At 63.9% G+C, this 112,548-nt stretch carries 109 protein-coding genes and 14 pseudogenes (1 of these 123 only partly in view); 66 read left to right on the forward strand and 57 right to left on the reverse strand.

Going from position 1 to position 112,548, the window contains the following annotated elements:
- From LKE06_RS24435 to LKE06_RS24455, 5 genes are all read right to left on the reverse strand, one after another.
- Positions 1-736 (reverse strand): aminotransferase class V-fold PLP-dependent enzyme (locus LKE06_RS24435; protein WP_228001718.1); only part of this gene is annotated, 736 nt, incomplete at its 3' end.
- Positions 737-953: 217 nt separating this feature from the next.
- On the reverse strand, positions 954-1,388 hold the full coding sequence (locus LKE06_RS24440; protein WP_228001719.1) for a CBS domain-containing protein: 435 nt from the start codon (positions 1,386-1,388) through the stop codon (positions 954-956).
- A 96-nt stretch (positions 1,389-1,484) separates the two neighbouring features.
- Positions 1,485-2,744 (reverse strand): PucR family transcriptional regulator, encoded by a 1,260-nt coding sequence (locus LKE06_RS24445; RefSeq protein ID WP_228001720.1) that lies wholly within the window; start codon positions 2,742-2,744, stop codon positions 1,485-1,487.
- Between the two features lie 105 nt (positions 2,745-2,849).
- Complete coding sequence (locus LKE06_RS24450) at positions 2,850-3,086, reverse strand: hypothetical protein (RefSeq protein WP_228001721.1); 237 nt, start codon at positions 3,084-3,086, stop codon at positions 2,850-2,852.
- A gap of 210 nt (positions 3,087-3,296) precedes the next feature.
- The gene (locus LKE06_RS24455) at positions 3,297-4,094 is read right to left on the reverse strand and encodes an SAM-dependent methyltransferase (protein WP_228001722.1); all 798 of its coding nucleotides are present in this window, start codon (positions 4,092-4,094) and stop codon (positions 3,297-3,299) included.
- A 325-nt stretch (positions 4,095-4,419) separates the two neighbouring features.
- On the opposite strand from LKE06_RS24455, the gene LKE06_RS24460 reads away from it, so the two are divergent.
- Entirely contained in the window at positions 4,420-4,641 is a 222-nt protein-coding gene (locus LKE06_RS24460; RefSeq protein WP_228001723.1) for a DUF397 domain-containing protein, read from the forward strand.
- 86 nt (positions 4,642-4,727) lie between these two features.
- Positions 4,728-5,615 carry a Sco1979 family transcriptional regulator gene (locus LKE06_RS24465; RefSeq protein ID WP_228001724.1) on the forward strand — a complete coding sequence of 296 codons (888 nt, stop codon included), beginning with the start codon at positions 4,728-4,730 and terminating at the stop codon, positions 5,613-5,615.
- 33 nt (positions 5,616-5,648) lie between these two features.
- On the opposite strand, the gene LKE06_RS32700 is transcribed toward LKE06_RS24465, so the two are convergent.
- The 3 genes and pseudogenes from LKE06_RS32700 to LKE06_RS24475 all read right to left on the reverse strand — a co-directional run.
- Positions 5,649-5,774, reverse strand: a complete 126-nt coding sequence (locus LKE06_RS32700) for a hypothetical protein (RefSeq protein WP_255649761.1) — start codon at positions 5,772-5,774, stop codon at positions 5,649-5,651.
- A pseudogene (locus LKE06_RS24470) lies at positions 5,774-6,320 on the reverse strand (ATP-binding protein); the annotation flags it as partial. The gene LKE06_RS32700 and the pseudogene LKE06_RS24470, both read right to left, overlap by 1 nt.
- Positions 6,321-6,419: 99 nt before the next feature.
- Positions 6,420-7,027, reverse strand: a pseudogene (locus LKE06_RS24475) (Mu transposase domain-containing protein); the annotation flags it as partial.
- A gap of 31 nt (positions 7,028-7,058) precedes the next feature.
- On the opposite strand from LKE06_RS24475, the gene LKE06_RS24480 reads away from it, so the two are divergent.
- Positions 7,059-7,448, forward strand: coding sequence for an effector-associated constant component EACC1 (locus LKE06_RS24480; RefSeq protein ID WP_228001725.1), 390 nt, complete (start codon positions 7,059-7,061; stop codon positions 7,446-7,448).
- A 336-nt stretch (positions 7,449-7,784) separates the two neighbouring features.
- On the opposite strand, the gene LKE06_RS24485 is transcribed toward LKE06_RS24480, so the two are convergent.
- The 3 genes from LKE06_RS24485 to LKE06_RS24495 form a co-directional block, all read right to left on the reverse strand.
- Positions 7,785-8,297, reverse strand: a complete 513-nt coding sequence (locus LKE06_RS24485; RefSeq protein ID WP_228001726.1) for a tyrosine-type recombinase/integrase — start codon at positions 8,295-8,297, stop codon at positions 7,785-7,787.
- 251 nt (positions 8,298-8,548) lie between these two features.
- The gene (locus LKE06_RS24490) at positions 8,549-8,980 is read right to left on the reverse strand and encodes a hypothetical protein (protein WP_228001727.1); all 432 of its coding nucleotides are present in this window, start codon (positions 8,978-8,980) and stop codon (positions 8,549-8,551) included.
- A gap of 667 nt (positions 8,981-9,647) precedes the next feature.
- Positions 9,648-9,905, reverse strand: coding sequence for a helix-turn-helix domain-containing protein (locus tag LKE06_RS24495; RefSeq protein ID WP_228001857.1), 258 nt, complete (start codon positions 9,903-9,905; stop codon positions 9,648-9,650).
- 568 nt (positions 9,906-10,473) lie between these two features.
- Between LKE06_RS24495 and LKE06_RS24500 the strand changes: the two genes are divergently transcribed.
- Positions 10,474-11,130, forward strand: a complete 657-nt coding sequence (locus LKE06_RS24500; RefSeq protein ID WP_228001728.1) for a type IV toxin-antitoxin system AbiEi family antitoxin domain-containing protein — start codon at positions 10,474-10,476, stop codon at positions 11,128-11,130.
- Positions 11,111-11,860, forward strand: a complete 750-nt coding sequence (locus LKE06_RS24505) for a nucleotidyl transferase AbiEii/AbiGii toxin family protein (RefSeq protein WP_228001729.1) — start codon at positions 11,111-11,113, stop codon at positions 11,858-11,860. Before LKE06_RS24500 ends, LKE06_RS24505 begins: the two co-directional genes overlap by 20 nt.
- Positions 11,861-12,613: 753 nt before the next feature.
- Here LKE06_RS24505 and LKE06_RS24510 read toward each other — a convergent pair.
- Together LKE06_RS24510 and LKE06_RS24515 are read right to left on the reverse strand one after the other, a co-directional pair.
- On the reverse strand, positions 12,614-13,564 hold the full coding sequence (locus LKE06_RS24510) for an HAAS signaling domain-containing protein (protein WP_228001730.1): 951 nt from the start codon (positions 13,562-13,564) through the stop codon (positions 12,614-12,616).
- Complete coding sequence (locus LKE06_RS24515) at positions 13,561-13,899, reverse strand: PadR family transcriptional regulator (RefSeq protein WP_228001731.1); 339 nt, start codon at positions 13,897-13,899, stop codon at positions 13,561-13,563. Before LKE06_RS24515 ends, LKE06_RS24510 begins: the two co-directional genes overlap by 4 nt.
- Before the next feature lie 147 nt (positions 13,900-14,046).
- Between LKE06_RS24515 and ltrA the strand changes: the two genes are divergently transcribed.
- The gene (gene ltrA, locus LKE06_RS24520; RefSeq protein ID WP_228001732.1) at positions 14,047-15,411 is read left to right on the forward strand and encodes a group II intron reverse transcriptase/maturase; all 1,365 of its coding nucleotides are present in this window, start codon (positions 14,047-14,049) and stop codon (positions 15,409-15,411) included.
- A pseudogene (locus LKE06_RS33325) lies at positions 15,372-15,833 on the forward strand (Tn3 family transposase); the annotation flags it as partial. The gene ltrA and the pseudogene LKE06_RS33325, both read left to right, overlap by 40 nt.
- A 165-nt stretch (positions 15,834-15,998) precedes the next feature.
- Here LKE06_RS33325 and LKE06_RS33330 read toward each other — a convergent pair.
- On the reverse strand, positions 15,999-16,460 hold the full coding sequence (locus LKE06_RS33330; RefSeq protein WP_372477425.1) for a MarR family winged helix-turn-helix transcriptional regulator: 462 nt from the start codon (positions 16,458-16,460) through the stop codon (positions 15,999-16,001).
- A 120-nt stretch (positions 16,461-16,580) separates the two neighbouring features.
- Between LKE06_RS33330 and LKE06_RS24535 the strand changes: the two genes are divergently transcribed.
- On the forward strand, positions 16,581-17,051 hold the full coding sequence (locus LKE06_RS24535) for a PPOX class F420-dependent oxidoreductase (RefSeq protein ID WP_228001734.1): 471 nt from the start codon (positions 16,581-16,583) through the stop codon (positions 17,049-17,051).
- A 120-nt stretch (positions 17,052-17,171) separates the two neighbouring features.
- Here the strand turns inward: LKE06_RS24535 and LKE06_RS24540 are convergent, their stop codons facing one another.
- The 5 genes from LKE06_RS24540 to LKE06_RS24560 all read right to left on the reverse strand — a co-directional run bounded on the left by LKE06_RS24540 (position 17,172) and on the right by LKE06_RS24560 (position 22,728).
- Positions 17,172-18,362 carry an MFS transporter gene (locus LKE06_RS24540; RefSeq protein ID WP_228001735.1) on the reverse strand — a complete coding sequence of 397 codons (1,191 nt, stop codon included), beginning with the start codon at positions 18,360-18,362 and terminating at the stop codon, positions 17,172-17,174.
- 460 nt (positions 18,363-18,822) lie between these two features.
- Entirely contained in the window at positions 18,823-19,632 is an 810-nt protein-coding gene (locus LKE06_RS24545) for a tyrosine-type recombinase/integrase (protein ID WP_228001736.1), read from the reverse strand.
- A gap of 662 nt (positions 19,633-20,294) precedes the next feature.
- Positions 20,295-21,569 (reverse strand): transposase, encoded by a 1,275-nt coding sequence (locus tag LKE06_RS24550; protein ID WP_228001737.1) that lies wholly within the window; start codon positions 21,567-21,569, stop codon positions 20,295-20,297.
- Between the two features lie 151 nt (positions 21,570-21,720).
- Positions 21,721-22,188, reverse strand: coding sequence for a transposase (locus LKE06_RS24555; RefSeq protein ID WP_228001738.1), 468 nt, complete (start codon positions 22,186-22,188; stop codon positions 21,721-21,723).
- Positions 22,189-22,374: 186 nt separating this feature from the next.
- The gene (locus tag LKE06_RS24560) at positions 22,375-22,728 is read right to left on the reverse strand and encodes a DUF1330 domain-containing protein (protein ID WP_228001739.1); all 354 of its coding nucleotides are present in this window, start codon (positions 22,726-22,728) and stop codon (positions 22,375-22,377) included.
- 363 nt (positions 22,729-23,091) lie between these two features.
- Between LKE06_RS24560 and LKE06_RS24565 the strand changes: the two genes are divergently transcribed.
- From LKE06_RS24565 to LKE06_RS24575, 3 genes are all read left to right on the forward strand, one after another.
- Complete coding sequence (locus LKE06_RS24565; RefSeq protein WP_228001740.1) at positions 23,092-23,295, forward strand: hypothetical protein; 204 nt, start codon at positions 23,092-23,094, stop codon at positions 23,293-23,295.
- 268 nt (positions 23,296-23,563) lie between these two features.
- The gene (locus tag LKE06_RS24570; RefSeq protein WP_228001741.1) at positions 23,564-23,947 is read left to right on the forward strand and encodes an RNA-dependent RNA polymerase family protein; all 384 of its coding nucleotides are present in this window, start codon (positions 23,564-23,566) and stop codon (positions 23,945-23,947) included.
- Positions 23,883-24,824: a reverse transcriptase domain-containing protein gene (locus LKE06_RS24575; protein ID WP_228001742.1), complete on the forward strand. Its 942-nt coding sequence runs from the start codon at positions 23,883-23,885 to the stop codon at positions 24,822-24,824. The genes LKE06_RS24570 and LKE06_RS24575 overlap by 65 nt, the downstream gene beginning before the upstream one ends.
- Positions 24,825-24,906: 82 nt before the next feature.
- On the opposite strand, the gene LKE06_RS24580 is transcribed toward LKE06_RS24575, so the two are convergent.
- Positions 24,907-26,067 (reverse strand): NF041680 family putative transposase, encoded by a 1,161-nt coding sequence (locus LKE06_RS24580; protein ID WP_228001743.1) that lies wholly within the window; start codon positions 26,065-26,067, stop codon positions 24,907-24,909.
- A 267-nt stretch (positions 26,068-26,334) separates the two neighbouring features.
- Between LKE06_RS24580 and LKE06_RS24585 the strand changes: the two are divergent.
- From LKE06_RS24585 to LKE06_RS24605, 5 genes and pseudogenes are all read left to right on the forward strand, one after another.
- Positions 26,335-26,766: pseudogene (locus LKE06_RS24585) on the forward strand (IS110 family transposase); the annotation flags it as partial.
- A 425-nt stretch (positions 26,767-27,191) separates the two neighbouring features.
- Entirely contained in the window at positions 27,192-28,022 is an 831-nt protein-coding gene (locus LKE06_RS24590; protein ID WP_308188431.1) for a Mu transposase domain-containing protein, read from the forward strand.
- 74 nt (positions 28,023-28,096) lie between these two features.
- A pseudogene (gene istB / locus LKE06_RS24595) lies at positions 28,097-28,860 on the forward strand (IS21-like element helper ATPase IstB).
- A gap of 78 nt (positions 28,861-28,938) precedes the next feature.
- Entirely contained in the window at positions 28,939-29,172 is a 234-nt protein-coding gene (locus LKE06_RS24600; protein ID WP_228001744.1) for a hypothetical protein, read from the forward strand.
- A 155-nt stretch (positions 29,173-29,327) separates the two neighbouring features.
- The gene (locus LKE06_RS24605) at positions 29,328-30,233 is read left to right on the forward strand and encodes an aminoglycoside phosphotransferase family protein (protein ID WP_228001745.1); all 906 of its coding nucleotides are present in this window, start codon (positions 29,328-29,330) and stop codon (positions 30,231-30,233) included.
- A 960-nt stretch (positions 30,234-31,193) separates the two neighbouring features.
- Here the strand turns inward: LKE06_RS24605 and LKE06_RS24610 are convergent.
- Entirely contained in the window at positions 31,194-31,346 is a 153-nt protein-coding gene (locus tag LKE06_RS24610) for a hypothetical protein (RefSeq protein WP_228001746.1), read from the reverse strand.
- 348 nt (positions 31,347-31,694) lie between these two features.
- On the opposite strand from LKE06_RS24610, the gene LKE06_RS24615 reads away from it, so the two are divergent.
- The 5 genes from LKE06_RS24615 to LKE06_RS24630 all read left to right on the forward strand — a co-directional run bounded on the left by LKE06_RS24615 (position 31,695) and on the right by LKE06_RS24630 (position 33,951).
- Positions 31,695-32,000, forward strand: coding sequence for a type VII secretion target (locus tag LKE06_RS24615; protein WP_228001747.1), 306 nt, complete (start codon positions 31,695-31,697; stop codon positions 31,998-32,000).
- Entirely contained in the window at positions 31,997-32,299 is a 303-nt protein-coding gene (locus LKE06_RS24620) for a WXG100 family type VII secretion target (RefSeq protein ID WP_228001748.1), read from the forward strand. The genes LKE06_RS24615 and LKE06_RS24620 overlap by 4 nt, the downstream gene beginning before the upstream one ends.
- Before the next feature lie 3 nt (positions 32,300-32,302).
- Complete coding sequence (locus tag LKE06_RS24625) at positions 32,303-33,298, forward strand: hypothetical protein (RefSeq protein WP_228001749.1); 996 nt, start codon at positions 32,303-32,305, stop codon at positions 33,296-33,298.
- Between the two features lie 183 nt (positions 33,299-33,481).
- On the forward strand, positions 33,482-33,613 hold the full coding sequence (locus LKE06_RS32705; protein ID WP_255649766.1) for a hypothetical protein: 132 nt from the start codon (positions 33,482-33,484) through the stop codon (positions 33,611-33,613).
- Positions 33,610-33,951 carry a HEAT repeat domain-containing protein gene (locus LKE06_RS24630; RefSeq protein WP_228001750.1) on the forward strand — a complete coding sequence of 114 codons (342 nt, stop codon included), beginning with the start codon at positions 33,610-33,612 and terminating at the stop codon, positions 33,949-33,951. Before LKE06_RS32705 ends, LKE06_RS24630 begins: the two co-directional genes overlap by 4 nt.
- A 193-nt stretch (positions 33,952-34,144) precedes the next feature.
- Here the strand turns inward: LKE06_RS24630 and LKE06_RS24635 are convergent, their stop codons facing one another.
- Positions 34,145-35,356, reverse strand: a complete 1,212-nt coding sequence (locus LKE06_RS24635) for an IS4 family transposase (RefSeq protein WP_228001751.1) — start codon at positions 35,354-35,356, stop codon at positions 34,145-34,147.
- A gap of 314 nt (positions 35,357-35,670) precedes the next feature.
- Entirely contained in the window at positions 35,671-36,003 is a 333-nt protein-coding gene (locus LKE06_RS24640; RefSeq protein WP_228001752.1) for a hypothetical protein, read from the reverse strand.
- Between the two features lie 302 nt (positions 36,004-36,305).
- Here LKE06_RS24640 and LKE06_RS24645 point away from each other — a divergent pair, with 302 nt between their 5' ends.
- Both LKE06_RS24645 and LKE06_RS24650 read left to right on the forward strand, forming a co-directional pair.
- Positions 36,306-38,792 (forward strand): helix-turn-helix domain-containing protein, encoded by a 2,487-nt coding sequence (locus LKE06_RS24645; protein WP_228001753.1) that lies wholly within the window; start codon positions 36,306-36,308, stop codon positions 38,790-38,792.
- A gap of 260 nt (positions 38,793-39,052) precedes the next feature.
- Complete coding sequence (locus LKE06_RS24650; protein WP_228001754.1) at positions 39,053-39,346, forward strand: hypothetical protein; 294 nt, start codon at positions 39,053-39,055, stop codon at positions 39,344-39,346.
- A gap of 447 nt (positions 39,347-39,793) precedes the next feature.
- On the opposite strand, the gene LKE06_RS24655 is transcribed toward LKE06_RS24650, so the two are convergent.
- The gene (locus tag LKE06_RS24655) at positions 39,794-40,192 is read right to left on the reverse strand and encodes a hypothetical protein (protein WP_228001865.1); all 399 of its coding nucleotides are present in this window, start codon (positions 40,190-40,192) and stop codon (positions 39,794-39,796) included.
- Here LKE06_RS24655 and LKE06_RS33335 point away from each other — a divergent pair.
- On the forward strand, positions 40,091-40,417 hold the full coding sequence (locus tag LKE06_RS33335; protein WP_372477427.1) for a hypothetical protein: 327 nt from the start codon (positions 40,091-40,093) through the stop codon (positions 40,415-40,417). The two genes, LKE06_RS24655 and LKE06_RS33335, sit on opposite strands and share 102 nt — an antisense overlap.
- On the opposite strand, the pseudogene LKE06_RS32710 reads toward LKE06_RS33335, so the two are convergent.
- Positions 40,328-40,978: pseudogene (locus LKE06_RS32710) on the reverse strand (response regulator); the annotation flags it as partial. The gene LKE06_RS33335 and the pseudogene LKE06_RS32710 sit on opposite strands and share 90 nt — an antisense overlap.
- A gap of 552 nt (positions 40,979-41,530) precedes the next feature.
- Between LKE06_RS32710 and LKE06_RS24670 the strand changes: the two are divergent.
- The 10 genes and pseudogenes from LKE06_RS24670 to LKE06_RS24715 all read left to right on the forward strand — a co-directional run bounded on the left by LKE06_RS24670 (position 41,531) and on the right by LKE06_RS24715 (position 50,494).
- The gene (locus LKE06_RS24670; RefSeq protein WP_228001755.1) at positions 41,531-42,706 is read left to right on the forward strand and encodes a GAF domain-containing protein; all 1,176 of its coding nucleotides are present in this window, start codon (positions 41,531-41,533) and stop codon (positions 42,704-42,706) included.
- 497 nt (positions 42,707-43,203) lie between these two features.
- A complete protein-coding gene (locus LKE06_RS24675; protein ID WP_228001756.1) occupies positions 43,204-44,046 on the forward strand; it encodes an enoyl-CoA hydratase/isomerase family protein in 843 nt (280 codons plus the stop codon).
- A 60-nt stretch (positions 44,047-44,106) separates the two neighbouring features.
- Positions 44,107-44,832 (forward strand): hypothetical protein, encoded by a 726-nt coding sequence (locus tag LKE06_RS24680; protein ID WP_228001757.1) that lies wholly within the window; start codon positions 44,107-44,109, stop codon positions 44,830-44,832.
- A gap of 316 nt (positions 44,833-45,148) precedes the next feature.
- Positions 45,149-45,283 (forward strand): annotated as a pseudogene (locus tag LKE06_RS33340) (hypothetical protein); the annotation flags it as partial.
- Between the two features lie 55 nt (positions 45,284-45,338).
- Positions 45,339-45,706: pseudogene (locus LKE06_RS24690) on the forward strand (CoA-transferase); the annotation flags it as partial.
- A 31-nt stretch (positions 45,707-45,737) separates the two neighbouring features.
- A complete protein-coding gene (locus LKE06_RS24695; RefSeq protein ID WP_228001758.1) occupies positions 45,738-46,826 on the forward strand; it encodes a fumarylacetoacetate hydrolase family protein in 1,089 nt (362 codons plus the stop codon).
- 14 nt (positions 46,827-46,840) lie between these two features.
- Entirely contained in the window at positions 46,841-47,134 is a 294-nt protein-coding gene (locus LKE06_RS24700) for a YciI family protein (protein ID WP_228001759.1), read from the forward strand.
- A 462-nt stretch (positions 47,135-47,596) separates the two neighbouring features.
- A complete protein-coding gene (locus tag LKE06_RS24705; protein ID WP_228001760.1) occupies positions 47,597-48,028 on the forward strand; it encodes an amidohydrolase family protein in 432 nt (143 codons plus the stop codon).
- Between the two features lie 246 nt (positions 48,029-48,274).
- Positions 48,275-49,828 (forward strand): AMP-binding protein, encoded by a 1,554-nt coding sequence (locus LKE06_RS24710; RefSeq protein WP_228001761.1) that lies wholly within the window; start codon positions 48,275-48,277, stop codon positions 49,826-49,828.
- Between the two features lie 330 nt (positions 49,829-50,158).
- Complete coding sequence (locus LKE06_RS24715) at positions 50,159-50,494, forward strand: hypothetical protein (RefSeq protein ID WP_228001762.1); 336 nt, start codon at positions 50,159-50,161, stop codon at positions 50,492-50,494.
- Between the two features lie 346 nt (positions 50,495-50,840).
- Here the strand turns inward: LKE06_RS24715 and LKE06_RS24720 are convergent.
- Positions 50,841-51,178 (reverse strand): annotated as a pseudogene (locus LKE06_RS24720) (formate hydrogenase); the annotation flags it as partial.
- Positions 51,179-51,244: 66 nt separating this feature from the next.
- Positions 51,245-52,381 (reverse strand): annotated as a pseudogene (locus LKE06_RS24725) (ISAs1 family transposase).
- A gap of 341 nt (positions 52,382-52,722) precedes the next feature.
- Here LKE06_RS24725 and LKE06_RS24730 point away from each other — a divergent pair.
- Positions 52,723-53,766, forward strand: coding sequence for an alpha/beta hydrolase (locus LKE06_RS24730; RefSeq protein WP_228001859.1), 1,044 nt, complete (start codon positions 52,723-52,725; stop codon positions 53,764-53,766).
- A gap of 401 nt (positions 53,767-54,167) precedes the next feature.
- Entirely contained in the window at positions 54,168-55,670 is a 1,503-nt protein-coding gene (locus tag LKE06_RS24735; protein ID WP_228001763.1) for an alpha/beta hydrolase, read from the forward strand.
- A 1,178-nt stretch (positions 55,671-56,848) separates the two neighbouring features.
- Here the strand turns inward: LKE06_RS24735 and LKE06_RS24740 are convergent.
- The 10 genes from LKE06_RS24740 to LKE06_RS24785 all read right to left on the reverse strand — a co-directional run bounded on the left by LKE06_RS24740 (position 56,849) and on the right by LKE06_RS24785 (position 63,842).
- On the reverse strand, positions 56,849-57,226 hold the full coding sequence (locus tag LKE06_RS24740; protein ID WP_228001764.1) for a hypothetical protein: 378 nt from the start codon (positions 57,224-57,226) through the stop codon (positions 56,849-56,851).
- Positions 57,227-57,251: 25 nt separating this feature from the next.
- The gene (locus LKE06_RS24745) at positions 57,252-57,422 is read right to left on the reverse strand and encodes a hypothetical protein (RefSeq protein WP_228001765.1); all 171 of its coding nucleotides are present in this window, start codon (positions 57,420-57,422) and stop codon (positions 57,252-57,254) included.
- Positions 57,423-57,738: 316 nt separating this feature from the next.
- Positions 57,739-58,050, reverse strand: a complete 312-nt coding sequence (locus LKE06_RS24750; protein ID WP_228001766.1) for a hypothetical protein — start codon at positions 58,048-58,050, stop codon at positions 57,739-57,741.
- 85 nt (positions 58,051-58,135) lie between these two features.
- Positions 58,136-58,429, reverse strand: a complete 294-nt coding sequence (locus LKE06_RS24755) for a hypothetical protein (RefSeq protein WP_067470349.1) — start codon at positions 58,427-58,429, stop codon at positions 58,136-58,138.
- A gap of 48 nt (positions 58,430-58,477) precedes the next feature.
- A complete protein-coding gene (locus LKE06_RS24760) occupies positions 58,478-59,122 on the reverse strand; it encodes a class I SAM-dependent DNA methyltransferase (RefSeq protein ID WP_228001767.1) in 645 nt (214 codons plus the stop codon).
- A gap of 150 nt (positions 59,123-59,272) precedes the next feature.
- Positions 59,273-60,796 carry a site-specific integrase gene (locus tag LKE06_RS24765; protein ID WP_228001768.1) on the reverse strand — a complete coding sequence of 508 codons (1,524 nt, stop codon included), beginning with the start codon at positions 60,794-60,796 and terminating at the stop codon, positions 59,273-59,275.
- Positions 60,793-61,131, reverse strand: a complete 339-nt coding sequence (locus tag LKE06_RS24770; RefSeq protein WP_228001769.1) for a helix-turn-helix domain-containing protein — start codon at positions 61,129-61,131, stop codon at positions 60,793-60,795. Before LKE06_RS24770 ends, LKE06_RS24765 begins: the two co-directional genes overlap by 4 nt.
- Positions 61,128-62,279 (reverse strand): tyrosine-type recombinase/integrase, encoded by a 1,152-nt coding sequence (locus LKE06_RS24775; protein WP_228001770.1) that lies wholly within the window; start codon positions 62,277-62,279, stop codon positions 61,128-61,130. Before LKE06_RS24775 ends, LKE06_RS24770 begins: the two co-directional genes overlap by 4 nt.
- Positions 62,280-62,619: 340 nt before the next feature.
- Positions 62,620-63,276 carry an NAD(P)H-binding protein gene (locus LKE06_RS24780; RefSeq protein ID WP_228001771.1) on the reverse strand — a complete coding sequence of 219 codons (657 nt, stop codon included), beginning with the start codon at positions 63,274-63,276 and terminating at the stop codon, positions 62,620-62,622.
- A gap of 59 nt (positions 63,277-63,335) precedes the next feature.
- Entirely contained in the window at positions 63,336-63,842 is a 507-nt protein-coding gene (locus tag LKE06_RS24785) for a DUF2599 domain-containing protein (RefSeq protein ID WP_228001772.1), read from the reverse strand.
- A 486-nt stretch (positions 63,843-64,328) separates the two neighbouring features.
- Between LKE06_RS24785 and LKE06_RS24790 the strand changes: the two genes are divergently transcribed.
- From LKE06_RS24790 to LKE06_RS24800, 3 genes are all read left to right on the forward strand, one after another.
- Complete coding sequence (locus LKE06_RS24790) at positions 64,329-65,573, forward strand: lipase family protein (protein ID WP_228001773.1); 1,245 nt, start codon at positions 64,329-64,331, stop codon at positions 65,571-65,573.
- Between the two features lie 173 nt (positions 65,574-65,746).
- On the forward strand, positions 65,747-67,177 hold the full coding sequence (locus LKE06_RS24795; protein ID WP_228001774.1) for a lipase family protein: 1,431 nt from the start codon (positions 65,747-65,749) through the stop codon (positions 67,175-67,177).
- Between the two features lie 214 nt (positions 67,178-67,391).
- Complete coding sequence (locus LKE06_RS24800; RefSeq protein ID WP_228001775.1) at positions 67,392-68,369, forward strand: Sco1979 family transcriptional regulator; 978 nt, start codon at positions 67,392-67,394, stop codon at positions 68,367-68,369.
- A 6-nt stretch (positions 68,370-68,375) separates the two neighbouring features.
- On the opposite strand, the gene LKE06_RS24805 is transcribed toward LKE06_RS24800, so the two are convergent.
- Positions 68,376-70,445 (reverse strand): AMP-binding protein, encoded by a 2,070-nt coding sequence (locus tag LKE06_RS24805; RefSeq protein WP_228001776.1) that lies wholly within the window; start codon positions 70,443-70,445, stop codon positions 68,376-68,378.
- A gap of 33 nt (positions 70,446-70,478) precedes the next feature.
- Here LKE06_RS24805 and LKE06_RS24810 point away from each other — a divergent pair, with 33 nt between their 5' ends.
- From LKE06_RS24810 to LKE06_RS24820, 3 genes are all read left to right on the forward strand, one after another.
- On the forward strand, positions 70,479-70,631 hold the full coding sequence (locus LKE06_RS24810; protein ID WP_228001777.1) for a hypothetical protein: 153 nt from the start codon (positions 70,479-70,481) through the stop codon (positions 70,629-70,631).
- A 284-nt stretch (positions 70,632-70,915) separates the two neighbouring features.
- On the forward strand, positions 70,916-71,563 hold the full coding sequence (locus tag LKE06_RS24815) for a TetR/AcrR family transcriptional regulator (protein ID WP_228001778.1): 648 nt from the start codon (positions 70,916-70,918) through the stop codon (positions 71,561-71,563).
- Complete coding sequence (locus LKE06_RS24820; RefSeq protein WP_228001779.1) at positions 71,560-72,168, forward strand: Rv1733c family protein; 609 nt, start codon at positions 71,560-71,562, stop codon at positions 72,166-72,168. Before LKE06_RS24815 ends, LKE06_RS24820 begins: the two co-directional genes overlap by 4 nt.
- A gap of 217 nt (positions 72,169-72,385) precedes the next feature.
- Here the strand turns inward: LKE06_RS24820 and LKE06_RS24825 are convergent, their stop codons facing one another.
- Entirely contained in the window at positions 72,386-73,936 is a 1,551-nt protein-coding gene (locus LKE06_RS24825) for an acyl-CoA carboxylase subunit beta (RefSeq protein WP_228001780.1), read from the reverse strand.
- A gap of 871 nt (positions 73,937-74,807) precedes the next feature.
- Between LKE06_RS24825 and LKE06_RS24830 the strand changes: the two genes are divergently transcribed.
- From LKE06_RS24830 to LKE06_RS33345, 3 genes and pseudogenes are all read left to right on the forward strand, one after another.
- Entirely contained in the window at positions 74,808-75,200 is a 393-nt protein-coding gene (locus LKE06_RS24830; protein ID WP_308188436.1) for an acyl-ACP desaturase, read from the forward strand.
- A gap of 8 nt (positions 75,201-75,208) precedes the next feature.
- Positions 75,209-76,228 (forward strand): alpha/beta hydrolase, encoded by a 1,020-nt coding sequence (locus LKE06_RS24835; RefSeq protein ID WP_228001781.1) that lies wholly within the window; start codon positions 75,209-75,211, stop codon positions 76,226-76,228.
- Between the two features lie 91 nt (positions 76,229-76,319).
- A pseudogene (locus tag LKE06_RS33345) lies at positions 76,320-76,601 on the forward strand (LLM class flavin-dependent oxidoreductase); the annotation flags it as partial.
- On the opposite strand, the gene LKE06_RS24845 reads toward LKE06_RS33345, so the two are convergent.
- Positions 76,598-77,083 carry a nucleoside deaminase gene (locus LKE06_RS24845; protein ID WP_228001782.1) on the reverse strand — a complete coding sequence of 162 codons (486 nt, stop codon included), beginning with the start codon at positions 77,081-77,083 and terminating at the stop codon, positions 76,598-76,600. The pseudogene LKE06_RS33345 and the gene LKE06_RS24845 overlap by 4 nt on opposite strands.
- A gap of 73 nt (positions 77,084-77,156) precedes the next feature.
- Entirely contained in the window at positions 77,157-78,059 is a 903-nt protein-coding gene (locus LKE06_RS24850; protein WP_228001783.1) for a LysR family transcriptional regulator, read from the reverse strand.
- A gap of 197 nt (positions 78,060-78,256) precedes the next feature.
- On the opposite strand from LKE06_RS24850, the gene LKE06_RS24855 reads away from it, so the two are divergent.
- The 3 genes from LKE06_RS24855 (at position 78,257) to LKE06_RS24870 (ending at position 80,380) form a co-directional block, all read left to right on the forward strand.
- Entirely contained in the window at positions 78,257-78,502 is a 246-nt protein-coding gene (locus LKE06_RS24855; protein ID WP_228001784.1) for a hypothetical protein, read from the forward strand.
- 335 nt (positions 78,503-78,837) lie between these two features.
- Positions 78,838-79,314, forward strand: coding sequence for an HAD-IIIC family phosphatase (locus tag LKE06_RS24865; RefSeq protein ID WP_228001785.1), 477 nt, complete (start codon positions 78,838-78,840; stop codon positions 79,312-79,314).
- 658 nt (positions 79,315-79,972) lie between these two features.
- On the forward strand, positions 79,973-80,380 hold the full coding sequence (locus tag LKE06_RS24870) for a TIGR03668 family PPOX class F420-dependent oxidoreductase (RefSeq protein WP_255649786.1): 408 nt from the start codon (positions 79,973-79,975) through the stop codon (positions 80,378-80,380).
- Between the two features lie 29 nt (positions 80,381-80,409).
- Here LKE06_RS24870 and LKE06_RS24875 read toward each other — a convergent pair whose 3' ends face one another.
- Positions 80,410-80,685 carry a YggT family protein gene (locus LKE06_RS24875; RefSeq protein WP_228001787.1) on the reverse strand — a complete coding sequence of 92 codons (276 nt, stop codon included), beginning with the start codon at positions 80,683-80,685 and terminating at the stop codon, positions 80,410-80,412.
- A gap of 195 nt (positions 80,686-80,880) precedes the next feature.
- On the opposite strand from LKE06_RS24875, the gene LKE06_RS24880 reads away from it, so the two are divergent.
- Positions 80,881-81,213, forward strand: a complete 333-nt coding sequence (locus LKE06_RS24880; RefSeq protein ID WP_228001788.1) for a methyltransferase family protein — start codon at positions 80,881-80,883, stop codon at positions 81,211-81,213.
- Positions 81,214-81,275: 62 nt separating this feature from the next.
- Here LKE06_RS24880 and LKE06_RS24885 read toward each other — a convergent pair.
- Positions 81,276-81,626 (reverse strand): annotated as a pseudogene (locus tag LKE06_RS24885) (GMC oxidoreductase); the annotation flags it as partial.
- A gap of 402 nt (positions 81,627-82,028) precedes the next feature.
- Between LKE06_RS24885 and LKE06_RS24890 the strand changes: the two are divergent.
- Positions 82,029-82,349: an MmyB family transcriptional regulator gene (locus LKE06_RS24890; protein WP_228001789.1), complete on the forward strand. Its 321-nt coding sequence runs from the start codon at positions 82,029-82,031 to the stop codon at positions 82,347-82,349.
- Positions 82,349-83,599, forward strand: coding sequence for an alpha-hydroxy acid oxidase (locus tag LKE06_RS24895; RefSeq protein ID WP_228001790.1), 1,251 nt, complete (start codon positions 82,349-82,351; stop codon positions 83,597-83,599). Before LKE06_RS24890 ends, LKE06_RS24895 begins: the two co-directional genes overlap by 1 nt.
- A 119-nt stretch (positions 83,600-83,718) precedes the next feature.
- On the opposite strand, the gene LKE06_RS24900 is transcribed toward LKE06_RS24895, so the two are convergent.
- The gene (locus LKE06_RS24900; RefSeq protein ID WP_228001791.1) at positions 83,719-85,218 is read right to left on the reverse strand and encodes a WS/DGAT/MGAT family O-acyltransferase; all 1,500 of its coding nucleotides are present in this window, start codon (positions 85,216-85,218) and stop codon (positions 83,719-83,721) included.
- A 785-nt stretch (positions 85,219-86,003) separates the two neighbouring features.
- On the opposite strand from LKE06_RS24900, the gene LKE06_RS24905 reads away from it, so the two are divergent.
- Positions 86,004-86,696 (forward strand): hypothetical protein, encoded by a 693-nt coding sequence (locus tag LKE06_RS24905; RefSeq protein ID WP_228001792.1) that lies wholly within the window; start codon positions 86,004-86,006, stop codon positions 86,694-86,696.
- A 115-nt stretch (positions 86,697-86,811) separates the two neighbouring features.
- On the opposite strand, the gene LKE06_RS24910 is transcribed toward LKE06_RS24905, so the two are convergent.
- The 4 genes from LKE06_RS24910 to LKE06_RS24925 all read right to left on the reverse strand — a co-directional run bounded on the left by LKE06_RS24910 (position 86,812) and on the right by LKE06_RS24925 (position 90,609).
- Positions 86,812-87,192, reverse strand: coding sequence for a DUF202 domain-containing protein (locus tag LKE06_RS24910; RefSeq protein ID WP_228001793.1), 381 nt, complete (start codon positions 87,190-87,192; stop codon positions 86,812-86,814).
- A gap of 205 nt (positions 87,193-87,397) precedes the next feature.
- Positions 87,398-87,817: a YidH family protein gene (locus tag LKE06_RS24915; protein WP_228001794.1), complete on the reverse strand. Its 420-nt coding sequence runs from the start codon at positions 87,815-87,817 to the stop codon at positions 87,398-87,400.
- A 119-nt stretch (positions 87,818-87,936) separates the two neighbouring features.
- Positions 87,937-89,193 (reverse strand): MFS transporter, encoded by a 1,257-nt coding sequence (locus LKE06_RS24920; protein ID WP_228001795.1) that lies wholly within the window; start codon positions 89,191-89,193, stop codon positions 87,937-87,939.
- Between the two features lie 66 nt (positions 89,194-89,259).
- Positions 89,260-90,609 carry an alkyl sulfatase dimerization domain-containing protein gene (locus LKE06_RS24925; protein WP_228001796.1) on the reverse strand — a complete coding sequence of 450 codons (1,350 nt, stop codon included), beginning with the start codon at positions 90,607-90,609 and terminating at the stop codon, positions 89,260-89,262.
- Between the two features lie 57 nt (positions 90,610-90,666).
- On the opposite strand from LKE06_RS24925, the gene LKE06_RS24930 reads away from it, so the two are divergent.
- The 6 genes from LKE06_RS24930 to LKE06_RS24955 all read left to right on the forward strand — a co-directional run bounded on the left by LKE06_RS24930 (position 90,667) and on the right by LKE06_RS24955 (position 97,092).
- The gene (locus LKE06_RS24930; RefSeq protein WP_228001797.1) at positions 90,667-91,350 is read left to right on the forward strand and encodes a TetR/AcrR family transcriptional regulator; all 684 of its coding nucleotides are present in this window, start codon (positions 90,667-90,669) and stop codon (positions 91,348-91,350) included.
- A 228-nt stretch (positions 91,351-91,578) separates the two neighbouring features.
- The gene (locus tag LKE06_RS24935) at positions 91,579-92,619 is read left to right on the forward strand and encodes an NAD(P)-dependent alcohol dehydrogenase (protein WP_228001798.1); all 1,041 of its coding nucleotides are present in this window, start codon (positions 91,579-91,581) and stop codon (positions 92,617-92,619) included.
- A 354-nt stretch (positions 92,620-92,973) separates the two neighbouring features.
- Entirely contained in the window at positions 92,974-93,114 is a 141-nt protein-coding gene (locus tag LKE06_RS24940) for a hypothetical protein (RefSeq protein ID WP_228001799.1), read from the forward strand.
- Between the two features lie 85 nt (positions 93,115-93,199).
- On the forward strand, positions 93,200-93,664 hold the full coding sequence (locus LKE06_RS24945) for a MarR family winged helix-turn-helix transcriptional regulator (RefSeq protein WP_228001800.1): 465 nt from the start codon (positions 93,200-93,202) through the stop codon (positions 93,662-93,664).
- Positions 93,665-93,673: 9 nt separating this feature from the next.
- Positions 93,674-96,274 (forward strand): MFS transporter, encoded by a 2,601-nt coding sequence (locus LKE06_RS24950; protein WP_228001801.1) that lies wholly within the window; start codon positions 93,674-93,676, stop codon positions 96,272-96,274.
- Positions 96,271-97,092: a YceI family protein gene (locus tag LKE06_RS24955; RefSeq protein ID WP_228001802.1), complete on the forward strand. Its 822-nt coding sequence runs from the start codon at positions 96,271-96,273 to the stop codon at positions 97,090-97,092. Before LKE06_RS24950 ends, LKE06_RS24955 begins: the two co-directional genes overlap by 4 nt.
- Before the next feature lie 159 nt (positions 97,093-97,251).
- On the opposite strand, the gene LKE06_RS24960 is transcribed toward LKE06_RS24955, so the two are convergent.
- Positions 97,252-97,980 (reverse strand): TetR/AcrR family transcriptional regulator, encoded by a 729-nt coding sequence (locus LKE06_RS24960; RefSeq protein WP_228001803.1) that lies wholly within the window; start codon positions 97,978-97,980, stop codon positions 97,252-97,254.
- 299 nt (positions 97,981-98,279) lie between these two features.
- Here LKE06_RS24960 and LKE06_RS24965 point away from each other — a divergent pair, with 299 nt between their 5' ends.
- On the forward strand, positions 98,280-98,486 hold the full coding sequence (locus tag LKE06_RS24965; protein WP_228001804.1) for a hypothetical protein: 207 nt from the start codon (positions 98,280-98,282) through the stop codon (positions 98,484-98,486).
- A gap of 403 nt (positions 98,487-98,889) precedes the next feature.
- Here LKE06_RS24965 and LKE06_RS24970 read toward each other — a convergent pair whose 3' ends face one another.
- The 4 genes from LKE06_RS24970 to LKE06_RS24985 all read right to left on the reverse strand — a co-directional run bounded on the left by LKE06_RS24970 (position 98,890) and on the right by LKE06_RS24985 (position 103,670).
- Positions 98,890-100,635 carry a GAF domain-containing sensor histidine kinase gene (locus LKE06_RS24970; RefSeq protein ID WP_228001805.1) on the reverse strand — a complete coding sequence of 582 codons (1,746 nt, stop codon included), beginning with the start codon at positions 100,633-100,635 and terminating at the stop codon, positions 98,890-98,892.
- A gap of 70 nt (positions 100,636-100,705) precedes the next feature.
- Positions 100,706-101,350, reverse strand: a complete 645-nt coding sequence (locus tag LKE06_RS24975; protein WP_228001806.1) for a response regulator — start codon at positions 101,348-101,350, stop codon at positions 100,706-100,708.
- A 29-nt stretch (positions 101,351-101,379) separates the two neighbouring features.
- The gene (locus LKE06_RS24980; protein WP_228001807.1) at positions 101,380-102,909 is read right to left on the reverse strand and encodes a bifunctional aminoglycoside phosphotransferase/ATP-binding protein; all 1,530 of its coding nucleotides are present in this window, start codon (positions 102,907-102,909) and stop codon (positions 101,380-101,382) included.
- Positions 102,906-103,670, reverse strand: a complete 765-nt coding sequence (locus LKE06_RS24985; RefSeq protein ID WP_228001808.1) for an SDR family oxidoreductase — start codon at positions 103,668-103,670, stop codon at positions 102,906-102,908. Before LKE06_RS24985 ends, LKE06_RS24980 begins: the two co-directional genes overlap by 4 nt.
- 239 nt (positions 103,671-103,909) lie before the next feature.
- On the opposite strand from LKE06_RS24985, the gene LKE06_RS24990 reads away from it, so the two are divergent.
- Entirely contained in the window at positions 103,910-104,905 is a 996-nt protein-coding gene (locus LKE06_RS24990; RefSeq protein ID WP_228001861.1) for an Acg family FMN-binding oxidoreductase, read from the forward strand.
- A 56-nt stretch (positions 104,906-104,961) separates the two neighbouring features.
- Here LKE06_RS24990 and LKE06_RS32965 read toward each other — a convergent pair whose 3' ends face one another.
- Together LKE06_RS32965 and LKE06_RS25005 are read right to left on the reverse strand one after the other, a co-directional pair.
- On the reverse strand, positions 104,962-105,855 hold the full coding sequence (locus tag LKE06_RS32965; RefSeq protein ID WP_308188434.1) for a DUF302 domain-containing protein: 894 nt from the start codon (positions 105,853-105,855) through the stop codon (positions 104,962-104,964).
- Positions 105,856-105,886: 31 nt separating this feature from the next.
- The gene (locus LKE06_RS25005) at positions 105,887-106,294 is read right to left on the reverse strand and encodes a hypothetical protein (RefSeq protein ID WP_228001809.1); all 408 of its coding nucleotides are present in this window, start codon (positions 106,292-106,294) and stop codon (positions 105,887-105,889) included.
- Between the two features lie 207 nt (positions 106,295-106,501).
- On the opposite strand from LKE06_RS25005, the gene LKE06_RS25010 reads away from it, so the two are divergent.
- The 5 genes from LKE06_RS25010 (at position 106,502) to LKE06_RS25025 (ending at position 111,086) form a co-directional block, all read left to right on the forward strand.
- Positions 106,502-107,164, forward strand: a complete 663-nt coding sequence (locus tag LKE06_RS25010) for a hypothetical protein (protein WP_228001810.1) — start codon at positions 106,502-106,504, stop codon at positions 107,162-107,164.
- Between the two features lie 295 nt (positions 107,165-107,459).
- Entirely contained in the window at positions 107,460-108,539 is a 1,080-nt protein-coding gene (locus LKE06_RS25015; RefSeq protein ID WP_228001811.1) for an NAD(P)H-dependent amine dehydrogenase family protein, read from the forward strand.
- Positions 108,536-109,015, forward strand: a complete 480-nt coding sequence (locus tag LKE06_RS25020) for a carboxymuconolactone decarboxylase family protein (protein ID WP_228001812.1) — start codon at positions 108,536-108,538, stop codon at positions 109,013-109,015. The genes LKE06_RS25015 and LKE06_RS25020 overlap by 4 nt, the downstream gene beginning before the upstream one ends.
- Before the next feature lie 102 nt (positions 109,016-109,117).
- Entirely contained in the window at positions 109,118-109,390 is a 273-nt protein-coding gene (locus LKE06_RS33350) for an aromatic-ring hydroxylase C-terminal domain-containing protein (protein ID WP_372477426.1), read from the forward strand.
- Between the two features lie 145 nt (positions 109,391-109,535).
- Positions 109,536-111,086: an amino acid permease gene (locus LKE06_RS25025; protein ID WP_228001813.1), complete on the forward strand. Its 1,551-nt coding sequence runs from the start codon at positions 109,536-109,538 to the stop codon at positions 111,084-111,086.
- Positions 111,087-111,263: 177 nt separating this feature from the next.
- Here LKE06_RS25025 and LKE06_RS25030 read toward each other — a convergent pair.
- Positions 111,264-111,494: pseudogene (locus LKE06_RS25030) on the reverse strand (IS5/IS1182 family transposase); the annotation flags it as partial.
- A 104-nt stretch (positions 111,495-111,598) separates the two neighbouring features.
- Here LKE06_RS25030 and LKE06_RS25035 point away from each other — a divergent pair.
- Complete coding sequence (locus LKE06_RS25035; RefSeq protein WP_228001814.1) at positions 111,599-111,928, forward strand: hypothetical protein; 330 nt, start codon at positions 111,599-111,601, stop codon at positions 111,926-111,928.
- A gap of 366 nt (positions 111,929-112,294) precedes the next feature.
- On the opposite strand, the pseudogene LKE06_RS25040 reads toward LKE06_RS25035, so the two are convergent.
- Positions 112,295-112,548, reverse strand: a pseudogene (locus LKE06_RS25040) (Tn3 family transposase); it runs 214 nt beyond the window's last position.

Raw genomic sequence — 112,548 nt, forward strand, 5'->3', positions numbered from 1 at the left:
GTAGCTGGTCGTGAATTCGACGGTGGCAGTACAGGATTCCGGTGCCCGGTGACCCGAACATCTTATGTGCCGCGAAGACCGCGAAATCGGCGCCGAGCTCGGTCACATCCACCGGCAGGTGCCCGCCGCTCTGGCTACAGTCGAAACACAGCAGCACCGCGGGATCGATTCTGCCGCGCAATTCCTCGAGGGTGGTGCGGGCGCCGAAGACATGATGCAGATGACTGGTGGTGATCAGCCGGGTGCGGGGAGTGACCTTGGCCAGAATGTCATCGGTGTCGGCCTCGCCCGATCCGGTCACCCGATAGGGCACCAGCTCGACGCGGCGACCGAACCGGGCGAGCACTCGGCGCAGGTATTGCCAGGGGTGGATATTCGAGGCGTGATCGCTTGGGCTGTAGAGAATTTCGTCACCATCGGCGAGTGTAGCCAGACCCCAGGACAGCGCGATGGCGTTGAGCCCGGCCGTGGCGCCGCCGGTGAAGACAACTTCGTCCGGATAGGCGGCGCCGATGAAGGCGGCTGTCCGGGCGCGGATGTCGGCGATCTGTCCCGTCAGCGTCGTCGCCCACGGGTATGTGCCACGACCCGCGTTCGCGGTGCGCGAGCTGTGATAGCGATGAATCGTGTCGATGACCGGCAACGGCTTCTGAGTGGTCGCGGCACTGTCGAGATACACCTCGCTCGACTCGATCAGCGCCGGAAAAAGTCTCCGCACGGCCGCAGGCGTCGACATCGCCGGGATCGGTGCCGTCGATCGGGCGGTCGGCGGCTCGCGGAGGTGCGACCCGGACGCTGGTGAACGCAACGTGCCGCCCCCTTCCGAGACGCGCTGGACCTGACCAACGATACGCACTTTGCGTACGATGGTCGAAGGTTATCGTAGACAACGCCTTTCGTGCGGTCTCGCGCCGAACGCGGTGCCGGAAGAACCCGGAGCGATCGACTCTTTTTCAGTACTTGCCCTGTAAGTACTCCACGAGATGCTGGCGCTCGGTGGCGAGTTCGGAGATCGCGCTCTTGACCACGTCCCCGATGCTGACGATGCCGATCAACCGGCCCTCGTGTACCACCGGCAGGTGCCGGACGCGGTGTTCGGTCATGGTGGTCCGCAATCCGTCGACCCGGTCGCCGGGTGCGCAGGTGCGCACATCCGCGGTCATGATCTCCGATACCGGGGTGTCCAGCAGGTCGGCACCGCGCGCGTGCAGGCTGCGCACGACATCGCGCTCGGAGACGATGCCTGCGATCGTGGCGCCGTCGGCGGACACGACAACGGCGCCGATATTGTGTTCGGCGAGCGTTCCCAGCAGGCTTCGCACCGTGGTCTCGGGCGGCACCGTTGTTACGTCGCTGCCTTTCCTGTGCAAGATCTCAGCTATTCGCATAACCTCACCATCCAGACGTCGAGCCCGTGTCAAGGATCCCTCGTTTGTGGCCGCGTGACCAGCACGAATCCGCATCGGGTTGCGGCGGGAGCACGATCAGAGCCGGTGCGCGACGCTGCGGTCGAGGTCGCGGGCCAGCAATGCGATGGCGGCCTGCGAGATACCGGCCGAGGTGGCCAGATCGATCGTGGTCAACTGGGCGATGCGGCGCAGTCGATAGTCGACGGTATTCGGATGGACATGCAGCTGTCGCGCCGTGAGCTGGCGATTCATATCGTTGCTCAGGTAGGCGCGCATGGTGTCGAACAGTTCGGCGTGCGCGTCGAGGGGATCCAGAATGGTGGCGAGGCGACGCGTCGCGGGGCCGTCTCGGGTGATCTGGTACTCCACGGCGAGGTCGGCCATCTCGTACAGGCCGGGTGCTCGCCCGCCGACCCGCACCAGATTGAGCAATTCGTGCGCCTGGTCGGCGGACTCGGGAATCCGATCGGTGGGGCCTGCGACCAGTGTGGCGGTGAGCGGTACGTCGGCCGCCGCGGCAAGTAGCTCGAGCACCTCGCTGCTCAGCGCCGTCGCATCGTCATCGACCGGGATGAGCAGGGTGCCGCCCTTCGTACTGAGCAATGCCAGTGCGCCCGTGTCGAACACGGTGGCCAGCTCCGATTGCAGCCTGCGAAGCTTGCGCCGAGCGGCGACGTTCGTGTCGACCCGCGCGTTGCGCTCATCCGCATGCTCCGGAATCGACAGCGCCACAACCTGATACGACTCGGCGATCGGAATTCCGGTCTGCCGGGCCAGTGTCGAGCTGCCTCGTCCGCTCAATAGGGTCGATGCCAATGTCTGTGCGGCGGTTTGATGTTCGCGAGCCACCAGATGTTGTTCATCGACATAGGCATCCGACACTGCCGCGGTAATCACCTCCAGCAACTCGAGCATCAAATCGGTCGCGACCAGCAGTTGATCGACGTCCTCGGCCCGCGCCCGCGCCGTGACCAATCCGAACGCTATACGTAGCCCCTCGTGGTAGGCACGCAGAATGGTGCTGAGCGGGACCGCCTCACGTGCCCATTGGGCCGCGGCTTCGCGGACCTCGTCGAGTTGCTCGTCGGCGGGAACCGCACGGCGGTCGAACATTTGGGCCGCGAGCGCGAGGCAACCGCGGGTCAACGTGGTGACATCACCACACAACTGTTCCCCGGGGAGCGTCCGGCACGGCGCCAAGCAGGTGCCGAAATAACCGACCATCCGCGCGGCCACGCGATCGGTGTTCCGCAACGGAACCGACGCCGGTTGCCCGCCGATCTCCAACGCCGCGTCGGGCGTGCCGAGGGACAGGTCCAGCGCGGAGAAGTTCATACGTCACTCCAGTACCACGTCGGGCATACATGGAACTGAGCCCGAATTGTGGGCATCACTGTACGAAAGCGTGACGATCGCGGGGGTGCAATCAGTGAGATCGGGCTATTCGTCGTCGAGCCCGGCCGAGAGAAATGCGGCGGCGGCGAGCCATTGCCGACATCGCGGCCCGTGTACCTCGTGCACATGCAGGATTTCGCGAGCCTGGCGGTAGGTGAGGCCGAGCGGGTCAGCGCCGCAGTCCGATCCGGGTAATCGTGCGGCGGACCTCGCGCGCAGAGAATCGATCCCCGTGCCACCGGCGATCGAGACCCGGTGGGGAGTTCGGAATGGCTGGCTCATCGACCGCCCCTCGCGTGTGCGTTTAGGAGGTTGAGTGTGGCGACGCCGGCACGAACTCCCCGCGTACCTCCTGGATTCTCGGTCGAGTTTAAGCCCGTGTTGCTTACAGATGCAAGTACATCTGCACGAACGACCAACAGCAAAAGCACCGGCGGCTATCGGCCGCTTCGCCGACGACCGCCGGTGCGTCACTTACGCTTTCGGGATTTCTCAGGGTTTGCGCGCGACGGCCCCGTACGCGGAGATGGGCTGGATATCGCCCACCTCGACATCGTTGTGGCGCCACTGCGTGATAGAGGTGAAGCCGGGTTCCACCAGTTCGAGGCCGTCGAAGACGGCACGAATCTCGGCCTGGGGGCGTGGCACGTAGGGAGCGCCACCGGTGCCGGTGTAGTTCTCACACAGCGTGACGTAGGCCTGGCTGTCGTCGGTTCCGTCCCACATCACCAGGTAACTGCCCGAGGGCACCGCGTCGAGTACCGTGCGCACGATGCGTAGCAAATCCTCGTAGGTCTTGGCGTGCCCGAGCACGCCCATGAACATCACGCCGATCGGCTTGTTGAAGTTCAGCACGTTCCTGGCGTCGGAGATGATCTGCTCGGGGTCATGGTAATCGGATTCGATATAGGTGGTGACGCCCTCGTCCGAGGTGCTGGTCAGTAGCGCCCTCGCGTGGGTGAGGACCAGCGGATCGTTGTCGACGTAGACGACCCTCGATTCGGGAACAACTCCCTGGGCGACCTCGTGGGTGTTCTGCATCGTCGGCAGGCCGGTGCCGATATCGAGGAATTGGTCGATGCCTGCCTCGCCCGCCAGGTAGCGCACGGCACGGATCAGGAACTGACGTGACTGCACCGCCATGGTTCCGATGTCGGGGTCGACCTCTTTACCGGCTTCGCCGGCGATTCGATCGATTTCGTAGTAGTCCTTGCCGCCCATCCAGTAATTCCAGATTCTCGCCGAATGTGGAATGTCGGTCCGAATGAGTGGGCTGTGGTCGTTGGGCATTGAGTTGAGCTCCTCAGCAAGCATGGCGGCACGCCGATGCGAGCTGGCGCGGCGGGTGTCGCAAGTGACTGGTGCATCCGATCTGCACTGTGACAGTACAAGATTCGCCGCTCCAGGGCGCCCGTGATCGGCGAGCCGAACATGCTTTCTCGGTGGCTGGATGCGGGTTGTCCAGCAGCGTACCGACGGGTCCGAATTTGTGGGCGCGGACGGTTGAAGTTCGTGCTATCGTCCAAATGTCGGTGCAGATGCAAGCACATTTGCGCGTGCATCTGCAAGAACTGGATCGAGTTGATCGGCTGTCGTAACCGAGGAGTGTGCGGAAATGTCGAATACGTCGACGAACATGATCGATGGAAGCTGGCGCAAGAGCTCGTTCAGCAATCCGAGCGGCAACTGCGTCGAGGTAGCCGAAGCGACCGATGGCTTAGTGGCCGTGCGGAACTCGCGTGACCCCGAGGGTGGGGTGCTCTTCTATACACGCCCGGAGATCGACGCGTTCGTTCGCGGCGCGAAGGCCGGAGAGTTCGACGATCTGACTAGCTGAGCGGTAGCATGGGCGATCGGCGCGGTGTGTTTCGTGCGGATGTTTGTGACACACTGTAGTCAAACCCGAGTATCGGAGATGACTTCATGATCGCAGAACCCGATGACGACGGTCGTGTGCAATCGGTTGTCGCAGAACGTGGTCCAACTGTGCTGCGGATCGCCCTGGGTGGACAACTACGCAAGCTCCGGGATCAGGCGAAAATTACCCGGGAGGCTGCCGGCGACCACATCCGTGGTTCGCACGCCAAGATCAGTCGGCTGGAGCTGGGTCGCACCGGCTTCAAAGAGCGTGACATTCGGGACCTGCTGACCCTATACGGCGTCGGCGATCCCGAAGAGCGGGAACGCTTCCTGGACCTCGCCAGGCAGGCGAACGAGCCAGGCTGGTGGCATCGGTACAACGATTTGCTGCCATCCTGGTTCAGCACCTATCTCGGTTTGGAGCAGGCGGCCCACAAGATTCGTACCTATGAGGCGAATCTGATTCCCGGCCTGTTGCAGACACCCGAATACACAAGGGCCGTGGTATCTCTCGGCTATGAGGACGCGGATATGGATCGCCGCGTTCAGGTTCGGCAGCGCAGGCAGGATATTCTGCACCGTTCGGATCCGCCGGTGGTGTGGGCCGTGATCGACGAGGCCGCCCTCCATCGTCCGGTCGGCGGTGCGGAAGTGCAGCGCGCTCAGATGCAGCACATCATCGACCTCGCCGCATTGCCGAACGTCACTATTCAGGTATTGCCGTATTCGGCGGGGGAGCACGCGGCGGCGGGTAGCTCGTTCAGCATTCTGCGTTTCGCCGAGCCGGAACTCCCCGACATCGTCTACCTCGAACACCTCACCAGCGCACTGTATCTGGAGCGCCGCCAGGATCTGGCAATGTACCTGTCGGTCATGGACCGCCTCAGCGTCCAGGCCGAGCGCCCTAAGCGCTCCCTGGAAATCCTTGCGGAATACGCCGCGGCCCCATAGCCTCCGACCGCACAGATTCAAAGCGAGCCCCGACTAATCTTGGGGCTTGCTTTTCGTCAATGACTCTTTCTTCAACGCCGGCGCATGAACGCCCTTGCGCACCAACAGCTTGCCGAAGAACAGCAGCAACGGATTTCGTAAGAACATGGTTAACTCCATCGGTCGAGGATGCTGGCGGCGGCGGTGGTGTGTTCTGGTAGTAACCGGCCCCATTGTTCGAAGGACGAGTGCGATGTGATGGCCAGTGAGCGGCGTTCGTAGGCTGCTGCGACGAACCGGAATGTAGTTGGGTGCCGGTGTCATCGAGCGGGGCAAAACCGATTCGTCGACAATCACGAGGTCTGCCCGCAGTGTCGTGTCGATGATTTTGCCGACGGTGTTGTCGGCCATCCCGCGGTAGAGGGTGTCGATCAGGTGGGCGGCGGTGAAGTAGCGGACTCGGTGCCCGTCGGTGATGGCGGCGTGGCCGAGCCCGATCAGGGTGCGACTTTTGCCTGTTCTGGGTGGCTCGATCAGTGCGAGATTGTGTTGCGCGCGAACACATTCCAGGCCCGAGAGGTAGTCGAAGGTGGCTTGTGGGATGGGCGAGGCCGACATCTTGCGGCGCACTGTTGCGAGCTCGAGCCGCCGCAACCCTGCGTCGAGATCGGACGGGAGTTCCGGAACAGATGTAGGTGCAACGGTTTTCGATCGTGTGGTGGTCATGAGGCGCTCCCGTCGTGGCTGATTTTGTAGGCGTTCAGGCAGCGGGTCGGTGCGGTGGGCAGATCCAGCACCAGTGCGTCGCCGGCTGGACGTGGTTGTGACACCGGTGGCCGGTTCGAGCACCAGCAGGGCGCCGCAGTCGATGACGATGGTGACCGTGGCCCTGATCAGGGCGGTTGGGCACCGAGTAGCGGGCCGACCCGTAACGGATACAGGAGCCGGTCGACCTTGCGCGTCACCGTTGGTGCACCGATCTCGAGCCGCAGAGAAGGCAACGGCGCCAACAGTTCCCGCTCGGTAGCCAGGCGTTGATCGGGGACCGCGCAGATCTCCGAATGCACCAACGCGTTGACTTCCACACCATGTTTCCGACGCCGTGTTCGCTGCGCACAGGTCCACCGCCCGGCCGGTCATCGCCGTCGCGGTCAGCAACGGCACCGCCATATCACGCTGGGCATAACCGCACAGGTTCTCCACGATGCCCTTGGACTGCGGGTCGTTGGCGTGACACCAATCCGGTGAGAACCCGTAATGCGTTGCGAATCGGACATATTCAGGCGTCGGGACGACCACGTTCGCGACGACTCCACCCTTCAAACAACCCATCCGATCCGCCAGCACCCGTTTCGGGACGCCCCGATCGCGGTGAACGCCTCGGCGATCATGGCCAGAGTGGTCGACTGCTTCTGATCGGAGGCGAATGCGATACCCGATCGGAGCGCAACATAGAGTTGGGTGTTGCGGCAAAATGTCACCATTTCAAATGCGAACAGCGAGTGGACGATCCGTGCCGACGGGAGCCCGGATGAGTTGCTCGAATTGCTGGATTGGTTCGGTCACGATGATGCCCTGCGCGGTCATGTACGCCCTGTGCCCGCGCGCATCGGGGCCGGGCAGATGGGCGGCGGCCCGTACGAGGTACTGGCCGTAGCCCTCGGCGCGGGAGGCCTGGTGTCGGCGCTGACGCAGTCGCTGACGACGTGGCTGACCCACCGTCGCTCCGACATCAAACTCACTCTCACCCGCGGAGACGGCACCGCGGTCATGATCGATGCCAGCCGGGTCAAATCCCCGGAGGTTCTTCGTGAACTGCGAGACCTGCTGGATCCGCCGGAAAACGGACTGTGAGTGAGCCTTCCGGTCTGCAGGTTTCCAGGGCTGTATTGATCGGCACGGGCCGCTACGGTCATCACGACTTGGGACCGATTCCGGCCGCCGCAGCGAATATCGCAGACCTTGCGACTGTCCTGACCGCGCCCGGCGGTGCGTTCACTGCCGAGAACTGTGTGACCATCTATGAACCGAACCAACCCAACACGGTCGGCGGCGATCAGGCAACCGGGCGACAGTCGACTTCTGATCAGAGGTTAGGGGTTCGAATCCCTTCAGCCGCACTTGTGACCAGCGGAAATGTTGGTTTGGGACGATCGGAATTCGATCCATCGACACGAAATCGACACGGTTTCAGTGCTTGAACCGGTCCAGCGCTGGCGTGAAATCGTCTACCTGACTGGGCTTGTCGATGTAATGCTTCCGAGCAACATCACCACCATCTGCATGGCCCAGCTGGCTTGCTGCCTGCGCGGGTCCGTACTCCTCGGCGATGAGAGTGGCAACGGTCTTTCGGAACGTCTTGCCCGTGATCCACGCGAACGTGGTTCCACGCGCCTGCCGCCAGGTTCGCCGGAAGTTGTGTGGCTCACGAACCCCACCTTTGCGATCGGGGAACACCAGATCGAGTTCATTGGTAGTCGCCTCGAGCTTGACCCGTCGGAGGGTATCGACCACGAACTGCGGCAACAGCACTGTGCGATACCCGGCGTCGGTTTTGGTCCAGTCCTGGCGATGCAATCCCTTGGTGCTGTTGCGAATCACGGTGCCGCAGATGGTGAGCAGGGGAACTGGCGCGGCAAGGTCGAGGTCACACCAACGGATCGCCAGAACCTCGCCGGGGCGCGCTCCCGTACCGAGCGCCACATCGGCGATATCCAGAACAGTGCGACTACGCCGAGGGCCACTTGTGTATGCTCGATTTCCTTGCCGGACAACCAGACTTCGAGCTGTTCGCGCAGCGCGGTCAGAGTCTCGAGGTCGGCGACTCGCGGCTTGCTTCGCTTCCTGCGGATATTGGCGACTTCCCGGACAGGGTTCTGGTCGAGCGCGTCGTGCCGTACTGCCAGCCCATCATGCCCTTGAGAATTACCGGTGGCGCCGCGCCTTCTCCTTGCCTACTTCGGACACGCGCTTGATGTGCTGATCAAGCCGTGAGGTGGCCATACCCGGATGCCGCCGAGGGCGGACTTGATTTTGATGGTGTCCTCGCGGGCGCGCCGGTCGGTCGACACGTTGATCTCGTCGCGGTAATGGTCGATGGTTTGCTGTGTCACCCCATCCTCGAAGGTGAGTTCTGCGAGCCACAGATCGGCCAGCGTCGACAGCTTCGTTTCCCGCGTGATCGCGCTGTCTCGGTGGCGACTTCGACTTGCCAGCTTGTCTTTCAGGTCGGCCACGGCGCGAGCCTTCGTCGGCCCGAATGCCTGCACGGTCCGGGTCTCGCCGTCGTCGTCGCGGTAGCGGGTGGTCGTGCGCCAGCTCCCCTTCTTCTGTTGCTTGGTGCTGATGTTGCCGTATGTGCCTATGGCAAGCGGACCTCTGGGCATTGGTTAGCCTCTCGTTCTCGCGGACCGCGTACGTGACGCGATCAGGGTGGTAGTCCACAACGTCGTCGTCCGCGTGCTCACGAGTGTTGTGGTAGATCTCAACGCATATTTGATCCTGATGGTCGCCTTGTTGGCTCGGAACTAAGTTGAGGATTCAACTTCTGGTCGGTTCCTATACATCGGCTGCTCGATCCATCCCCTCTGCTTGTAGCGACTTCTTGGCCAGCCAGAGATCGGCCGGTCGGACAGTTTGGTACCCGGATTGATCGGCTCGCCACGGGCGTCAGGGCATCGCGACAGTTGCCCACGCCTTAGCCCTTGGTAGGTCCGTAGTGTTCGCTGTTCGGGTGATTCCGTCGTGGTCGCGGAAGTGTGTGACAGCGCGCCAGTTGCCGTTCGGCTGCTTCTTGGTGGTGCTCCGGCCGCGGGTGCCGATCGAAAGCGATTGTCTGGACAGGCTTGTCCCTCCTCGGGTGAGTGGTCGTCAGGCAGGCCGCTGCGTCGATCGGCACCGTCACCGGGCGGGGCTTGCGAGGAACGTTGCGGCATCGAGTGTGAGATCGCCGTGTCCGGATGTGGTTCAACCACTGGACAACTGGCATTTCTCAACGTGGTCAGCAAGCCCTCGAGATCGCTGAATATTCGCTGAAGGCCCTGATTTCAGCGCTCAGTGGTCCCGGCGGCGGTCTTTCCTTGTTGGTAGTCGACGTTGCGAGCGTCGGGTGCGATCCGTCGGCTCAGACGTATTGGGCCGTCTGCTCTTGTCGAATTGGTCTTGCTCCCATGCGAGTAGATCACTCAACCGATAGCGGCGTTGCCGCCCTATTCGTGCGTATCGGGGGCCTCGCCCAGCAGAGGCCCACACCGCGAGCGTCTTCGCGGGAATCTTGAGGCGTGCGGCCAATTCGTCTGTGCTGAGCCACACGTCGTCGCTGTTCAAGCCAACCCCCGTAGGGAGGATGTGCGTCCGCGGCGAAGCCAAGGGGGTGGGTCGTTGAACCGGCTGAGTTCGGTGTTAGTCGACGTGCGCATGAGCAGGAGGCGGCAGCGTACGTGAGTGGCCGGTGCTGAGGTCGCTTGCGACCGGCGGATGCGGTATGGATGGTGAATGGGAGTCCGGCTCAACGGAACCCCTCCTTCTCAAGTGTCATCGTCCGCGCAAGAACGCGGTGGGTGACCAGATGCCTGAGAAGCTATTCCTTTGATACCGCAACCGATCGTTTTGCGCAATGGCCGATCTGGCTTCTGGGTCTACCTGGGTGTGTCGCAGGTTCGTGCCCTCGGCAGGACACGCAAAATATGGGCAACCGGAAAACGCCTGGTCATTGTCGAGATGTATATGGTCTGGGCATTGCAGATCACGCTGTGTCCATCGGCAACCCTCTGGCGAGGGCAAATCCAGTTGGTAGATGAGGGGTCGGCCATCAATTCGTTACTATGCATTTAGTTGGGTAATGGCCAACTATTTGCATACTCTTCGGGAGGTGGTGTTGATGGCTGAACATCGCAGCACCGTGCTGCCCAGCGAACTCTGGCGGGCACCGCTTCGAACCCTGCGGCCGCAGGACTTGGCCGGTATCTACGCCCAACCACGGCCCGAGATCGCGCGGCTGGTCGATAGGGGCGTGCTACACCGCGTTGCTCATGGCTACTACATCATCGTCCCGCCGGACTATGTAGGTCGCACCTGGTTGCCCGGCCTCGAGGCAGCCGCCGCAGGTATTGCATCATCCATTTACGGCCCGGATCACACCATTGTCATGGGAATCAGCGCGGCCCGCATGCTGGGAGCCGTGCCTCGTGCGCTGGCTACCGCAGTTGTCGCGGTTCCGGGCCAGCACCGGCCGATCGCACTGACCGACCGCTCGGCGCAAGTCCTGTTCGTCCGCCGCGATACCGAAGCACTCGACGCGGAGCGTGTCGAAACGCCGCTGGGCCCGGTGCTGGTCACGACGCCGGAGCAGACCGTGCTCGATCTTGCCCGGCGCCCGGAGCTGGGCAACGCCGAGGCAGAGGTTCGTCCAGCGATCGAGACGCTCTACCGTCGAAGTGATGCGGCGCGACTTACACAGCTCGCTACGGTCCAGCGACGGGTTGCGGCGCTTCGACGTGCGGAAACTTGGGTGGGATATGAGCATCGACGAACGTGACAGTGTCGCAGATCACTTCGGAGCTTCCCCGGAGCAGATCGAGCGTGACCATCTGATCTCCCATCTGCTAGCCGCAATCAGCCGCGGGTTCGGCGACCGACTGCATTTCATCGGTGGAACTGCTCTTGCCCGTACACATCTGGCGAGCGGAAGGCTCAGCGAAGACATCGATCTGGTGGCATTGGGCAACCGGACGGTACTGGCAGCCGAGCTCGACGCCGCTTTGCCGCGATCGGTCGCCCGGAGCTACGGTCGGCTCGAATGGGTACCGTCGTTGAGCAATGTCTCGGATACCGGCGCCGCGCATCTTCGCTCCGCATCCGGTGTGTCTGTCAAGATCCAATTGCTGTCGGCACGTGGCAGACCGATGTGGCCGACTGAACTCCGCGAGCTCGAGCAGCGGTACAGCGATGTGCCACCGGCCGAACTTCTCGTGCCCACATTGCCGGCCTTCGTTGCAGGGAAGACCGCAACATGGCACGACCGGCGCGCATCACGCGACCTGTGGGATCTCTGGGCGCTGAACGACATCGGCGCGATCGACGGTACTGCGGGAGCGTTGTACCGGAGGTACGGCCCGACCAACCGGCTCCCCAACCCGCAATTGTTCGATCGTGCACCGGACGAGGACGACTGGAACGCACAATTGGCCGGGCAGACCCGACTGGTGATCAGCGCCGATACCGCGCTGTCCGTGGTTAGAGATGCCTGGGCACGCGTGACGGAGTGACTGTGAAGCGTCGGCCATGCGTCGAAAATCTCTCGCGTGGCTGGGGACAAGCAGGCCAATCCCGCCGACTCGGTGATATCGGACTCGGACGTGCCGGTAAGTCAGGGCGCGGGTACGTCGGTGGTGCGGAAGGCGAACGCATTGCTGCCGCGCAGACGAAGGCGGTTGCCCGCACTGCTGAGATGGCTACAGGATCGCGGTGATGTCGACCCGTGCACAGTGCCGACCCGGTTTCCGGGGTCTTGTGTTTGCTAGAGGTTCGTACGGGACAGTCGTTTGGACCTGAGCGTATCGGCGAAATCGCAGCTGAACGGTGACGTAGCGCCCTTGAAGAATCGAACCTGCGACGACAAAAACCGGCCTGGCCTGCGGAAATGCGGTGGCAAGTCTGTGCCCTCGGCAGGACACGCAAAACATGGGCAACCGGAAAACGCCTGGTCGTTATGGGTACGTACCCAATCTGAGTATCGCGATACCCTACGCCAATTACGCAGCCGGGCGATCTAGAGCAGCGATTGTTCGGGCCGGGTGGGCATCACGTGGGCGCGGGGTTGCACCCTGGCACTGGCCCACGCGCAGCAAACCCGGCAGCTGATAGTAATCGTCGGGTAGCAGTCGATAACCCAAAAGCGAATCTCCCGCTGCCAGGTCCGCGCGAAGCGCGGCCGGGCTCGACTCCGCTCGAGGTGCATCGAATACGATGGCTGACACCCAAGAGCGCGAGAACGCTCTGGGGTGTCGGGGTGGGTTGGGTCAGGCCGAGATGCGTGCCGCGTTCGCGTCGCGGAACCGTTTGATGATCTCGTTCGCGGTCACCAGTACCACTCCGATCGCGACCGCGTTGTACAGCAGGTCGACATTGGAGCCACTCTTGATCGCGGTGAGGAACTCGTCGCTGAAGAACCGGTGCTGCGACAGGATCCACAGCGTCGGTACCGCGAACAGCAGCTGCGCGGCGGCGTGCCAGCAGGCCAGCGGCATCGTCCAGCGCCCCTTGGCGATGCGGGCGATCTCGGTCAGGATGATCGCGGCCAGACCCGCCACGATAGGCCACAGCCAGAAGGTCCACAGCGATTGGTCCAGGACGTGGACGCGGTCGCCGCCGTCGGGCACCCAGCTGAAGTTCAACAGCAGCGCCACGATCAGGAAGGCGTTGTAGACGATCGTGGGAATGGCGTCGCCGAAGCCGTTGCGCTTCTCGAGGTTGCGGTCGGGCAGGTTGTTGACGGTCCAGGTCTTGGCGTCGGCTAACGTCCGGTCCCGATCGCGGGAGCGGTCGATCAGTGCGAAGATCACCGTCGGCCAGGCGATCATCTGGCCGCCGACGGTCAGTATCGAGCCGATTCCTGCCCCGATGGCCTTGCCGATGTCTTCGGTCTCGATCGCCGTGGTGACCACCAAGGCCGCGACCACGATCGGCAGCACGATGGTCAGCAGCATCGTGATCAGCCGGATGTAGACGGGGTAGAGGTCGGGGCCGATCAGGGACAGTGGCCGGTCGGCGTATCGGGCCGCGAGCCGGATCGGATCGCCCATCTCGTTGATCACCTCGCGTTCGACGGCGTCGGGGTCGGCGCCCTCGCGGGCCTCGACGGTGTCGGCGATGGTGGCGCGCAGTTCGTCGGCGACGTCGGTGCGCTGGTCGGCCGGGATGCGGCGGACCACCTCGTGGACGTAGCGCTCGGTTAAAGACGGGGTACTCATGGTGTTTCCTTGGTCAGTTCGGACATCGACGTGACGAGGGCCTGCCATTCGCGCACCAGTCCGGCGCACACCGTTAGTCCTTCGGGGCTGGTCTTGTAGAACTTGCGTGGGCGGGATTCGTCGGTGTTCCACTCACTTGCCAACAGGCCCTGCTTCTCCAGGCGCCGCAGCAGTGGGTACAGCGTGTTGCCGTCCACCGGGACCCCGGCATCGTTGAGGGTTTCCAGCAGCGCGTAGCCGTACTGCGGTTGCTTGAGCAGGGTCAGGCAGGCGACTACCACCGTGCCGCGGCGCAGTTCTTGCGCCTGGCTCCGTACCAGCTCGTCCGGCTCCATGCACAACACGATACTGTGTACTACACACTATCGTCAATCGAACATTATCGCGTCCCGTACAGTCGAAGTTCCGGACGGGGAGGTCAGGGTGATGCTGGACACGGCCGAGCTGACCCCACCGCCCGGGCCTCACTGGCCGACGGCGAGGTGCGCCGTTTCGGCGATCTGTTCAACCTCGTCCACGACCCGGCGTTTCTGATGCATGCGTGGGAACGCGTGTCCGGCAACACCGGAGCAAGGACGGCGGGTATCGACAGGGTCACTGTGGCCCAGATCGAGACCCGGATCGGGGTACATGCGTTCCTGGAAGGCATCCGGAACTCGTTGAAGTCCGGCGGGTTCTCACCGGTCGCAGTGCGGCAGGTGATGATTCCCAAGGCAAGCGGCAAGCTGCGCAAGCTCGGGATTCCGACTGTTGCCGACCGGGTCGTGCAGGCCAGTCTGAAAGCGGTGCTCGAGCCGATATTCGAGACGGACTTTCTGCCGTGCTCGTATGGGTTCCGTCCGAACCGGCGGGCACATGACGCGATTTCCGAGATCCATTTTCTCGCATCCCGCCCAAGGGAGTACCACTGGGTGTTGGAGGCGGACATCAAGGCGTGCTTCGATGAGATCGATCAATCTGCCCTGATGAGTCGCGTGCGGGGCCGGGTCAAGGACAAGCGGGTGTGCGCGTTGGTGACGGCGTTCCTGAAATCCGGGGTCATGACGACCTTCGGAGAAACGGAAGACACCTGGACTGGGGTGCCCCAAGGCGGGATCCTCTCCCCGCTGCTGGCGAACATCGTCCTCTCCGCGCTGGATGAGCACTTCGACCAGCAATGGCAGACGGTAATGGGCACCGACAAGCGGCGGGCCACACGCAAGCGAAAGGGTCTGGGCAACTGGAGGATTGTCCGCTTCGCGGACGATTTCGTCCTGATGGTGGCGGGCGACCGACGCCATGCCGAGGCGCTGCGTGAGGAGGTGGCAGGCGTGCTGGCCCCGTTGGGGCTTCACATGGCACCGGAGAAGACCCGCGTCGTTCATGTCGACGAGGGCTTCGACTTCCTCGGCCACAATATCCGCAGGCAGCGGAAACGAGGGACGCAGAAGCATTACATCTATACCCGGCCGTCCAAGAAGGCGATCGAGTCGATCAAGGACAAGGTTCGGGAGAAAGTGAACAGGTCGACCCTGCATCTCACCCTGGACGAACTGGTCAATGGTTTGAACAGGATGCTGCGGGGCTGGGCGAACTACTTCAGGTATGGAGTGTCCAAGCAGGTATTCCACGCGATCGACCACCTAACGTGGCACCGCATCGCAAAGTGGCTGCACCACAAGCACTCCCGGCTCAAATGGAGCGAACTTCGCCGCCGGTTCTGCCGACCGGGTACCTGGATCATCGCCCACAACGGGGCCGTATTCACTGGCGCATCCAGCGTCAAGGTGATCCGTTACCGCTACCGCGGCAACACCATTCCGACCCCATGGACCCCGAAACCGGCAGTCACCACTATCGGTGCCTGACCAGCGGGAAAGGCGCGTGGAGCGCCCGTTGCGCGGAGACACGCACGGCGGGTGCGGCGGGCGGGCCGGGGAAACGGGCTGGTTGCAAAGCCAGTACCGCGCCCCGGTCCGACCCAACCATCCTGCGCCTGGCCGACGACGAACCATACCGGCGGGAAGCCAAGGCTCAGGCCAACCTGCAGGAAGGACGCCACGACCTCGCCCGGCGAATCTTCCACGGCCGCAAGGGCGAACTCACCCGCGCCTACCTCGACGGCATGGAAGACCAACTCTCCGCACTCGGCCTGGTCCTCAACTGTGTTGTGCTGTGGAACACCGTCTACATGAACCGGGCCTTGCAGCAGCTGCGCGCCCAGCAGTACACGGTGCTCGACGAGGACGCGGGCCGGCTCTCACCGTTCGTACGCGAACATATCGGCCTGGACGGGCACTACGCGTTCCACCTGCCCGACCTCGGCGGCACTCACCGGCCGCTGCGCAACCCCGACGCTGCCGACGACGAAAAGGCGGCGAAACTGGTGATCGCGCGAACAACAACGAAGTTGCCTCGACCAGCGGTGATGGCGGGTGTCATAAGCGGCGCGATGCTACTGGGGGTGGTGAGGGCCGAGGGAAACGGTGGCAACACAGTCCGCAAGGTCGTTGCGCAGCCGACATTGTTCTTCTGCGGACAGCGGGGAGAACATTTGCCGTTCTACGGCCCGCACGGCCACGCTGGCGGCGTGCAGCTTTTCCTGCCCGGAGCTTGTCAGCTGGGTGGGCAGCACCCGGCCGTGAGGGGCCTGCTCGGGTCGAGCGACCAGGCCGCGGTCCTGTAACCCGCGCAGGACGAGGTTCATCGATTGGCGAGTGACGAACGCGCCACGGGCGAGTTCGGAGTTGGATACCCCGGGGTACTGTCCGAGCAGTTCGAGGCAGGAATATTGCGACACGGTCAGTTCCAGTGGACGTAGCACCGCGTCCATCGCGGAGTGCAGCGCGGCCTGGGCCTGTTTGAGGACGTAGCCCACCGACTGCTCCAGTTCGCCCACCGTCTCCTCTTGACTCATGTCAGTATATTGACACAGACTCGGAATGTCAGAATGCTGACATGCTGGAGGTGTGTGACTCTCACGAAAAGGTGCGGTCGCCCGCCTTCGGCTCCCCATTCACGGCAGCAAGGAGCAGCGATGGCTGAGACCCGCGACACGGCGGACGATATCGACGACATCAACCGGCGAACACGCAGCAGGAAGACGCGGCCTGCCACGATCTCCAGCAGCCACACCGATATCCTCGACAAGAAGGGCTTTGCGCACCTGGCGTCTCTAGGGCCGGACGGTGAGCCGCAATCACACCCGGTATGGTTCGACCTCGACGCCGACCACGGGCAGCTACTCGTCTCCACCGGCACCGACCGGCAAAAATACCGCAACATACTGCGGGATCCGCGGGTGTCGGTCTCGATCCTGGATCCCGACGACCCCTATCGCTACCTGGAAGTCCGCGGCCGTGTCGTCAAGATCGAGCCAGATCCCGAGAAGGCATTCCTGGACCAGCTGGCGCGCAAGTACCTAGGTCTGGACACCTACCCCTACGAGCAGAGACGGAATGTCGAGCGGGTGATTCTCCATATCCAGCCCGATCACGTCGTAGTCTGACCTTGCGCCCAGACCTCGCAGATACGCTTCCGGAGCGCCGCCCGCAGGCACGATAATGATCGATTCGGCCTGGGGCGGCGCATTGGCTGCACCCCGTTCAGGGACAGGTTTGTGCTGGCGCTATACCGCAGCGGTGTCTTTGCGGAGGTTCGGTATTCGTGTCGTGCGGTTCACGCGGACAGCGGTCAAAATGCCGAGTGCGGCGATGGCGGTGAATCCCAACAGCAGGTAGCGCGCCGAGTTCACCAGCGAGGATCCCCCGAGATTGACCAGCAGGCCGGCGACGGCGGCTCCGAAGGCTGTTGACATGGTCAGGATCGTTGCTATGGCTGCCGCGGCTTTCTGGCCTTCTGCTGGATCCGGCGCGCTGGTCATCGCGGCCACCGACAGGTGTGACCAGGCGATGCCGATACCGGCCCCGGCGAGGAACAGTAGTGGCAACCAGGCCAAAACCATTGGAAGGGAGACATGGCTGCGTTGTAGCAACGCAAGGCCCAGGAATCCGATCGCCAGCAGCAGCGGACCGGCAACTCGAAGTCGCCGGATCGTGGCTTCCAGCTGCACCGAGGCGACGAGCATCTGACTCACCGGCCAGCCCAGAGACAAGGCGGCACCGAAGAACCCGGCCACGACCGGAGGCAACCCGGCCAGGCGCTGCCCGAACAGGGGGAGGAACATCTCCACGCCCACACCGGCCGACAGCACGACGATCGTCAGATACACCCACCGCAACGGACTGCCGGACCGATACGTCGCGAGCGGGAGAATCCGTTGCTCCGCTCGCCTTTCCCAGGCCAGGAACACGAGCACGGAAGTAACGGCCACCGCGAGCGCGAGCGTCATCGTCGCGACACCCGCGACAACCCCCGCCACACTCACCGCCGTGGCGGCACCAACCACCAGCGCCAACGATACGACCGGAACCGGTGCGGGGGTCTGGCGGTCCTCACTCTTCGGCAGGACCCGCGGCGCGGAACCTGCTGCCGCCACACCCACAACGGCGAGGACAACGAACGCGGCCCGCCACACACCGAACTGGGCGAACAACCCCCCCATAGCCGGGCCAACGAGAGTGCCGACGCCGAACATGGCCGAGATCAATGCGGTCCCGCGTACCCACAGCGACTGCGGCAGTGCCACATACACTGCCGCGAAACCCAATCCGGTGAGCAGTCCCGCACCCAGCCCCTGTACCCCGCGGCCGAGCAGGAACACCGCCATGACCGGACTCACTGCACACACCACCGAGCCGGCTGCGAACATCCCGAATCCGATCAGATACGAGCCGACCGTGCCGCGGACAGACAGCATCCGGCTCACCGCCAAGCGTGCCGGCCACCTGCGCGACCGAGAAGATCGTTGTACTCCACGCATACAGCCTTTCGCCGCCGATGTCGGCGACCGCGCTGGGCAACAGACTCCCTACCAGATAGATGTTGATCGCACCGACAAGCACTCCGCCCGCCAGCACGATCGCAACGCCGAGGTGAGCGTGGAATTCCCTCCAAGACGTCGCGTTTCGCTCCGTCGTCATATGTCCTCCGTTTCGTGGATCGAATACGTGAGGCATCATCACTGACCGGGGGAGCACCGGTAATCGGACAAATCAGACGTGAAATGTGTCACATTCATGAGGCGGATGGCCCGTCTGCGGGCGGTGCGAGGCCAAGCGCATCCGGGGACACCTCAACGCGCGTAGTCGAGTAGCAAACCCATAGAGGCCGGCCGGGGCGGGCCAGGTGGCCGGACCAGGGGATGTCGAGTTCACCCGTCACTGAACAGAGGATTCACGGGTACGGCACCGTTCACGAATCAGCCGCGGCGGCGCCGCGCAGCAGGGTCGGTGCTGGCCTGCCACGCCAGCAGCGCGTCTTTGCCCGGCCGGGCGTATTTCGCCAGCGACCTCACCGAAGGTGTGCCCGGACAGCGTCATCAGCATCGGCGTGGACGCGCCGTCCTCGGCGGCATGGGTCAACCGGCCGTGACGCAGCTGGTGCAGAGTGAACGGGCCACCGATGAACCCGGCGGTGTTCTCCTCGAACAACTGCGCCGCCCGCCGATACGACAGCCGGGCCCGCCCGCTACCCGGACCGGTGTCGGTCGCCGCCACATGCGGCTTCGCCTTCCGATCGGTCAGAAACACCGGCCCGGTGCGGCGACCGGCGAGCATGCGGGGCAGTAGCCGGGCCGTGCCGGTCTGCCAGGACACCACATCCACAGTCCCACCCTTGCGCCTCACCCGGGCGCACCAGTTCGCGGTATCGAGGTCTGCGACGTCGAGCTCCAGTAGCTCCTCTGCCCGGGCGGCGGTTTCATAGAGAATCGTCCACAGCGCCCGCTCCCGCAACGGAGCGTCCGAACCCAGAATCGCCGACACCTCGGCCCGGGTCAGCGCCCGGGACCGATCGGCGGGCGCCGTGCGTGGCCGCAGCCGTTGCAGCGGATTGCCGACCAGCCAGCCCTGCTCGACCCAGTACGTGCACGCCGCCCGCAGCGACGCCAACCGGACATTGAACGTCTGCGCCGACGCCCCGCCCCACCGGAACCGGAACCAGCCGTCGACCCGGTCCGGATCCAGCAACCCGACATCGGAATCCGCGCCGAACCCGTCGACCAGCGCATCCAGGGCGATGCCGTAGCCACGGCGGGTATTCGGCGGCCCGATCGTGTTCAGGAAGATGTCGCGCGCGTCGGCGAGCGCACGCTCTGCCGGATCGACCGGACGTTGCCTGACTCCACCACGCCGCTCATCCTCTCCCGGTCCGGCGCATCCAAGATCATCTACACTACCGCAGATAATTTACGGGGTCGCCCGCTCCGGACGGGACATCGCGCCAAGTCGGATCCGAGTCTACCGCAGATAATATGTTCTTATCTGCGCTCTGGCCCGTATTTCATCTGATGAACGATTGTGTGGGCCAATGGATTTGGGCTCCGAGCTGCGAGTATTCGGCGATTGCCATCCGGCGGTGGCGGTGGGGCTTGCGACGTAGCCGGGGCTGTGATCAGCCCCTTTCCGGCGCCTCTATCATCTGATGAACGAATCCTTCGGCAGATGTTGGGGTGTTGGGTGGCGGGATCGCGGAGGTTGGAGGTTGCTGGGGCGGCCCATCGGGTAGTGGCGGCCGGGGTGCGGTGCTGCGTCCGGACGTGCAGGTGTTCGAGGCGATGCTGGAGGGGTGGCGGCAGCAGCAGCTGAGCCGGAATCTTGCTTTCGGCACCGTCGATTCCCGATTAGACCTGCTACGGAGGTTCCAGGATCACTCCGGCGAGTTCCCGTGGCAGTGGGCACCGCAGCATCTCGAGGAGTGGTCGGCCGATCTTCGCGCGGTGCGCGGGCTCGCATTGTCGACGGTGAGGGCCTACCAGCTGTCGATTCGCTCGTTCCTCGCCTATGTCTGTGAGCCGCTCTATGGGTGGGATGTCGAGTGCGAGAAGCGTTTTGGGACTCATCCCATCCAGATCAGTCACGATTGGAACAGCGCCAAGCACATCCTGGATGTCGAGGGGCGCCCGCAGCGCCGGGCATTGACCCGGGCCGAGTTGCAGCTGCTGTTCGACGCGGCCGACGAGATGGTCGAGGAGATCCGCCGGCACGGCCGCAAGGGTGCGGTGGCGGCGTTCCGCGACGCAGCATTGCTGAAGACTGCCTACGCTTTTGGCCTTCGCCGCCAGGAGGACCTGGGTGAGGGCCTTGCCGTAGTTGCTGGTCGCGGTGATCGTGGTGACCGCGGGCTCCGGCCAGGACCCAGGGTCGGTGAACCGGAACTGCGGCCCGTGTTTGGGTGGGCGCCCGTTGGTGCCGGGTGCCCGGACTGGTTTGGGTAGCTGCATCACCCGGTCCGAGCGCAGCCGCCCGACCAGCTCGACCGGCAGATCGGCCAGCACCCATCCCAGCCGGCACACGTCGTAGCCGGCGTCGGCCACGATCAGGATGTCGGGGTCACCGTCGCGCCACTGGCCCGCAGCGATCAGCCGCTGCACCACCTGCCGCAGTTGGGCGGCGGTGACCGCGGTCGCGTCGTCTTCGGGACCGAGGCGCACCGCGTCCAGGATCTGCGTCCAGGATGAAGCGCCGGGTTCGAGGACCGCGACGAACGAGTACGGCCAGCCCGGGATGAACTGCGATGCCGATTTCGCTCGTCCGTAGACGTGGCAGAACAGCCGATCCGGCGAACACGCCGCATCCGAACGCAGCCACGCCGACACATCCACCGCCAACACCAGGCGACCCTCCGGAAACCTGGGTAACTTGGTGCGGGACAACAGATTCCGCAATCGATCAACATCGATACGACCGGCATTCAAGCCGTCGTAGAGCGCCCCGTGCCCGCGGCGATGCTCGGGCGTCAATGTCAACTCCGGAATCGACCGCACCGCCCCCTGCGCACATAGCATCGCGTCGGTGAGCTCGAACAACTCATCGCCGCGCACGGTCAGACACGCGTAGAACTCGCCGCGCATACGTGACAGTTCCGCGAACGCTTCCCCCGCCTCACCAGCGACCGGCAGACTCATCCCCACGGCCTTCGTTCTGATTCACGTGATTCCTTGGTCGGAGCACATGATCAGGCGAAGGCCGCCCGCTTGTCCCGGGAATCATCAAGCAAGCCAAACAGTCTGGTCCACGAGGATAAAGAACAAGCTAAGTGCGCGTCTGAGAACTGTTTCAGGTGCGGGCGAGTCGGCGTGACATGACGGCGATCACGGCGATGTGGACCACGGCTTCGTGATGGTCGGGTCGGGTTTCGTAGTCGCGGACGCAGCGGCGGTGTTTGGTGATCCAGGCGTAGGTCCGCTCGACCACCCAGTGGCGGGCAGGGACCTCGAATCCGGTGGCGGTGTCGCTGCGTTTGACGATCCGGATTATCACTGCGAGAACGGTTTTCGCCCATGCGACGAGGCGTCCAGTGTATCCGCCGTCGGCCCAGACCAGCCGGACGGTGGAGAACTTCGCCCGCATCGCCGCCAGCAGGCGGTGTGCACCGTCGCGGTGTGCGATACCGCCACGCACGATGTAGAAGATTGCGCCCAATACCGCACGGCGGCAATGTAATTCGGGCTGCCCGCCCTTTCCGCACTGGTTGCCTGGATGCGGCAGTAGCGGTTCCAGGGTCGTCCACTGTGCATCGGTCATCGACGACGGATACCCCCGGACCCGATGCGGTATGCATCTTCACGGGCCGGACATGACGAGCATACGGCGATGACTTCAGCAATCATTGCTTTACCAGGAGTTCACTCAGATCTCGAGTGCTACGAACCGCGGCGGATGATGCCGCGCAACGGTTTTGCCAACCAGGTATCGATCCCTGCCGGAAGGCTACGGCTGTTTTCCGGCCAGACTCTCCCGCATTGCTTCGACGGCCGCAGCCGGTTCGTAGCCATCGGGAACGCCGTCGACCATGATGATGTCGCCGTCGATGTGGCGTGAGCGCAGTGGCGCAATATCCCGGTATGCGGGCGATTCCCACCATGCTCTCGCGTCCGCGATCCCGGGAAAGCCGATCATGACAACATGTCCGGGCCAGCTGCCCTCCTTCACCTCGTGCTGCGCCATGTGCACGAGGTAGCGGCCACCGTATGGCGCGAAAGTGCCGGGAAGACGCTCTATGTACTCGGCGATCTCCACATGTGGGGCAGCATCCTGCAGGTGGGCAATCACGTACGCGGGCATGATGATGTCCTTTCGGCCTACCGGTTTCGGCTGATAGCGATCTTGTCACGCTGGAGGAAACCGCGTCGATTACCCCAGAGGTAAGGGACCAAGGTGCCCAAAGCCGCCTGGATCAGCGAACCAGCGAAGGAGAACATCGACACAGAATCCGCAGCCTGAATCGTCTCATTCGATTCGACAGCTACCGCCAACGACGCGAGTTCTCAGACGCTCACTTAGCTTGTCTTTTAAGTGCGCCACGAGCGCGGAAGGCGAGGTTGCGTAGGGACCTTGCTGGATGTGTTGCTGTGTAGGAGATGAAGGTTTGGGCCCTTCGGCGTCGCGCTGCGGGGGGAGACGTCAAACCGCCTCGAGCTGCGTTGGATGAAGACCGTCGTGGTGAGCGTCGAGGAAAAGGCGCACGTGATGCGTCAGGTGGGGACCGGGAAGGCGAGCGTGAGCGAACCGTCCGATGACGCGTCGAAACAAGTAGATGACATCGAAACCGGGGCGGTTAAAAGGGCCCGGGATGAGCCTGGCGGGTGCCCGCTGATTGGCCAGGTGGTGTCCGGCGTGGAGGCGGCGTGAGTCCGGTCTGCGGCTTCTGCATGGAACGTGGGAAGGCGGACGCCGACACCGCTGCCCAAGAAAGGCCGTGCGCGGTCGGGGTGGCGAGAGGGAGCGCGCCGGGCGGCAGAAACCGTGAGGCGTTGAGTACCGTCGCGGCGTCCGCTGGCGGACCGGCTCGTAGTAGTGGTGAAGCCTCGGTAATCGGGGTGGAGCGAAGGAGTCGGCTCATCTGTCGATTTGTTTCACACGAACAACCGGACGCTGTTCCGGGAGGAAGCGGGTGGGCATGTCGGAACCACAGGACAAGCCGTTCACGATTTCGAAGCGGCTGGTGTGGGAGGCATACGAGAGAGTCAAGGCCAACAAGGGCGCCGCCGGGGTGGATCGGCAATCTCTGGAGGACTTCGAGACGGATCTGAGGAACAACCTCTATCGGATCTGGAATCGGATGTCGTCGGGGACTTACTTCCCGCCTCCGGTGTTGGCGGTGGAGATACCGAAATCTGCTGGTGGGACACGGATTTTAGGTGTGCCCACCGTTGGAGATCGGGTCGCGCAGACGGTGGCGGCGATGACGCTCGAGCCCCGGACGGAGGCGATCTTTCATGACGACTCCCTATGGGTATCGGCCTCGTCGTTCCGCGCTGGATGCGGTTGCCAAGTGCCGTAAGCGGTGCTGGCGCAAGGATTGGGTGATAGATCTCGATGTCGCCAAGTTCTTCGATAGCGTGCCGTGGGATCTGATGGTCAAAGCGGTGGCGGCCAACATCACCATCGAACAGCGCTGGGTGCTGCTGTATGTGAAGCGGTGGCTCGCCGCACCGATCCAGCAGTCCGACGGAACCCTTGTCGAGCGGCACCAAGGGACCCCACAGGGTTCGGCGGTCTCGCCCGTTTTGGCTAACCTGTTCATGCACTACGCGTTCGACACGTGGCTCGAAAGAGAGTTCCCGACAGTGGAATTCGAGCGTTACGCAGACGACGCCGTGGTGCACTGTGCGACCGAGCGGCAAGCACGCACCGTGCTCGCCGCGCTCGCCGCGAGAATGGAGCAGGTCGGGTTACGGCTGCATCCCGACAAAACCAAGGCAGTGTACTGCCGGGACTCGAGGCGGCGAGGCTTGTTCGAGGACACGTCGTTCACGTTCCTCGGATACACGTTCCGACCACGCAAGGCCACATATCCGGATGGGAAGGCGTTCACCTCCTTCCTGCCCGCGGTCAGTGCGGGAGCGCTCAAGGCGATGGGTCAACGGCTTCGCTCCTGGCGAATTCATATGCGCGGCAGGGACGATCTCGCTGAGCTCGCTGGATGGATCAACCCCATCGTGGCGGGCTGGATGCTGTATTACGGCCGGTTCTACCGGTCGCAGCTGTATCCCTTCCTCCGGCGCGTCAACACTTACCTGGCGCGTTGGGCCCGTAAGAAGTACAAGCGGTTGCGTTCTCTTAAACGGTTCAAGCGCTGGTGGACCAGGGTCTTCGATCGAGATCCCGGCCTGTTCAAGCACTGGGCGTGGGAGAACCAGTTCCTCTGGAAAGGGTGAGAAGAGCGGAGTGACGGGAGACTGTCACGCTCCGTTCCGTGGGAGCCCAGAGCTGAGATGCCCTGGGCCACCCGACCCTCTATCAGCTGTGCTGGTGGAGGTTATGAGGGTTTTTGCCCACGGGTTGGTGTGGGGCGGGTTGCTTGTTTTTGGAGCCGGGTGGGCGTCCAGGGCCGGGGCGGGAGGGTTTCGGTGCTCTGGCGGGTAGGGCTGTCATCGGCCGGAGGTTCCGAAACCCTCGGCGGACTCGTGCCGGGGTGAGCCGGTAGGGTCGGGTGGCTGGTTTCTCCCAGGGGCGACGCAGGTCATGGGTGAGGTTGCGGGCCAGCCGTAGTTGGGTGTGGGCAGCGATCACCAGCCAGGTCCAGCGGTCGGCGGCGTGGGGGTCGCGTAGATGGGGGCGGGTCCAGCCGAGGGTTTGCTTGAAGAATCTGAAGGTGTGCTCGATGTCGAAGCGACGCAGAAACGTTCGCCAATATCGGTCCACCTCTGCAGCGGTAGCGTCGGGGTCCGAGCACCACAGCCAGACCGGTTTCGGGTTCCGGTCGCCGGGCAGGTACTGCACCCGCAGTCGCAGCAGGGTACCCTCGATCGTCGGCAGCGGCCCGGCGTGGTCGGCCCAGTTGCCGCGGTGTTTGAGTATGGGGTGCAATCGGTGCCAGGCGGTGGCTTCGGCCAGGCCATAACGGTCGGTGTCGGTGCGGGTCGACGCCGCCGGTTCGGAGTGGGTGGCGGCGTCGGCGAGCGCGAACTCGGGTCCGTGTTTGGCTGGGCGTCCGGTCCTGGCCGCCGGACGGGCTGAGGCGGGGAGGGCCAGGACTCGGTCGCTGCGGATTCTGCCGACCAGTTCCACAGGCAGGTCAGCCAGCAAATATGTCAGGCGGGTGATGTCGTAGCCGGCGTCGAACACGATCAGGATCGTTGGGTCCTCGGGCCGATGCTGTCCGGCCAGACGCAGTCGGTCAACGACCTCACGGACCTGTGTGGAGGTCACCGTGGTCAGGTCGTCGTTGGGATTGATGCGCACCGCGTCCAGCATCGCGGTCCATGATGTGCGGCCGGGCTCCAACGCCGCCACGAACGAGTAGGGCCACCCGGGAATCATTTGTGCTTGGCCTTTTCCTCGTCGATAGACGTGACAGAACGCCCGATCGGGGCTGGTCGCGGCGTCCGGGCGCAGCCACGGGCTGACATCGACGGCCAGCAAGATCCGGCCGAGCAGCAAGCCGAACGGCTTGCTCAACGAGCCTAATGAGTATTAGTGGGTCCGCGTGATCGACGGATCAGGCAGACTCGCTAGTGGTAGCGACCGGCGGGTGAGCACATGTGGAGCCTGGACTTCGAGTCCTGATCTGAGATGGTGCCCCCGCCGGTTCGCCGGGAGAAGGAGATCGCTGATGGGATGTCGTGCCCACCACCGGCCGGTGTGAGCACTGATTCATTAGGTCGCCGACATTCTCCCGCGCGCTGCCGGAACTGGTTGTCCGACAACGACGAACGGGGAGCTGTGGTGCTGCTGGTCGGTGACGACTGGGCATCGGATCATCACGATGTCGAACTGATGGACGAGACCGGGAAACGGCTCGCCAAAGCCCGTCTGCCCGAAGGGATCACCGGGATCACCCGGTTGCACGCGATGATCGGTGAGTACCTCGGCGACGACGAGGACACCGAAGTACGGATCGGTATCGAAACCGATCGCGGCCCCTGGGTCGCGGCGTTGATCGCGGCCGGCTACACCGTGTACGCGGTGAACCCGCTGCAAGCCGCGAGGTTTCGGGAACGCCGCAGCGTGTCCGGTGCGAAGTCCGATGCCGCCGACGCGCACTCGCTGGCCGACATGGTTCGCACCGACGCCCACCAACTGCGGGTCGTCGCCGGTGACAGCGTCGACGCGCAGGCGGTGAAGGTAGTTGCCCGGATGCACAAGACCACCGCCTGGGCGGCCCATTGTCAAGCCGCTGCGACAGCGGCTTGACAATCTAAAAGCTGGGATGTCTCAGATGACGACATCGGCGTCGACGCACTGAATTGATACTCCTCAAGACCACTACAAACCACCAGGTCAGTAGTGCGGAGAAGGATCTCCACCTCGGGTGGGCAGGAGGCGTTCTTCGAAGGGCATGTCCATGCGTTCCGCATGCTGGGCGGGGTGCCGTTCGGCAAGGTGCGCTACGACAACCTGAATGCGGCCGTCGCGCAGGTCATCGGGTTCGCCGTCTGCGCGTGGAAACGGACCGGTGGACGGCCTTCCGATCCCACTATGACCTGGATGTTTTCTATTGCCAGCCGGGACAGCAGGGGGCTCATGAAAAGGGCGGTGTGGAGGGACAGATCGGGTGGTTCCGTCGCAACCACCTTGTGCCCGTGCCATCGGTGAACTCGGTAGACGAGCTGAACGCGATGGTCGATGAGTGGGACACCGGCGATGACGCTCGCCGGATCGGTGCGCGGGCACGGACGGTCGGTGAGCACTTCGAGGCCGAGAGACCGCTGTTGAAACCGCTGCCGGAGGAGGACTTCGAGACTGGGCTGTGGTTCACACCGCGTGTCGACCGGTATTCGCTGATCACGGTGCGCACCAATCGTTACAGCGTCCCGGTCCGGTTGATCGGGCGTCAACTGCGGGTGTTGTTGCACGCCTCGATGCTGGTCGTCTACGACAGCAGGGTCGAGGTCGCCCGGCACGAGCGGATCGCGGGCAAGGCACAGACCCACATGGATCTGGATCACTATCTGGAAGGTTTGATGCGCAAGCCCGGAGCGCTGGCCGGAGCGACAGCGTTGGAGCAGGCTCGCCTGGCCGGCAAGTTCACTGCTGCTCACGACGCTTGGTGGGCTGCCGCGCGCAAGGCACACGGTGATCGTGATGGCACCCGCGCTCTGATCGAAGTGCTGCTGTTGCATCGGCACATGCCCCACCACCAGGTCGTCGCAGGTCTCGAGGTCGCGCTGTCGGTCGGCGCGCTGACCGCCGACGCTGTCGCACTCGAGGCCCGCAAGATCGCCGACGCGACACCACCGCCCCCGCCCCCGGTGGATCTGGACACCGTCGATGCCGAGCCCACCATCGTGTCGTCGCTGACCACGCGGCGCTTGATGCAACTGCCTCCCGACTTGAGGCCGTTGCCGTCGGTGGCCATCTACGACCAGTTGTTGCGCCACCCCCACCCACCCAGAGAAGAGACCAGCTCATGACACCCACCAGCACACCGCGCCGCCGCGGAATGACCGAGCAAGCCGCGACCGCGTCCATCGATCAGGCATGCCGGATGCTGCGGCTGCCCACGATTCGTCAGCAGTTCGGCCAGATCGCCGACTCCGCCGAACACGAGCAGATGTCGTATCGGGCGTTCATCGCCGAGCTGCTGCTGGCCGAGTGCGACGACCGCGCCCGCCGCCGCTCCGAGCGCCGCATCCGCGCGGCCGGGTTCCCGCGCGATAAATCGTTGCGCGCATTCGATTTCGACGCCAACCCAGCATCGACGCCGCGCTCATCCACACCCTGGCGACCTGCGGATGGGTCGAGAAAGGGCTGCCGCTGTGTCTGATCGGCGATTCGGGCACCGGCAAGAGTCATCTGCTGATCTCGCTGGGCACCGAGGCTGCGATGAAGGGCTACCGGGTGAAATACACCCTGGCCACCAAGCTGGTCAACGAACTGGTCGAAGCCGCCGATGAGAAGGTGCTGTCCAAGACCATCGCCCGCTACGGCCGGGTGGATCTGCTCTGCCTCGACGAACTCGGATATATGGCGTTGGACCGCCGCGGCGCCGAGTTGCTGTTCCAGGTTCTGACCGAGAGGGAGGAAAAGAGCAGTGTCGCCATCGCATCCAACGAGTCGTTCGGCGGCTGGACGAAAACCTTCACCGACCCGCGGTTGTGCTCGGCCATCGTCGATCGGTTGACCTTCGGCGGGCAGATCATCGAGACCGGCACCCAAAGCTACCGCCTGATCCGCACCGCGCAAGCCGCCGGGCACACCATACCGGCGAAGGACACCACGAAGCAGCCGACGCCCAAACCTCAGCCCTGACCACCTGCCACTATCCCCGGGTGACGTCGATCATTCGTCTGGACTTACCTGCTCACACCATGATTCGGGGTTATCCGGATGTCCCAGGACAGCAGCATCCGAATCGGTGATGCCACCGAACTCGCCGAACTGCTCCAGTTCATCAACGACTGGCTTGCCACCGACCAGGACGTCCGCATCGGCCTGGACCGCTTCGCCGGACGCGTCTACGCCGCGCAATCCCTGCGCGCCGACCTCTACCGCTTCACCGCCGTCATACTCACCAACACCACCGAAACCGGCGAGGGACCTGTCCCCGCCCCTGAGTACTGACCGGCACCACAGAACGGGCCGACCCGCCAGCAGGTGTTTGAACTCGCACACCGGCCAGCGGGCGAGATCGCCCAGGCTCTCGCCGCAGGGCCCGGTGGCACTGCGTGACGGAAAATCGGTTGCCAGGACCGGCCGCTGACACCGAGGATGACTCGATGCCTGAAACACCGGACGGTCGTGCCGGAATCGATGCCGACCTCGTCGAACGCCTGATCGCGGCACAGTTTCCGCAATGGAGTCGACTACCGATCAGACCGGTGGACAATGACGGCTGGGACAACCGCACCTACCGCCTCGGCGACGACATGGCAGTGCGCCTACCCACCGCTGCCGGCTACGCACCCGCGGTCTCCAAGGAAAGCCGCTGGCTCCCGCGGCTGGCTCCCGGACTACCGACACCGGTTCCGGTCATCCTCGCCGTCGGCGCCCCCGCGCTCGGCTACCAGTTTCACTGGTCCGTGCGCCGTTGGATCGTCGGCGAAACCGCCGACCGCACCCGAATCGACAACCTGACCGAATTCGCGGTCTCGGTCGCGGAATTCATCGGTGCTCTGCAACGCTGCGACACCACAGGAGCACCGGTGGCCGGCGCGCACTGCTTCTACCGAGGCACACCGCCGAGCCACTACGACCAACAAGTCCGGCACTGCCTGAACCGACTCACCGGCTGCATCGACACCACCACAGCCGCCACGGTCTGGGAACATGCCCTGGCCACCGAATGCGACCGCAGCCCGGTATGGTTCCACGGCGATATCGCCCCCGGCAATTTGCTGGTCGACCACGGAAAGCTCACAGCCGTCATCGACTTCGGCACCTGCGGGGTCGGCGACCCCGCCTGCGACCTGGTTCTGGCCTGGACGATGCTGTCCGGAGACAGCCGCGAAGCCTTCCGCTCAACCGTCGACCAGGACTCCGGCACCTGGGCCCGCGCCCGCGGCTGGGCGCTCTGGAAAGCGCTGCTGACCCTGACCGACCCCGATAGCGCAGACCGCGACCTTACGACTCGGACTCGGCATCTGATCAACGAAATCCTCACCGACCACGACGATCTCGGCTGACCCAGGTCGATTCGGACTCAGCTCAGCGACTGCCTCAATCGACCTGAGACAGCAGCCCCACAACCCGACTGAAACGGGACAGCAGGCCGCCCAACGCACCTTCGTGACAGGCGAAGTGCTGTCATTTTTCGTCTGCACAAATCGCCACACGGGACGCCGAACGACGCCCAAATTCACCTGGAACTGCTGCCGGAATTCACCCGTCTAGCCAGCCATCCCCTACAGATTCCAGATACTGGGCCTGTCCGAGCCCGAGACCAAGGCGACCGCCAGCGGATCCGCTTTGTACGTTTGTCCTGCCAGTCGGCCCAATCCGATTATGGGCACGTGCCGGTTACTACGAAATGAAGGGTTGGTCAGCCGCCGACCACTGAAACATCGAACCCGCAGGTCACGCGCTCGACGCAGTCCTGCGCGTCCCTACCGGCTTGATCCGGAGTGTCGGCCCTTCGGCCGTGGGGTGGTTCGGATTGATTAGCGTTAGGCCCACCATATGTTCGATCTTGCGCTCTGACCTGCGCGTTTGTGGTTCTGGTAGATCTTTCGTTCGCTACGTGAGCGAGAGTTTTTGCAGGTCAAGAGCTTTTCGTTGGTTCTATTCCCGTAAGGGGTCGATGTCGTTCGTCTGCTGTCGGTTCACAGCGGGCCAGCGCATCAGTCAGGTTATCGTGCCGGGAGCCTGCGGCGAGTTGCCATGTTGCAGCGACGGAGACGATCACAGCATCGCTGCCATTCTCGGATGCACTCTCGGTACCGGCTTGCGGCGGCAGGGGCTCGATCGCCCCGACACCGTCGTCGCCACCGTGTGTAGTGGGTCGATGGTCGCTTTGGGATGGGTTAAGTCTGAAGCGTCGCATGTTCGTGCCCTCGGCGGGGCGCTACAAGGATGGGACCGGTCGTGAGAGTGGTTTTCATTGGGACGTTGACGGTTGGAGCGGGTTTCGTCCATCCGAGGCCGGATTAGCTTGTCTTCGCGGCAGCTGCGTCGGTTTCTGCCGCTCGCCAGACCGGCACCGGATTGTGCGTGGCGCAAATCGTGATCGGCAGCGCTATCTCGCCGATGATCAGAGCCACGATCGCGGCGGTGTGCTGATCGGTGTACAGACTGTCCACCCTGGGCGCATTCCGCGCTGAATACATATGTCCGCGCGGGCATGGCGGCGAGCAGCGTGTCCCCACAGGCGATCATCGGAATCGGCCGGGGCTGGGGTCGGGCCGGCCGTTGTCGATTCCGCACGGTCCTCTTCCTCGGCGGCGAGGAGATTCTGCCTGGTTCGTGTGATGCGGGAGTGGACGGCACTGACCGGCACACTGCAGACCTTGGCCGCTTCGTGGTAGGTCAAAGCCGATGTGATGGACGGCGACGGCAGCACACCGAGTGGGCGGGCTCGGCAGTCTAAGATAGGTAGTCTTGGGCGGTATGAGCGACGGGGTACGCCAGCTTCGGGACAGAATCTCTCGGTGGTACCCGAGAAAGTGCGCGAAGTGGGGGAGGAAGTATACGAGCTGTCCACCGCGATGCGGACCGCGCTGGGCTCAGCGGCCAGGGACGTCGAGTCGCTGGTCAACGGAACGTGGAAGGGCAACTTGGCCAACGAGTTCGCCGATGGCTGGAACGGCATCCGCGACGGCGGCGGCCAGATCATCACCGCGCTGGCCGGGTTGGCTGAAAAGCTCGGGGTCACAGCCTCAACGTATGAAAACCTCGACGGCAGCAACGCGGAAGTGCTCTACAGCGCGAGTACGTCGAGCTTGGACCTGCCATGAGTTCAGAGGAGTTCGAGGTCGACTTGGACCACCTGGATGAGGTCGCGATCCGTCTGTCCGCCCTCGCCAGCGTTATTGCCGAACATCTCGATGCGATCGACGCCAAGGTCGCGACCTTGGCGGGAACGGGTTGGGACGGTGTTGCCGCGCAGGCATATTCGGACGCTCATCGTGAATGGGCAGCCGGGGCAAGAGAATTCGCCGAAGGTGCCCGCGATATCAGCAAGGTGGCGCGCAAGGCACACACCGGCTACACGACCGCGGTCGAGGAAAACTTGGAGATGCTCCGAGGGGGATGAGCGGTGAAGGTCAACTGGCGGACCTACTATGAGGCCGCCAAACAATGCCACGACCTCGCCGGCGAGCTGCGGCACGCCGATAAACCCGTGCACGACGCGGTCAAAGGCGAGTGCGCAGGTATGGCCGGTGACGCTCCCGGCTGCAAACAGTGGGGCGAGGCGTACGACCGTTACGCCCGGGACACGATGCAGACCTGCACCGACCTGGCCGATGCGCTCATCAATCTCGGCAACATTCTCTACGCCAACGGGTACAAGTACGGGAAGGCCGACAACGCCAACCCTGAAAGCCCGCCCCTGCAACAGGTATCCGAGTACAAGGTCACCATCCCGACCTCCGTTCATGACAACGGCGACGGCGTCAAACACAACGGTGGCGTCGAGGAATTCTTCAACGAACTCACCTCGAAGATCGTCGGTACCTTCGAGAAACTTCCCAACGGCGACGTCGACAAGCTGTCGAAGGCCGCCACCACGTGGAAGACCTTCTCCACCCACGTCACCATCACCGGCGCACCCGCGAAGATTGCCACGATCTCCGCGTTGTTCGACAATATGGACGCCACCGAGAACCGCACGATCATCCAGGAACACTTCGGCACACTGAAATCCAGCGCCGACCTCCTGGTCTCCGCGTCCACCAACGTCGCCGCCCCAGTCGCGGACTATCACAGCTCGACAGTCGAAGTCGGTGACGGCATCAAGACGGCGATGACGACCTTCGCCTGGGCTGTCGGGCTGTTGGTCACCGGCGCCATCGTTGGTGCGATCTTCAGCTTCGGCGGGAGTATCGCTGTCGCTGTCGCTGGCGGTGGTGTCGCACTCGCGGTCGAGGAGACGATCGCGACCCTGCGCGGCCTCTACACGACGAAACGTCTCTTCCAGATCCTCGAGGTCACGCTGGCCGCGAGCGTCGCCGTCGGCGTTATCGACGCCTTCGGCAAGGTCCCCGATCTCACCGAGTCCCTCGCCAAGCTCGCGGCGATCATCGCGTTGTAGGTCGCAATTGATGGTGAAGAGAAGAAGCTGACCTTCGAGCCTTCTCCGAAACATGGTCCAGAGCAACGAGGTAACGCTGCGCCGGAGCCGACGCATCCGCAGGAGACACTGGGCAAGTCTGTACAGATCAAGCCCACCTCCTCCCGCCGCGTAGGCTATGACTCCGAAACTGGGGAGTTCGACGTGTTCGATGAGACGTATCCGGAATCGGGGATCTTCCATGGCCACAAACGTGCATGGGACGAGCTGACACAGGAGATGCAGAACGCCCTGATCAAGGCGGGCGTGGTGAACAGGAAGGGCAAGCCGCTGTGAGTACGTACCAAAGCCTCGAACCGATCGGCCGGAACGAGGCGATCGCGATGCTCGATTCGGACGACAACCTGGCGGTTTCGCAGGCCATACTGCGGTTGGCTCTTCACGACCCTGATGGCGGATGGGTCACCGACCGCGCGCTCGCCCTGCTCGAGAATCCGGACCCCAATGTTCGCTCCGGTGCGGTGACGGCCCTGGGACACATCGTGCGTATTCACAGGGCCATCGACACCGACCGCGTCGTTCCTGCGCTACGCGAACTCGTCAACGACTCGATCATCGGTGGTCGCGTCGAAGACGCATTGGACGACATCACCGTCTTCGGGGGACGGTCCTAAATCCAATACCGTTCAGTTAAGGGGTGCGGATGGTGGCCTTTGGGTCGTGAGTTGGTTGGGGGTGCTGGGCGTGGTGTGAGCGTTTGGCTGCCCATTTGAGGATTTTGCGTTTGACGACGCGCGGGTTGGATCGTCGTCGGCGTGCCGGGTTGATGCGTTGGAGTAGTTTGTCGATGGCGCGCTGCCGGCAGCCTTATGGTTGCGAGGGGGGAAATGTGCTGTGGGACAAGGATCTACGGGTAATCCGTAGTGCTGCGGTGAAAGATATCCGGTCCGGGTCGTGCCCGCCCTGGGTGGCTGCGTCGAGCATGAGGGTGCGGATCGCGTAGTGGCAGCACAGATGCCCCCAGATTTCCTGTTGGACCAGTTCGGGTGATTTCGAGCGCAGGACCGCGCGGGGGCCGCGCTGGTGTGTTTTCAGTTCGTCGAAGGTGTTCTCGATCTCCCATCGCTGCGCGTAGGCCAGGGCCAGATCGTGTGCGCCGGCCTGGTCGGGGTCGAGGATCGTGGTAAGGAGTCGATACTGCTCGGGGTGCTCGCGCCCGTCGTCGAGGGTGTAGTCGATGACCCGCACCATCGAGGGTGCGGTCTTTGCGCGGTTCACCCCCGAGGTGGGGACGATCCGCGCCAGCCACGACCCGTCGGGCAGGGTTTCCACGTGCTGGGGCCGGAGATTGGTTTTCACCCGCCACAGCAGGTCGGCGCCGGTGGCGGCGGCTTGTCTCCACAGCGTGAATCCGTAGAAGCCGCGATCGGCGAGCACCAGCATCCCCGGGGTGAGCCGACCGCACAGCTCGCGAGCCATCTCGGTCTCGGAAGTGGCGCACGGGCCGGTGACCGCGTCGAATACCGCGTGTGTCCCGCACTCGGCCACCGCGACCAGACGTGCTTGCGGGTACGCGGACTTCTCGCCCCGGCTCGACGCCGGGCGTCCGAAGAACTCGGCGTTGCCGGGCGTGTCCGCCAGGTCCAGGCAGGTGCCGTCGATGGCCACCAAACGGCGTCCCGCCAGCCAGGAACCGGGCGTGTCCACCCCCGCCACCGGTCGCGCGACACGGAAGAACAGATCACGCACCGGTTCGTATCCCAGACGTGAACGTGCTTGGAAGATAGCCGATTTCGACGGCGGCGACCACGACTGCGACCACCCCGACGACCACGACAGACCATCGGTCAACTGGGCGAACACATCCTCATACGAGCCTTCGGAATGCAACGCCATCCCGATCGAGAAATACGCCATCACACGAGCCGGAAGCGCACGATGCCGCTGCTGCGTACGTCCCGCCTCAGCGATCACCTCATCGACAACATCAGCCGGAAAAACCCTCGTCAACAACCCCACCGACACCAAATCCGACAGACGACGATCCGAGGCCGGCTTCACCCATCCACCACGAGGCACACCGACACAATACCGCCTGAACACTTAACTGAACGGTATTGGGCTTAAATCTCAAGCTAGAGGGACGTAGAGCACCCGTGCTTGCTCGCCATCGCGTACCGTGAGTGCGGTGCGGAGCACCCCGTGGCGAGCGTCATCTCAGCTCGCGTTGTCGCTGTTGTCAGCGTGCGCAGCAGTTGGTGGCCTGGGTTTGACGGTCGGTGCGATCGGCGGCCGAGTACTTTTCGGAAAGAGCACCGCGGGCGCGCTGATATTTATCGCTCTGAGCGTCGTCGCCATCGCTGTGATTGGTGGTGTCCTGATAAGCGATCGGATTATCGCGTTTCCTCGTGCTGCTTCGGAAGGTCGTCGTCGAGGGCGGCAACCTCGTCATCGTTAGTAGGACGAGCTGGTCCGGTCAATCTCTTGTAGAGGCTGTGCAGTTTGATCCCAGCGACGTAGAGGGTGGTTGTAGTACCGAGCACTCCGAGACCAGCAGCGGCCCGGGGTGACAACCCGGCTACGTATACGGCAGCCCCTACGCCGCAGCCTAGGAGGGCGCAGCCGACCAGAACGAAACAGCCGACCGTCAGCAACGTCGAGCGCAGAAAATGCAACAGTTTCATGTAGCGGTCCAGGACTCGGTCGTCCGTGATTGCAACCGACACCTGCCGATCGACCGAGTCGAGCAAGTTGATGGGGGTGCGGCGGTTCCGAGGATGTGTGCAGGGGGTTCGCCGGTGCTGACGGCTTGGTACCGGCGAGGTCATGTGCCTGCCTCCGAAACGCAGGCACCGCCGACAATGCTGCGTGAGTTGAACTCTCCAGTGCGTGGTCGCGCCGGACGGACGATCGGTTTCACAACGACTCCCCTAGGCGAGATCTCCTCGATCTGCTCCAAGGATGCTCCGATACGGAGCAAGTTTGCAACCCCTGTGCTAGAATTGCTCCAACAAGACACGGAGAGAGCATGGGTCGACAGATCACCACACATCATGTCGCCTACCGGGTTCGCCGGTTGCGCGCTCAGCGTGGCTGGTCGGCGCAACAACTAGCAGACCGATGTGGCGACACGCTTACACGGAGCACGATCGCGAAGATCGAATCGGGTGTGCGACAGACCGTGAAGGTCGAAGAGTTGGAGGCGCTCGCCCACGCTTTCGGCGTGGACGAGGCGGAGCTGCTGTCGCCGCCTACGCCGGCCGAGGAACTCTCCGATGCGGTGACGAGCCTTCGGCGCTCCGTGGAATTGTCGACCCAACAATTGGCCGTCAAGGCAGATGTGAGCCCGCAGGTCATAGCGCTCTTGGGCGTGGGTGAACAACTACCGGATTGGTCGACGCTGCGAAACGTCATCGAGGCACTCGGCGGTGACGTCGCAGAATTTCATTCATTGTGGCGGCGAGCCGATACTGCCCGACACTCCGAGCCGCTGCCCCAGCAGACCCAGCAGACCTCTCTTAGGGTCGTGCCTCAGCAACTGCCACCGCCATCCCGCTCATTCGTCGGCCGGTCGGATGAGCTGGCCCGTTTGGACAGCATGCTCGACCAGCTGGGCGAGCCCGGGCAAGGCCCCGTGGTCTGCGTTATCTCCGGCATCGGTGGTGTCGGGAAAACCGCCTTGGCGGTGACGTGGGCGCATCGGATCCGCGACAGATTTCCCGACGGTTGCCTTTATGTGGATCTGCAGGGGCTGGATGTGGAGGAGACGACTTCGCCGGCCGCAGCGCTCGACCTGTTCTTATTCGGACTCGGTGTGCCCGGCACAGCGATACCGTCGGATACCCGATCGATGGCAGCTCTTTACAGGTCGATCGTCGCAGACAAGCGGATGTTGGTGGTGCTGGACAATGCGCGCGACGCGAAGCAAGTCGCGCCGTTGTTGCCCTCGGGTGGAGAGTGCGCCGCTGTGATTACTTCTCGGCAGCAGCTCCCTGTCCTTATCGCCGACTACGGAGCCATCCAGGTAACTCTTGGGGCGCTGCCGCTGGACGAGGCGATCATGCTGCTCGAGGCGCGCTTCGGCGCTAGCCACGTCGACGAAGAGTCCGCGCATGTCGCTGAACTGGCCCGGCTATGCGCGGGGCTGCCGTTGGCGCTCAACATCGTTGGCGCACAGGTCGCGATGCGCCTGTACCCGGTAGCGGAACTTGTGGACAGGTTGGGGCCGACCGACAATCGGCTCGACGCTTTGGAAGTGGGCGATTTCGACATACGTGCGGCGCTCGCCGCCTCCTATCAGTCACTCGATGGCTACTCCGCCCGGCTGTTCCGGCTACTGGGCCTTGTCCCTGGCACCAGCTTCGACCGATACGATGCGGCCGCGCTCTGTGGCGTGAAGCCAACCGAAGCCAATGCGCTCCTGGAGAGGCTCCTTCAGGCCAGCCTGGTCGAGAGCAGCGTGCCTGGGCGTTTCCATATGCACGAGTTGTTGCGGCTGTACTCGCAAGACCAGGTGCAGGAACAGGATTCCGACCAGGACCGACGCGACGCGTTGCACCGGTTGCTCGATTACTTCCTGCACACGGCCTCGGTTGCGGACCGTCTTCTTGACTCCTACTGGGAACCGATAACGCTCGACCCCCTTGTTGTCGGAGCCGTTGCGAGAGACGTGGCCGACCAGGACGACGCTGTGACCTGGTTCACCGGGGAGCTCGACAACCTTCTCCCGGCTATTCGAATCGCCAACACGCACGGTTTCCACAAGCACGCCTGGCAGCTCGCCGCCGTGCTAACTACCTTCATGTATCGACAGGTGCGTTGGCGCCAGTGGACCGACATGCTGAACGCGGCCGTGGACTCGGCGAGTCGGCTCGGCGACAGAGAGGCCCTTGCCCGTATCAACCGAATACTCGGCACCGCCTATGCGCGTCGAGAGCTCTATGAACAAGCACAGAATGCGCACGAGCAGGCCTTGGAAACGTTCCGACAGCTCGGCGACCTCAGCAGCCAAGCACACACCTTGCTGATGCTGTGCCGTCTCTTCAACTGGCAACGCCGCCATAGCAAGGCCAAAGAGTGCGCCGCAGAAGCGCTCCGACTGTACGAGGAGATCGACCATCCCGGGCGGGCGCGGGCAATGATCGACCTCGGCAGAAGCTATGCCCGCCTACTCGAGTATGAGAAGGCATCCGAACTAGCCAACCAAGCGCTACTACTGTGCCAGAACAACAATGACGGCGATGGCGAGTGCACGGCACTGGCTCTTCTCGGCGACGTGCACTACGACCTCGGCCACTACAGTTTCGCCGTCGAGGACTACAGCGCCGCCCTGGAGCTGTGGCGCGCCATCGGAGATCGTTTTCAAGAGGCGGAAACGCTGGTCCGGCTCGCTGACAGTCTCACGAACGCCGGTGACGTGGCAGCCTCGCAAAATGCCAGAAGCGAAGCCGAGACCCTCTTCGACGCCATCGGCTTACCGCAGGCCACCCAACAACGACTAAGGCTAGCCCAATGATCAATTCCGCCAAGGTAATCCAAGTCCACATGCTGCACGGTATCTGTGGCCGTGGGCCTCCGGTCCCATCCAGGATCGACCGTTGAGTTTGCCATCGGTTGGCTGGGAAACGGGGCGTACACGCTGCAGCATGGAATGGTTCTGGCTCAGGTTATCGGGAGACACACCTTTACCCACGGCGAGGCCATATCCACCGTTCGTTCGTCCGATACTCCCGTGTCTGCTGGTGGTCGAGTGTGTTCTGGTCGAGAATCCCGCGGATGACTGCGAGCGATGAGGCCGATCCTGTCGGCACGACGGTACCCGAGCCGGATGTGCCGGTGTGCCGGTCCTCGATGGGTGACGGGGATGGTGAGGATCTGCTGGCCGGATCGGTCGGTGGCCAGCTCGGGGTCGCTATTCAGCGGGGTGTGGCGGTTGGCGGGCTGACCGTGTCTTATGAAGTTCGGTATGTCGGTGGTGCGGACGGCGAGCGTTTCGCTGCGGCGCAGGCGAAAGCGATTGCGGCCCTGTTGAAGTGGCACGCGGGCTGCGCCGAGGTTGGCCGGTCCTGACTTTCGGTGAGTTGCTGGCCTGGTTGCCCATGTTTTGTGGTTCTTCGGGGGATCCGTATCAAGGGCAACCGTTTGACCTGCGCATTTCAGAATCTGGAGGAGTGGTGCGTGTCCGGTATACCCGCTGACCTGCGCAAACGCTGTCGCAGGTTGGTGCCCCCGGCAGGACACGCACAACATGGGCAACTGGAAAACGCCTGGTCATCGTGGGTAGTTATCAGGTCTGACAAAAGTGGTCAGCGTGTGTCGACCGGCCGACCGTTCCCATGTTCACAGTGCCCCCGGCGGGGCACTATAAGGATGGGACCTGCGCTGAACAGCGGTTTCCTGAGGTTCGCTGATGATCGAAGCGGGGTTCGGTTATCCGAAGTCGGATTGATCTTTATCCGCTTTGGCAACGGGCCGTCGGGCATGGGTGCGTTACGAGCTCGGGTGCACCCGACGACACTATTTCGCCGCGTCGGCATGGTTCGGCATCGCAACCGCCTCTGGAAGCGGATCCACAATGTGGGCAAACGGCTCGTACTCAGCCATCTCGAGTTCGAAGTCCGGGTCATCGCGGCGGTGAACGGGCACGCTGCGGTGCACGCGGAACAGGCGCTGCTCGCGGATGTGGTGACCTCCGCCGACGACGCCAACTAGGACGACCGGCCCCACTTGCCATCCGGTCTCGTTCCAGGCGACGGCGTCTAGGTCATCTTCCCGCTGCTGATGGGCTACAACCGAGGCCGCTACCTGCTGCTCATGGGACAGCATCTCTCCGCGGCAGAGGCACTGAACGTCGGGATCGTCAACGAAGTGCTTCCACGAGAACAGGTACTCGAGCGCGCCTATGAGATCGCTCATACATCCAACCATGTAGCCTGGCCATTCACGTGGAAGTGCCCACTGCGCCCTGGGAAAACACGTGGCTGGGCACACTCACCCCTGTCGTCGCCCCGGCTGGGAGTTCTGTGGCGGTCTGCGCGAATACAGCTTGCGGGGACGTCCAGGCTTCTCGGAATCGACCGTCACTTCGAGTTCTCTCAAGGAGACCAAGAACTCGAGATACCGGCGAGCGGTTACCCGTGAACTGTCGATCAGGTCAGCAATATCCTCTGCGGACTGCACGCCATTCTCCTCACGGAAAACCTTACGCACCAAGCTCAACCGTTTCTCGGAGAGCTCTCGGGGAATCCATTGTTTGGCTGGTGCCGACGACTCCCGCAACGCGTCGACGTCTTGCTGTGGAAGGGTGGATGTCCGGCTACACGTTGCGATCGTCACGAATTTGTTGAGTGCCTGACGGAGGCGCTCCTCGGAGAATGGCTTGACAAGATAGTCGAGGACGCCGAGTCGCATCGACTCACGGACCAGATCAGTGGACGAGTGAGCCGTGATGGCGATGACCTCGGCTTGACGTGCAGACATACGGACCTGACGGAGAAGGTCTATGCCGCTGACACCTCCGGGAAGACCATAGTCGAGTAGGAGAAGATGAGGGTCAAGTGCCGCGGCAGCCGACGATCCACTCGCGGCTGAGCGTGCTGTACCCAGCACCGTGAAACTCGGCATTGCATCGATCAATTTTGCGTATACGCGAGAAATCACAACGTCGTCCTCCACAATGAGAACACCAAACGCACTGGTCACGTTGCTCTCCTCTGGACCCTGTGGCGATGCGCCCCGCGCCTAGCCTCTGACGTGGACTGCGGCCGCGACTCGAGCCTCGCACAACCCGACGGCCAGGATAGGCTTTTGGCCAACCTTGGTGTTCACAACTTTCCGATCGTCGCCGGTCCAGCATAGCGTCGAAACACGAATCTATGAGAGGGACCGCCATGTACGTTCATCTCGGTAGCTTCACCCGTCGGATTTCGGACATCGCGCCGGACCTCGTCGTCGAGCATCGCTCCTACCTCGACGATCGCTGTGAGGCCGGCGAAATTATATGTTCGGGGCCTCGGGTTCCGTCCGTCGGTGGTCTGATCATCGTGCGCGGTACAGATGCCGCAACGGGAGTTGCACTACCCGAACTGACCCGTTTCATCCTCGTGAAACGGGTCACCAGCGATGTTGTCCATCATCAGAATCAGATCGGCCCGGCCGTTCGCTCGACGAATGATGCTCCGGCACTACGATTGATGACATGCGCTGCAGGCCGGGACGGCTTCCGATGCCAGTGAAGACGCGCGGTGTCCGACATTGAGCCAATGCCCTGAACAACAACTCGACCTCGAATTCATCGAACGAATGGCCGAGGTCGTTGACGCTGCTTCCCACAAGGACGTGAACGACACCCTCGACCTGATCGTCGATGTGGCCGCATCATTCATCAGCGACTCACTTGCAGCCACTGTGGTCGTCGTCGACGGCCACGTCTCCAGTGGGCTGCGTTTGGCCGCATGCCGTGGCCTGTCCCACGAGTATCGCCGCGCGATGGAAAGCGATCCGGATCAATTCCGAGCAAGCGCCGCCGCCCGGGCCATCCGAGCACAGAAGACGACCATGGTTGCCGATTTACAGCACGACCCGGTCTACCGGCAATGGTGGCCGTTGGCGAGGCAGGAAGGCTATCAGTCACTGTTGGCAAGTCCCATGACAGTCGGTGGATACGCAATCGCATCGCTCAATATCTACCGGAAGGTAACTGGTGAGCTCAGTAAACGGGACGTCCTACTCTTGGAAATGTTTGCCCGCGTCGCAGCAGGTGCGTTGCAGACCTCGCTACTGCTGGTTGAGCGGGATAACCAGGTCACAGCACTCGGGCATCTGGTACGTGCGTTGCAGGACCAGGCGCACGAGCACTCCAATCGACTTCAGGCAATTCGAGGACTTATTGCGATCGGGGAGAGCGACGAGGCTCTCGAATTCATCACCGAAATATCGTCGGCGGCAATATCTCTGAGATCAGAGATCGGCGTCAAAGTCGCGCACCCCACCCTGGCCGGTCTTTTGGTGGCGCTGTCCGGGATCGCATCGCAGCAAGGTATTCGGCTCGGTGTCGACGCTGACAGCAATGCCAAAGACATACCTGCTCATGTCAGCGACTCGCAGTTGGTTACGGTCGTTGGCAATCTCGTTGAGAATGCAATGGCAGCTGTCGCGGAGCAGACCGACCACCGTCGGTTCGTCGAGGTGCTGATCGCCGAGAGACCCGATCACTTCCGCATTGAGGTCCGTGATGGTGGCGACGGCTTTGCCATGTCGATCGACGAGGCTGTCGAATGGGGGGCCACCTCCAAGTCCCATCATCTTGGCGCGGGCTTGGCATTGGTCAACCGCATTGTCACATCGGCGATGGGCGTGCTCGACGTAGATCATCATGTCGGCGGCACCACCCTCACCGTGCGGATACCCACGGTGCCTCAGCATCCGTGACTCGATCGGCTAGTTGATCTCCCGTCGACGGCATACATCTTGTTGACTTCTGGCGGCCGCACATCCGAGGTAATCATTGACGCGCGAACGTTTGCCGGCGCGATGGGCTGCAGCGGTAGTGACTGGGCCCCGGCGGCAGGTCCAGCTGGACCTACCCAAAGGGCTCCAGTCAGTAGTGGCACGCGCCGCGCCCATCGCGACGCTCTCACGGGCGTGGTGACACCCAGAAGTTGGGACTTCCACGGCGGAGACTGTCGGACACGCGACTGTGTCAGCGCAACTCGGCTGACCTGACCTGCGAATCACAGTGTGGCGTCCATCATTTTTGTTCACAGCTTTTGACCACAACGGCGACGCAGAGTATGCCAGGCATCAAAATCGTGGATGCGCAACTCGGGTGTCTCCGCACCTGTCGGGTGCGGACTCAACTGATACAACCGACACAAATATATTAATCGTCTGCCCGAGTCTAAGGGCAGATAGACAAGGAGACGACCGTGGCCGATTTGTTCAGGACTCGTCTGGAAGATTACGCGCCCAAATACGAGAGCTTTCTCAAATTCACACGTAGGGGCAATGTGCTCGAGGCTCGCTTCCACACCAATGATGGACCGCTGAAGTGGGGGCTCGAGGTGCACCGCGGCATCATTCCGGCCATGCGAGACATCAACGACGATCCGGAAAACGAAGTCCTGATCATCACCGGCACCGGTGATGAATTTCTCGGCGCATTCGACCGTGAGAGCTGGGCGCAATACGGCTTCTACGACGAGTTCACCTCCTACCATGCCTACGACCTGTTCTACCGTGACCAGACGCGGGAACCGTTCGCGCTCATCGATCTCCAAATACCGGTCATCACTGCCATGAACGGCCCCAGTGTCGTCCATGCGGAACTGGCACTGCTCAACGACATCGTCATCGCGACACCCAACACCAGCTTCTACGAGGGCCACTGGGACGGTTTGAGCATAGTACCCGGCGACGGCACTCACACACTGTGGCGCGAACTGCTCGGCCCGAACCGCTACCGATACTTCCTCTACATGGGCAACACCATCACCGCGGAACAAGCACTGGACTGGGGAGTGATCGGCGAGATCGTTCCCCCCGAGCAACTCCTCGAACGTGCCTGGTATATCGCCGAGAACGTCTTCATGCCCAAGAGCCGCCTACACCGTCGCCTGGGGCGTGCTGTCACCATCCAGCACATTCGCGAAACCTGGACCCGCGAACTCTCCTTCGGGATGGCCCACGAAAGCCTCGCCTGCCACGAGAGCTGGCCGATGAATCAGGCGGGCAAAGACATCAACGATCTCGTCAAGCTCAAGCAGGACTGACCGAGTACTTTGCCCAGCACCGATAGGCCATCGGCGCACTCCCAACCAGAAAAGGACACAATGACAATTCAAGACTCGAGCAGTACGACCGTCCGCGTCGCGGTGGCTTCAGGGCCCACCTCACCCGGAAGCACGGCGGACTGGGAACTATTCTTTGCACGACGGGCCCTCGCCAAGCTCAAATCGCGTTTGGGACGGCAGAACATCATCGACCTGCTGAAGCCGGACGTCGAAGCAGCGACCGAACAGCTGGAAGAGTGGGCGAGGCTGTCGAAGGGCCAGTGGCAGCCCGCCATCACCGAACTGGAGATCTCAGGCCTCAGCGCGTCTGAGTTCTTGGCGTACTTCAACTCGATAAAGAATGATGAACCGAAGCTCTGGGCAGCAGAGCCCGAACATTTCGTCGTCGACCATATCGAGGGCGGCGATGGAGTGATCGAAAACCTCGGGCCTCACATCGCGCACATCTTCATCCATTTCACCGATGAGTCGTCCGCGGTGGTCGCCCCGTTGCCGGAGTACCCGATCCGCATGGTGGCATATGCGGACACGGCGAGTGGGACTGTCGTGGCGCGAGTCCTGCACCAGTTCCGTGACACCGGTGACGGCTTCCGGGCGAAACTGTGCATCTTCTTCCCCACAGCGGCGCCGGAGGAGTTCGTTGAGGCACATCGTCAGCATTTGGCTGTCGAGTTTACCAACTGGATCTTGCTTGCCGGTGAATCGCTCGGCCGCCCTCTCGCATCCCCAGCGCCGGTCGTCGCCGGCTCGAACTCCGCGGAGTAATCACTGACGAAGAATCAGTCAGTCGGGCAGGGAGAACTGGAGTAACGAATGATCACTGACGCATTTTTAGTCCAGCTCCCGCCGCCCTGCGTGCATGCCGTTCTCCCGCACGCACGCGGCTTCCATTTACCGGCTCCTCACTGCTTATATGTCGTGATACCCCCCGGATTAGACTTGCATCGGCAAGCGACGGCTAACTCACAAAACAGTCGTTAATCATTCATATGACCAGCCGACCTGTCCTACTAGACGCACGAGGACGACAAGAATGAAGCTTTCAGGAAAAACTTCGGTCATCACCGGCTCGGCCAGCGGAATGGAGCCTGCGGAAGCGGAGCTATTTGCGCTTGAAGGTGCGCGCGTATGCGTATGTGACGTCCAGGAACTGCAGGGAGGCGAATTGGTCGAAAGAATCAGCTCGGCGGGCGGAGACGCCAATTTTCGTCATCTGGATGTGGCAATCGAAGAAGATTGGAAGGCGCTCACGACAGACATCCAATCCCGCCGGGGGCCATATCGGCACCGCGGTCCTGGGTGGCATGCAGGTGTCACGACACGGCGACCTCGCCAATTGGATGGTGCCGGGGAAGATGGTGAAGGGTATGGGCGGTGCGATGGATCTGGTGCACGGCGCCAGTCGGTCATCGTGCTGATGGAGCACACCGACCGGGAAGGCAACCCGAAAGTCGTCGATTCCTGCACTCTGCCGCTGACCGGTCGGCGCGTGGTGAACCGGATCATCACCGACATGGCAGTCATCGATGTGGCCGGGAACGGCAAACTGATCCTGCGCGAGCTCGCCCCAGGGACCGACGCAGAACAAGTCGCAGCAGTCACTGGTGCGCCGCTGTGCTGTCCCTCGCCAGCTCGGTGAACTCCGGCACGGCCAGGGCTGAGAGCACATCATGGACGGTGCGTTCTTGGCCTATGACGGCGTCTTCTTCCTGTTCCCCACTCCGTTGGAGGTCATCGTGCGTCTTGCGCGTCAGCGTCTGTCAACACCGGACGGCCCGGTTGCCCGTGTCGTCGTCTCTGGCCCCGGGAGCAGCACGTGGTTCGACGTGCGCAGCAGTGTCCGGCGGCGTGCTGTTGGCGGAGGCGCCACAGCCGAGGCGGCCGCACGGATTGCCGCGGCTGTGGCGCCGGCGAGTATGTCGGCTGCTTTGGCGGGTGGCGAAGCGTTCCAGGATGCGGCCCGTCAGGCGATTTCCGACGCGGCCGAGGAGACCCTGGTCGAGGACCCAGTTCTGACCAATGCGTTGGATCCGGTCAGCTATCGCGATTTCATGGTGTTCGAGGAACATTTCTCGTTCGGGTACCGGTGGCAGAACAGGCCGGTACCCGAGGTCATGTACGAACTGCCGGTGTCCTATGCGGGCGACCCGTTATCGTTTCTCGGCCCCGACGACGAGATACCGTGGCCCGGCTATACACGGCGCCTTGACTACGAGCTGGAATTGGGAATCGTCATCGGCCGCACAGGGAGCGGACTCACCCCGGAAACCGCCCTGAACCACGTGCTCGGATTCACGATTCTCAACGATGTGAGTGCCCGCGACATCCAGGCACATGAGATGACCGGAGGGCTCGGGCCGTCCAAGGGAAAGCATTTCGCCTGCGTCGCAGGCCCGATCATCACCACTCTCGACGAGATCCCCACGACGGGCTTGCAGATGACTACCCGCGTCAACGGCGAGACGTGGTGTGCAGCGAGCAGCGCCGAAATGGTGTGGTCGGTGTCGGAGATCGTCGCGTGGGCTTCCCAGGGCGAGGTGCTGCGGCCGGGCGCGTTGCTGGGAACGGGGACGTGCAACGGCGGGTCGACCGTCGAACTCGACCGCTCTCTCACACCGGGTGACGTGATCGAACTCGAGATCGAAAGACTCGGCATCTTGCGCAACACCCTGGGCACTCCCGCGCGCGATTCGTGGCGGCCACCGACTCGGCCACGCCGCGCCGACGGCCGCGCGGATCGCTTGCACTTCCTACGCTGATTTTGGAGGACACCATGTTCATTGCTCTCACGACCTATACCTCCCCGCTGCCGCCCGAGGATCCGGAGCTGCCCGCTCACTGGGAGCACGTGGAAGAGTGCTATCGGCAGCAGATGCTGGTCGCGTCCGGGCCACAGGAGCCGCGCACCGGTGGGCTCATGGTGATCAGGGGGACTGATCGAGCAGCCGCGCAGGCGCTGATGGACCGTGACCCACTCGTCTCCTCGGGCCGGGTCACCTATCGCTTGATCGCGTTCACCGTGTCGCGAGCGATGGACCCGGCCCTGGTGGACACCCCGCCACAGTGAGTGGCCCCGCAACCTGATTCCTGGCCGATCGGGCCACGTACCGCGGTGCAAATATGGGCGGCGCGGACATGCCGACGCTGTGATCGCGGTAACAGACTGGTCGAGTCCCCTTCAGCCGGGGCGCAATCGCGAAGGAGTTGTTGTGGCAGAGATCTACCCGTACCCACCATGACCAATACTCGAAGGACTTCGACTCTTTCCGCAAATTCCGGCCAGAACACGGGATTCCGGCGGCTCGGCTGCACACCGATGGCGGGCAGACAGCATTCAGCGGCGACTGACCCGTTTGCTGCTGATCCAGCCGTGGCGGCGGCCGCTCACATCAAGATCCGTCCCGGAGCCGGCGGCACGAATCCCGCCTGAGCCGGGCTCCGCCCTGGAGATCGGGCGGCGCGGTGGTGCTTCGCGCACACCGCCCGACGTCTGTTCACAACTGTCCCGACCGAAGAAAGTTGTCTTTGAATGCGTGCACATCCCGGGGACGCCGACGTCGTCGGCTTCGATGAGATCAATCATTTCAACCGGTCTGACGACAGGCGAGTTCTCCTGCGATCGGCAACGATCATCAGCGTCGACCCAGCTGTCGGCAACCTGCCCCGCGGCGACATCCTCGTCGAGGGCACGAAGATCGTCGCCATTGCTCCGGATCTCAGCGATGCGGCGCGCAACGCCGACACCCTGCTAGTCGATGCGAGCGATCGGGTTGTCGTCCCCGGTTTCCAGGACACCCATCGGCACTGCTGGCAGGGTGGTGTTCGCAGGTTGCTGCCCGACGTCAGCAGTGTCGGGGAGTATCTGACCTTGTTCCATGACAAGCTCGCCCGGGTATACACCTCGCTGTCGAATTCGGAAACTGGATTACTGCGGCTGCGCAGAGCACACAGGAATGAGTAAGCCGAGGCGTCGAACCGCCCTTCCTCACGCTCGTAACCCCTTTGAGCACCGCCTTCGGCTACCCCCTGCCCGCACGGAGTGTGGTAGCCGAATGCAGGCCGAACCGCGCACCTCGGGACTGCGGGCACCTCGACACTCGCGCGGTAAGGCCCCGATCAACAACCAGCTCGTCGGCATCGCTCGGCACGCCGACGAGATCGGGCAGCTTTCCAGCCCCGATGAATATGCGAAATCTGTAGGAGAACCGTGTTTGTTTCGTTCAGCGTCACCGACTTCCTCGATCGTGCAGAAGCTGTGTACGGCAACCGAATCGGGGTGGTCGATGAGCCCGCTCAGCCCGCTGCGAGCCAGGGGGAGCTGACGTACGCCCAGGTCGCCGATCTCGCCCGGCGGCAGGCGGCCAAGCTCGACGAACTGGGCATCGGCGCTGGTGAACGCGTCGCGATTGTCAGCCACAACTCGAGTCGGTTGCTGACGTCGTTCTTCGGTGTCAGCGGCTGGGGGCGGGTCCTGGTCCCGATCAATTTCCGGCTGCGTCCCGACGAGGTGCGCTACATCGTCGAAGACTCCGGTGCCCGCGTGCTGTACGTGGATCCCGAACTTGAAGAGTCGCTCGCGGATGTGGAGTGTGAACACAAGTTCGTGCTCGGCTCCGACGCTGACCTGTACGCTGCTCCCGGATCAGTGCCGTCCCCCTGGGAGCCTGATGAATCTGCTACCGCGACAATCAATTACACCTCTGGCACCACTGCGCGCCCGAAGGGCGTGCAGATCACCCACCGCAACATCTGGGTCAATGCGGTCACCTTCGGACTGCATGTCGCCGCCAGCGATCGTGATGTGTATCTGCACACGTTGCCGATGTTCCATGCCAACGGCTGGGGGCAGCCCTTCGCGATGACCGGGGTCGGGGCACAGCACATCATCCTGCGCAAGGTCGACGGTGCCGAGATCCTGCGGCGGGTGCGAGACCACGGTGTCACGGTGATGTGCGCTGCCCCGGCGGTGGCGGCCGCGGTCCTCGAGGCTGCTCAGACGTGGGAGGGTGAGATTCCCGGTCGTGACCGGGTGCGGGTCATCATGGCCGGGGCGCCGCCGCCGACGAAAACTGTTGTGCGCGTGCAGGAGGAGCTGGGGTGGGAGTTCATCCAGATCTGCGGCCTCACCGAAACCTCCCCACTGCTGACCATCAACCGTTCGCGAACGGAATGGGACGACCTCGAACCCGAGGACAGAGCCGCGAAACTGACCCGGGCCGGCGCACCGGCACTCGGTGTCCGGCTGAGAGTCGAGGATGCCGAGGAGGGCGCGGGCGAGGTCCTGGCCCGATCGAACGTGGTGATGGAGGGCTACTGGGACAAGCCCGAGGACACCGGCGCTGCGCTGAACGACGGCTGGTTCCACACGGGCGATGGCGGTGTGATCGATGACGACGGCTACCTGACCATCGCCGACCGCAAGAAGGACGTGATCATCACCGGGGGTGAGAACGTCTCCTCGATCGAGGTCGAGGACTGCTTGTTCTCCCATCCGGCCGTGGCCGAGGTAGCGGTGATCGCTGTACCAAGCGAGAAATGGGGCGAAACCATCAAAGCCCTGGTCGTGCTCAACGCGGATACCGAGCCCGGCAGCACGACAGAATCGGAGTTGATCGGCTGGTGCAAGCAGCGGCTGGCCGGTTACAAAGCACCGACCTCTGTCGAGTTCCGTAGCGAGCTGGCGCGGACCGCGACCGGCAAGCTACAGAAGTTCAAACTGCGCACACCCTACTGGGACGGACGCGAACGCCAGATCAACTGACACCGAGCGATATCAGCGGGGAATAGCGGTCAGGACCGGAGGAAACGTGTGCACAAAATCGGGACCTGCAAATTGCGTGGGTCGCGACTGAAAATGGATGGCTGTTGCGTCAGCGATCGGTGGTTCGATCCGCATTTCGCAAGCGATATGTGTTGCGAAACTGGCGAAAATTAAACCCGGTCCGTCAGATGCAATTAGGGACGTGTACCGGCATCGATCTCGAAAATATCCGATAGTGGGCTGCGTCGGCACGCGCGGCGTTCCACGGAACTCGACTCACACCCTCTGCTGGCGTGGACTCTGTTCGGCGGGCGAACACAGGAGTGCTCAATGGGGGCTTTCGGCATCAAAATCATCTACGACCACAACACTCGGCACGTCACCATCCATGCCACACTGACGCCGGAAACACTGCGGGCATTACCCAAGCCACCGCCGCCCTGGTTGCCTGCGATTCCGATGCTGAACCCCCGGGGACGGCACTCGAACCGTCAGCGGCGAACGGTAGCGCCGTGCAACGCAACGCTGCCCCCAATGCGGCAGCAGTTGCCCATGTTGTGCGTTGCCTCGGCGGGGCACCACAAGGATGGGACCGGCGCTGAACAGCGGTTTTCATGGGGGACATTGACGATTGAAGCGGGATTCGGCTATCCGAAGCCGGATTAGTTTCTCCTTGTCGGCAGTACGTGAATCCTTCACATGCTGCCGACAGCTGTGTCGATTCCTACTGCCCGCCTGACCTGGGCGCTGACGTCTCGCCGCAGTCTTTCTCGGATTGTGTTGAGCGTTCATCGAGCGGCGGGATGGAGATCTCGTCGCCCGTGGATCCCTCCGCCCGCTCCGAGCTATGGAATATCCGTCGATGAGGTCGACAACGATTCGCACACGGGTCGACGATCTTGGCGCGAGTGATGCGGCTGGTGTGGTCGATTTCCACCCGGTGCACGATCGTGCCGCGCTAGCCCTCCATGATGCCCACGCCGCTGCTGGCGCTTCCAGGGATGGTCTCCTTGACGGTGGCGTTGATCCGCAGCAGTTGTTCGCGGATGCGTTGGGCGTGGGCGTTGGCCAGTCCGAATCCGACATCGTTGACCAGCGCGCCGAGGTCGGCGGCGTGGTTGTAGAGCCGTTCCAGTGCCCACCAGCAGCGCGCGCAGCCGGTGGACGTCGTCGAGGACTTCCGCGCCGAGGATTTCTTCGATCGCGAGGCTGTGGGCGAGTGCGTTGGCGGCGGAAGTGTCGCCGCTGATGCGTTCGGCGAGATCGACCGCGCCGGTGGTGGGGGCGGCCGTGGAATTGGCGTTCGATGCCGCGGTGGACGTACCAGAGGCGGGCCTCGAGCCGGACCACGACCGGTCGGTAACTGCGGATGGCGGACGGCTGTCCTGTTGGGGCAGGGCTCCGGCGTTTTCGTTTTCAGGCCGCTGATCTGCTGATTCGATGGCCGTAAAGCATGTGGGCGCCACGGTCGCGGCTGAAGGCGGTGGTCCGGCATGCCTCGGCGATGTTGTCCGCGCCGTGGAGTCGATGCAGGCCCATCGAGGTGTTGCGGAGGGCGGCCATGACCTGTGGGGCCGCTCCGGTTCGCACGGTCGAGCGGTCGTCATCCCAGGTGACATCGCGCACGTAGTGGATGCAATTCTCAATCCCCCGGTGTCCTCGCAACCATTGGGCAAGCAGCCGTGGCGGGGCCTGCTCGAAGGGCAGGCTGCAGATCGCGTAGACGATTTCGACGCTGCGTTTACCGGTGGAGACCACGACTCGCTCGCGGGTGATCTCGATGATCTCCTCGCATACGGGAATCCGATGCCACGCGGGACGGTCAGCACCTTCAACAGGCGCGTCTCTATGCGTCCATGCGAAGCCTTTGGATCCGCATCACGGTGCACCACAGGCACTTTCGACCACGGCTGATTTCTGATCCGCGCGAGCAAACCGGGTTGATTGTCCTTGGCGACCATCAGATAGTGCGACTTCAGCGTCCCGCAGATCAGCTTGGCCGTGGCGACCTGGGTGTGCATCGCGTCCACCGTGACCAGCAGCGTTGTCATGCCCAGCGCGCGCAGCAACGCACGGACCGCGGGGATCTCATTGCTCTTGGCGGCCACCGGCGATGCGGGCTCCCCGAACCGTTTCCCGTCCAGGGCCACCGCGATCACCTCGCCGTGCCCGACCACACCCGCCGCCAACGACGCGAAATATTCGCCCAGGCGACGGTCCAGGTCGGCGGCGTCGAGCCTGGCGAACAGGGTGCGGAAGGTCTTCTCGCTCGGTCGCCTCGACCCCAGGCCGAGCTCCGTCAGAATCTGCTCCGGGGCCGTGCGAACCCAGGTCGCGATCCCCGCGAACGAGCGCATCCCGGCAGCGGTGGCCAGAATCGCCACCGCCAGAAGCAACCACAACGGATACCGTCTCCCACGTCGATCACGCGGGTCGGGCACCTCACGGAGTGTATCGAGCAAACCGGCCCGCGAACGGATCGTCCAACACGACGATTCGCTGACCCGAGACCTCCACGACCGCAGGAACAGGGGATACTGCAACAACGGGCACGGGCGACACTCCGAGAACGGGACTGGCGTAGAGAACCTTCATCGTCCTCGTGTCGCCCGCACCCGCCCTACATTCCAAAAGTGGTGTCGCTGCGGTGATTTCACTCACGGAGTTCACACAGCGCATTCCCCTCGGCGAATTTCCAGGCGAAATCAATCCGCCCTCTTCGATATTCTGGAACACGTTCCTTCCCATATGCGAGGAACCATGATTCATGGTTTCTACTCGGGTGTATGTCTTGCGATCTCGGAAAGTCTGCCGAGCGGGCCGTCGACGACAGACCGAGGAGTAAATGGAATAAATCGGACAAAATCACCAACGAGGGTGTCCGGTGGCGGCGCATGCGGGTGTGGCGGGTTGTCGGTGAGGTTGCCTCGGTGGCGGGGGTGTTGATGCTGGTGGCTGGGGCGGCTGCCGCGGACCCGCCAACCTCCGGTCCGGATCTGGGTCCGCCGGGCGGATACCACGCTCCTGCCGAGGGCGCTGGTGTTGCTGCCCTGCCGGTCATCACCGGGATCGAGCCGATCACCGACCGGTGGCTGCGGGTGTTCGTGCGGTCACCGGCGATGAACCGGATCGTGCAGGTGCAGGTGCTGCTGCCCGCCGATCGCGGTCGGCCGCGGTCGACGCTGTACCTGCTCGACGGACGTGGTGCCCCGGAGCGCGAAAGCAGTTGGACCGAGCACGGGCATGCGGTGGAGTTCTTCGCCGACAAGAACGTCAACGTCGTGCTGGCCACCGGTGGCCCGGCCAACCTCTACACCGACTGGCAGCGCCGCGACCCGGTGCTGGGCACCAACAAGTGGGAAACCTTCCTCACTCGCGAGTTGCCCCCGTTGATCGACGCACGCTTCGACGGCAACGGCCGCAACGCCATCGAAGGGGTGTCGATGGGGGGCGAGGCCGCGATGATGCTCACGGTTCGCAACCCGGGTCTGTATCGGGCGGTCGCAGCACACAGCGGCTGCTACACCGTCGCTTCCGGGGCCGGTCAGGCCCAGGCCCGCGCGATCGTGGAAACCTACGGCGGCAACCCGGACAACATGTTCGGCCCCCCGACCGACCCGGACTGGCTCGCCCACGACGTCATGTCTCATGCCGAAGCGTTGCGCGGGACCGCGATCTACCTATCAAGCGGCAGCGGCATCCCTGGCGAACACGACACCCCCGACCAGACCGACCTCACCGACACCCTCACCGTCGGCGGACCGCTCGAAGCAGGCGCTTACGCCTGCGCGGTCGCCCTCGCCGACCGGCTGGCGCGACTGCAGATCCCTGCGGCGGTGAACCTGCGCCACACCGGCACCCACTCCTGGCCGTACTGGGCCGACGAACTGACCCGATCCTGGCCGACCATTGCCTACGCACTCAGCACCGACAACTGACACCGGTAACTGGCACGAAGAGCCTGCCCGCGCCGCCGCCGCGCATGAAGCGTCCAGGTAAATGAGCAATTCGAAAGACGAGAACACTGTATGACGATCCCACCATCTCTACACAGCCGGATCGAACACCCGCGGGTGGCGAAGAATAAAGCCCTGCTGTGAAGCAGAACTCCGAGCACGAATATTCGGTGAGCTCACGGCTCTCGGTACACCATTCCCTGGAGTATCGAACTCGGCTGATACACCCGAACGAACCCGACCCGCTGTGCTGCATCAACCACGAACTTTCTCGCGTAGCCCGTTTTCGGCACTGCTACACGCGATCGCTGAGCATATTCCACGATCAATCGACGAGGCAATCTCGGCAGCTGATCCGCCACCAGTTCCGAAGCAGGTTGTAGATGGCGAACTCGGCTTCCGCATCCCTCCGGGCCGCTTGCCACGCACTTGACAACGGGCTCCGCAAGGCCGCACGGAAAAGTCAGGCAACGTATCGCTCGACCGGTGCCGAGTTGCGGTCCCTGGCCGGTCGGCTACGGCATGTCGATGCCCGATCGGCGCTGAAGATCGGTGCCGTAGCTGCTGCGGTCGGAACGGGTCTTGTCGTCCTTCATGGCGATGAGAAGGAGGAGTATGCGGTACCTCCTCGTAAAGGAACCGCCGAGGATGCGAAACGGGTTAACAAGTGGTGGGACTCGCTTTCTTCCGCTGAGCAGGAAGAGCTTCTGGATAAGGAACCCGAGCGGATCGGCAATCTCAACGGCATCCCGGTAGCGGTCCGCAGCGAGGCGAACAAACGCGTCATGAATGCCGATATCCAGCGGGTCGAACGAATTGCCGACGCCAAGGGCGTATCGGCCGAGGTGATCGAAAGGGATCCGGAGAAGTACGGCCTGACGGCCGACGACATAACGCGATACCACAACGCGAAGAACGTCCGAGCCGGTCTGCAGGCCTACGAAGGCCCCGACCAGGCCGACGACGGCAAGTATCCACCCGCCCCGTACAAGACCTACCTGTACGCGTACCAGCCGCTCGCATTCGGCGGAAAGGGCAGGGCCGCAATCAGTATCGGCGACCCGGACACCGCATCCAACACCGCTGTGGTTGTGCCGGGAGCGAGTCAGAGCGTGCGAGCCAGCGATGCATCGGACAAAGGCTACTTCGATGTCCAACGCGACCAAGCGCTGAACCTGTATACCCAATCGAACAGGGCCGACCCGGACAACCCCACGGCGGTCGTCGCCTGGATGGGCTACGACGACCCGGCCGACGGGTTGAAGGCGGTGCTGGACGGTGACCCCACCGCCGAACGTAAAGGCGGAAATCTGCTGGCCGAGGACGTCGACGGGCTACGAGCGACGCACCAGGGACCACGTTCGCACCTGACTGCGGTAGGATACTCTGCCGGTGCCATGGTCGTGTCCGACGCAGCGGCAGCGAGTCGATTGCAGGCCGACGACGTAGTGCTGCTCGGGCCGATCAATGCTGACGAGGCGCGTAATGTGTCCGACTTCCACATGGGTGATCGCGGAAACGTGTATGTCGGTGAGGCATCCAACGATCTGAACGCCCATGGGGGGCATCTGATTTCGAATCTCGTATCGGGTGGTTCCGATCCCCTCGATCCGGATTTCGGAGCGACTCGTATCAAAGCGGAAGCGCCGGACACCGCGCCGTACTCCTCGCCGATCGGCTATAGCGGACAGGCCCATTTGCACTACTTCACCGCTGGCAGCGAGTCCTTGTATTCCACCGCCCTGATCACGTCCGGTAACGCCGACCGCCTGGGGCAGGAGGGAATGAAGGCCGATCAGATCGATGAGCGCCCATTCTGGCCGGACGACGATCCCGAAGCGGACCGGTCGGGCGTGCGAGACGATCACTATCACTCGCCCGAGTAGTCACGCGGCGCCGAGATCTGTTCGGCTCGTCGATATTTCAATTCCGTCGCGGTAGGTCTCCAGCAGCCGCAACCAAAGTTCGCTGACGGTGGAGAAGGTCGGTTCCGCAGGGCAGAGCCGGGCCGAGTGGCACACCCACGATTGCGATGGAGACCGAACGTGAGTCTCCTGCAGTGGTTGTCAACGGTCCTGGGGCGATGGCTCAGGCACAAAATTGGTGGCGCACTGACAGTTTGGAGCCTGGCGAGTGGTAGATGGACCGAGGTCTCGGGCAACCGGGTCGCCCGGCAGAGCTGTCGCACGGTCAGAGCGTGCGGAGGTCGAGGTTCGACAGTGCGCCAAGGGCATGGACGAGCGCGTCTCGTTCTACGCAGGTATGGCCCGCAAACCATAAGGACGTTCTTACGCATGAAGTGCATGTAGTAGCCAGCTGTCGTGTGCGGAAACCCGATGCTGCACAGGGTTTCTCGCATTGGACGCGAGGCCGTCCACATCAGGTGTCCCCGTTTTGTCTGGATCGCGCCCGGCGAAACGTGACAATTGATGGTACGGGCAGCCGCACTCGACCTCGCAAGTGCCCTGCCTGCCGGGGCGCGCTGCCGCGCGATGCTCACCCTCGACGCCGCTACTGTTCCCCTGCGTGCGTGGCTCACGCCTATCGCGCCCGCAAGAGATCCGCCACGGTATTCGAGCGCATGAGGGCCGTTGGGCTGGGTGGCATGACCGGTGAAAAGCCGGAGGCCGGCATCGTCTGCCCCGGCTGTGGCGGGCGAATCTACCCCGGAGGCCGCCTCTTGCGCGCTGATGCCAGGCACTGTTCGGCGCGTTGCCGCCAACGCGACTATCGCCGCCGCCAACGCGAAAAAGTTCTCGATCATGACGCACAGCCGTCACCGGGTGACGCTTAACGTCATGACCAGGTCGACCCTATCTGTGGTTGCCTCTTCAATCAGCGACGTTGACCACGCCGCCATCAAAGCGGTCGGCGCACGCAGATCCGGCCGACCGCGACCACGGTGGGGGCTGTTGCACGGATAAGTGTCACGATGTCACTTCTAGGTGCAGCAGGCTCATTGCTGGGTCGCGGTCATCAGGTGCTTGTCGGGTGGAGCCGTCTGCCCGGCGACGGCCGAGCGGGAGCGGCAGGGTGCCGACGAGGTCCCAGATGACCGGTGGCGTCAACTGGTTCGGAGAACCTCGATCTGGGCCGGTTCCGGCAGAGCGCGAGGGCGCTCGTCGGTATACCAGGCGTACTCGATGCCACTGAGCCACCCGTTCTCGACCCACAAGATGACTTCGCCGACCGGTGATCCGTTCCGGTCGGTGACCGCGCCATTGGCGAAGATCCCATCGGCGGAGCCGGCTGCCTGCGTGGCCCCCGGCCGCACAACCAGATCGACGCTGGGTGACCCGACGCCCCACGTCGCGACGACCTGCGAATACGGGACCTGCGTGCGGAACTCGTCAGCGCCCGCACGGCCGGTGGGCAGCAGTGTGGTGACGACATCGGATTCGAGGTCGGTCAGCGGTCGTGGCTGAATAGGTGTGGTGCTCATCGATCTCCTCGGATCTTTCGCTGTGTCAGGGAATGTAGGCAGTGCCGATTTTGAACACACCGTCGATCATCGCGCCGCGAATATGAACGGTCGGTCTCACCGTTGATGGTTCGTAGAGGACTGCGTCGTTGTCGGCGAGCGCGATGCGCGTGTGTAGTTCGGTGATTTGTTGGTCGAGTTCGGTGTCGCTGAGCATCCCTATGGCGTCGAGTGTGGGTTCGGGGGTGGTTTCAGGGAAGGGGTGGGCGGTGATCCATGCTTTGATTTTGGCGCGGGCGACGGGTTGGCTGGCGCGCCAGTCTCGGCGCAGGATGGCGCGTAGTTCGTCGGGTGTGTGGGTGGTGGCGAGATGGTCGCAGCGTGCGGGGATGTCGTGGCGGGGTCGTGGTCGGGGATGCCGGGTTCGTTGTCGTCGCGGCAGTCGCTACAGAGCCCGTCGTCGGGGCGCAAAGGGCGGGGCCGGAATACGGGGGTGTCTCGATCCGGGCGTTCGATACCGCAGGCCACACAGCTCAACCCGCGTGTGCGGGGCCGCGCGGCACGGTCGTAGTCGAGTGCGTAGTACTTCTCGCGGGCGTCGGGAAGAACTTCGCGGTAATACTGGTGGATGACGCCGTCGGGGATGACGCTCTTGGCGTCACCGGAGTCGTTAGTGTCGTGGACTGCTTCACTGATGTCGGCACGGGTGTGGTGTCGCGGTGGGTGTGGTCGGTGTCGAGGGCGGCGGGTTCGAGTTCCAGGCGCGACCAGAGTGCGGCGGCGGGCATCTCGTCCGGCAACGGGCCGGTGGTGGTGGCGGTGGTGAAACTCGGTGGCGAGCTCACCGAGGCGCACGATGATCGACAGACGATCAACAGTCTCGAACTGCCGCGCAGGCAACTAGGGGGACGGACTGGCAGAGTCTCGCAATCAACTGTCGCGAGTTCGAGGTGCCCAACCGGACGGTTTCCGGGCTCGCTGTCCGGAGGCGTAGCGGGTCCAGTCGGCCGCAGCGTGGGCAGCGGCGCGGGTAGTTGTCTTGTAGTGGTAGCCGAGGGCGTCTGCGACGACGGGTGCGGGTAGTTCGAGGACATGCTGGTGCAGCGCGCCGACACGGCCGGCGGTGCTGGGAATGCCGAGGGCTTTGACCAGTGCCCCGAGGGTTTCGGGGTGGATCGGCTGACCGGCCCGGCGGCCCGAGGCCACCAGCACCGCTGGGAGCACACCTGCATGTCATCCGGTTCCGAGTGGCGAGCCCGATATACGCGGAAGTCAGGACTTACTGCGTGCGAAGAAAATCGCTTGCTGAGCTTTCGCATCCGGGTCGAGCAACATCTGTGCCTCGACCACGAATCCGGCATCGCGCAGCCAGGATGCCACCTGGTCAGGCTGACGGCAGTGGACATGGACCTTCATCGGGTAACCGCCATAGCCCTCCGTCTTCAACCGCGACTCGTCGCCGACGTGAAACAGGAGCTGCAGCAGTCCGCCGGGACGCAATGCTCGGTGGAAGTGCCCGAACACAGTCGGCACCTCGTCGTCGGGGATGTGGATCAACGACTGCCAGGCGAGCAGGCCTGCCACCGAAGCGACGGGGAGGTCCAGGTCCGTCATCGAGCCCACCTCGAACCGCAGGCCGGGGTGGTCGCGCCGGGCCACGTCGATCATCCCCGGGGAGAGGTCGACACCGAAGGCGTCGACACCGAGCTCATGCAGGTGGGCGGTGACTTCGCCGGGGCCGCAGCCGACGTCCGCGACCGGCCCGCCGCCAGCGACCTGCACGCTGTCGGCGAACAACGCCAGAGCCGCGCGCAGGTACTGGTGTCCGGCGAGGGCGCCGCGCACTTGGTCGGCATAGCTGACCGCGACCGTGTCATAAGAGGTTCGGGTGTCGGCCAACCAGTCATCCGTGGTCATGACCGGCATGATATTCCATGATCACGACCTCGTGGACAGCCGACGCAGAGAGACCGATCATCGGCCCTCTGCCACGTTTCCGCAGCCGCAATGCAGGAGAGCACATCATGCCGCTGACCACCGGGGTTCCGGACTGGCAGGGTCTCGTAATCAACGGTCGCGAGTTCGAGGTGTCCAGCCGGATGGTTTTCGAGCCCGTGGGCCGGAGGCGTAGCGAGACCAGTCGGTTGAGGCGCGGGTAGTTGTCTTGTGGTGGTAGCCGAGGGCGTCGGCGACGACGGGTGCGGGTAGTTCGAGGACATGCTGGTGCAGCGCGCCGACGCGGCCGGCGGTGCTTGGGATGCCGAGGGCTTTGATCAGTGCCCCGAGTGTTTCGGGGTGGATCGGCTGACCGGCGCGGCGGCCCGGGAACAACCAGCGGGCCTCGCGGTTGGTGGCGGTATTCATGTTGGTGCGCTGGTCGATCCAGGACAGCAGCAACTCCGCGACCGGGCCGGGGACCGGTGACGGTGGGTCACCGAGCCGAAGTCGAACGGTGTCGCTGTCGGCGATCACGTCGTCGAGGGTGAGCCGGACGATGCGGCTGACTGGCTGGGCGTAGAGCAACACGATCGCCGCCGCGACGCGGGACCGCAGCGGCTGGTCAGGCTCGGTGAGCAGTCGGCCGAGCAGGTCGATCCTCTGCTGTTGCGGCATCGGTGTTGCCGGGCCGATCACGACGGTGGGAAGCCGGAATCGGCGGGTGAGCTTGTTGGCGATGCACCAGTGCAGAAACCCTCGGATCGAGGTGCGGGCGTGGACATTGTGTTCGACATGCCAGGCATCGATGTCGGCCTGTCCGCAGTCGGCCAGCTCGAGGTCGTGTTCGGCGAGCCAGCCGAGGAACTGTGTCGCCTGGGTGATCTGGTCGCTGAAGCCCCGCCTGCTGCTGACGGTGAGTGGATTGCGTTCAGCTCGTGCCCGCAGCCGGGGCGCAACGTCCCAGGCGGCGAACCGCTTGATCAAGCGGGCATGCTCCGGATCGGTGACGCTGGCCAGATGCCTGATCGTCCAGCGTTCGAACGCGCAGATCTGCTTGTCGACCTGGGGCAGGATGCCGCAGGCCATAAGCAGTTCCTCCAGGTGCGCGGCTGCGCGCCAGGGCGCAAGGGTGTGGAATGCCTCGTGGGTCAGCGCAATCTCGCCGCGGCCGAGTTCGGCCAGCAAATCCGCAGGCGCGCGGTCGCGGCCCTTGCGGTGTTTGAGCCAGCACAGCCCTGACAGCGGCGAACTCATTGTCAGCAGGTGCGCGGCGAGCGGGGCGAGTTCGGTTCGGACCCGGCCGGTGTCGTCGCTGAGCAGATCGGTGAGTTCGTCGGCGAAGGTGCAGCGCGTGCAGAGGCGTCGACCGTGGAGTTTGCCTTCGTGCCCGCAGCGCGAACAGTGGTAGGAGACCGCGAATCCGGCGCAGTCAGCGCAGATCGGTGCGTGGTCGACCGGGCGCAGTCCCGGCAGTGGCCGGTTGTCGCCGCAGCCGGGGCAACGTCCGCGGACTCGCAGCGCCCGGTCGTGGCAGGTGCGGCAGACCTTGCCATCGGGCCAGGTCGCGGCGAAGCAGCCGAACCGGCCGCATCGAGCGCAGTGTGCCTTGTGCCAGCGCTCATACTGGTCGGCGGTCCGATAAGACGGGCTCACGCGTCCGGCAGGATCCGGGCGGCGCGTGGCCGCAGCTTCGCGACGTTGGCCGCGATCGGGCCGGGCAGGTCGTCGGTGGCGGTGCGGCTGACCCCGGCGTTCTCGGCGGTGGTGGCGACCAGGTCGGCGGGGGTGCAGCCGAGAATGTCGCAGAGCGCCGAAAGTACTTGCAGGGAAAGCCGTTCCGGTGTTCCCGAGACCAGGCGGTGAACTTGGGAGGCGGACAGGTTGATGCCGCGCTCGTGCAGCAACGGGACCAGTTCGGTGGCGTTGAACTTGCCGCGTGTGGCCATCAGCTCACGCAGGCGCCAGGTGTAGCCGACGGTTCGTTTCATGCGTTCATCCCCTTCCGGGAGTCCAAGGCGGCGGCGATGGTGGCGTCGAGTTGTCGGCGCAGGGTCCGGGTGCGGAAATCCGAGGACACACAGGTGTAGATCGAGGTCGTGGAGGCGTGCTCGTGGCCGACTTGTTCCTGCACGAACCGAGGATCCCAGCCGTCCTCGATCAGATGCGTGACATATGAGCGCCGCAGACTGTGCAGGTCCAGGCCGGTGTCCAGGCCGAGTGCGTCCCGGTAGGCGGCGAAACGGGAGTTCAGCCGCTGGCAGCCGATCCGCAGTCCGCGCTCGGACGGCCAGGCCGCCGGGTTGCCGTCGACACCGAACAACGGACGGATCTCGGTGAACCATTCTTCGAGCACTTCGGGGGTCCAGTCCCAGACCGTCAGCACGCCCCGGCGTTTCGGTGGTGAACCCTTCTTCGCTTTGCCGTAGCGGACCTGGCAGCGACCGAACTGGCCGAACTCGCGTGCGTGTGGGTTGGCGCCGAAGTCGGCTGCGTCGAGCATCCGGATCTCGTTGCGCCGCAACCCGAACGCGTACGCGGTCTTGAACAATGTCGCGTCCCGGAACGCGGGCAGCCAGCCTTTGCGGCCGAACGCGTGGATCCGCGCGACCTGGCTGTCGGCGTGCTCGAAGAACGCGTGCAGCTCGGCTTTTGTGAACGCCCGCTTCTTCGGGTCGGACTCGGTGTCCTGGGCGTGGACCGCGGTGTTCCACTCGTGCACGATCTGGATCGGGTGGGTGCCGAACCGGGTCTCGCAGGTCGCCGGCCACTCGTAGAGCGGATCGGTGATGAAGTGGCAGAACGACCGGATCGCCTCGGAGTAAGACCGGATCGTCGATCGCTTCAGATCACGCAGGGACCGCAGGTCGCCGAGCCATTCGTCGATCATCGCCGGGGCCCACTGCCACGGGAAGGTGTTGACGTAGGCGGTGAATGCTCTCACCGTGTTCTCCCGGCCCTCCACGGTCGTTCTGGCCAGGTTCCGGGCGAGCTGCTGGTTGGCGAACCCCGCCAGCATCGCCTCGAACACCTGCTCCTCCGGACGTAGCAACGACACACCGTCGACCAGGTGCAAACGTGCACCACCCGGCACCGAACCGCCGAAACCCGCCAAACCGGCCACCTCCGTCGATCGCATCAGATGCGAGAAAATCGCATCGTATGCGAGTCGGTATGGAATCCGCAGGTAGTTGCGTCAGACCAGGCACACGACGTCTCTCATCGGCGCTATCCTCGGCGGTGCCGACGTGCCGAACTTCGCTGGCGGAGACCACGTTCGCCGTCTTGAGGCATTCGATACTCATACCGTCGCGGGTTCGCATCCAATGCAATTGGCGGCGCTTGGAACATTCGGGAGAAAAGTCACGGTAAGGAGTTACCGCAGATAGTGACGTACTGTGTGCGGCAACTAAGGAGTCGTCCTGGTGCTTTAGGCCGTTCACGCGGGGCCGACTCGGGAAACTACCTTCGATAGCTGGCTAACTGAATTTCGCGACGGCAGAGGATACCGGAATAGCGCCGGAGACCAGTTCGAGTGTCGTGCCGAAGGTCTGCTCGGCGGGCAGTATCTCCGCGAGAACAGCGGCGACGTCCGCGCGCGGAATGCTGCCGTACGGCAGCGGCGGCAGGCCGAGGGTGACCAAGCCGTTGCCAGGAGTATCCAAGAGACGGCCGGGCCGCAGGATCGTCCAGTCCAGATCGCGGGCGCGTAGATCGTCTTCGGCCTGGCTCTTGGCATCGATGTAGGCCGCCCAGACCGCGTCGGTGCCCGCCGCGGGTGGACTACCGGCGCCCATGGTGGAGATCTGCACGAAGCGCCGCAGGCCGACCTGCGCGCCGGCGTCTGCCAGCAGTACCGAGCCACCCTTGTCCATGGTGTATTTTCGCTCGGCGGTGCTGCCGGGTCCCGCTCCCGCGGCGAAAACCGCAGTGTCGTAACCCTGTATGGCCGCGGCAACATCGGCGGCGGTGGCGTGTTCCAGGTCGAGCACAACGGGCTGGGCGCCGGTGGCGGTGATATCGCCGGCCTGGCCGGGACTACGGATCAGGCTGGCGACCTCGACGCCACGGGTGGTGAGCAACTCGGCGAGCAGCAGCGCGATCTTTCCGTGTCCGCCTGCGATGACGACGCGCATTGGTGATCCTTTCCGGTCGGTCCCGAGGTAGGTGGCTGGGGGTGGTGTGCGAGAGCGGATCAGCGTTCGGGTCCGCCGGGGTTGCAGCTGGCCTGGACGGTGGCCTGATGACCGACGGCCGGGCGCCAGGGTTCCAGGTTCCAGCTCGGTTTATTGGGCGAGACGAGACGGGCCCAGTCCCAATGGCAGATGAACTGGTCGCGCATGCCGGGGGAGTCGGCGTCCGCGGATTGGCCGAGGACCTCTTGCCATGCCCGCTCGTCGGATCCGGGGAAGGTGGTTTGGCGTCCGGCTTCGGTCGGGAAGACGAGCAGTCGCGCCCCATCGACCCCTTCGGTCCACTCGACATGATCGACGAGTGTCAGACCGGCATAGGGATCTACGGTGGGCGCGGCGGCGAGCGGAGTGGGTGCCTGTGCGACCGTGGCGGTGGTTGTGGTCGTAACGGGCGCCGTGGTCTCCTCCGGTGCCGACGGGGCCGATCCGCATCCGGTCAGCGCGGGCAGCGCCGCGCATAGCAGGATCGCCGCGCCGGACTTCGTCGACGACACCGGATTCCACCGCACTGATACTCCTCCCGCTCGGTTCTCGCCATCCGAGCGTAGTCACCTCCCAGCCGCCGCGATGGTTCGACGGGTCACTGTGAATGTTCGAAGTCGTGTTCAGTACCGACGTGCGGGTTCGGTTCTGACCGAAGAAGACTTCGATCATCAGCGTGTCTCGAACTCTGGTTCAGTAGCGTGCTTTCGCTCGTACTCGACTTCCGCAAGGAAGGGCTAGTCGAGGCGGGTGGCGGTGACGGCCCACACCGGTAGTGCACCCGGTTGTTTTTCAGCAGTGGTGCAGCAGTCCCCTTTGCCAGTCGATGGGCTGGACATGTCACAGGGCCTGCGCCGAATCGTGGGGGATTGTCACCAGGGATGTCGCGGGGCCGACGTATGTCGTTCACTCGAAACTTGTGATTTGTCAAAACATTTCATTCGCCATATGTCGTTTGCAGCCGCTATTGTCCACGATGATCACAACGTTGGACCCTTCGGAAGGCACCGTCGATGAGACAGGCCCAGAGTTCATTGAGCGGAAACAGGCCGCTGCGCGCCCGGCTGCGCACCTTGGGGGCGCTGGCCCTCGGGGTGGTGATGTCGATGGCTGCCGGTGGGACCGGCGATGCCGCGCCGCTATACCCCGTGGCGGATCCGGATCCGTTCTACGCGGCGCCCGCGAATGTGGCCGACCTCGAGCCCGGCGACGTGATCGGGGTGCGCGCGCTGCCGTCGCTGCCGATCTTCCCCGATACGACGGTGACGCTGGTGCGGTTCCGCTCCACGAACTCCCAGGGCAAGCCGATCGCGGCGATCACCACGGTTCTTACGCCGCGCGCGCACCAGAAGGACGGCCCATTGCTGTCCTACCAGCAGATCATCAATGGTCTCGGCGCGGAATGCTCGGTGTCGCGCGTGCTCTACACCGACGATCCGAACCTGATGGTGCGGGAGGCGCCCGCCTGGAATGTGCTGCTTCAGCAGGGATGGACAGTTGCGCTGCCGGATCATCTCGGACCGGAGTTCGCCTATGGCGCGGCGAAGTTGGGTGGTCAGATCACCCTGGACGGGATTCGTGCGGTCAAGAAGGTCGCCGACCTGCAGGTCGAGAAGAGCCCGGTCGGTATGGTCGGCTATTCCGGCGGTGGCATGGCCACGGCATGGGCCGCCGCGCTGGCGCCGCAGTACGCGCCGGAGCTCGATATAGCCGGTGCGGCTATGGGCGGCGTGCCCATGAACCTGGTGAAGATGCTCGAAACGCTCGGCCTCGGTTCGCATCCGGTGTTCGGGCTGGCGCTGGCCGCCGGACTCGGGCTCGAACGTGAATACCCCGATCGGTTCCCGCTCAGCGATCAACTCAACGACCGTGGGCTCGCCGCCCGCAATGCGATCGCCAACAGCTGCACCAACGACATCATCGCCGCCGGGGCGGGACACGGTGCGATCGACTTCGCGCAGACCACGTCGATGATCAACGACCAAGACGCTCGCGCGGTCGTGGAGGAGAACAGTCTCGAGCTCTACGACGGGGTACCGAAGACGCCGGTGTTCGAATGGCATTCGCCGATCGACGGGCTCATCCCGGTCGACGCGATCGTCAACACCGACCGGCGCTGGTGTGCGGCGGGAGCTCGGGTGGTGTCCGAGCAGACACCGACACCCGATCACCTGACCGCGGCAGTGCTCGGCATACCGGCGGCGCTCGGCTGGCTGAACGCCCGATTCCATGGTGAGCCCGCACCAAGCAACTGCTGAAGTATTCGGGCTGGGTTGTTGCGATATGGCTTCGTGACACACACAACTCGGGCATGGCGGGTTAGCCTGACGGTCTGGCCTCGGTGCGACAGGGCATTTCGGGGGGGGGGGCGGAAGGCCGCATCACTCTCCGGGCGCCAGACATCGTCGTCGTATCCAGAAGCGTGTGTGTCATGAGATGTTGGCGTGTCCTATTCGTCACGTTGCTGTTGGCCTGTCCGCCGGTGGTCGGACAAGCGGCCGCGCAGCCGCCCGCGCCACCCCCGGCGCTTCCGGGATTGCCTGCGCTGCCTGATCTTTCGGGGCTTCCGAGACTGCCGGATGCCAATGGTGCGATCCTGCCCGGCGTACAGGAATGGATCGATCGCGTGGTACCGCCGCCACCGGTGCCGCCCGAGTCCGTCGTGCCGTCGACGGCGGCGACCGGAGAGCTCTCTCCCACGCTGACCGCGCTGAGGCAGGCGGTATTGCCTTCGCCGGTTGGCGATCCGATCTTCGACGCGTGGCCTGCGAACCTCGGCGAATTCGACGCCGGAGAGGCTATCGAGGTCAGGGATGTCACCGCGTCGGCGGCGCCGCTGGTTATCGTGCCGATCCGGCAGGCGTTGCTGGTGAAGTTCCGCACCGACGACGCGCACGGACAGCCGTCGTATGCGACTGCGACACTGGTCATTCCGGCCGCCGACTGGGTCGGTTCGGGAAGCAGGCCGGTGGTGGTGAACAACCTTCCTATCGATGCGCTCGGCCGTGACTGCACGCCCGGTTACAGCCTGGCACACGGCTGGTCGCGCGACACCAGTATCACCGATTTCATCCCTCCGACAACGCAATTGGCGGTGTTGCGAGGGTACGCCGTGTTGATCCCCGACCATGAGGGTCCGTGGATGGCATACGCGGAGCCCTACGTCGCCGGACATGCCGTGCTCGACTCGATCCGTGCGGTGCGGGAACTGCGGCCGGAAGAGTTCGGGGACAGCAAGTTCGGGATGACGGGATATTCAGGTGGCGCGATCGCCACGCACGGCGCGGTCAAGTTGATCGAAAGCTATGCGCCGGAGCTGACCGATGTGATCGTCGGTGCCACGCTGGGCGGCGTGCCGGCCGATTTCGAGATGCTGTCCCGAAGTATGAACGGCAACCTAGCCTCGGCGGTGTTCATGGCCGCGACATTCGCCATCGGCCGCGAGCGCCCCGAAATCCTCGGCCGGATGAACAATTTGGCGCAGTGGGCGGCGGTCTCTCCCCTGAAAGACCTGTGCGGCAGCGATTTCGGTGCTGCGGGCGTGCTGATGCTGCCCATCGATATCGCGGCCAACTTCGCCGATCCACTGCACTCGGGACTCGCCGAGGACATTTATCGGGTGACGCGGATGGAAGGTATGAGATCGGCGACCCCGCTCTATATTTACAACGGCGAGCAGGAATTCTGGATCCCGGCCGAGGGGGCCCGCAATCTCTACCGTGAGCAGTGCGGTCTCGGCGTCGCTGCGGTCTATCGGAGTGTTCTCGGTGAGCACATCATCGCCGGCGGGCTCGGGTATCCGGAGGCCATGGACTGGCTCGATCAGCGGCTGCGTGGGGTACCCGTGCCCGATGAGTGTTGAGGATTCGGCGTCCTCGGAGCGAGATCGAATTCCACGGCCGGATCAAGGGCCTTGATACGCGCCGCCGCGCGGCGACCGTCGCGATTGCCGCGACATGCGCGGGCCGTAACCTGTTCGGACGAGCGAGCGCGGAAGTCCTTTTGCGTTGAAACCCGGTATCGGTAAGGTGCTTTGGTAATGGAAAGTCGTGGTCTTCCCGTGTCAGACTCGCTACATGGCTAGTTCGGAGATACTGCCGGGCGATGATTCCCCGTTCGGCGGAGGTGGGTCCGCGGACGGCGGACCCGCCGTACTACGCATAATCCTCGGTGGCCGGATGCGGCGGCTACGCGAAGAGCGGGGGATCAGCAGGGAGGATGCCGGCGAGGCAATCCGTGGATCGCATTCGAAGATCAGCAGACTGGAACTCGGTCGGGTCGGCTTCCGGCAGCGCGATCTGATCGACTTGCTCACCTTCTACCAGGTGACCGATCCCGACCAGGTCGCGGAGTTCACCGAATTGGCCCGCGGAGCCAGCGCGTCGGGCTGGTGGCATCGCGATACCGACTGGCTGCCCAAATGGTTCGACACCTATCTCGGCCTGGAACAGGCGGCGCGGTTGATCCGCTGCTACGAGCCGAGGGCCGTGCCCGAACTTCTGCAGACCGCCGACTACGCCCGGGCTCTGCTGACGCTGGCGCATCCGGACGAATCGGATGAGGCGATCGACCGGCGGGTGGCGTTGCGGATGCGCCGCCAGGACATCTTGACCAAACCCGATCCGCCGCACCTGTGGGTGATCGTCGAGGAGACGGCCTTGTGTAGGCCGATAGGTGGTTCGACGGTGTGGCGCGCTCAGCTGGACCATCTGGTTCGTATTGCGGCGCGGCCACAGATCACCATGCAGGTGCTCGCCGACCATGTCGGTGGGCCCACGCTGGCCGACGGCGCGTTCACGGTCCTGCGGTTCGCGGAGAACGACCTGCCCGACATCGTCTACCTGCAGCAGCTGACCAGTGCGCTGTACCTGGACAAGCTCGCCGACCTCGATGTCTACCTTCGGGTGGCGAACGTGCTGTCGGTACACGCGCCGCCGCCGGAGTACACCATCGGACTACTGGAGGCGTTGCGGGAACGATTGCCGCGCACGGTTGATCGTCCTGCCGACACCGTGACCACGCAGCCGGGGTCCGCGAGCACGGACATGCCATGACCGAGGTCAGGTGGCCTCGGTCGGTCCCGTGCCGCCGAGCAGGCGTTTGAGGATCTTTCCGGTGTCGCCGCGTGGCAGGTCGCTGAGGAATGTGACATCACGTGGCACCGAGAAGCGGCTGAGCCGATTCCTGATGTAATTGCGCACCATATCCGAATCCAGCCCGGCACCTTCGGTTTTCACCACGAACGCCGCCAGTCGCTGTCCGAACTCCTGGTCCGGCACTCCGACCACTGCCACCTCGCTGACCTGGGGAAGATGGGCCAGCGCCTCCTCGACCGGACGCGGGAAGACGTTCTCGCCGCCGGATATGATCATTTCGTCGTCGCGACCCGCGATGAACAGTCGCCCGGCGGCGTCCAGGTAGCCCAGGTCGCCGGTGTCGAGCATGCCGTCGGCCGTATTGGGCGGCGCGGCATTGACGTAGCCGTCGAAGAGCATGTGATTGCCGACGAAGATGTGCCCGGTCGCGCCGACAGGTAGCAGGCGCAGGTCGGGTCCGAGCACTCCGAGTTTGGTGCCGAGCGGGGGACGTCCGGCCGTGGTCGGCGAGGTCCGCAGGTCCTCGGGGTCAGCGATGGTCGCCCAGGACACCTCGGTGGAGCCGTACACGTTGTAGAGGATGTCGCCGTAGGTGTCCATGAACCGCAGCACGGTGGTGGCCGCCAGCGGCGAACCGCAACTGGCCACGATCCGCAGACTGGAGGTGTCGTAGCGGTCGCGCACCGCTGCGGGCAGTTTTAGGATCCGGTGCACCATGATCGGAACGGCGATGAGGGTGGTGACCCGGCGTTCGGCGATCAGGCGCAGACAGTCCTCGGCGTCGAAGTGCTCCGCCAGTACCACCGTCGCCCGCAGCGCGGTGCTCAGCTGGAGCGCTGCCAAGCCCCAGGTATGGAACAGCGGGGCCGGGATAAGCATGGTTTCGTTCATTCGCAACGGGATTCGCGACAACAGTGCGGCGATGGTCGCGAAACCCTTCGGATGTGGGCGGCGCGCACCCTTGGGTGTGCCCGAGGTGCCGGAGGTCAGAACTACCAGCCGACCTGGTTGTGTCGGTCTGCGAAAATCCGTGTGCCCCATGGCGATCAGGTCATCGATTGTCTTCCGGTCGACGACGGGTCGCCTCCCGTCGATGGCGTATCGAGGGATGTCGGCATGCAGGTATTGGACCAGCGGATCGAATTCGGCGTCCACGAACAGCGCCGAAAGTTTGTCGCGCTGCACGATCTCCTCGATCCTGCGCGCCGGTAGACCGGTGTTCAGCAGCACCGCGTCGATACCGAGTTTACCTGCGGCGACCATGGTTTCGACCATGCCCGCGTGATTGCGGGCGAGCAGCCCGATCGCGTCGCCCGAACACAGCCCGAGTGCGCCCATCGCCCCGGCCAGCGCGCTGGTGCGCCGATGCATGTCGGCGAAGGTATGCAGGTCGCGATCGTCGATGAGGGCGATCCGGCCCGGCGAGTGCACGGCCGCGGCGGCGTAACCGCCTGCCAGATTGAACCCCCACTCCGATAGCTTGCGCAGCTGTCGGATCGCCGAATCGGGGCGGTAGGTGCGCAGCACGCCTGAGGTCATAATCTGCCTCGCGACACCGGCGTGCCGTCGCATGGGGGAGTCTTCGCCATTGACGACAATCGAGGTCGGCGCGGCCGTCACGAGGTCGGCGAGTCGTTGTAGTCCGGCGCGTGCCCAGTCGATGACGGCGGCGTTGGACAGCTCCACCAGTCGCGGATGCACCCGGCCGGGCGCGAAAAACGTGACGCTGACGTGCGTGTGCCGGTGGTCGCCACGCAGCCGAATCGAGGCGAAGCTGCCGAGCATCGGGCCGCGCAGCTCGAGGCTCTCCGGTGCGTGACCAACCACCAATTGCATGGTGTGGGAACGGATTCCGGCCTCCGCCGAGCCGACCCGGACCAGCAGTACCGGGTGACCCGACACTGTCTCGAGCGGCTCGCAGGCGCCGACGCCTTCGAATATCCGTGGGTAGGTCTGCGGATCCAACAGCAGATCCCATACTGCTCTACGTGCGATCGGGAACTCGGCGATAACGTCGATAACGTCGGTAATCACTTGGTGCCGTCGCGATCACATCGGGTAAAGGTTGTGGGTGCGGGGGGTGGGTTCGGCCACGGCGTCCTTTTCGTGTGGCAGCCGCAGGGCATGCCGAACTTCGAGCCGGATGCACGCGGATTCGATGACCGCGTCGATGTCGCCATGCTCGGCGGCGATCCACGGGTGGCGATGGTGCCGTTGTAATTGTCGATTATGAAGTCTCGCACGGCGACTCGCTGCTCGGCGGACACTTGGGCCAATTGGCGCTCGCCCGGCGATCCGGACCGCGTACTCGTCATGTTGGATGCCGCCTTTCGGCTTCTCGGTGGCGACAATGTCCGGCGGGTAAACCGTAGATCGCGTGATCGTGTGGGTCCTGGTCAGCTCACAGTCCATCTCGGACCCGGGTTGGACGACGTCACGGCAGGTGATTATCCGAATCGGGAAACTATTGTCTCGCTGGGACAATTGCCTGTTAGAATGGCGGCATGGGTGGGGACGACGAAGTCGACCTGGATGGACGCAGGCTGCGTACCCGGCGCAGTCGGGCGGCCATGTCGGCTGCCGCATTCGACCTACTGACCGAGCGTGGACTCGGTTCCGTCGCGGTGGAGGACATCGCCGTACGGGCCGGAGTAACCCGCCGTACCTTCAGTCGTCACTTCGCTTCCATCGAGGAAGCCGTCCTTGCCGATCTGGACCAGGACGTACACCTGTTCAATGAGGCCCTGTGCCGCCGTCCGCTGAGTGAGCCGCCGCTTATCGCCTATCGCCACGCCGTGCGTGACTGGCTGAAGGTCGAATACGGCGGCCCGCGCGCGGACCTGTTCGTGCGCCGTTGGGCGCTGTTCCAGCGATTCGACGACGAGCCCGCGCTGTACGCGAGCTACCAGCGCATCCGTCAAGAAGGGCAGCAAGAATCGGTACGCATCATCGCGGCCAGGCTGGGTACTGATCCGGTAGCGGATCTACGTCCGGCCGCGGCTGTTGCGGCAGGCTCCGGGATGCTCATCGCGGCGCTGCAGGCCTGGGCACTCGGCACGGATCCAGGCAGCCTCCCCGAGCTCATCGAAGCCTTCTTCGACACCCTCGCCGGGCTGATTACCGATATCCACCACGAGGAGTCACCGTCATGACCACAGGGTCGGTGAATGAGAATGCGGTCCGCCGGACGTGCCGACGCGTCGGATTGGATCGGAACCCGATGCGCCGACGCGAAGATCGCCTCCAAGAGGTGATCGCAGTGGTGTTGACGGTGCTGTTCCTGATCATGATTCCGGTGGCCGCGATGACGATAGGCGGGCGCGTCTACGAAACGGAAACCCGTGCCGCACAAGCGGAGGCGGCCCAGCTGCACACAGTGGACGCGACGGTAGTGGAAGTGGGGCAGACACCGATCTACGCACCGGTGACCCCCACGAAGGTGGAATGGCACGATTCGGCAGGCACCGCGCATACCAGCGACTATACGGTCACCGGCATCGTCAAACCCGGTGGCACCGTGACAGTTTGGGTCAACAACGCGGGCAAGGTCGTTGAACCGCCTTCGGCGACCCGGGCCATCAGCAAGGCCGTCGTCGTCACCACCGTCGTCGGCTTCGCGGTGCTGGCCCTGTTCGGCGGCTGCTACTTCGGGATGCGCCGCGGCCTCGATCGCCGGCGTTCGCGCCTGTGGGAAACCGAATGGGCGACGGTCGGACTCACCTGGGGTAACCACGGCACTCGGCCGGATCAGAGTTAGTTGTATCGAGGTGTTGTGCCCGCCGAGCATGGGTAGGGACATCCTCGGCGGGCGCGCCGCGTGCCGGGTCGCTGAGCGGCGAACGAGGGGTCGGGCACTTCGATAACGTCAGGTAGTCATCGAGCCGGACGCTCGGTGGGCCGACGACGTCGGAAATCTGACGAATTCTGCCATGTTGTGTTGTGACACAGCATGATCCGGCGACAGGTGGGAAGGCTCAGACCGGGAACAGGCTGTGCTTGCGCGGATTGTGCTTCTTGATCGCGCCCTTGTCCCGGAGCAGTCGCAATGCCTTACGAATCTCGAGGCGGGTTTGCGACGGCTCGATGACCGCATCGATGTAGCCGCGTTCGGCCGCTATCCACGGAGTGGCTATGGTCGCGTTGTAGAAGTCGATCATTTGAGCGCGTACGGCGACGCGCTGGTCGGCCGGGGTGGACTCGAGCTGTTTACGGCCGATGATGCCGACCATGCTCTCGGCGCCCATCACCGCGATCCGTGCGGTGGGCCAGGCGAGGCTGATGTCGGCACCGAGTTGCTTGCAGCCCATCACCGCGTACCCGCCACCGTAAGCTTTGCGCGTCACGATCGTCACGATCGGTACGGTCGCCTCGATCACCGAGCGGAAGAACCGCCCGCCGCGCTTGATGACACCATTGCGCTCCTCCTCGACACCCGGCAGCACGCCGGGGGTGTCGACGACGAAGATGAGCGGCAGCCCATAGGCGTCGCACAGCCGGATGAAATGGGTGGCTTTGTCCGAGCACTGCGCGTCGAGTGCGCCGCCGAGCACCTGTGGTTGGTTGGCGACCACACCGACGCTGCGGCCGTCGACCCGGGCGAAGCCGGTGATCAGGTTCTGCGCGGTGTCCGCGGCGATCTCATGGAAGGCGCCGTCGTCGAAGATGCGCAGCAGGATCTCGTGCATGTCGTAACCGACCTTGTCCGAGTCCGGAATGATCGTGTCGAGCTCGCGATCGTGGTCGGTGGTCTCCGGCTCCAGGCCTGGGTTCACGACCGGAGGCTGCTCCAGGCAGCTCGACGGCAGGTAGCCGAGATAGTCGCGGACCCAGTCGAACGCGGCCTTCTCGTCGGGGGCGACGTGGTGGACGGTGCCGTTGGCGGCCTGAACGGCCGCGCCACCGAGTTCTTCCGCACTCACCACCTCGCCGGTCACCGCCTTGATGACCTCGGGGCCGGTGACGAACATGTAGGACTTGTCGGTCGCGACCAGTACATCCATATTCACCGGACCGTACACCGATCCGGCGGCGCATTTACCGAGCATGATCGCTACCTGCGGCACGAACCCGGACAGGTCCTCCTGGCGGCGGCACATCAGCGCGTACCAGGCCAGCGATGCCACCGCGTCCTGGATTCGGGCGCCGCCGGAATCGTTGATCGCTACCACCGGGCAGGCGTTCTCCTGCGCGAACTCCATGGCGGCGGCGACCTTGCGGCCGAACATCTCGCCGACTGACCCACCGTGCACGGTCTGGTCATGCGCGATGACCACCACCGGCCTGCCATCGATGAATCCGCGGCCGGTGACCACGCCATCGCCGTACATGGCGCTACCGGAGCCGGGTTGACGCATCAGCGCGCCCATCTCGATGAACGAGCCGACGTCAAGCAGCATGCGCGCCCGTTCTCGGGCGCTCGGTATTCCCTTGGCCTTGCGTTTCGCGATGCCGATCTCGCCAGCGGGTTCCTCGGCGAGCTCCAGGATGTCCCGAAGTTCTTCCAGCTTGTCTCGCGTAAAGCTCATATGGGGTGATGCCGTCCTTCGAACTCTTTGTCGCCGTTGCTCCGCCTATTACTTCGTAAAGGGGCGCGGCGCTCGATGCTATCCGGGATGAGATCGGAAGCACAGGTTGCGGTCATTACTCATGGGGTAGCTCACAGGGTTGGGTCGCCCGCTCTTGGTCGATCGCCCAACTAAGAGTTGCCGACGGCCGGGCCCGCCTGCTGATCGTGGGGTGGCACTGACGTGGCGCCGGTTATGCGCGGTCGGCGCTGCGTCTCGAAAAATGAACGGCTGCTTGTGATTTCGCCTGACCTCTGGAGTGTGGGCTGATGAGGTCCTATTCTGCCTTCACATCGGCGTTTCGGCGCCGATCGTAGCTAGCCTTCCGGATTCATGGCGGCACACACGCGGCTCGGGCCCCACGAACTTGGAAATGAAACTGGTCGAGCACGCGGGCAACGTGCCGCATGGCGATGTCGCTACGACGGCACGCAGCCTGGTGGCCGCCGCGGCGGCTGGCGCCGAATCCGAGGATGTTAGCGGATCGGCCCGCTGGGCGTGTGAAGGCGTGGCATGGAAACCGTGCTCGATCTCGGAATCGTGCTCGCTGGACGGCGTATGGGGCACCTGGGTGGGGCGATGGGTCGCCGCGGAGAACCGGCACGCGATCGTCGCTGCGCGACTATCTCGTTGTCACCCGCGCCGTCGACCCGGTCGCGCTTGTGGCGGCCGGGATGGCGCATATGACCACCGGCGTCGCGAAACCCGTGAAGGGGCCGCGATCCCTGCGTCCGGTCGCATATGTTACGTTGCGGTAATTGGTAACTCGAATCCGTCACCGCTACACCGGAGCGGTGACGGTGAACCAGTTGCCGAACGTATGATCGAGTGAATTGCCGCCGACGAGAACCTGCATATGATCTTCTATCGCAACCTCAGCACCGCGGCACTGGACCTGACGCCGAACGAGATGCTGCGTGCGATCACCGATATCGTGACCCGGTTCCAAATGCCCGGTCCCACCCAGCCCAATTTCCGCCGGAACGCCGCTGTGTCGGCCAAGAGCCAAATCTTCGACCTGCGGCCGCATCTCGACGTTGTGGTTCGCCCGGTGCTGCGAGCGTGGAACGTGTTCGACCGCACCGATTTGTCCGGGGACGGCGACCGCGCACGCGATGAACTGTCCGCCTGCCTCGATGAATTAGAGATCAAGGCACGACGTTTCGAGGAACAGCGCGACCGGGCAGCCGCCCGCGGAGCTGAGCGGGGCGCTGTAGCGGTATGAGCCTACGAATGCCCATGACCGCGGCGGCGATGGCAGTCATCGCCGCGGTCAGTGCCGCGCCCACACTCGCGGAGGCACCCTCCGAACCGCCGCAGCCGCCGCCGGTGAACCCGGCAATGACGCGAACCGGGCTGATCAGTGAGGAGATCGTCGACGCGCATCGGTCGCGATTGCACATCGCCTCGGCCGCGATGCGACGAATCATTACCGTCGACATATTGCGTGGCACCGGTGCGGGGCCGCGTCCGGTTCTGTATCTGCTCGACGGTGTCGACGGTGATGCCACCTCCGCCTGGCTCACCAAGGGTCGGGCGGCGGAATTCTTCGCAGACAAGCCGGTGGATGTCGTCTTGACCAGCGGCGGCACCGGCAGCATGTACAGCGACTGGGAACGTCACGACTCGGCGCTCGGCCTCAATCGCTGGGAAACCTTCCTCACCGAGGAACTGCCTCCGATCGTCGAATCCCTACTGAAATCCAATGGACACCGCGCGATTGCCGGAGTGTCCATGGGTGCGCAGGCGGCGATGATGCTTGCCCAACGTCATCCCGGCCTGTTCCAGGCGGTCGCCGGGATGAGCGGTTGCTATTCCACCGCCGACCCATTGGGTCACGCGGTGACCACGATTACCGTCGCCTCGCGTGGTGGCGATGTCGAAAACCTGTGGGGACCGCCGTCGTCGCCCGATTGGGCCGCGCACGACAGCGTGCTCGGCGCCGAGGTCCTGCGCGGCACCACGATCTACCTCTCGGCCGCGTCCGGTGTTCCGACGAATGCCGACCTGGTGGCCGTCGCCAATTCACCGAGCGTTGGCGAGGCGCTGGCGATTGCGGGTGGGGGAACGGCATTGGAGGCCGGGGCCCGGTTGTGCACCGACCGCTTCGTGGCACGGCTCGGCGAGCTGCGCATTCCCGTCACCGTGGACTATGAGCCGACCGGCATGCACACCTGGCCCGATTTCGAGGCGCAGCTGCCGCGTGCCTGGCGGACACTCGCTCCAGCGCTCGGTCTACCCGAACCTAGCTGAGGACACGATGGTCGTGGCCGCTGCGTGCGGAGGAACCGCTGATGGGGGTCGGCTGAGGCCGCGGCTGGAATGAGTCGGCGGCGCCGGCGGGGCGATGCTGCCGAATCCTCGGCCGCTGGTGGTCGCCGACCAGTTCAGTGTGCTGGAGTCGCTGTATCCGGGGCGCATCGATGTGGGACTCGGGCGATCGGTGGGTTCACCGATGGGTGCGCCGCGCGCTCGGGCCTGGCAAGCGCGATGCGGAGGACTTCGACAGCAGCTCACCGAGGTGCTGGAGTTCTTCGGGCGCGGCGGGGAAGGAGTGCATGTGGCGGTTGCCCACCGGGCGACGTCCGCACCCTCGTCACCCGGTGGGCTGGCTTTGTGTCGCTAGCCGGTCGTCGAACGTTCGGCGTGGCGCAGGTGGAGTGCGCGAATCTTGTCGGCCAATGGCAGCGCGGGACCCGCGATCTCGATTTCCGGCGCTATGGCGGCAATCGGCAGGGCGAGCACTGGGCCCGGCGCGACGCCCATCTCCTGGCGCCATTCGGCGAGTTGTTGAGCCGAAGCCGCGAATACGATGCGTCCGAGTCCTGCCCAGGCGTGCGCGGCGGAGCACATCGGGCAGTGCTCGCCCGAGGTGTACACCGTCGCGTGCGCGCGCACCGTGGGCGCGAGATGCTGTGCGCCCCAACGGGCGAGCTCGAACTCCGGGTGCCGGGTCGGGTCGCCCGTCGCCACTTCGTTCTTGGCCGTGGCAACCACGCGATCCTCGACCACGAGCAGCGATCCGAACGGCGCGTTACCACTGTCGAGCGCTTCTGTGGCCAGTACCACGCATTCGTCGAGATAGCGGAGATCGACGTCGGTAAGCATGTAACGAATCATATGCATCGACTCCATCGGATGGCCCGATCTTCTTCCGCAACGCAAATCGCGTGGTCGATGCTCAGGCCGGTTCGGTTGACTGTGCCGCGTGGCGCAGGTGTTCGGCCAGTGCCACCGTCGCGGTCGATGAGATCTTCGCCTGTGCGCCCCACGCGAGCAAATGGCGGCGGCGGGACCAAGGGTCCGTCAGCTCACACACGTCGAGCATTTGATCGGCGTCGATTGCGCGACGGGGCACGATAGCCAGTCCGACGCCAGCGGACGCGAGGGGGATCAGGGTGTTGAGGTTGGCGACGCGGGTACGATATCGCGCTACCGGTGCGTGCGGACCGATGTTCTTCTCGATCCATCGCTGTAGCGAAGAGCCGGCGTTGAGCCCGATGAGTGGGTGTTCGGCGGCCTCTGTGTAGGTCAAAGTGTCTCGCCCGGTGAGGATTCCGCCGACCTGACCGATGACGACAAGGGAGTCGTCGCCGAGCGGTTCCGTTTCCAGGCCACTGTCGCCGGCCTCGCCGTCGATGACGACGCCCAGGTCCGCCTCGCCGTCGGCGAGCATTCGAATGGTCTGCGGGGTGCTACTTTCGGAAACCGTGACATCGATGCCCGGGTGCGCACGAAGAAAAGAGATCAAGGCTTGCGGCACGAGCCGATGCATCGCGGAACCGCCGCCCAATAGCGTCAGCGGGGCAGTGGGGGATCGGAGGTAGCTCGCGACGGCGCCTTCGAGCCGGGCTGTCTGCGCGAGAACCTCGCGCGCGTGCCGGGCGAGGGTTGTTCCCGCCGGGGTCGGGCGCACGCCCCGACGGCAGCGGACAAGTAGCGTGACTCCAACTTGATGCTCGAGCGAGCGGACCCTGGCGCTGGCCGAAGGCAGGCTCAGATGCATGCGCCGCGCGCCCGCGGTGATCGACCCCTCCGCCACGATATCGAGGAACAGCCGCAGATCATCCAGGTCGTAGCGCACCCCTTCAGCCTATGTCGCTGCCTAAGGCTGGGTATGTCGATTCCGCATTGTGAGCCGCTGATCGGACCGTGATGCTCGAGGGGTGTCCACGATCATGATGCTCGGCGCTATGGCGAATCGCCCGAGGACTCGACGCCGCAGTCATCACGGCACCTGCGCTGAGCAACCATCAATTGTTGAATTCGAGGTGGATCCTCATGACCGAATCCGACGCCGCTCGGTGCACGGGTGCGATACCGAACACGGCGAGTTCCGGTTCTTCCGACACGAACGCTATCGAGGCGTCGTCCGACGTGGCTCGGTTACTACGGGTATTCGCCGTGCGCGCGATCGTCTTGGCGATCCTCGCCGCTGTCGTGGGCGCGACCGCACTGGCCGGGCTTCTGGTGCTGGCCGGTCTCGGCCTGTTTGTGGCTTCGGTTGATCGTTGGCGGCAGGGATGACCGGTCGAGTGGTGGATGGTGCCGATCGGAACGCCTTCGCGCGCCCATGCCGCCGCGGCGTCCTGCGGGCGCGGGAGTTTCTCGGGAATTCCTCGCCATCGAGCATGCTGACGGCCGACCCGAGGCAGGTTCGGGTCTATCGCTTGAACTCGGAGCTGCTCCTTTTGACAAGAGCATCGGCCATCCGGACCGGTAGTATCACCCGGGCCGGAGCGGACACCCAGAAACCGGGGGCTCGCCCGGTGCGTGCCGTGTCATGGAGGGTGAGCAGTACACCATCCCCCGTGTCCGGCGCGGTCGGAAGGGTAGTGATGACCAAGCGATAGGGGCAGGCGATGAGACCGGCTCTGAGATGTCTTGTCTGGGAACTGGACAACACCCTGTGGGACGGTGTCGTGTGCGACGCGACGAGCACCGCGCCCCGGCCCGGGAGCCTGCGTGCACTACAGACGCTCAGCGATCGTGGCATCTGGCACGCCGTCGCCAGTCGCGGCGACCGCGACCTGACCATGGACAAGCTCTATCGGCACGGGGTCTACGAGATGTTCTCGGCCATCGAGATCGGCTGGGGTCGCAAGTCCTCGTCGCTCGTGCGCATCGCTACAACACTCGGATTGAGCTTGGACACCATCGGTTTCATAGACGCGGAGCCGATCGAGCGCGCCGAAGTACAGCGCGCGCTGCCGAGGGTGCGCTGCTATGCCGCACGCAATGCCGATGTGCTGCCCGCGCTTCCAGAGTTCCGCCCAGTATTGCCCACCGGTCCGAACCGCACGCCGCCTTTGGGTTTCGCGCGGGTTCCGGTGCTGTAGCCGCCTGAACCGGCGCTGTTCACGAATATCGGGCAATACCGCCACATCCAGCTGTCGCAATCGCGCCGGGTCGGCGAAAACCTCATACGCGGCGACCCGATCGCCCACCACTGTGACGGTGCTGCGCGCCCACTGGTACGTCGACCTCACCTGTCCGATGCCCTATCTCGTTCTGGCCGCCCCCTCTACGGGCCTTTCGTCGCCGCGTAGTCGGTACATCACTCGACGCAAACCGGCACTGCGCGCATGATTGCACCGCGAGCAGTGTTGCACCGCATGCCAATTCGATAGCGTCAAGGGGAGTTCGGGTACTTAGCCGCGCTGGATACTGATCCCGGCCAGCATGACCTCGAGAAGGCGGTCGGCTCGGGCCCGGGTGGTGTGTTCGCGTGACCATGCCGCCGCGTTCGCCACACAGCGTTCAGCAGTACCTCGCCCAAGGCGAAAATGCCGCGTTCCGGGATGCGTGCACCGCGCTCATAAGGCTCGTCGGTGTGGACGGTGGGCGTAGCGCGGGCCGCGACCGCGGCGGTGCGGGAGAGTGTCCGCCGTATCGTGAAGGCCACACCTCGTGGCATGGCCGGTACAGACCGCGCATAGATCTCACCGACGGGCGAAAGGTGATGCTGGACGGAATACACAGGAGGCTGTCGTGCGATTGAGTCCGGATGAAGCGCGCAGGCGGTTCGCGGCCGACCCCGTCGCGAGGCTGGCCACGGTCTCGGCCACGGGTCGACCGCATATCGTCCCGATCGTGTTCGTTGTGGCTGACGACCTGATCTACACCAGCGTCGACGCGAAGCCGAAAACCACTCTCGCGCTGCGAAGGCTGGCGAATATCGCGGCCAACCCCGCGGTCGCGGTGCTCGCCGACCATTACCGCGATGACTGGACGCGGCTGTGGTGGGTGCGTGCCGACGGTAACGCGCGCATCGCGGACACCGACGAAGACCGGACAGCGAAGCACCTGTTGACCACGCGCTACCCCGTTTACGTGCAACAGCCACCGCCGGGACCGGTGATCGCCATCGATGTCACGCGCTGGTCGGGATGGTCCGCGAGCTGACCGCGAGCCGCCATCCCGGCCGGTCACCGCTATAAAGCGAAGGCGATCGATCGCAGGATCAGCGCGACGATGAATACCGCGGTGAATGCGAGGTCGATCGACAGTCCGCCCGCACGTATCGGTTGCAGCACCTTTCGCACCGGGGCGATTACGGGTTCGGTCCCGGCGTGAGTGAAGGCGCGAGCACGGCTCGCCCAGTGCGGGCTCTTGCCGAGCACTTCCACCCAGTCCAGGACCACCCGGGCGATCATCAGCAGGACGAACAGCGTCAGGACATACCCGATCAGGGTTCCGATGAGGCTCATGACCAACTCCTTCGTGATGGCCGCGCTGGCCCTCTTATTGGTACCAACGCGTACGGTCTGCCGAAAGTGTCGCTTTTGCCCTGATCTCAGCGGACTATCAGGTGCCGACGCAGGGCGGTTCCGGATGTGTCGCGTGCTCAGCGGGTGATTTGCTCACTCGTCGCGGCCGCTATTATCGGCGCCAACGGCGTAGCGATGGCACTCCCGGAGGATAGCGCCCTCCAGCTGCCGGATCACCCGCTCTGGGAGATCGTCGGAGTCGCGATCATGTGGCTGGGATCGGTCGTGCGAGTGTGGGCGATCGCTGTGTTGGGCAACGCATTTCGGACCACCGGCGTCCTGCTGATCACCACTGGTTCCGGTGTCGCCGCGGGAAACTGGCTTTCGCTGTTACTTGCGATCATCATCCCCGCCGCCGTGCTTTCGCGCCGCATCCAAGTCGAGGAAAAAGCACGACTGACCACCCTGGGCTCGCATTACGATCCCTACCGGGCGACTACCAAACGTCTGGTCCCCGGCCTCTGGTAGCCGTCGGCGAGTGGGACATGACCGTGGCATCGGGGCCGCGGTCGGTGAAGTTCCGCTCGTGGTCAACGCGCGGAGGCCATGAATTTGGCGGCCTGTTCGCCGATGAAGACGGCGGGTGCGTGGATGTGGCCGCGCACGAGGACGGGCATGATCGAGGCGTCGGCTATGCGAAGGCCATGTACGCCACGGACTTCCAGGCGCGGGGTGACGACGCTGGCGTCATCGGTGCCCATTCGGCAGGTGCCTGCCGGGTGATACAGCGTGTGCGAATAGCCGTTCAAAGCCAGTTCCAAGGTGGCTTCCAACTCGCTCGGTGACCGCGGCGGATAGATCAGGGCGCCCAGCACCGCCTTCATGGCCGGTCGGGCCGCGATATCGGCGCAGATGCGGAGGCCGGACATGAGCGCGGCGCGGAGCCGGTTGGCCAGAACCGCACTTGCGGATCCGGAGCCGACGATCACATAGTCTGCGGAGATCTCAGCTGTCTGCACTGTCCCACTCCGATCTGCGCTGCCTACGGCAAAAGTACGAGGAAGCAGCCGCCCCCGGTTCAGTTTCGCGGAAATCTGAGCAGCGATTCGGGCACAGTGGCGTCTTGACGACGTGCGGTGAGCCGGAAGTGCATGGCTGGCTTGCTGTCCCGGGAAATTCCGTCAAGCGCTATTTACGCTCGAACCGTGCTGGTCCGGTCCTTCCGCGTAGCAATAGAGGCCCTCTGACCTGCATATTCTCGCTGATATCACATTGCTGGCACGCGTCCGCCCATCGATGTATCTTTGCGTGGTACACCCGGCTCGAACAGGGCAGGAGCATCAATGTCAGTGTGCAGGCGGAAGGCGCACCTGTATCGACTCGCGGATGTGCCGACGGTTCCGACCGTGCACGCGGGAACCGCACTGCCGGAAGAACTTCAGTTGATTCTCGACCATCTGGAGCCGTTGCCGGGTGTGGTGCTCAGCGCCCGCTATGACGTGCTGGCACACAACAAGCCCTATGTGGCAGTCGGGAAGGAATTCAGCACCGAATTATGCGCGGAGAGTGAGGATTTCGCGGCATTGTGGGCCCGCAATGATGTTGCTGTACATCTACCACGCCGCGGCGGGGTAGTGACCGCTCTGATTCGGAAGGCAGGCTGATGAGACGGCAGATACCACGGCCCCGCGATCTCGCGCCGCTGCTGCAATTCAAGAAACCGCAGCTGAATGGGAAGAAGCGGCGTCTGGACGCGGCACTGACCATCGAGGATTTGCGCAAGATCGCCAAACGGCGCACCCCGAAAGCGGCTTTCGATTACACCGATGGCTCGGCCGAGGCGGAACTGTCGATCGCCCGAGCGCGACAGGCATTCCTCGATATCGAATTCCATCCCTCGATCCTGCGTGACGTGTCGAGGGTCAGCACCGGATGGCAGGTGCTCGGCGCTCCCGTTTCGGTGCCTTTCGGGATCGCACCGACCGGCTTCACCCGCATGATGCAGACCGAGGGTGAGTACGCAGGTGCGCGGGCGGCGGGCCGTGCAGGCATCCCCTTCTCATTGTCCACCATGGGAACCGCGTCGATCGAGGATGTGGCACGGGCTAATCCACGCGGCCGCAACTGGTTTCAGCTCTACATGTGGAAGGACCGGGACCGGTCGATGGCCTTGGTCGAGCGCGCCGCCGCGGCGGGTTTCGACACACTGCTTGTTACCGTGGATGTGCCCGTCGCTGGAGCGCGCCTGCGGGACAAGCGAAATGGAATGTCGATCCCACCCGCGCTGACACCACGGACCGTGCTCGACGCGCTGCCCAGGCCGCACTGGTGGTTCGATTTCCTGACCACCGAACCGCTCGCCTTCGCGTCCTTGGATCGTTGGTCGGGCACCGTGGCCGAACTGCTCGACACCATGTTCGACCCCACCGTGAACTTCGCCGATCTGGCCTGGATCCGCGACCAGTGGCCGGGGAAGTTCGTTGTCAAAGGTGTGCAGACCCTGGCTGACGCGCGCGCTGTGACCGACATCGGTGCCGATGGCCTCGTGCTCTCCAATCATGGTGGGCGACAGCTGGATCGGGCGCCGATACCGTTCCACTTGCTGCCATCCGTGGCCGCTGATCTGGGCCGTGACACCGAGATCATGCTGGATACCGGGATCATGTCCGGCGCCGATATCGTGGCGGCGGTCGCGCTCGGGGCACGCTTCACTCTTGTCGGCCGAGCCTATCTCTACGGACTGATGGCCGGTGGCGAAGCCGGTGTTGATCGGGTCATCGCGATCCTGACCGAGCAGTTAGAGCGAACGATGCGACTGCTCGGCGTCACAACCCTGGATGAGCTGACGCCACAACACGTCACCCAGCTGACCAGACTTGCGCCACGGTCGCTTCCGGTACCGGATCAGGGCTGAGCTCAGCCCTCTACCGAGGGCGGCGACGATATCACGCCCGACAGCATTTCCCTCAGCGGTTGCACTGGGGAAATCGGCATGGCTGTTGGCCTGCGGCGCAGGCCTTTCGGCTTTGCGCGTCAGTGGGTACGGAGCTCGCGAAGGGCGTCCTTCAGGTAGTCGGCGATGCGCCAGACATCGGGTACGGAATCGGGGCAGGCGAGGATACCGAAATCGATGTGTCCGTCGTAGGACATTACGGTGATATTCAGTCCGCCGCTGAGGTCGGTGAGCAGGGCGATGGGGTAGCTCGCGATTGCCCGGATTCCCGCGGCGTACAAGGGGATCTGAGGTCCTGGCACATTCGAAATAATGATGTTGGCCAGTGGTAGGGTCGGTGCTCCCAGTCGTAGCAGCGCGCGAGTGGTGGCGCCGTGTAAAAGTTGCGGCAGGGTGGACGCGGACTGGTGCAGCACGGTCGGGGGTGTGGCGCCGAAGTGTGCTTTCGCGTCGAGCAGGATCGTGTGCTGGCGCTTCATCCGCTGTGCCGGATCCGGTTCGTCGACGGGGAGTTCGGCGAGCATGATCGAGAACTGATTGCCCGCGGTACCGAATTGTTCTGGCGCGCGGACGGATACGGGGACTGCGGCCAGCAGTGGCCTGTCGGGTTCGGCGTCGTGCTCGATGAGCCATCGGCGCAGCGCCGAGGTGCACAAGGTCATGACGACGTCGTTGACTGTGCCGCCGAAGCTGTTTTTGACGGTTTTGACCTCGTCGAGAGACAGCGAGACGAACGCGAAGCAGCGGTCTGCGGTGTTCGGGCCGTTGAAAGGGACGCTCGGGTTCGTCTTGCGTAGCTTTGCCAGAGTGGTGCCGAGTGCGGGACCGAGTTGGAACGGAGCCCGTAGGCGGTCGGCGTGGCGTAGGGCCGCATGCGGGATGGCGCGGCCGAGCATTCCCAGCGTCGACGCGGTCCCGGTGACTCGGAAGCCTTGCGTGGGTGGCGGAATGGGTTGGGGTCGGTCGGCCGCGTCGAGGATGGCAACCATGACTTCCGCGCCGGATACGCCGTCGATCAGGGAGTGGTGCACCTTGGTGTGGAGGGCTTGGCGGCCGTCGGCGAGCCCGGAGATGAGGTGACATTGCCACAGCGGCCGGGCCCGATCGAGGGGAGTGGCGTGCAGCCGGGCGACGAGGTCGGCCAGTTGCTGGTCGGTCGCGTCTTCGGGCAGTTGCTGTGCCCGAACGTGATAGCCGAGGTCGATGGCGGTGCAGTCTTCCCAGTAGGGCAGGTCGAGGCCGAGTGGCACGGTGCGCAGCCGCCACCGCAGTGGTGGTGTCAGATGGAGTCGGCTCGCGATCAGCTCGCGTAGACGCGAGATGGTCAATTCGGTGCCCGCGTCGCCGGCTTTCAGCACGGTGACGGCTCCGACGTGCAGCGGCATCGACGGGGATTCGGCATTCAGGAGCTGCGTGTCGAGGGCACTGAGCTGGCGGGGTTGTTCGGCGCCGTCCGACATGGGGATCATCTGTCGTGATGCGCCGGAGGTGTCCGGCGCGGCGGTGAGGTGCTCACCCGGTGTACTGGTTCGGACGGTTAGATAGCGCCGCTGCTGGAGTGGGGTGTCCACGGTTGTCATGAGCTCTCCGTGTGGTCGCTGCGATCTGGAACGGTTGCGCCGACGAGATCGACGCGGGTCCGCTCGATTCGGAATCGGTGGGTGACGAATCATGGTCGTCTGCTTCCGTCCTGGCGCGCGGCCCGAACGCAATCACGTTGGAGCCGTGTCGAATTGGTCTCGCGAGGTGATTCGTTGCCAGGAATTTCTGTCGTGCGTATCGGCGGCGTCGGGTGGCTACCCGTAGGTGCGGCTCTGCTCATACGAGTGGTGTCGGAATCGACGAGCGCCAGCTTATGGCCACTCGATGACGGAACGTCGCGAGAAAATGGTTCGCACGTAAATTCTGTGCAAACAGGTGGCGTTCCGGACGACGCAGTCGAAACCAGCTGACGTGCTTGGAAAAGCTCCATAGCGAGTGCATGCAGGCGGTTCTGTGGAGCGGCGCGAGCGGTTTGGCACCTCTGGTCCACGCCCTGCCCGACAGGCTCACCATCGTTCGACTGGTCGATATACCGCCCAGCTGTCTCGCGATCGCATGGAACAGTGCGACCCTCGACCCCGCTGATCCGATCGTTCATCTCGAGCGTCGTAACCGCTTATCACGCAACGAGTCCCGAGGTTCCGTCGAACCTGACTCGAATCCCGCGAGCGCTTCAGTGTGGACCGCTCCGGCAGCACACGGCTAACATCTCGGGCTCCGGGGACGATCGACACAGACGACTGTTGCTGACGTCGTGCGTATGGGATCTGTCCGAAACGCAGAGAGGTGAGAATCCATCATCACTGTCCTTCAAACAGCCCGCGTGGCGGCTGAGCGGTTGCTGACCGCAACGGATGTGGTCGCGACGACAGTGAAGAAGCCCGTCCTCGGCGCCGCGGGGCACGTGCGTGATGCCGGGCGATTCATGCGAGATGCCGATAACCCGAATAGGATTCTGTTCGAGCTCGAGCGGCGGCTGGAGCGGGCGCCGATCGACAGGCAGCGATGGCTCCCGAATCCGATAGTCGCCGCGTCGACGGCCGAAAAGATGCAGTCTCGTTCCGACGAGTTGATCGAGGAACTGGCGTCACGTTTGCACGAAGTGTGGCGAAGACCCCGGCTACTCGCCGACGGTCGGTACGAACCAAGGATCAAGACCACCAGTGATGCGGGATGGACAACACGGCATGGCACCGACACTGTGGATATTGCTAATTGCTTCTACCGTGAATTACCCAGGGAATTCAAGTCGGAAAACCTGGAGTCGGCGCGGGTGGGAGTGTCGAGTGTTCTCGAAGAACTGCGTGCCGGCCGCGACCCCGCTCATCCTGATTTCGTCGAGTATGCCAGTCGCCAGGTTCATGACGCTTGGCTGGACCGCAACGGCAGCTGGGCGCCTTGGAACCAAAAGCTTCCCTATCGTTGGCTCTCGGAAGAGGAGAAGCAGAAAGACCGTGTCATCGTGTACGCGGCGCGCGAACTGATATCGGAATATTTCCGGTCGCCGGCCGCCTAGCTGAGACACCGTAGGGTTCGACGAAGTGGACACTGGTCTTATCCTCCAACCTTGTTGCCGGATAGCTTTTTCGTCCACACGCACGACCGGAACCTCAGTGCGCTGCGGCGGTGGATTAGCCAGACAAAGCGAGGACAGTCAATAGCATCTGTGAGCTGACGCAGCTGGTCACCGCTGCGGTAGCCGGTATGTAGCCCGCGGCAGGACTGCGGGATCCACGGCGCAATAGACGGTTTCGCCGCCAGCCGAGCACTGTCACCACGAGCAGCAGCACGGTCGCGGCAAACCCAGTTCCGACGACAAGCGGATGATGTACGACGAATGCGTGGTGTGCGAGCAGCGCCGCTGCGGTGCACGACGCGGCCGCAGTGCGACGCCAGGCGAGGGCGGTGCGTTCGACGGCCAGCCCTGCGTCTCGCTCGCTTATGGCATTACCTTTTATCATGGCGAGAACCTCCGAGACTCCTTCCCGCTCTTGTGCTTCGATGTCTGTCATGAGACGGCGTCACTGTCTGGTGTCGGATAGTTGCCGCATCGAAAGGCGAGCAGCGTCCTGTGCGCGCTGGCCAACCACTGGCCGGAACTGTTGTGGCGCTATCTCACCCGCGACATCTTGACGACGAGGACGTCTACGATTACAACCGGCCACGCAATGCGATCCCGGCCATAAACGCTGCGCCCGAGCGCTAATAGAAGGCGTCTCATGTCATCAAGACAGCCGCGGCGGCCAGAACCGAAACCACGGCCATCCCGCCAGCGAGAATCGGTGCGAGACCGGGGCCAGGCAGCACTGTACCGGCGTTCATCGCGCGCTCTACCGCCCGCCAGCGGCGGTAGGAGACAATGGACAGGATGAAGGCGAGCGCGACACACACAAACACAGCCGCGCGGAGTGCAACCGCGCCCCCAACCGGCTCGATAAGTGCGTGCACGGCCACCGCACCCGCGAGCAGTCCCAGTGCCGTGCGAACCCAGGCCAGGAAGGTGCGCTCGTTGGCCAGGGTGAACCGATAGTCGATCGGATCTGCGGCCTCGTGATCGTCTGCTATGGGAGACGACCCCTCCGATCCGATATCAACGGGCCGGTTGCATGGTTCGAGGCCCGGCTCGTCGGATGTCATGACGATTACTTCCCTTTCAAGTGTGTGGTCGGCGGGTCATCTCGCCTTCGAAAGCTCGGTTTTCTTCACCAGTTCTCGACGGCGGCCTCATCCCGAGCGGCGTGTAAGAGCTAGCCAGCTCAGCTCAGTCGTGCCGGTGCGTCTGGCGTGGGTGTCGCGGACATGAGACGGCGGACATCACGATCGGGTCGAATAAACGCGATGGCAGCGGCACCCGCGATGAACAACAGAACGGACGTAACGACCCATGCGACCTGCAGGCCGTGCGCTGTCCCGAGGCTACTGGCTAGATAGCCGGTCACAACAGGGGAAATGACTCCGGCCAGTGGGTAAAGGGCGCCGTAGGTCCCCAGGATGCGGCCACGTTGCCCACGATGACTGATCTCAGCGCACACTGTTTGGGAAATAGCGAACATCGAAGAGCTGAGATGGGTGAGGCAGGCGAGGAAGATCTTGATCGGCAGACTTGGGACAAATACAAATCCGACATGGGCCACGCCAGCGATTATCAGACATATGCCCCCGATAACGCCACGTGCCCAACGAGTGGAAATTCCGCGCGTAAGGAGCCATCGAGTAAGGATTCCTTGTCCGACGTAGGCCACTGTGATTGTGAAGACCTGTATCGCCATGGTCACCTGCGCTACTCCAGAGGCCGACAGACCGAGGACAGCGTGCAGGTACAGCGGAGAGAAGGCTAGGGCATTGCCGATCACCCAGTAGGCGGCGAATCCAGCGGCCACGGATGCAAGGAATGTGCCAGTACGCACGGTTTGCCAATAATTCGGCCTGACATCCAATCCATCCAGCAGACTATCGGCACTTGTTGGTGGCGCATTGGAGGATAGTGGACCCTCTTTTCCTACCATCAGCCACAGAATGCAGAAGGCAAGGCTGATCAATCCGCTGACCAAGAAGGCTGATCGCCAGCCGTAATCAACGATGAAATATGTCAGCAGGGGAACTCCGGCGAGTACACCGACGCTTCCTCCTGCTGTTATTATCGAGCTGGCAAGACTTCGGTCCCGGTCAGTTAACCACGTGTATGCGGCGTGATTGACTATCGGATAAGTCGGCCCTTCGGCAGCGCCCAGTACCATGCGCAATATCAGCAGTACGGTGAAACTACTGGCGGCGACGACCGAGATCTGAGCTACGCCCCAGACGCCAGCTAAGATGGCTATTATCCATTTCGTGCTGAATCGGTCAGCGACGAATCCTATCAGGAGTGCAGTGAGGGAAAAGAAGGCGAAGAACCCCGAGTTGATCCACCCATACTGACTTAGAGTCAATCCCAGCTCGTCGATGATTGGTTGCGCAGCAAGTCCGAGGGAAGTCTTGTCTATAAAGTTGATCATCATCAGAAATGCGAGCATTGCAACCATCAGCCAAGGTCGCAATGAGTTATACGATTTATTCGTCGACATATCTATCTCTGCCGATCAGTCCGAGAGTTCAAATGTTGTGGAAGCTAGGTCACGCACGCCGGCGCGACTGGAGGCAGCGGCATGATTGAGAATGTTCCGGGCCATCGATGAGGTCTGCTCGCTGGCGCGGGCAGCGAACACTTCGGCACGGACTCGGTGCACGCGTGAGTAATCGGGGTCCGCGAGTAATGCGCCTTCGGTGAGGTGGCAAGCTAACGCCAGGTCGCCGGCCGCGCCCAACTCCTCGGCCCGGTCCAGTACCGCGTCTGCGCCGCCGGCCAACGTGACCCATTCCGCGGCCTGTTCGGCCCGCGGTGCCGGCAATAGATTGTCCGGGTGACCGTCGTACCAGCCACCGTAGCACCGCCAGATATTGCGGATCAGAAATTGCGGATCGTCATAGACCGGCAATAGGTAAGGACGCTCCAGCAGGTGGGTCGGCGGGCGAACCTCATGCAAAACGGTGTCGAGAACCGCTCCCGCGTTCATCAAATCCAATGTCTGGGACTCCAGCGACTCGAGCAATTCCGCAGTGTCTGTCAATGCCTGGTGAATGCGGCTGGCGCCGATGATCGGTAGACCATGTCCAGGCAACATAATTTCGGCGCCAACGGCAGCCATCTCGCGCAGGCTTGCAGCCCAGTCCCCAGCATAACGCTGAACCTTTTGCGGATTTCCGGCATTAGGTACTGCCCAAATGAAGAGATCACCGGGGTGGAGAATTTTGCGTTCCGGGATCCATGTCCAGGTTGCATCGTCGGTCTCGCCCCGCCCGTGCCGCAGTTCGAATGTTAGATCACCACGACGGAATGTCATCGATTCCTGATAGGTGATGTCCGGATAGCGAAAGCGGGACGGCCAGCTGAACTCCGGGGAATCGATAACGAACTGACGACGATTGATCACGGTGTTCCACCCTCGGGTGAGGCGGTAGCGGTCCAGATTTTCCGAGACCGCCGCGTGCCCATACACAACCGGCGTCGGCCACCCTCTCCGTTCCGCTTCGAGATCAAACAGCTCGGTACCGAAAATATGATCGATATGGTGATGCGAGAACACGGCCCCAATCAAGGGTGCGTCAGGGCGCCAGTGTCGTACCTGCTCGAATATTGCCTCGGCATCGGGCTGACCTCCGGTATCCAGCATGATCAGTCCGTCACCGGTATCCAGCACGTTAACACTGGCCATGCCTTCGAAAACCCAAACCCCATCAAAAATCTCCTCCCCCTGCGGCAAAGTGCTGTGCACGGGATGTGCGGCACCATCTCGATACAGCTCGCCGGCCCATGCCTGTTCAGCCAGATCTAGGATCGTTCCTTTTGCATCGATAGCCCGCGACAGGTTTCCCCTCAAGATCGCTCCCACTGCTCACACCTTCCCGTAGTTAATGCGCTCGGACTAGATGTTAAAACAGGTGAGTTAATGCCGCAAGCCCTTGAGTTACAATGGATTCGTGGCACTAAGGAGGAGATGGTGATGGCGACGGCCCCCGTTCGAGCCGGCACTCGGGAGCGGCTGATCGTGGCGGCGGAACGGCTGTTCGTCGAGCGCAGCATCGGCGCAGTACCGCTACGAGAAGTCAGTGCGGCAGCCGGGCAGCGCAACACAGCGGCCGCGCAGTATCACTTTGGAAGCAAGGAGGCTCTTGTCGTCGCCATCGTCGAGTACCGCATGCAGCCGATCAACGAACGAAGACTGACGCTACTCGCCGACATGCAGGCACAAGGGCAAGTGCGCGACCTCCGATCAATGATGGAAGCGCTGGTCTTCCCTCTTGCGGCCGCGGTCGGGTCGCAGGGCAGCTATTACGGTCGTTTCCTCGCCCAGTTGCACTCCGACCCCAACTACAGCCCTACCTACGACTGGGACACCGCAACCAGCTTTCGCTTGGCGCGGAAGGGCGTCGAAGACTGTCTGGTCGACCTGCCCGATCTTGTTGTGCAAGAACGGCTCCGCATGGTTGCTTCGCTGCTGGTGCACACGACGGCGTACCACGAGGCAGCTGCTTGCCACCAGGACGACGACGGCACTAAGGCCCCATCCTGGGCGATTATGTTGGTTGACGCAGCCTGCGGCCTGCTTACCGCGCCGCTCAGCATCCCGTGACGCGTTGCCGCCTTTGACAATCGCTCCGATCAGACAGGGTGATGATACGCGGCTATGTAGCTCGGCACCCGGCGCCGACTGGTGGGGGCCAGTTGCGCTCGGCCTTCAACTCGTTGTTCGCAATAGCGAGTCTGCATTCCATTGCCCACACGCCGTCATCTACTGGCTTCTCGCAGGTGACGGCGTCGTTGACGACTGATACTTGAAGATTCTCGATGGAGGTTCACAGTGAAGGCAGTTCAGTATCGCGCCGTCGGCTCAGCGCCCGTGGTTGTCACCGTCCCCGATCCCGAACCCGGCCCAGGCCAGGTCCTACTCGAGGTTGCTGCGGCGGGCGTCTGCCATTCCGACATAGCCGTGATGGGTCTGCCTGCTGAGGCGATTCGTTTCCCACTGCCGCTGATCTTGGGCCATGAAGGAGTCGGGAAGGTCGCCGCTGTGGGCGATGGCGTGCAGGGTGTTGAACTCGGCGATATGGTGGCGGTGTACGGTCCCCAGGGATGTGGTTCCTGCATCAAATGCGCTGCAGGCAAGGAGAACTACTGCCTGCACGCAGCGGAACTTGGCATCTTTCCACCAGGTTTGGGTTCCCCAGGAGCCATGGCTCAGTACATGATCGTCGACGATCCCCGCCACCTCGTCCCACTCGGCGACCTCGACCCTGTCCGTGCGGTTCCTTTGACTGACGCCGGGCTCACGCCGTACCACGCGATCAAGCGTTCGTTGCCGAAGCTCGTGCCCGGCAGCACCTGCGTCGTCATCGGAGCGGGCGGACTCGGTCATATCGCCATCCAACTACTGCGGGCGATGACGGCAACTCGCGTGGTGGCCCTCGATGTGTCCCAGGACAAACTCGATCTCGCACGCACGGTCGGTGCGCATGAGGCGCTGCCGTCGGATTCGTCCGCGTCGAACAAGATTTGGGGCCTGACGGGCGGCCGGGGTGCCGATGTCGTGCTTGACTTCGTTGGCGCATCGGCCTCAGTGGCGATTGCGGCCGCCGCGACCGGCATCGAGTCCGACCTGACGATCGTCGGCCTCGGAGGCGGCACGGTGCCGGTCGGATTCGGTGCGCTGCCACACGAAACGTCTGTGACCGCCCCGTACTGGGGTACTCGGTCCGAACTCATCGAAGTGCTCGATATTGCGCGCTGCGGTGAGATCGACGTCCATGTAGAGACTTTCGATATCGATGAGGCACCGTTGGCCTACGAACGCCTCCGCGCCGGCGCGATCAACGGTCGCGCAGTCATCATCCCGAACCCGTGACGCTGGGAACGTGACACAGTCGTGAGCCGGGTGAGGGCTGGTCGCTGCCGCGGTTTAGGCGGTGGCGGTTGGTCTTCCCCCCGGAGATGATTTCGGCGGCGCTGCAATCATTTTGCGAAGGTTTCATCGAGCCCGGGGCGAACCGAGGATGGTCCGTAGGCTCGCCGAATTAGACTGGCGGGCTGGTGATTCCGGCGGCGGTGGTGGTGCTGGCTACGGCGGCGAGCGGGTACGCGCGGGTGTTCGCCGCGCTCGCGGTAGTGGCGGGGCCCGATTCTTCGCGCGTGGACGGTCGATTCCCGCCGCGTTGCGACTCGGGTTGTCGCTGCAGATCATCGTTTGGCGGTGATGGGCGTGACTCCCGCCCGCGACGCCTACGACCCCGCGACCACCCCGCCCGCGACAGTGGGTCCGTTGCGCGCGGCGATCAGCCTGCGGCGTTGTGGTGAGTTGTGTCCGGAACTTCGCGAACCGGACAGCGAGTATGGGGTCTGATCAGCAGTTGACCAGTCGAATGTAAAGTTGCTTTCGGCAACTAGTTGCAGCTGCCAACAATCCTGCTGGTGAGAAGGTGATGCCCATGTCCGTTGCCCAGGATGCCGACGAGCTCGGCGTTCAGCTGGTGCGGCTCATGCGCGCGATCAACCGAACGAAAACCCAGATAAACAGGCACGGACCGGACGGTCTCGACAGGCTGGCTTACGCCGCGCTGTTCTGCCTCGTTCATGACGGCCCGCAACGTACCGGTAAGCTCGCCGAGCTGTTGCATGCCGAGATCTCCACCATCAGTAGGGAGAGTAGATCGCTTGTGGCGCATGGTCTGGTCGAACGCCGGGCCGACCCGATCGATGGCCGCGTCTGCGTGCTGGCGGCCACTCCGGAGGGGGAGCGGGTGCTCGAACAGAACCGAGAACTCCGCAACCGCTGGTTTGCCGCGATCCTGGCCGACTGGCCCACCGAGGACCGATCCGCCATGAATGAACTGCTCGACCGGCTCAATACCGGAATTGAGAAAACTCCATTTCAGCTAGCCGATCAGAAATAGGGCTCACAAATGACGAATTCCATCACCCAGGCACCGGCCGCGCCGCCGGGTCTGGAAGCCGGCGCGGGTACGTCACTGTCACACCGGCAGATCATGACCATCCTTTCCGGGCTTTTGCTCGGCATGTTCCTGGCGGCCCTCGACCAGAACATCGTCAGCGTCGCGATCGTAAAGATTTCCAACAGCCTGCACGGATTCGATGAACAGGCGTGGGCGACAACCGCCTACCTGATCACCGCGACCATCACCACCCCGCTATACGGCAAGCTGGCCGATATCTACGGGCGAAAGCCGTTCTACATCACAGCGATCGGATTGTTCGTCATCGGTTCGGTGGCGTGTACTTTCGCCACATCGATGTATCAGCTCGCCGGGTTCCGTGCCTTCCAGGGGCTCGGCGCGGGTGGCCTGATGTCGCTGGCCTTCACGATTATCGGTGATATTGTTCCCGCCCGCGAGCGAGTGCGCTACCAGGGCTATTTCATGATGGTCTTCGGTGGGGCGACCGTACTCGGCCCGGTGCTCGGCGGGTTCTTCTCCGATTACGACCAGCTCTGGGGAATCGACGGCTGGCGCTGGGTCTTCCTGGTGAACGTGCCGATCGGCGTACTCGCGCTCGCGGTGGTCGCCAAGGTGCTGAACGTTCCGCACCAGCGTCAGAATCACAAGATCGACGGGTTCGGTGCGGTGGCATTGACGGTCTGCGTGGTGCCGCTTCTTATCGTCGCGGAACAAGGCCGTGATTGGGGCTGGGACTCCAGTCGCGCGCTGCTCTGTTATGGCATCGGTGTGGCCGGATTGTTGCTGTTCATACTCGTCGAACACCTGATGAAGGACGCCGCGTTGATTCCGCTGCGGCTGTTCAAGAATTCGACATTCAGCGTCACCATCGCGGGTGGCTTCATCGTCGGTGTCGCCATGTTCGGCGCAATCACCATGGTTCCGCAGTATTTTCAAGTGGTGCGCGGCTTTTCGCCGACAAAATCGGGTCTACTCATGCTGCCACTGGTGCTCGGCATCATGATCGGTTCGCAGTCGGCCGGACGGATCACCAAGAAGACCGGCCGGTACAAATTCCTGCCCGTGCTCGGTACCTTCATCATCGCGGTCGGTGCGGCGTTGTTCGCTCAGGTGCATTACGACAGTTCGCTGTGGCAGCCGCTGTTGTATTGCGCGGTGATCGGCCTCGGCCTCGGTTGCTGTATGCAGACATTGATCATCGCCGCGCAGAATGCGGGGCCGCGCTCGGATATGGGTGTATCCACCGCGTCGGCGACCTTCTTCCGGCAGATGGGCGGCACGCTCGGCGTCGCGATCTTCCTGACGATTCTGTTCAACCTGTTGCCGAACAAGATCATTGACGCGTTCGGCGGAGCGTTGCCACCCGGATTCGACTCGGGACAGCTCAGCAGCATGCAGAGCAATACCAGCACGATCTCCGCGCTGCCGGACGCACTGCGGGTGCCGATTCTGACCGGATTCACCAACTCCATGCACGGCGTGTTCTATGCCGCGGCAGGCGTCGCGCTGCTGGCTTGCGTGGTGCTGATGTTCATGAAAGAGATTCCGCTGCAGGATAAACCGGCTCCCGCCGCACCCGATCCGGTGGCGCCGGAGGCAGAGCAGGCCGTGGCCGCGGAGTCGACCTGGGATGACGACCAGATCTGGGAGGGTGCCGCGGAGGTGTTCTCCGAACCCGAACCGGTGCTTGCCGGGGTCGGCAACCACGCCATGGCCGCCTATCAGGGCAACGGCGTGCATCGGGCGCAGCCATCGGGCACCGCGATGGCCGTCGCGGAGGCGGCGACCGTCCTCTCCGGTGGCGACCACCAGGGCTCGTCGATCGGTGGACGAATCCATCGCGAAGACGGCCGCTCGGTGCCGGGTGCCGCGGTGACCCTGATCGACCCGCGCGGCCGCCAGGTATCGCGGGCGACCGGAGACGCCGACGGCGGTTACCGGATCGATCCGCCCGAAGCGGGCAACTACGTGCTGATCGCGTCGGCGGCCGGGCATCAACCCGCGGCTATCAGCGTGAGTATCGGCTATCGACCGCAGGAACTGGACCTCACGCTCATGGGGTCCGGCGAGCTGTCGGGTGTGGTGCGCTCGGCCGGTCGCCAGGAACCGCTTCCCGGTGCGACGGTCACGTTGACCGATATGCGTGGCGAGGTCGTCGGTGCGGCCATCACAGCGGGAGACGGCGCGTACCTGTGCCAGGGCGTGGTCTCGGGTACCTACACCCTGGTCGCGGTCGCCGAGCACATGCGGCCGAGCGCGGTCACCCTGACCGTGCCCGACAGCGGCCTGTTGCGTCACGATATCGATCTGGCGCCGATGGCCGTGCTGGCCGGATCGGCATGGGCCGATGGTGATCGTGCGGTTGCGGACGTCCAGATCACGGTGCTGGACGCCGCGGGTGACCTGACCGCGACTACCCGCACCGACGCGAGCGGCCACTTTGTCGTGACCGATCTACCCGAGGGCCAGTACACGGTCGTCGCGCGTGGCTACCCCCCAGTGAGTAGCCGGGTCACCGTTTCCGGCGGTGAGATCAGCCACGACGTCCAGCTCGGTTACGAGTCCGCCGACGTGCCGGATCACCGATGAGCGGTTTGTCCGCGCGCATCCGTACTGTCGAGGGCTGGCCGGTACCCAATGCGGTGCTGACCGTGACGGATCTGAGCGGGAAGCAACTCGCCCGTGCCGTGTCCGCGGAAACCGGGGCGGTGGCTACCGAGCCACTGCCTCCGGGCACGCACACCGCGGTGATCACGGCCGCCGGGTATCAACCGGTGGCCCGTACCGCCCAGATATCCGCCGCGGGCACCGGGCTGCTCGGCGATATCGCGATGGCGTTGGAGGCGGGCGCGGTCGCCATGCCGCCGCCGGGACCATGGACAATCGATCCGGTGCACTCGACGGTGATCGCCACCGCTCGCCATCTCGGTATCGCGAGCATAAAGGCCCGCTTCGCGGAGGTGAGCGGTCGGATCAATATCGCCGAGCGCTTCGAGGAGTCCACCGGCCACGCGGAAATCGGCGCCGCCAGCGTCGATACCGGAATCGAGCTGCGCGACAACCACCTTCGCTCGCCCGATTTCCTCGATGTCGAGGCATATCCGGCAATCACGTTCACCAGCAACGCGGTTCGCCGCACCGGTCCCGACACGTTCGTGATGTCCGGCGAACTCGCCCTGCACGGCAAGCGCCGCCCGGTCGATCTGGACGTGACCTACGGCGGCTTCGGTGAAGACCCGTGGGGCGGGGTCCGTGCGGCATTCCATGCCGAAACCGAGTTGCATCGCAATGATTTCGCCATCGACTACAGCGCGATAGTCCGCGCCGGAGTCGCCGCGGTCGGCGCTACGGTCAAGCTCGACTTCGACATCGAAGTGGTTCACGGCGAGGACCTCCCAACCGGGTAACTCGGCACAGGGCAGCGGCACCGTGCCGCTGCCCTGGCCGACCGTTGTATTCCGTTGTGAGCGTTGCTGAATGAGAGCGGTCTGCGGCCTCAGCGCAAACTCGAACCGAATCAGCCGAGCTGAGTCGACATTCCACCCGGCGGGGATCCGGGTTGGTGATCAGGCGGCGCCGAGCAGCGCAAGGGCCGCTCGATTGAAAGTGGGGGTGAGTTCGCGCAGCGCGCCCGGTCCGGATTCGATGAGGGTGGCGCGCACTCGGTCGTCGATGCCGCCGGTGAGCATATTGATCAACTGGGGGTCGGGCACGGCCCGCAGGACGCCCTCGCGGACGCCGATCCGGGCAGCGGCCATCATTCGGTTGGCGTACATCTGCTGAACGCGGGTTCGATGGGCGAGGAGACCGGGCCCGGCGGCGAGGGTCTCGATATGTAGCGCACGCGCGGCGGCGGGTTCGGCTACCAAGCAGTCGAGGTATGCCGTCAAGGTGGTGCGGACCAAGTCCGCGAAGGTGCTCGCGCCTGCCTCGGCGACTACCCGGTCGAGTTTGCGTGTCACCACATCGACGGCGAAATCGAACGAGGCGGTGAAGCACTCTTCTTTGCTGTCGAACAGTGCGTAGAACGCGCGACGGGCGACCCTGGCCCGGCTGACGATATCCCCGATCGTGGTCGGTCCGTAGCCGAGTTCGGACACCGCCTCCAGTGCGGCCATGCACAAACGATCACGCTGCGAGGTCGCTACCTGGTCGCGGCTCAAACCATGGGGGCCGCGGGGGAGACGTTCCGGAGCGACGCTGGTCAGGGTGGCCATAGTGCCGCCGATTCTGCCATACGGCATTTGGTAGCTGCCGGTCGCGTTGGGTGTTTGCCGGTACGCGGGCTGAGCCATCTGCAATGTGCTCGAGAGTCGATCATCTACGGCTGGCATGTTTTCCAAACGGCATGGGTATAGCAGTCCGTACGCGGTGTGCCAAGCTGGCATATATCGAAACTAGGTGTAACAGAATGTATTCGAGAAAATCATCCGGCCCTGTTGGTGCGGATGCCGAAAATCTCAGATCCTTCATCTACTGTTCAGCTTAGTAGATAAGTAGGAAAATTGGCCATGACTCGAACTTCCCTCCCGTGACCACGCTTGCCACTACTGGTGAATTCCCTCGCTCATCCGAAGCCGTCCGGACCGCGCGAATGCGATCAAAGGTGCTGGGACTCTTCGCCGGCAATCAGCTGATCGACGGTTCCGATGACGTATATCAGGTGGTAGCGGATGGACGCGGTGCGCTCTATTGGAAAGCCGCCGAACCGATTTCGCGGTGGGAATTCGATCCGGAGGCAGAGCGGCCCGGGGCGTCGTGGCGATCGGTGAGCTCGAGCATCGAGGGCAATCTGACGTAGCGGTGCCGTCGTTGGCGTGCGGATTCGAAGGGCCCGTCATTGTCTCGACGGACCGTTCGAAGTAGTGGCACGGCAATAGGTTACGTCGTCATTTGCGGTGCCGGCGTTGGACCGACCACCGGCTGTGCGGCTTCTCGTGCAGTCTTCGGCAGAGCCGGGCACGCCGCCGAATCGAGTGGTTCTGCGGTACAACTATTTCCGTCCGTGAAGCGGCGCAGGAGGTGTTCGCCTGCCGTCGATCGTCGCCGTGGCCGCGCCGGGGTCGGGCGAGCTCTCGCCGGGTTTGGTGTGGAAGGGGTGCCGAATGTCGTGCGGCTCACGATGATTCACCGTGCCGGTACGGTAGGGGTCGTGATCAGGGTCTTCGGTGTCCCGAACGGTGAGGCCGAAGGTCGGCTGCTCGTCAGGGAAGTGGGGCGGACCAGCGCAGCACCGTGCCGCCTTCGAGACGCCGTTCGACTTTGAAGGTGCCGCCTGACTGCTCGGCACGTGCCGCTAGATTCGCCAACCCGCTCATTCGCTCGAAGTCATCGGGCACGCCGATACCGTCGTCGGTCACCTCGATGGTGACATCGTCGCGCACACTGACGTGGACCGATACCGTGGTGGCCGACGCGTGCCGCACGGCGTTGCTCACCCCTTCGCGCAGCACCGCCTCGACGTCTTCCGACAGTGGCGGCGCCAGTACGGACACCGGTCCAGCCAGCCGTATTGTGGTGCGCAGCCCGCTTTCGTCGATCATGTCCGCGATGACGCCGTGCAGGCGCTTACGCAGTGTCGGGGCGTCTGCTTCGGTGCTGTCGTGCAGGTCGAAGATGGAGTGGCGGATGTCCTGCACGATCGACTGGATGTCCTGGATGGTTTCGGTGAGCCGGGTTTTGAGCTCGGGTACGCGGGCTCGTTGCGCCGTGCCCTGCAGCGCGAGACCGACCGCGAATAGTCGCTGGATGACGTGGTCGTGCAGGTCACGGGCGATCCGGTCGCGGTCGGAGAGTACATCGAGTTCGCGATTGCGGCGCTGGCTCTGGGCCAGTCGCAGTGCCAGGGCGGCCTGAGTAGCGAAGGCAGCCATCATGGCCTGCCCGGCGTTGTCGAGCGGCGCGGCCTTCGCCGGCCGCAGGACGGTGAGCACACCGATCACGGCCTTTCCGGCGCGCAACGGCAGTATGAGCGCGGGACCGAATTCGGCCGGGTTGTCGAGCAGGGGGCTTAGTTTCAGCCGATCGACCTGCAGCACCCGATTCTCCCGGAACGCGATTCCTGAGTGCGAATCGGCTATCGGAATGCATCGTTCGGTCAACTTTTCCGCATCGATGCCCGCGGCGGCGACGACCACGAGATCGGTCACCTCATCGTGCGGGATATCCGGATCGTCGGGCAGCGCGAGGTACGCGAACGCCGACTGGGTAAGTCCCAGCGCCCGACCGACGACCAACTCCAGCACCTCGTTCGGTTCGCCACCGGCCAGCAGTTCAGTGGCCACATCCTGAGTCGCTTGGAGCCACTGCTGTCGGGTGCGGGACTGTTCGTAGAGCCGGGCGTTGGCGATAGCGATGCCTGCCGCGGCCGCCAGGGCCTGTACCACGACCTCGTCGTCTTCGGTGAACTCCTGGCTACCGGATTTCTCGGTCAGATACAGGTTGCCGAATATCTCGTCGCCGACTTTTACCGGAACACCGAGGAAGGAGTGCATCGGCGGATGGTGCGCGGGAAAGCCCACCGATGATGGATGGGTCGAAAGGTTGTTTAGCCGAATGGGTTTCGGTTGTTCGATGAGTAGGCCGAGCACACCGTGACCGCGCGGCAGATCGCCGATCAGGACGCGGGTCCGGTCGTCGATGCCCTCATAGACGAATTCGGCGAGCTGGATGTTGGTCTTTTCGGTTTCGCGGACGCCAAGCGCGCCGTATTCGGCGTCGACCAGCTCTATGGCGGTGTGCACGATCGAGCGCAGCGTGTTGTCCAGGTCGAGTCCGGCGGTGACGACCAGCATGGCCTCGATCAACCGGTCCATTTGATCGCGCACGTCAACGATCTGCGCGATCCGATCTTGGACCTCATTCAGCAGCTCACGCAGCCGTAACTGGGACAGCGTCTCGGTCACCGGTGTCGCACCGATCGCCGCCAGCTCAGACGAACTGCCTTCCATACATCGATCCTTGCACAGTCCGCCACTGGGGGATGGATACTGTCAGGTGAATGGTGGCCGGGCGACAAGTTCACTCATGCGTTGGTGTGCCGAGCTTGGAGGCCAAGACGGCGGCCTGGGTACGCCGCTCCACACCGAGTTTGGTCAGCAGTCGGGATACGTAGTTCTTGACCGTCTTCTCAGCCAGGAACATTCGGGCGGCGATCTGTCGATTTGTCAGCCCCTCACCGAGTAGATCCAGCAGTTTTCGCTCTTGGTCGGTTAGTCCGGCCAGCGGCCCGGTCTTGGCTTCGGCAGCTTCGCGCAGTTTGGCCATGAGCGCGGCGGCGGCGCGATTGTCGAGCAGGGATTTGCCGGCGCCGACCTCGCGAATCGCGTCGATCAATTCAAGGGTGCCGATGTCCTTGACCACGTAGCCGCTGGCCCCGGCCAGGATGGCGTCGAGCATGGCCTGTTCGTCGGTGAACGAGGTGAGAATCAGACACCGCAGGTCGGGGTGATGATTGAGTAGGTCGCGGCACAGTTCGATGCCGTTGCCGTCGGGCAGTCGGACGTCGAGAACCGCGACATCGGGGCGTAGTGCGGGAATGCGCGCGAGCGCTTGGGATACGGTGCCCGCCTCGCCGATCACCTCGAGATCGGGTTCGACGTCGATCAGGTCCTTCACACCGCGTCGCACGATCTGGTGGTCATCGACCAAGAAGACGCTGGTCATCGGTAAAACACCTCCCTCGAGTGTCGTTTTCAGCCTACTGAGGGGCCGGGCTGCGCGGACAGCAGAAGGGCACCGGTTTGGTGACGGAAGTCCCTTGTTGCGTTCGGTTCGGCCTGCTGCCAGGCACGAATCGCCGCGGCCGTGGTGTGGTCCACCGGTTGGGCTGTGTCGAGAGTTATCGCATCCGGCCACGAGGATGCCGCGGTCGCCATGGCGTCGGCGATATCCGGTGTCGCATCGGATTCGCCGGCCGCTCGTTGCCGGATTCGGTGACTCGCCAGTTCGCGCGGGCAGATACACCGCAGTGCCACCAGATCGGCATGGGTTTCTTCGGCGAGCGTGATACCGCGAGTCCGTTCGGTCGCGTCGATCCAGCTCGCGTCGAGAATGACGGACACGCCTGCGGCCAGCAGCGCTCGCGCCTGTGTCAGCATCTCGGTGTAGACGCGGGCCTTGCCCGCCGGGGTATAGGCGCCGGCGGCGTAGGTGCCGATCGAACCGGTGACCTCGTGTCCGGACAGGAGTTGTTTACGCACATGGTCGCTGGAGACGACGACCGCGCCGGTGGCTGCCGCGAGTTCGGTGGCCACGGTCGATTTTCCGGTGCCGGGGAGGCCGCCGATGAGGACCAACCGCACTGCGGCCTGCTCCAGATGGCGCGCGGCGATCCGCAGATGTCCGTGTGTGCGTTCAAGTGCCGCCGTCTCGCCCTGCCCGAAGCGGATGACATCGACCTTCGCGCGGACCAGTGCGCGATAGGCGACATAGTGATCGCGCAGCGAGGTGGGCGCCGGGTCGGAGGTGGTTCGGAGATAGCCGTCGAGCAGTCGGTCGCCGAGATCGCGATGGCCGAGGAATTCGAGATCCATCGCTAGGAAGGCGATGTCGTCGAGACAATCGACGTAGCGCAGGCGATCGTCGAAGTCCAGGCAATCGAGCACGCGGAAGCCGTCGGCGAGATCGAAGATATCCTCGGCGAGCAGGTCGCCGTGACCATCGACAATGTGGCCATCGGCAATCCGCCGCGCCAGCAATGGCTTTCGGCCCTCGAGATATCGCATCGCGAGTTCATCGATGCGTGCGAGCCGGATCGGGTCGACTAGGTCGGCCGATTGTTCCGCGAGTGGGTGCAGCAGCGTGCGCCAGCGTCCGCGTAGTTCCTCTGGTGTTGCGGCGCGGTCGATCTCCGGACCGCGCCGCGCCGTGTGGTGGAACAGTGCCAGCACCCGCACCAGCGCGGATAGTTCCGATCCGCGCGCCATCGGGTCGGCGAGGACATTGGACAGGCGTCGGTCTTCCGGCATCCGCCGCATGACGATTACCGGTTCGTCGGGGCCACCGGCCGGATCGGTCAGGTGCGCGACGCCGAGATACACATCCGGTGCCAGTCGTCGGTTCAACTCGACCTCCCGCGCGCAGGCGCGTTCGCGCTGTGGTGTCGTGCTGAAATCGAGGAAGTCGGTGGTGATCGGTTTCTTCGTTTTGTACGCCCGGTCCCCGCAGAGCACCACGACACCGGTGTGGGTTTCCCGCAACTGGGCGGGTGGCGCCGCGCTCATTGCCACGTTCCGCCCGTTTGGGCGGGTTTGACGAGTGTCATGCCAGCGGTGGCGCCGCCGTCGATGACGAATTCCGATCCGGTCGAGAATGTGGCCTCGGTGACGATGAAACCGACCATCGCCGCGACCTCTGCTGGTTCACCGAAACGTGGAAGTGGTTGTCCCGCAGTCATACTCGTGTCGAAACCGGCGGTCATCGGGGTGTGGATGGGGCCGGGGTGTACTGAGCAGACCCGGATCCCGGCGTCGCCGAGCTCGAGCGCGGCGGCTTTGGTCAATCCGCGCAAGCCCCACTTGCTCGCCACGTATCCGGCGATCCCGGAGTAGCCGACCAGGCCCGCGGTCGAGGAGATGTTGACGATCACGCCGCCGCCATTGGCCCGTAACCGCGGGGCCGCCAGGTGCATGCCGAGCCAGGCACCGAACAGGTTGACATCCACAACATGTCGGAACATCGCGGGAGATTCGGACTCGATGCCACCGAAGTCGAGGATGCCGGCATTGTTCACCACAACGGCCAGTGGTCCGAAGTTTGCTTCGGCATCGTCGAGCACCTGCCGCCAGCCAGGTTCGTCGGTGACATCGAGGTGTCGGAATATCGCTGCCGCGCCGAGGGATTCGGCGTTCGCCATACCCTCGGCATTGAGGAGATCGGCCATGACGACGCGGAGGCCGGATTTGACGAGGGTATACGCGATGGCCGCGCCGATGCCGCGCGCACCGCCGGTGACGACGGCGCTGCGGCCGTTGAATTCGGACATAGTGTCAACCTCCGTTTTCGTGATGCACCCAGAGTTTTCGCTGGTGCACTCAGGATTTCGCACCGGACGTGGTGGCGTGATGGCCGAAGGTCATCGATGTCGCGGGACTTCTGGACCGTTTTCGCGCCCTGGTGAAGCGGCGTCCGAAGTCCCGCCAGGAGGGGTCGTCCTGCTCTAACCGGCACATTCGCATCGGTGGCAGCGTGAATCGAGACGAAGGAAAGGAAATGATGACGACAATGGACCGCGGACTGCCCGATGATCACACCGCAAAGGCGGCGCTGGAGCTCGCGGTGCGGGCGCCGTCGGTGCGCAACACCCAACCGTGGCGGTGGCGGATCGGCGATCGTGGCGTGCGTCTGTACCTGGATCCGGCGCGGGCGCTGCCGTCCACGGATCCCGATCAACGCGACCTCGTGCTGAGTTGTGGCGCGGCACTGCATCATCTGCGCATCGCATTCGCCGCGTTGGGCTGGTCGGCGGTGGTACATCGGCTGCCGACTCCGGCAGACCCGAACCACCTGGCATCGATCGAACTGGTACGGCATCGGCCGACTCCCCAAGATATCGCGCTGAGCGCCGCGATCACCCGCAGACGCACCGATCGCAGGCACTTCAGCTCATGGCCGGTGCCGCCCGGATACCTTGGGCTGGTCACCGAACGCGCCGCGACACTGGGCGCGATCGTGCGACAGGCGAGCGACCGGTCGCGTGACCGGTTGGTCGATACCCTGCGCCTCGCGGCCGAACAGCACGCCGAAGACCCGGAGTATCAACTCGAATCGGCCGAGTGGAGTAGCGGACATGGGACACCGGATGGGGTGCCCGCCGGGAGCACTCCGCGACTCCGAGCCGGAGATGAGTCGCCACCCCGGGCGCTGGCCGGTGCCCAGTTGGTCGACGAGGCCCACGAACCCGACTTCGCCGAACTACTCGTGCTCGGCACCGCGGCCGACGATCGGGTCTCCCGCCTGTGCGCGGGCGAGGCATTGAGCGCGGTGCTATTGACGGCGACGAACGTCGGTCTGGCCACCTGTGTGCTGACCGAATCGCTCGCGATCCCGGTACTGCGCCGCCGGGTCCGTGTCGGCGTTCTCGACGACTACGGATATCCGCAGGCTGTGATCAGGATCGGGTGGGCACCGACGAGCACCGAGCAACTGCCCATTACGCCGCGTCGGGCAGTCGAGGACGTGGTAGACCCGTTCGATACTGCCGGGGCGGCAGCATGCTGAAGGGGAGCACAGCAGGCCACCGGCCTGCGAGCTGATGGCTCGGCCGAGCGTTTGGACTACCTCTGATCGAACGACCGTTTTTCGGCGGCTTCCAGGCGCTTTCCCATAATCTCCAGGGCCGCCGCCAGGCGGTCGCGCGCTTCGCGGGCAACCGCGCGCAGTTCTAGTTGGTCGGCGTGGTGCAGGACCTCGCCGCGCAGCAGCAACACCGGATCGGCCGCCTCGACGAGTATGGTGTCGGCGTCTGCGCGTACCACCACATTGCATGGCAGTAGCAGACCTACCCGGGGATCAGCGGTCAGCGCGCGCTGCGCGAGGAGCGGGTTACAAGCACCGAGAATCAGATACTCGTCAATCTGCACGCCGAGCTTCATCCGCAGGGTGGCGCGCACATCGATCTCGGTCATGACGCCGAAACCTTGTTCGGCTAATGCCTTTCGAATTTCCGAGACCGTATCGGCGAACAGCGCCGACACCCGGACGGCGAGGTCTGCGGCGATCGGTCTGCGGATCTCGGTCACCAGATCGCCGGGCCGTACCGCCTGTTCCAGTGTCACCAGATACACCTCGGTAGGTGGTCCCACCGGTTGATAGCCGGAAGTGTGGATCCAATCGTCGAGCGCGCGGTAGGCATCACCGATGTGGTTGTAGTCGCCGTGGTGTCTGGTGCCGGCGAACAGGGCCGGCTCGACACGGCGCAAGCTGACTTGTTCGGCGGCGCCATCGAGTACGGCGTCGGTCACCGGGAGACCGAAGTCCACCTCGGTGCTCGCACCCGGTCCGAGCATGCCCAAATACGTTGTTGACGGGGGGCCGGAGGGTGCGAGTCCGGTGCGTGCGGCCAGATCATAGAGTGCCCGCATGCCAGCGGCTATATCGTCGCCGGAATGGTCGGCGCGCACTGTGCGGCGCAGCTCGAGCATGGTGGTGGTGGTCGATTCGGTGACCACGACGCAATACGACATCACTGCTGCTCCGATCTCACGACCGGTGCGCGTCGCGGTCGAGTTCGCGATGGGCGAGGCGATCCGCCCAGACCCGTGCACGCTCCAACTCGCCTGCTGCGACCGGGCCGAGGGGACCGTTGACGAGGAAGTCCGCCGGTGCATCGGTCAGCTCATAACCCAAGCGCCGCAACCGCTTTCCGACACCGCGCGCGGCCGATCCCGCGAACCAGGACGGTATCGCGGTCTTGGTGCAGAAGGCCGCGGCTCGGGAGCCCGGCGGTACCGGCAGTGTGGAGTCGAGCCATTCCCGCATGCCGACATCGACCTTGACCGGCGCCTCGGCCCGGGCTGCCGCGACGGTCTTGACGATGGTGGCGGTATTGCCGAACGTCGACTCGTAGACGATCCGGACCCGCATGCCGGTCTCCTCCGCTGTGGACACTGCTTCGACCTCGACGCTACGACCGAGCGATGCCCTCGCACAGTGCCGAACTGACGCATGCCGAGGGACTTTCGGCATCGGTGTCCGGCGGACGAACCCACGTATGGTGGCGCTGGCGGGTGCTGAGTGCGTTGCTATTGCCGGCCTGGCGGTCACCTCGCGTGCCCGGGCCGCGCTCGCGGTGCTGCACCTCGTTACTCTGCGGGGATGGTCAGACCCGAATCGGCACTGCGCCGCCTGCTGCGTGAAACAGGAAAGCTGCTGCAACCGTATGGGTTTCACGGCTCCGAACCGAGGTGGGTGCGGGTCCAGCCGGGCGGTGTCGCCTCCGTCGGCCGTACCCGAATTTCCCGCACATGGACCAGCGGACAGCAGACGATCAGGTTCGGCTTGGAGCTGAGCGCCACACCAACAGCCTGGTGGGAATTCGGTAACTGGCGCAACATGCAGCTGGGCCTCTCGCCCACACCGCTGGAAGAGGCGACCGGCCCCGATCTGCTCAACACCCGCACCCTGCCGCATGAGCTGACCACGTTGTGGTCCCTGCGGCTCGACCCGGCTCAACCTCAGCACGTGCTGCAAACCGATATCGACACCATCCGCGCCGAACTGCCCGGCCGTGTACACGCCTACGCGCGCCGAGCATTACGGCTGGTGGAGCCGGATCGGTACCTCGATGAGCTGCTCACCCATCCCGACCCTCCGATCGGTACCTGGGAGGCGATCGTTGTCCTGCTCGCCGATCGAGGGCCGGGACCACAACTCGACGACGCATTCGACCAGCTCCGAACATGCTTCGCGGAACGAGATGTGTCGGCGGACGCAGAGGATGTCATCGCGTACGCGCAAACCCGAGCTGCCATGGTGTGAGTAAAAGGCGTCCTCGCGGCCGCGCTGCAATCTACGGGCCGGACAACTCCTCGACTGCGCTCGGAAGGGCGGTCTCGAAGTCGATCAGCTTCACCTCATCAGTTATCCAGGCCTGCAGTGCATCACCACACTCTCGGGTGGGGTGATGTACGTCGCAGCAGTTCGTGTCGTGTTTCGGCGATGCGCGGTGTCTCGAGGGCACATTCACGTTGCGGTCGAGGATGTGCCGTCTCACTGTCGCTGCCAGATTGCGGATATTCCGGAAACCTGACCAAGCGATTGCTAGTCTCGGCCGATGATCCCAACGATCGTTTGGGGCACGGGGAATGTCGGCCGGGCCGCCATTCGTGCCATCGAAGCGCATCCCGAGCTGGACTTGACCGGTGTGCTGGTGCACGATCCGGCGAAAATTGGGCGTGACGCGGGTGCGCTGGCCGGGTTGGATCGCGAGCTTGGGATTGCGGCCTCCGATGATGTCGAGGCGATGCTCGCGGCGCGCCCGCGCGCGGTCGTCTATGCGGCGTCGGGCGATATTCGGCCTGACGATGCGCTGGCCGATATTGTCAGGGCAATCCGTGCTGGCGCTGTTGTCGTCACACCCGCGCTGTACGCACTCTACGATCCGCGCAACGCGCCGCCGGAATTGCGGGATCCGATTCTTGCCGCGATCGCCGAGGGTGGTGGCTCCCTTTTCGTCTCCGGCGTCGACCCGGGCTGGGGCAACGATGTATTACCGATCCTGCTCAGCGGACTCGGCCACACCGTGGATTCGATCCGCTGCCAGGAGATCTTCGACTACTCGACCTACGACCAGCCCGACTCGGTCCGCTACCTGGTCGGCATGGGTCAGCCGATGGACTACCAGCCGCCGATGACCGCGCCGGGCATCCCAACTATGGTGTGGGGCGGGCAGATTCGGCTGATCGCCCGCGCGCTCGGTGTCGATCTGGACGAGATCCGCGAGACGTTGGACCGGCGTCCGCTCGAGACCACCATCACCACGAAGACGATGGGTGAGTTCGAGGCGCGGACGCAGGGCGCGGTGCGGTTCGAGGTGCAGGGCATTGTCGAGGGCGAGCCGCGCATTGTCATCGAGCATGTCACGCGGATACATCCGTCCTGCGCGCCCGGCTGGCCCGCGCCGCCCGACGGTGCGGGCGCGCACCGCGTGATCATCGAGGGCGATCCACGTATCGAGGTCACCATCGAAGCCGACGCCGAGGACGGGAATCGCGCGGCGGGGGGAAACGCCACTGCCGTAGGGCGGTTGGTCAATTCCATCGATTGGTTGGCCGCCGCGGAACCGGGGCTCTACGACGCGCTCGATGTCCCACTGCGGCCAGCGGTCGGCAAGCTCGGAAGGAAACAGCTATGAACATCGATATCCCCGAGGGCAAGGACCCGATCGGCTATGTCTGGGGCGAAATGGTTCCCGGCATCGGCCTGGCGGCATCGAACTTCTCCCTCGCGGTCTACTCGCACACCACATTGGGCCTGCGTGAATTCGAAGCCGCCCGGCTGCGCATCGCGCAAATCAACGGCTGCGTCTTCTGCCTCGACTGGCGCACCGAACGTGACGGCCAGAAGGTTGAGCCAGAGTTCGCAGACGACGTAACCAATTGGCGCACAACCGATTCCTTCGACGACCGCACCCGCCTCGCCGCCGAATACGCCGAACGCTACGCCGAGGACCACCACAATCTCGACGATGAATTCTGGGCGCGTATGACCGCCAGCTACACCCAAACCGAGATCGTCGAACTGAGCATGAGCATCGGCTCCTGGCTGGCGTTCGGCCGTCTCAACCACGTCCTCGGCCTCGACACCGTCTGCGTTCTTCCGGGCCACTGACCGCCGCCGGTAGGGCGTGACGGCCGCGAACGGTGCCGATCCGCTCGCGAGTCGTCACGCCGATCAGGGTCCGCACGTCGCGAGGTTGGGGACCTTCGCAACGTGTCCACCAGTCGTGCGGCTAAAGATCGCCGGACCCCGATATTTTTGTTGCCTTTCGGGATTGCCTGCTCGAGGCGCACCCGGCGATACCTACATCGAGACCCGGGTGCAGATCGCCCTGATGCGACTCGACCAGCCGCGAAACCCCACCGGCACCGTGACCTCGCGGCGATGATGGTCCGCCCAGACGGGCACGTAGCCTGGGCCAGCGATGCAGCCGACTTCGGCGGTCTCACCCTCGCGCGGACCCGCTGGTTCGGCGCGCCCGAGTAGCGCTTGCGGGGCGCCGCGATACCGCCGTAGCTATTTGTCCGCACTGCCGACCGAATCCGTCGCCCAATAGCGCGCTGTTGAACGGAACGTTCAATAGCGGTACATTACTTGGCGATATGATGTGCGTCACATGGAAGGTCTGGTTATGAGTGCAGCCCGGCGACCTGTGGAGCTATCGGCGCTAGCGGATGTGCTGCACGCCGAGGATGTCGGATATCGCAAATCTCTGCACGCCCGACAGGTGCAGATGATCGCGATCGGTGGGGTTATCGGAACCGGGTTGTTCCTCGGTGCGGGCGGACGCCTCGCGGGCGCTGGTCCCGGCCTTTTTCTGGTCTACGCCGTATGCGGGGTGTTCGTGTTCATCATCCTGCGGGCGCTCGGCGAGCTGGTGCTGTACCGGCCCTCCTCGGGTTCGTTCGTTTCCTACGCTCGCGAGTTCTACGGGGAGAAGTTCGCCTTCGCCGTCGGCTGGATGTATTTCTTCCACTGGTGCATGACCGGGATCGTAGATATCACCGCCATCGCCACCTATGTCCGCTACTGGGGAGCGTTCTCGGTCATCCCGCACTGGGTGATCGCGCTGCTGGCCCTGATCGTGGTGGTGGGTACCAACCTGATTTCGGTGCGCTGGTTCGGGGAACTCGAATTCTGGGTCGCGCTGATCAAAGTCGTCGCGCTGATCGGCTTTCTGATTATCGGGACGGTGTTCCTCGCCGGGCGATTCACGATTCGGGGTGAAGCCACCGGTGTCGGCGTGGTCACGCATCACGGTGGTTGGTTCCCGACCGGCCTGCTACCGCTGATCACCGTCACCACCGGCGTGGTATTCGCGTACGCCGCAGTCGAATTGGTCGGTATCGCGGCCGGTGAGGCGGAGAATCCGGAGAAGATCATGCCGCGGGCGATCAACTCCGTGATTGCCCGGATCGCGCTGTTCTATGTCGGCTCGCTGGTGCTGCTGGGGTTGTTGTTGCCGTATACGGCTTTCCGGGTCGGGGAGAGCCCGTTCGTCACATTCTTCGCGAGGATCGGTGTACCCGCTGCCGGATCTGTCATGAATCTTGTTGTGCTCACCGCCGCGTTTTCCAGCCTCAATGCCGGCCTGTACTCGACCGGCCGGATTCTGCGCTCGATGTCTATGAACGGCAGTGCGCCCGCCGTGGCCTCGCGAATGTCGCGCATCGGGGTGCCCTATATCGGCGTGCTGGCAACCGGTGCGATCGCGCTGATCGGGGTGGGCTTGGACGCTTTTGTTCCCGACCACGCGTTCGAGATCGTATTGAACGTGTCCGCGCTCGGCACCATTGTGTCGTGGACCGCGATTCTGCTCTGCCAGTTGCAGTTGCGGCGAGCGCGGGCGCGACGTCCGGATTTGCGAATGGCCGGCGTGCCCTATGCGAGCGTTGCGACGCTGGTTTTCCTCGCGGGGGTGGTATTCCTGATGGCCTGTAGCGATGACGCGACGCAGCGGGCCGCGGTACTGGTCATGCTCCTGGTGCTGGTTCCGGCTTTGGTCGGTGGCTGGTTCCTCGCCCGCCGAAAGGTATTGCGAATAGCGGCGATTCGCCACGACCATACTGGCCAGTTTCCGGTGGTGGCCGAAAGGCCGTGGCCAGGGCGTGCCGCCGATCCAGAAGTGATCGTCGTCGAGCCGGGGAAGCGATTCCAAGGCGGTGGGGGCTCGCGGCCGTGAACCTGGCCGGGGCGTTCTCGCCGGACGCCGCGTCGCCGGCATTACGGAGCAGGTTCATGAGCTTGCTGTCGCCCTCGAGCTGATTGGCGGCGGTGCGCGGCTTCGGTGGTGGCGCGTCCTCCGTGACCTCGGTGAGGTTCTCGGTGTAGATGAATTTATCGCGGGCCGCCACGAACTGGCCCAATACTTGACGCGGCGTCGGATCGTGCGGTCGGAGCAGCCGGGGCTGGCGATCCGTCCGTAGCCGGAGCCGTGCACCAGTGCTGCGATCACGTGCTCGAAGACGATTCGGTCAGCGACGCGCGGGTTGTGGCAGCCGAGCGGATGCGTGTCCATGTGCTCGGGCAGCAGCGCCGCGAACTGGCCCCACGGGGGTTCGAGCAGGCATGATGGCACGACAGGCTCCATGATCACGCAGGCTCGTGCCTGCTTTGCCGCCGCCCGACGCGGGGTTACCGCATGCGGGAAATGCGGCGACCTGACGGCTGGGCGGCGCGTAGCATCTGGTCAACATGAACGACCGCGAGATCGTTGCCACGGGTTCGTGGCTGTATGCCGACGTTGTCCCCATGCCGGTGTTCGTCGTCCGTCTCGACTGCGACTTCTGGTACGAGGTGGCCCGAGAAGAGGGCACACTCGCGGTGGGCGAGGAGCCGTTCCTTGATGCGGACGGACATGCCTACTACGTGTCGTTCCACGGCCTCCGCGACGATGCGTCATTCTGGCCTGATTCCGGGACACACCGTTCGGCTGATGAGGCGAGGATCACGGCAGAATCGAGGGTGCCCTCTCCGATCACTTGGCAGTCTGATGAATCACTTCCATGGAAGATCAGAGTTTGAAGCGTCACGATCCGTCTGATGAGGAGTGGGAGCAATTGGCGTCGGCTCGTGGCCTTCTGGCCTCTGCCTGTCCGCCGCCATCGTCACGCTCCGCATGCTCATGCATCGCCCACCCCCGCGTTGCCGGTGAGACAACCGCCCATCACAAAGCGCCTGAAGTGACGCCTACTGCCGGGCGCTCTAAGCCGACTACCCCCGGCAGTGACCTCGCCGCCGCGATCGAAAACGCCTTGGACCACTGCATTCTCAGCGACGGACTCACGGGCGCGGTGCCGCCGTATGCGAGGTACGGTCCCTGCTGTCTCCCGCCGACGACAATCACTTGCTCGACGACCTCGCCGAGGCCATCGCGGCGCGCGAACATGTTCAGTCTTCGTCCGCGGCGGCGGGATCGCGCAACGGCCTGATCCCGGCGTCGGGGTCGGGTGGGGAAAACGCGTAGTGGCCGTGGACGTTGATGTGCGCGTACAGGTACGGGTGCAGGCGAGCGACATCCTCGTCTCGGACTTCGTGACCGCTCTCGCGGAGCTGGGTGAGGATGCGATCCAAATAGATTGTGTTTCACAGAGTTACGCAGCCGGTCACCAGGCCCAGCGTGCCGAGTTGGTCCTCCATCCCGG

The sequence above is a fragment of the Nocardia australiensis genome, from assembly GCF_020733705.1.
Classification (GTDB): domain Bacteria; phylum Actinomycetota; class Actinomycetes; order Mycobacteriales; family Mycobacteriaceae; genus Nocardia; species Nocardia australiensis.

Bases quoted from the DNA above. Each gene is read 5' to 3' on its own strand.
- LKE06_RS24960 (WP_228001803.1), bottom strand. From the start codon at position 97,980: ATGGCTCAGCCCGCGTACCGGCAAACACCCAACGCGACCGGCAGCTAC.
- LKE06_RS24655 (WP_228001865.1), bottom strand. From the start codon at position 40,192: ATGAGCGATCTCATAGGCGCGCTCGAGTACCTGTTCTCGTGGAAGCAC.
- LKE06_RS24760 (WP_228001767.1), bottom strand. From the start codon at position 59,122: ATGACCACGGATGACTGGTTGGCCGACACCCGAACCTCTTATGACACG.
- LKE06_RS24790 (WP_228001773.1), top strand. From the start codon at position 64,329: ATGAGACAGGCCCAGAGTTCATTGAGCGGAAACAGGCCGCTGCGCGCC.
- LKE06_RS24930 (WP_228001797.1), top strand. From the start codon at position 90,667: ATGCCGCAAGCCCTTGAGTTACAATGGATTCGTGGCACTAAGGAGGAG.
- LKE06_RS24510 (WP_228001730.1), bottom strand. From the start codon at position 13,564: ATGAGTACCCCGTCTTTAACCGAGCGCTACGTCCACGAGGTGGTCCGC.
- LKE06_RS24845 (WP_228001782.1), bottom strand. From the start codon at position 77,083: ATGCTTACCGACGTCGATCTCCGCTATCTCGACGAATGCGTGGTACTG.
- LKE06_RS24505 (WP_228001729.1), top strand. From the start codon at position 11,111: ATGAGCATCGACGAACGTGACAGTGTCGCAGATCACTTCGGAGCTTCC.
- LKE06_RS24460 (WP_228001723.1), top strand. From the start codon at position 4,420: ATGTCGAATACGTCGACGAACATGATCGATGGAAGCTGGCGCAAGAGC.
- LKE06_RS24515 (WP_228001731.1), bottom strand. From the start codon at position 13,899: ATGGAGCCGGACGAGCTGGTACGGAGCCAGGCGCAAGAACTGCGCCGC.
- LKE06_RS24450 (WP_228001721.1), bottom strand. From the start codon at position 3,086: ATGAGCCAGCCATTCCGAACTCCCCACCGGGTCTCGATCGCCGGTGGC.
- LKE06_RS24650 (WP_228001754.1), top strand. From the start codon at position 39,053: ATGACTGCGAGCGATGAGGCCGATCCTGTCGGCACGACGGTACCCGAG.
- LKE06_RS24920 (WP_228001795.1), bottom strand. From the start codon at position 89,193: ATGCTCGCATTTCTGATGATGATCAACTTTATAGACAAGACTTCCCTC.
- LKE06_RS24500 (WP_228001728.1), top strand. From the start codon at position 10,474: ATGGCTGAACATCGCAGCACCGTGCTGCCCAGCGAACTCTGGCGGGCA.
- LKE06_RS24865 (WP_228001785.1), top strand. From the start codon at position 78,838: ATGAGACCGGCTCTGAGATGTCTTGTCTGGGAACTGGACAACACCCTG.
- LKE06_RS24700 (WP_228001759.1), top strand. From the start codon at position 46,841: ATGTTCATTGCTCTCACGACCTATACCTCCCCGCTGCCGCCCGAGGAT.
- LKE06_RS24620 (WP_228001748.1), top strand. From the start codon at position 31,997: ATGAGTTCAGAGGAGTTCGAGGTCGACTTGGACCACCTGGATGAGGTC.
- LKE06_RS24990 (WP_228001861.1), top strand. From the start codon at position 103,910: ATGGACCGCGGACTGCCCGATGATCACACCGCAAAGGCGGCGCTGGAG.
- LKE06_RS25035 (WP_228001814.1), top strand. From the start codon at position 111,599: ATGAACGACCGCGAGATCGTTGCCACGGGTTCGTGGCTGTATGCCGAC.
- LKE06_RS24600 (WP_228001744.1), top strand. From the start codon at position 28,939: ATGTCCCAGGACAGCAGCATCCGAATCGGTGATGCCACCGAACTCGCC.
- LKE06_RS24705 (WP_228001760.1), top strand. From the start codon at position 47,597: ATGCGTGCACATCCCGGGGACGCCGACGTCGTCGGCTTCGATGAGATC.
- LKE06_RS24645 (WP_228001753.1), top strand. From the start codon at position 36,306: ATGGGTCGACAGATCACCACACATCATGTCGCCTACCGGGTTCGCCGG.
- LKE06_RS24945 (WP_228001800.1), top strand. From the start codon at position 93,200: ATGTCCGTTGCCCAGGATGCCGACGAGCTCGGCGTTCAGCTGGTGCGG.
- LKE06_RS24965 (WP_228001804.1), top strand. From the start codon at position 98,280: ATGCGATCAAAGGTGCTGGGACTCTTCGCCGGCAATCAGCTGATCGAC.
- LKE06_RS24900 (WP_228001791.1), bottom strand. From the start codon at position 85,218: ATGACAACCGTGGACACCCCACTCCAGCAGCGGCGCTATCTAACCGTC.
- LKE06_RS24455 (WP_228001722.1), bottom strand. From the start codon at position 4,094: ATGCCCAACGACCACAGCCCACTCATTCGGACCGACATTCCACATTCG.
- LKE06_RS24770 (WP_228001769.1), bottom strand. From the start codon at position 61,131: ATGAAACGAACCGTCGGCTACACCTGGCGCCTGCGTGAGCTGATGGCC.
- LKE06_RS24825 (WP_228001780.1), bottom strand. From the start codon at position 73,936: ATGAGCTTTACGCGAGACAAGCTGGAAGAACTTCGGGACATCCTGGAG.
- LKE06_RS24820 (WP_228001779.1), top strand. From the start codon at position 71,560: ATGACCACAGGGTCGGTGAATGAGAATGCGGTCCGCCGGACGTGCCGA.
- LKE06_RS24490 (WP_228001727.1), bottom strand. From the start codon at position 8,980: ATGCCCAGAGGTCCGCTTGCCATAGGCACATACGGCAACATCAGCACC.
- LKE06_RS33335 (WP_372477427.1), top strand. From the start codon at position 40,091: ATGGGACAGCATCTCTCCGCGGCAGAGGCACTGAACGTCGGGATCGTC.
- LKE06_RS24560 (WP_228001739.1), bottom strand. From the start codon at position 22,728: ATGCCCGCGTACGTGATTGCCCACCTGCAGGATGCTGCCCCACATGTG.
- LKE06_RS24775 (WP_228001770.1), bottom strand. From the start codon at position 62,279: ATGCGATCGACGGAGGTGGCCGGTTTGGCGGGTTTCGGCGGTTCGGTG.
- LKE06_RS24795 (WP_228001774.1), top strand. From the start codon at position 65,747: ATGAGATGTTGGCGTGTCCTATTCGTCACGTTGCTGTTGGCCTGTCCG.
- LKE06_RS24800 (WP_228001775.1), top strand. From the start codon at position 67,392: ATGGCTAGTTCGGAGATACTGCCGGGCGATGATTCCCCGTTCGGCGGA.
- LKE06_RS24880 (WP_228001788.1), top strand. From the start codon at position 80,881: ATGGCACTCCCGGAGGATAGCGCCCTCCAGCTGCCGGATCACCCGCTC.
- LKE06_RS24715 (WP_228001762.1), top strand. From the start codon at position 50,159: ATGGGGGCTTTCGGCATCAAAATCATCTACGACCACAACACTCGGCAC.
- LKE06_RS24605 (WP_228001745.1), top strand. From the start codon at position 29,328: ATGCCTGAAACACCGGACGGTCGTGCCGGAATCGATGCCGACCTCGTC.
- LKE06_RS24910 (WP_228001793.1), bottom strand. From the start codon at position 87,192: ATGACAGACATCGAAGCACAAGAGCGGGAAGGAGTCTCGGAGGTTCTC.
- LKE06_RS24680 (WP_228001757.1), top strand. From the start codon at position 44,107: ATGACAATTCAAGACTCGAGCAGTACGACCGTCCGCGTCGCGGTGGCT.
- LKE06_RS24980 (WP_228001807.1), bottom strand. From the start codon at position 102,909: ATGAGCGCGGCGCCACCCGCCCAGTTGCGGGAAACCCACACCGGTGTC.
- LKE06_RS24570 (WP_228001741.1), top strand. From the start codon at position 23,564: ATGTCGGAACCACAGGACAAGCCGTTCACGATTTCGAAGCGGCTGGTG.
- LKE06_RS24555 (WP_228001738.1), bottom strand. From the start codon at position 22,188: ATGACCGATGCACAGTGGACGACCCTGGAACCGCTACTGCCGCATCCA.
- LKE06_RS24890 (WP_228001789.1), top strand. From the start codon at position 82,029: ATGTCAGTGTGCAGGCGGAAGGCGCACCTGTATCGACTCGCGGATGTG.
- LKE06_RS24695 (WP_228001758.1), top strand. From the start codon at position 45,738: ATGGACGGTGCGTTCTTGGCCTATGACGGCGTCTTCTTCCTGTTCCCC.
- LKE06_RS24575 (WP_228001742.1), top strand. From the start codon at position 23,883: ATGACGACTCCCTATGGGTATCGGCCTCGTCGTTCCGCGCTGGATGCG.
- LKE06_RS24895 (WP_228001790.1), top strand. From the start codon at position 82,349: ATGAGACGGCAGATACCACGGCCCCGCGATCTCGCGCCGCTGCTGCAA.
- LKE06_RS24730 (WP_228001859.1), top strand. From the start codon at position 52,723: ATGCGGGTGTGGCGGGTTGTCGGTGAGGTTGCCTCGGTGGCGGGGGTG.
- LKE06_RS24540 (WP_228001735.1), bottom strand. From the start codon at position 18,362: ATGCTGTCTGTCCGCGGCACGGTCGGCTCGTATCTGATCGGATTCGGG.
- LKE06_RS24835 (WP_228001781.1), top strand. From the start codon at position 75,209: ATGCCCATGACCGCGGCGGCGATGGCAGTCATCGCCGCGGTCAGTGCC.
- LKE06_RS25025 (WP_228001813.1), top strand. From the start codon at position 109,536: ATGAGTGCAGCCCGGCGACCTGTGGAGCTATCGGCGCTAGCGGATGTG.
- LKE06_RS24445 (WP_228001720.1), bottom strand. From the start codon at position 2,744: ATGAACTTCTCCGCGCTGGACCTGTCCCTCGGCACGCCCGACGCGGCG.
- LKE06_RS25020 (WP_228001812.1), top strand. From the start codon at position 108,536: ATGAACATCGATATCCCCGAGGGCAAGGACCCGATCGGCTATGTCTGG.
- LKE06_RS24440 (WP_228001719.1), bottom strand. From the start codon at position 1,388: ATGCGAATAGCTGAGATCTTGCACAGGAAAGGCAGCGACGTAACAACG.
- LKE06_RS33330 (WP_372477425.1), bottom strand. From the start codon at position 16,460: ATGAGTCAAGAGGAGACGGTGGGCGAACTGGAGCAGTCGGTGGGCTAC.
- LKE06_RS25010 (WP_228001810.1), top strand. From the start codon at position 106,502: ATGGTCAGACCCGAATCGGCACTGCGCCGCCTGCTGCGTGAAACAGGA.
- LKE06_RS24465 (WP_228001724.1), top strand. From the start codon at position 4,728: ATGATCGCAGAACCCGATGACGACGGTCGTGTGCAATCGGTTGTCGCA.
- LKE06_RS24855 (WP_228001784.1), top strand. From the start codon at position 78,257: ATGACCGAATCCGACGCCGCTCGGTGCACGGGTGCGATACCGAACACG.
- LKE06_RS24985 (WP_228001808.1), bottom strand. From the start codon at position 103,670: ATGTCCGAATTCAACGGCCGCAGCGCCGTCGTCACCGGCGGTGCGCGC.
- LKE06_RS24970 (WP_228001805.1), bottom strand. From the start codon at position 100,635: ATGGAAGGCAGTTCGTCTGAGCTGGCGGCGATCGGTGCGACACCGGTG.
- LKE06_RS24740 (WP_228001764.1), bottom strand. From the start codon at position 57,226: ATGAGCACCACACCTATTCAGCCACGACCGCTGACCGACCTCGAATCC.
- LKE06_RS24565 (WP_228001740.1), top strand. From the start codon at position 23,092: ATGAAGACCGTCGTGGTGAGCGTCGAGGAAAAGGCGCACGTGATGCGT.
- LKE06_RS24975 (WP_228001806.1), bottom strand. From the start codon at position 101,350: ATGACCAGCGTCTTCTTGGTCGATGACCACCAGATCGTGCGACGCGGT.
- LKE06_RS24875 (WP_228001787.1), bottom strand. From the start codon at position 80,685: ATGAGCCTCATCGGAACCCTGATCGGGTATGTCCTGACGCTGTTCGTC.
- LKE06_RS24535 (WP_228001734.1), top strand. From the start codon at position 16,581: ATGGCTGAGACCCGCGACACGGCGGACGATATCGACGACATCAACCGG.
- LKE06_RS24915 (WP_228001794.1), bottom strand. From the start codon at position 87,817: ATGACATCCGACGAGCCGGGCCTCGAACCATGCAACCGGCCCGTTGAT.
- LKE06_RS24780 (WP_228001771.1), bottom strand. From the start codon at position 63,276: ATGCGCGTCGTCATCGCAGGCGGACACGGAAAGATCGCGCTGCTGCTC.
- LKE06_RS24735 (WP_228001763.1), top strand. From the start codon at position 54,168: ATGGCGAACTCGGCTTCCGCATCCCTCCGGGCCGCTTGCCACGCACTT.
- LKE06_RS24955 (WP_228001802.1), top strand. From the start codon at position 96,271: ATGAGCGGTTTGTCCGCGCGCATCCGTACTGTCGAGGGCTGGCCGGTA.
- LKE06_RS32700 (WP_255649761.1), bottom strand. From the start codon at position 5,774: ATGGAGTTAACCATGTTCTTACGAAATCCGTTGCTGCTGTTCTTCGGC.
- LKE06_RS24550 (WP_228001737.1), bottom strand. From the start codon at position 21,569: ATGAGTCTGCCGGTCGCTGGTGAGGCGGGGGAAGCGTTCGCGGAACTG.
- LKE06_RS24950 (WP_228001801.1), top strand. From the start codon at position 93,674: ATGACGAATTCCATCACCCAGGCACCGGCCGCGCCGCCGGGTCTGGAA.
- LKE06_RS25015 (WP_228001811.1), top strand. From the start codon at position 107,460: ATGATCCCAACGATCGTTTGGGGCACGGGGAATGTCGGCCGGGCCGCC.
- LKE06_RS24745 (WP_228001765.1), bottom strand. From the start codon at position 57,422: ATGCTCAGCGACACCGAACTCGACCAACAAATCACCGAACTACACACG.
- LKE06_RS24815 (WP_228001778.1), top strand. From the start codon at position 70,916: ATGGGTGGGGACGACGAAGTCGACCTGGATGGACGCAGGCTGCGTACC.